Annotated in this window: 69 protein-coding genes and 1 pseudogene (1 of these 70 running past the window's edge); 62 read left to right on the forward strand and 8 right to left on the reverse strand. The window is 40.5% G+C overall.

The genetic code is table 11. The features are described 5' to 3' along the window. Window positions 1–926: 926 nt before the first annotated feature. Complete coding sequence (locus tag GJV22_RS21240) at window positions 927–1,196, forward strand: hypothetical protein (RefSeq protein ID WP_205461993.1); 270 nt, start codon at window positions 927–929, stop codon at window positions 1,194–1,196. 303 nt (window positions 1,197–1,499) lie between these two features. Here the strand turns inward: GJV22_RS21240 and GJV22_RS21245 are convergent, their stop codons facing one another. After that, window positions 1,500–5,540, reverse strand: coding sequence for a two-component regulator propeller domain-containing protein (locus tag GJV22_RS21245; protein ID WP_394367557.1), 4,041 nt, complete (start codon window positions 5,538–5,540; stop codon window positions 1,500–1,502). Window positions 5,541–5,779: 239 nt separating this feature from the next. Between GJV22_RS21245 and GJV22_RS21250 the strand changes: the two genes are divergently transcribed. The 32 genes from GJV22_RS21250 to GJV22_RS21405 all read left to right on the forward strand — a co-directional run bounded on the left by GJV22_RS21250 (window position 5,780) and on the right by GJV22_RS21405 (window position 62,551). Beyond that, window positions 5,780–8,014, forward strand: a complete 2,235-nt coding sequence (locus tag GJV22_RS21250) for a TonB-dependent receptor (RefSeq protein WP_163718489.1) — start codon at window positions 5,780–5,782, stop codon at window positions 8,012–8,014. A 193-nt stretch (window positions 8,015–8,207) separates the two neighbouring features. Then, complete coding sequence (locus GJV22_RS21255) at window positions 8,208–9,890, forward strand: sulfatase family protein (protein WP_163718491.1); 1,683 nt, start codon at window positions 8,208–8,210, stop codon at window positions 9,888–9,890. Between the two features lie 234 nt (window positions 9,891–10,124). Then, complete coding sequence (locus GJV22_RS21260; protein ID WP_238480373.1) at window positions 10,125–12,575, forward strand: glycoside hydrolase family 3 N-terminal domain-containing protein; 2,451 nt, start codon at window positions 10,125–10,127, stop codon at window positions 12,573–12,575. Between the two features lie 146 nt (window positions 12,576–12,721). Then, window positions 12,722–13,336: an ankyrin repeat domain-containing protein gene (locus GJV22_RS21265; RefSeq protein ID WP_163718493.1), complete on the forward strand. Its 615-nt coding sequence runs from the start codon at window positions 12,722–12,724 to the stop codon at window positions 13,334–13,336. Between the two features lie 819 nt (window positions 13,337–14,155). Continuing rightward, window positions 14,156–14,692: an RNA polymerase sigma-70 factor gene (locus GJV22_RS21270; RefSeq protein ID WP_163718494.1), complete on the forward strand. Its 537-nt coding sequence runs from the start codon at window positions 14,156–14,158 to the stop codon at window positions 14,690–14,692. A gap of 89 nt (window positions 14,693–14,781) precedes the next feature. Beyond that, window positions 14,782–15,750, forward strand: a complete 969-nt coding sequence (locus GJV22_RS21275; protein ID WP_163718497.1) for a FecR family protein — start codon at window positions 14,782–14,784, stop codon at window positions 15,748–15,750. Window positions 15,751–15,853: 103 nt separating this feature from the next. After that, window positions 15,854–19,273, forward strand: a complete 3,420-nt coding sequence (locus tag GJV22_RS21280) for a TonB-dependent receptor (RefSeq protein WP_205461994.1) — start codon at window positions 15,854–15,856, stop codon at window positions 19,271–19,273. 18 nt (window positions 19,274–19,291) lie between these two features. Then, entirely contained in the window at window positions 19,292–20,896 is a 1,605-nt protein-coding gene (locus GJV22_RS21285) for a RagB/SusD family nutrient uptake outer membrane protein (RefSeq protein WP_163718501.1), read from the forward strand. A gap of 71 nt (window positions 20,897–20,967) precedes the next feature. Then, complete coding sequence (locus GJV22_RS21290) at window positions 20,968–22,239, forward strand: BACON domain-containing protein (protein ID WP_163718503.1); 1,272 nt, start codon at window positions 20,968–20,970, stop codon at window positions 22,237–22,239. A 185-nt stretch (window positions 22,240–22,424) separates the two neighbouring features. Then, window positions 22,425–24,779 (forward strand): beta-glucosidase, encoded by a 2,355-nt coding sequence (locus GJV22_RS21295; RefSeq protein ID WP_163718505.1) that lies wholly within the window; start codon window positions 22,425–22,427, stop codon window positions 24,777–24,779. After that, a complete protein-coding gene (locus tag GJV22_RS21300) occupies window positions 24,776–26,344 on the forward strand; it encodes a GH39 family glycosyl hydrolase (RefSeq protein ID WP_163718507.1) in 1,569 nt (522 codons plus the stop codon). Before GJV22_RS21295 ends, GJV22_RS21300 begins: the two co-directional genes overlap by 4 nt. A gap of 181 nt (window positions 26,345–26,525) precedes the next feature. Further along, window positions 26,526–27,116 (forward strand): RNA polymerase sigma factor, encoded by a 591-nt coding sequence (locus GJV22_RS21305; RefSeq protein ID WP_163718508.1) that lies wholly within the window; start codon window positions 26,526–26,528, stop codon window positions 27,114–27,116. Between the two features lie 129 nt (window positions 27,117–27,245). Beyond that, window positions 27,246–28,325, forward strand: coding sequence for a FecR family protein (locus GJV22_RS21310; RefSeq protein WP_163718510.1), 1,080 nt, complete (start codon window positions 27,246–27,248; stop codon window positions 28,323–28,325). 124 nt (window positions 28,326–28,449) lie between these two features. Further along, entirely contained in the window at window positions 28,450–31,803 is a 3,354-nt protein-coding gene (locus tag GJV22_RS21315) for a TonB-dependent receptor (RefSeq protein WP_205461995.1), read from the forward strand. A 23-nt stretch (window positions 31,804–31,826) separates the two neighbouring features. Continuing rightward, on the forward strand, window positions 31,827–33,380 hold the full coding sequence (locus GJV22_RS21320; RefSeq protein ID WP_238480374.1) for a RagB/SusD family nutrient uptake outer membrane protein: 1,554 nt from the start codon (window positions 31,827–31,829) through the stop codon (window positions 33,378–33,380). A 185-nt stretch (window positions 33,381–33,565) separates the two neighbouring features. After that, window positions 33,566–35,734: a hypothetical protein gene (locus GJV22_RS21325; RefSeq protein WP_163718512.1), complete on the forward strand. Its 2,169-nt coding sequence runs from the start codon at window positions 33,566–33,568 to the stop codon at window positions 35,732–35,734. Window positions 35,735–36,014: 280 nt separating this feature from the next. After that, window positions 36,015–39,791 (forward strand): beta-galactosidase small subunit-related protein, encoded by a 3,777-nt coding sequence (locus tag GJV22_RS21330; RefSeq protein WP_163718513.1) that lies wholly within the window; start codon window positions 36,015–36,017, stop codon window positions 39,789–39,791. Window positions 39,792–39,878: 87 nt separating this feature from the next. Continuing rightward, on the forward strand, window positions 39,879–41,270 hold the full coding sequence (locus tag GJV22_RS21335; RefSeq protein ID WP_163718515.1) for a family 43 glycosylhydrolase: 1,392 nt from the start codon (window positions 39,879–39,881) through the stop codon (window positions 41,268–41,270). A gap of 158 nt (window positions 41,271–41,428) precedes the next feature. Further along, window positions 41,429–43,405, forward strand: coding sequence for a hypothetical protein (locus GJV22_RS21340; RefSeq protein WP_163718517.1), 1,977 nt, complete (start codon window positions 41,429–41,431; stop codon window positions 43,403–43,405). Window positions 43,406–43,423: 18 nt separating this feature from the next. Continuing rightward, complete coding sequence (locus GJV22_RS21345; protein WP_163718519.1) at window positions 43,424–45,205, forward strand: alpha-L-rhamnosidase-related protein; 1,782 nt, start codon at window positions 43,424–43,426, stop codon at window positions 45,203–45,205. Between the two features lie 22 nt (window positions 45,206–45,227). Then, complete coding sequence (locus GJV22_RS21350; protein ID WP_163718522.1) at window positions 45,228–46,094, forward strand: alpha/beta hydrolase; 867 nt, start codon at window positions 45,228–45,230, stop codon at window positions 46,092–46,094. Window positions 46,095–46,129: 35 nt separating this feature from the next. Further along, complete coding sequence (locus GJV22_RS21355; RefSeq protein WP_163718523.1) at window positions 46,130–46,840, forward strand: LamG domain-containing protein; 711 nt, start codon at window positions 46,130–46,132, stop codon at window positions 46,838–46,840. Between the two features lie 42 nt (window positions 46,841–46,882). After that, window positions 46,883–48,583 carry a carboxylesterase/lipase family protein gene (locus GJV22_RS21360; RefSeq protein WP_163718525.1) on the forward strand — a complete coding sequence of 567 codons (1,701 nt, stop codon included), beginning with the start codon at window positions 46,883–46,885 and terminating at the stop codon, window positions 48,581–48,583. Between the two features lie 9 nt (window positions 48,584–48,592). After that, window positions 48,593–50,188: a carboxylesterase/lipase family protein gene (locus GJV22_RS21365; RefSeq protein WP_163718527.1), complete on the forward strand. Its 1,596-nt coding sequence runs from the start codon at window positions 48,593–48,595 to the stop codon at window positions 50,186–50,188. 68 nt (window positions 50,189–50,256) lie between these two features. After that, window positions 50,257–51,159 carry an alpha/beta hydrolase gene (locus tag GJV22_RS21370; protein WP_163718529.1) on the forward strand — a complete coding sequence of 301 codons (903 nt, stop codon included), beginning with the start codon at window positions 50,257–50,259 and terminating at the stop codon, window positions 51,157–51,159. 76 nt (window positions 51,160–51,235) lie between these two features. Then, window positions 51,236–53,431, forward strand: a complete 2,196-nt coding sequence (locus GJV22_RS21375; protein WP_205461996.1) for a glycoside hydrolase family 3 N-terminal domain-containing protein — start codon at window positions 51,236–51,238, stop codon at window positions 53,429–53,431. Between the two features lie 193 nt (window positions 53,432–53,624). Beyond that, window positions 53,625–54,440, forward strand: a complete 816-nt coding sequence (locus GJV22_RS21380) for an SDR family NAD(P)-dependent oxidoreductase (protein WP_163718531.1) — start codon at window positions 53,625–53,627, stop codon at window positions 54,438–54,440. A 130-nt stretch (window positions 54,441–54,570) separates the two neighbouring features. Continuing rightward, entirely contained in the window at window positions 54,571–55,335 is a 765-nt protein-coding gene (locus GJV22_RS21385; protein WP_163718532.1) for an SDR family NAD(P)-dependent oxidoreductase, read from the forward strand. A 428-nt stretch (window positions 55,336–55,763) separates the two neighbouring features. Beyond that, window positions 55,764–57,146 (forward strand): TolC family protein, encoded by a 1,383-nt coding sequence (locus GJV22_RS21390; protein ID WP_163718535.1) that lies wholly within the window; start codon window positions 55,764–55,766, stop codon window positions 57,144–57,146. 62 nt (window positions 57,147–57,208) lie between these two features. Further along, window positions 57,209–58,276 (forward strand): efflux RND transporter periplasmic adaptor subunit, encoded by a 1,068-nt coding sequence (locus tag GJV22_RS21395; protein WP_163718537.1) that lies wholly within the window; start codon window positions 57,209–57,211, stop codon window positions 58,274–58,276. Between the two features lie 39 nt (window positions 58,277–58,315). Beyond that, entirely contained in the window at window positions 58,316–61,438 is a 3,123-nt protein-coding gene (locus GJV22_RS21400; RefSeq protein ID WP_163718539.1) for an efflux RND transporter permease subunit, read from the forward strand. A gap of 90 nt (window positions 61,439–61,528) precedes the next feature. Next, window positions 61,529–62,551 carry a hypothetical protein gene (locus tag GJV22_RS21405; protein WP_163718541.1) on the forward strand — a complete coding sequence of 341 codons (1,023 nt, stop codon included), beginning with the start codon at window positions 61,529–61,531 and terminating at the stop codon, window positions 62,549–62,551. 46 nt (window positions 62,552–62,597) lie between these two features. Here GJV22_RS21405 and GJV22_RS21410 read toward each other — a convergent pair whose 3' ends face one another. After that, window positions 62,598–62,924: a winged helix-turn-helix transcriptional regulator gene (locus tag GJV22_RS21410; RefSeq protein ID WP_163718543.1), complete on the reverse strand. Its 327-nt coding sequence runs from the start codon at window positions 62,922–62,924 to the stop codon at window positions 62,598–62,600. A 137-nt stretch (window positions 62,925–63,061) separates the two neighbouring features. Between GJV22_RS21410 and GJV22_RS21415 the strand changes: the two genes are divergently transcribed. The 24 genes from GJV22_RS21415 (at window position 63,062) to GJV22_RS21530 (ending at window position 103,567) form a co-directional block, all read left to right on the forward strand. After that, window positions 63,062–64,063: a YhdH/YhfP family quinone oxidoreductase gene (locus tag GJV22_RS21415; protein ID WP_163718545.1), complete on the forward strand. Its 1,002-nt coding sequence runs from the start codon at window positions 63,062–63,064 to the stop codon at window positions 64,061–64,063. A gap of 155 nt (window positions 64,064–64,218) precedes the next feature. Further along, complete coding sequence (locus GJV22_RS21420; protein WP_163718547.1) at window positions 64,219–65,355, forward strand: helix-turn-helix domain-containing protein; 1,137 nt, start codon at window positions 64,219–64,221, stop codon at window positions 65,353–65,355. A gap of 549 nt (window positions 65,356–65,904) precedes the next feature. Next, window positions 65,905–68,223 (forward strand): porin family protein, encoded by a 2,319-nt coding sequence (locus GJV22_RS21425; protein WP_163718549.1) that lies wholly within the window; start codon window positions 65,905–65,907, stop codon window positions 68,221–68,223. 39 nt (window positions 68,224–68,262) lie between these two features. Further along, window positions 68,263–68,634, forward strand: coding sequence for a hypothetical protein (locus GJV22_RS21430; RefSeq protein WP_163718551.1), 372 nt, complete (start codon window positions 68,263–68,265; stop codon window positions 68,632–68,634). 218 nt (window positions 68,635–68,852) lie between these two features. After that, window positions 68,853–70,721, forward strand: a complete 1,869-nt coding sequence (gene uidA, locus GJV22_RS21435) for a beta-glucuronidase (RefSeq protein ID WP_163718553.1) — start codon at window positions 68,853–68,855, stop codon at window positions 70,719–70,721. A 179-nt stretch (window positions 70,722–70,900) separates the two neighbouring features. Continuing rightward, entirely contained in the window at window positions 70,901–73,168 is a 2,268-nt protein-coding gene (gene bglX, locus GJV22_RS21440; RefSeq protein WP_163718555.1) for a beta-glucosidase BglX, read from the forward strand. A gap of 95 nt (window positions 73,169–73,263) precedes the next feature. Next, window positions 73,264–77,067, forward strand: coding sequence for a beta-galactosidase small subunit-related protein (locus tag GJV22_RS21445; RefSeq protein WP_163718557.1), 3,804 nt, complete (start codon window positions 73,264–73,266; stop codon window positions 77,065–77,067). A gap of 46 nt (window positions 77,068–77,113) precedes the next feature. Further along, a complete protein-coding gene (locus GJV22_RS21450; protein ID WP_163718558.1) occupies window positions 77,114–80,407 on the forward strand; it encodes a glycoside hydrolase family 2 TIM barrel-domain containing protein in 3,294 nt (1,097 codons plus the stop codon). 72 nt (window positions 80,408–80,479) lie between these two features. Next, window positions 80,480–84,136, forward strand: a complete 3,657-nt coding sequence (locus GJV22_RS21455) for a glycosyl hydrolase (RefSeq protein WP_163718560.1) — start codon at window positions 80,480–80,482, stop codon at window positions 84,134–84,136. Between the two features lie 62 nt (window positions 84,137–84,198). After that, window positions 84,199–85,968 carry an alpha-L-rhamnosidase-related protein gene (locus GJV22_RS21460; RefSeq protein WP_163718562.1) on the forward strand — a complete coding sequence of 590 codons (1,770 nt, stop codon included), beginning with the start codon at window positions 84,199–84,201 and terminating at the stop codon, window positions 85,966–85,968. 8 nt (window positions 85,969–85,976) lie between these two features. Continuing rightward, window positions 85,977–87,299 (forward strand): family 43 glycosylhydrolase, encoded by a 1,323-nt coding sequence (locus GJV22_RS21465; protein ID WP_163718565.1) that lies wholly within the window; start codon window positions 85,977–85,979, stop codon window positions 87,297–87,299. Between the two features lie 132 nt (window positions 87,300–87,431). Further along, entirely contained in the window at window positions 87,432–87,908 is a 477-nt protein-coding gene (locus tag GJV22_RS21470; protein WP_163718567.1) for a methylglyoxal synthase, read from the forward strand. A gap of 221 nt (window positions 87,909–88,129) precedes the next feature. Next, the gene (locus GJV22_RS21475) at window positions 88,130–88,558 is read left to right on the forward strand and encodes a DUF2141 domain-containing protein (protein WP_163718569.1); all 429 of its coding nucleotides are present in this window, start codon (window positions 88,130–88,132) and stop codon (window positions 88,556–88,558) included. A 303-nt stretch (window positions 88,559–88,861) separates the two neighbouring features. Then, window positions 88,862–89,416: a Crp/Fnr family transcriptional regulator gene (locus tag GJV22_RS21480; RefSeq protein WP_163718571.1), complete on the forward strand. Its 555-nt coding sequence runs from the start codon at window positions 88,862–88,864 to the stop codon at window positions 89,414–89,416. A 78-nt stretch (window positions 89,417–89,494) separates the two neighbouring features. Beyond that, window positions 89,495–90,751, forward strand: coding sequence for an NAD(P)-dependent oxidoreductase (locus GJV22_RS21485; RefSeq protein ID WP_163718572.1), 1,257 nt, complete (start codon window positions 89,495–89,497; stop codon window positions 90,749–90,751). Window positions 90,752–91,049: 298 nt separating this feature from the next. Next, window positions 91,050–91,637 (forward strand): RNA polymerase sigma factor, encoded by a 588-nt coding sequence (locus GJV22_RS21490; protein ID WP_163718574.1) that lies wholly within the window; start codon window positions 91,050–91,052, stop codon window positions 91,635–91,637. Window positions 91,638–91,809: 172 nt separating this feature from the next. Then, on the forward strand, window positions 91,810–92,841 hold the full coding sequence (locus GJV22_RS21495) for a FecR family protein (RefSeq protein WP_163718576.1): 1,032 nt from the start codon (window positions 91,810–91,812) through the stop codon (window positions 92,839–92,841). Window positions 92,842–93,034: 193 nt separating this feature from the next. After that, entirely contained in the window at window positions 93,035–96,520 is a 3,486-nt protein-coding gene (locus GJV22_RS21500; RefSeq protein ID WP_205461998.1) for a SusC/RagA family TonB-linked outer membrane protein, read from the forward strand. Between the two features lie 11 nt (window positions 96,521–96,531). Further along, window positions 96,532–98,487 carry a RagB/SusD family nutrient uptake outer membrane protein gene (locus GJV22_RS21505; RefSeq protein WP_163718578.1) on the forward strand — a complete coding sequence of 652 codons (1,956 nt, stop codon included), beginning with the start codon at window positions 96,532–96,534 and terminating at the stop codon, window positions 98,485–98,487. Between the two features lie 433 nt (window positions 98,488–98,920). Then, window positions 98,921–100,051 carry a glycoside hydrolase family 88/105 protein gene (locus tag GJV22_RS21510; protein WP_163718580.1) on the forward strand — a complete coding sequence of 377 codons (1,131 nt, stop codon included), beginning with the start codon at window positions 98,921–98,923 and terminating at the stop codon, window positions 100,049–100,051. 38 nt (window positions 100,052–100,089) lie between these two features. Beyond that, window positions 100,090–100,302, forward strand: a complete 213-nt coding sequence (locus tag GJV22_RS21515; protein WP_163718582.1) for a hypothetical protein — start codon at window positions 100,090–100,092, stop codon at window positions 100,300–100,302. Between the two features lie 4 nt (window positions 100,303–100,306). Continuing rightward, window positions 100,307–100,456, forward strand: coding sequence for a beta-galactosidase small subunit-related protein (locus GJV22_RS21520; protein ID WP_163718584.1), 150 nt, complete (start codon window positions 100,307–100,309; stop codon window positions 100,454–100,456). A 65-nt stretch (window positions 100,457–100,521) separates the two neighbouring features. Beyond that, window positions 100,522–102,519, forward strand: a complete 1,998-nt coding sequence (locus GJV22_RS21525; protein WP_163718586.1) for a family 43 glycosylhydrolase — start codon at window positions 100,522–100,524, stop codon at window positions 102,517–102,519. Window positions 102,520–102,994: 475 nt separating this feature from the next. Further along, window positions 102,995–103,567 (forward strand): NAD(P)H-dependent oxidoreductase, encoded by a 573-nt coding sequence (locus GJV22_RS21530; protein ID WP_163718588.1) that lies wholly within the window; start codon window positions 102,995–102,997, stop codon window positions 103,565–103,567. 65 nt (window positions 103,568–103,632) lie between these two features. Here the strand turns inward: GJV22_RS21530 and GJV22_RS21535 are convergent, their stop codons facing one another. Next, on the reverse strand, window positions 103,633–104,526 hold the full coding sequence (locus GJV22_RS21535) for a helix-turn-helix domain-containing protein (RefSeq protein WP_163718590.1): 894 nt from the start codon (window positions 104,524–104,526) through the stop codon (window positions 103,633–103,635). A 132-nt stretch (window positions 104,527–104,658) separates the two neighbouring features. Here GJV22_RS21535 and GJV22_RS21540 point away from each other — a divergent pair, with 132 nt between their 5' ends. The 5 genes from GJV22_RS21540 to GJV22_RS21560 all read left to right on the forward strand — a co-directional run bounded on the left by GJV22_RS21540 (window position 104,659) and on the right by GJV22_RS21560 (window position 112,234). Beyond that, a complete protein-coding gene (locus tag GJV22_RS21540; RefSeq protein WP_163718592.1) occupies window positions 104,659–105,702 on the forward strand; it encodes an efflux RND transporter periplasmic adaptor subunit in 1,044 nt (347 codons plus the stop codon). Between the two features lie 17 nt (window positions 105,703–105,719). Then, window positions 105,720–108,845, forward strand: coding sequence for an efflux RND transporter permease subunit (locus GJV22_RS21545; RefSeq protein WP_163718594.1), 3,126 nt, complete (start codon window positions 105,720–105,722; stop codon window positions 108,843–108,845). Window positions 108,846–108,859: 14 nt separating this feature from the next. Continuing rightward, entirely contained in the window at window positions 108,860–110,206 is a 1,347-nt protein-coding gene (locus tag GJV22_RS21550) for a TolC family protein (RefSeq protein WP_163718596.1), read from the forward strand. A gap of 364 nt (window positions 110,207–110,570) precedes the next feature. Then, complete coding sequence (locus GJV22_RS21555) at window positions 110,571–111,230, forward strand: GTP pyrophosphokinase (protein WP_163718598.1); 660 nt, start codon at window positions 110,571–110,573, stop codon at window positions 111,228–111,230. Between the two features lie 104 nt (window positions 111,231–111,334). Next, a complete protein-coding gene (locus tag GJV22_RS21560) occupies window positions 111,335–112,234 on the forward strand; it encodes a phospholipase A (RefSeq protein ID WP_163718635.1) in 900 nt (299 codons plus the stop codon). Window positions 112,235–112,392: 158 nt separating this feature from the next. Here the strand turns inward: GJV22_RS21560 and GJV22_RS22460 are convergent, their stop codons facing one another. The 5 genes and pseudogenes from GJV22_RS22460 to GJV22_RS21585 form a co-directional block, all read right to left on the reverse strand. Further along, a complete protein-coding gene (locus tag GJV22_RS22460) occupies window positions 112,393–112,530 on the reverse strand; it encodes a hypothetical protein (RefSeq protein WP_394367558.1) in 138 nt (45 codons plus the stop codon). After that, window positions 112,530–112,955, reverse strand: coding sequence for a glycoside hydrolase family protein (locus GJV22_RS21570; protein WP_163718600.1), 426 nt, complete (start codon window positions 112,953–112,955; stop codon window positions 112,530–112,532). Before GJV22_RS21570 ends, GJV22_RS22460 begins: the two co-directional genes overlap by 1 nt. A gap of 135 nt (window positions 112,956–113,090) precedes the next feature. Next, window positions 113,091–113,654, reverse strand: coding sequence for a glycoside hydrolase family protein (locus GJV22_RS21575; RefSeq protein WP_163718602.1), 564 nt, complete (start codon window positions 113,652–113,654; stop codon window positions 113,091–113,093). 332 nt (window positions 113,655–113,986) lie between these two features. After that, window positions 113,987–114,862: a carbohydrate kinase family protein gene (locus GJV22_RS21580; protein WP_163718604.1), complete on the reverse strand. Its 876-nt coding sequence runs from the start codon at window positions 114,860–114,862 to the stop codon at window positions 113,987–113,989. Between the two features lie 7 nt (window positions 114,863–114,869). Then, window positions 114,870–115,343 (reverse strand): annotated as a pseudogene (locus tag GJV22_RS21585) (sugar porter family MFS transporter) (its annotated part continues 888 nt past the right edge of the window); the annotation flags it as partial.

Genomic DNA, 115,343 nt, shown 5'->3' on the forward strand with positions numbered 1-115,343 from the left:
GCATACAATGAGTGATTTTGATTCGTATTCTGAAAATGAGATTTTTATTCTGTCTGACGTAGATGGCGAAATCTTCATCCGTGAATTGGCAAATCCATCTTTGCCCAATGATGCTCTCTTGAGTGCAAAGGCAAACTACGACGAGTATGTTAGGTCTCTTTTGTAAGAAAAGAATGAGGCTGAGGTTCCTACTATCCCACAGTAGTTTTTGTGCTACGACGCTTAATTTCTCTGATTGTTTGTTCGGCTGATAGAGCCCTTTTTTGATCGCTCATAACAATTTATTTCTTTAAAGTTAATGAATTAAGCACTCATTAATTTCTTAGATAAATTGTCCCAATTCAGTTGAAGATATACATAAAATAGCCTTTAAAGGTATGCGTTCCCATGGCGGTCATAATTTCGATGAAAGAAACCCAAATTAATACGCAAAAGACAAGCAACTTCATGTTTACAAGTTAATACTTGAAGATGCTGTATTCAAGTATTTTGCATTGGTAGTCTGTTGTTTATTAGGGAATTAATTAAAGTTCGAGTTTCTTGACCTTTTAGTGAGACTCTTCTTTTTTGCAATATTTATTGGCGTCCTCATCTTGAACTGTTCAGGGTGGGGTGGCCTTATTGTGGCTGTTTGCTGGGAGCAATTCACCATTTCGTGTTCTCTTCTTGCGATTTGACAGCGATTCGTTGCCGATAGATGTAACGTTGATTCTTAACCGCATTTTTCTGATTTCAGCTGATTGAACGTTCGCAAAAACCATACGCAAGGTGCAACCTCAAAATTTGCACTGTTACACGATTGTAAGGATTTTCCCGGCATATACTCATCCCTCTCAATGCACTCCGTTACTCCAGTTGCTCCTTGCAATTGCATTTTGTGGTTGCTATACCAGCATATCATTTTTTTAACTTAAAATTCAATCATTATGAAAACGTTTAAGAAAAATTACATCGGTAAAGGAACTCAAGTTGAAAACTTCGACATCGTACGAATTTCGGTGAAGAAATCGGAGTTGGAAAAGTGCTCACACGAGTACGAAGGTGAAACTTACGTGACCTTCGAGGTTGCCCGGATGCAACAACCAGACAAATACGGTAAGACCCACACCTGTTACTACCAGTCCAGAGAAGAGGAACCGGATACTCCTAAAGAAACCTCCTCAAAAGGAAAACCCAAAAAGGAAAAAGCTTCCTGATAGAAAAGCCCGAAAGGGCTTTTTTTATTGAAAGTTGATAGAGGAGTAATAATAGGAATTCTACGTCGTTTACTAAATTGACAAGGATCAAATGGTAATCAGCCTGTTGTGAGACGTAATCGTCCATGGCAGGCTGCTTTGCTAATATGTAGAATAGCGGAAATGATTAACTAACTCAATTAAATTTCGCCCCTCCAATAATATTCCGATGTATAAGTCGTTCATGCTTTTGTTAAAAAACCGGTTGTCGATAAGCGAGTTTGTGCGGTTTTTTATTTCAAAAGCTGCATTCTACTTCATTATTTATCCTTTGTAATCGCTCGGTTTACAGTCGAATTGTTTTTTGAAACAAGTGGCGAAATAGGCTGGAGATGAGAAACCGATCATATCTGCTATTTCAGAGATTGTATAATCTCCGGTTAATAATAATTCGGCAGATCGGTTTAATTTATATTGATTAAAAAATGTGTTGGGTTTTTCTCCGGTTAGCGCTTTCATTTTGTGATAGAACTTCGTTCTACTCATATTCATTTTTTCCGCGATAACTGTGATATTGATTTCCTGGTTAGAGAGCTCATTTTCCAGTAGCTCATAAAGTTGACTCATAAATGCTTTGTCCCTTGGCGAAAGTATGTTTTCTTCTACCATGTTGGTGTCTGTTCTGCTGGTCAAAATTTGAGAAAGCAGCTTTTGGTTTTTTAACTGTGACTTCACCATCGCCTGGATGTATTCCGGTTCAAATGGTTTGGTAACATAGGCATTGGCCCCGGTTTCCAATCCTTCTATTTGTTCTTCCAGTAAGGTTTTCGCGGTAAGCAGAATAACCGGAATATGACAATAATTGATGTTAGCCTTGATTTCCCGGCAAAGCTCGTAGCCGGTCATACCCGGCATCAGTACATCGCTGATGATTAAGCTGGGTGAAATTTTATCGATGTTTTTCAGTGCACTTTCCCCATCATATTTGGTGAATACGTTATAATCTCTTCGTAGTAAGTTTTTAAGGAAGTAGGCAATCTCAACGTCATCATCAACGACGAGGATCGTGTCTTTGTCTTGACTGAACTGCTCATTATCAGGATTAAAGGTAGTGACTGCTTTTATATTCTCATTTTCATTGTCCTTTTGTGTATCAGTTGCTTCTGCTACCTCCGAGGCTGCGTAGGCATTTTTTGCGGTGGGAATAACAAAGCTAAATGTACTTCCTCCCTCTGTATTGTTAGATGCCTTGATTTCTCCATGGTGCAGGTTTAGCAGGCGTTTGGTGAAATACAAACCAATGCCTGTTCCCCAATTAATCGTTGCATTTTTTTGATCGTCAATTTGGTAATAACGCTGAAAAACTGACTCCAACTTATCTTCGGGGATTCCAATTCCGGTATCTTTGACCTCAACCAGTGCATAATAGTTTTCATAATTGGGATCCAGGTTTGGAAAATGTGATATTGCAGACTCCGCGGAAATTATATTCACGGAGACGGAAATTTCCCCATTTTCGTGGGTGAATTTCAGTGCGTTGGATAAGAGATTGGCAAGAACCTTTTCTAATTTATCGATATCAATAAACATGAAAAAGGATTCCTCCAAACCGGAATAATTCAGCTTAATCTGCTTTTCTTTTGCCGGAAGCTCAAAAATCTCCAGCGTATTTTTAACCTGGTAGGTTAGGTCGGCCCGCGTAACTTTTAATTTCAATGCATCGGCTTCGAGCTTGCTTAAATCCATTAACTGATTGACCAGACGAAGCATCCGCTTAATACTTCTTTGCACTAATTCTACCATGGATTTTTCTTCCGGGCGGAGACTGGAGCTCTTCGATAAGAGATTTACCGGCGCTTTTATAACTGATAACGGTGTCCTGAATTCATGCGAAATATTGGAGAAGAAACTCATATTCATTTGATTAATGAATGCCTCGTGTTCTTTTTCCTTTTTGGCAATGAGTGCGTTTGTTCTGTTAATGCGATTTTTTTCTTTTAGCTTGTAGATGTAGTAAACTATAAGAAGAACGATGAAACCATAAATGAACAAAGCCCCGATACTAAACCATGGTGGTCTGGAAATGATTAATCGTAAAGAAGTTTCAGATTCTGAAGAGGTATAATCGTTACTGGTTATCTTTAATTTAAAGTTATAGGTTCCTGGCTTTAGGTTTGAAAAATGGGCAACCCGGTTATTTTTGGCATCAATCCAGTCGGCATTGTATCCCTCGAGTTTATAGTAAAAACGGAGTCTCGAGTATTCACTTATATCCAATGCTGTATAGTGAATACTAATATTGTTTTCATTATGCTTTAGGCTTATTGACTTAGAAGCTTTGTTGTTGCTTGCGGTTTTGTAATAGTATTCGTTATTAATTTTTAAATCTTCAATAAGAAGCGAAATCTTTCGGTTGATGGAAATAGAAGATGGCTGGAAAATAGTAAAGCCATGTGTCCCCCCAAATATCAAAGATTTATCGGGTAGCATGGCCGAGCATTTTATATTGAACTGGTTCCCTCCTAATCCGTCGTAGCTGTAATAAGTGAATTGTTTGTTCGTGGCAGGGATGTAATGACTAAGACCATATGATGTTCCTACCCATAATTCATGTTTGTCATCCTCAATGATACTTGTGGCATTTCTGATCGGTGTTTTTTCTATCGTGTTGCTTCGTGGTACATACTTTAGCAAAGGACCATTCATTTGGCCGATCCAAATGTTTTGCTGGGAATCTTCGTAGAGCGTTGTTGGTTCAAATCTTGTCGTTTCGATCAAATTGTCCAGTGAGTAAATTTTGTTATTATTTTTTGGATCGATGATTTTAATCGGCTGGTTTGTTGCCGCTACCATAATTGTCCCGTCGCTTAATGCCAGGATTGAACTATTACTTTCGATATTGCGATCAAAAACCGGGAGCACAATAAGATCCACGGAAGTATTTTCAAACATGTATACACTCTCGCTTTCCGAACACACCCATACATTATGGCTATCATCGATGGTTAATTGGCAAAGCATTTTAGTAATTCCTCCAAAGTGAGTTTTTGTTCGAATTAATTGATCATTCCTGTTAATGCAATGAAGAAATTTACCGGGAGTTATCATCCATACGTTTTGATTGTCGATAACCAGGTCCCTGATCTTATCCTGAAAAAAAGGATCTTCTTTGAAAAATGTAGAGAGATCAACTCTTGAATCTATCTTCTTTGTAATTAGATTATAATTGAACAGCTCATCGCCATAGGTGCTAAACCAAATACTTTTGGAGCCATCAAGGGCTAATGTTTTTACAGAATTTCCTTTTACAATGGATTGTAAGTGCCGGTCATAATTAAACTGGTTTTTGTATTTATAGATGATATAATGGCCCTTTTCATGTGATCCAATCCACAGGTTATCGTTTGTATCCAAAAATAAAGTCGTAATGTTACAATCAGGTACCTCAAACGGGAATTCATAATCATTTTGAAAAAGTATTCGGTTGTTTTCTTTGTCGAAAAGAAACAGACCATTTTTGTGCGTGATAAACAATAGTTGTGTTTCCGAATATTCAAATACTTCCGTCACAAGGGCTTTGGACAATACCGGGTGCTTTAAAATTGTCTCAGGAACGGCCAGCTCTTCCATTGACCTTGTATCGAATCGTTTTAGTCCACCAGTTCCGTGCATGGTCCAGAGATCGCCGCCCTTTAAAAGACTGCTGTAGATTAAATAGGGAATTTTTTCAGGTTTAAATGTTTTTAAAAGTTTATATTCGGGTTCATTGTAGCATTTAATGTTGAACCGGGATACTAGCCAAATTCGATTATACCCATCCGCAAAACACCTGTTTTGAGTTGAATATTCATCGAAATCAATCAGATGGTAAAATGTGTTTTGAACACTGTCATATTTGTAAATAGCATTTCCTAAGTTGGCATAAACAGTTCCCCGTGGGGACTCCAGAATTTGAAATACCGTTTTAAAGTTATTATCGATAATTGTGTTATTGAATTGCTCTTTTTCGCGATCGTAAATGCAGATCCCTTCTTTTGTCCCAACCCAAAGCTTGTTTTCGTGATCGATCAATAGACTCTGGATGCTGTTATTGCATATGGAGTGTTGGTTCCCCTCGTTATAGAAGTATTGATAATACTCGTAACTGTTATACCTGTTTAATCCCCTGTCGGTACCAAGCCAGATATACCCGTTAGCATCCTGTGCCATACAATTGATCTGTTGATTTGAGATTTCATTGGATATTTGAAACAAATCACTCCTAATAGGTAGCTTATGTTTACTACTGCCGTTCGTACAAGATATTGAAACGACGAAAAAAGCCAGGTAGGTCAATACGATTTTAGTGATATTGCAGGTCCGCATAGTCAGGTTTGTTGCTTCGTCAAATTTAAATGATTTTAACTCGAATTTTAAGTCTACGTAACCAAAACGTTGAATTAGAACAATTTTAAAGAAAAATGAACAAATCTGAAGGTTATGTGATCAAAAATGAAGGTGTTCCACCTGCATTCGAAAGTCTCCCGGATGTCAGCAGTGTAGATTTGTAATCAGAACTTTTGTTCTACCGCTAGATCAAGATTTAAAACTTAAACTGAATTGAAATGAAAAGACAAAAAATCTACACAAGTATTTTATTATGCTTTTGTCTGTTTTCAGTGTTTAATGTCTCAGCCCAGAAAGCTGATACTGAAAAAGCGAAAGCAGATTCTATTGCCACTACTGACTCTAAAAAGGAGGAAAAAGGTCGAAATGTTATGCTGAATGCAGCTTCTAACAGTGGCCCAAGAGAAATTAATATTGGATTACCAGGTTTAGCAACTGGAATGGCAATACGCGAAAACGGGGTCCCGGTGTCATGGACCTGGCCCGAAATGCCTATATATTGTTGGAGGTCCGGAGTTGGAAATGGTAAAGTACGTTTACTTAGTATTGCAGAAAGGGCGTTGACAATCGGACAATTTGGCTATGCTGTAAGCGCAGATTCCAGGATCGGTGGAGATCAATTAGATATTAGAGGTTCTGTGTCCGGTGGTAGTTTCGGTTGGTTACAAACTGATTTGGCTGTTTCGGCTCCGATTGCCAAAAATTGGTCTTTTGTTGCAGGGGTGTTTTCTGATACTGATCCGGGATCGACAAAATTGGCATTTGCGAAAGCAAGCAATTCAGCGGAGGTATACAGATTGGGATTGACAAAGAGATTTAATAACAACAAAGGTAAAATTAGTTTCTTGTATAAAAGATCAAAGGCCCATTGGTTATCTGAAATGGCTGTTTCAAGATTTAAAGGTAACGGAGAAGTTGAAGAAATTGATGGCTTAAGAATGGGGCGGGACTCTTATACTCTGAATACCGGAAGAATCAGATTGCTAGATGCAAAATCAGGTGAGTATTATTTTACAAATTTTGGAAGTCATGATGATGAAAATACATCCAGTGCATTCTATGTATTTGGAGACCTTAATTTGAAGAATAATTGGAAATTGGATTATACGTTGAATTATCGTCGTTCAGTGACTGCCACTTCTTTTGTGGCGTATACAGGAGTTAAAAATACTACCTCTGCCGTAACTTACATGGATGGTTCTGCTTATGAAGGAGAAAAATATCAGATTGTGTTGGCACAAAATGATAATAATACACCGCAAACGAGTTTTCAGGGAAGGTTTGAGCTAAGTAAACAAGGAACAAACCATGCCCCCAGAATTGGATTAATGAGTAATTATTACAAAAGAGATAAATATGTGGCTAACAGGTCGTTTTTTGCACAGGAAATTGCAGCTCAACCTCGCCAGTTATTAATCAACGGGCAATCTGATGAATACGGATTTTGGGGGTACAATGCTATTGCCGAGTATAATGATGGGTATGAACATCAAACAACGCTATATTTTATCGATGATTTTAAAGTTACACCCAATTTGAATGTAAGTTACGGTGCAAATGTGAGGTACCAGAAAATTAATGGAAATCATGCAACAAACAGGGGGCTAAACTGGACATTAGCCAATGCCGATATTGCGGATTTTGATTACGACTTTTTTAATTATACTGCAAATATTGATGCATCATACAACATAACCAAGTATGCCGGTTTGACTGGTCAGTTTTTGTATAATACAGAAAATGGACAATTAAAGGATTTTTCGCTTGCACAACTACCAAGAATAGACACCAAAGTCAAAACGCCATTCTTTAAAATAGGGGTATTTGTTAATCATCCAAAAATCAGCTTAGTATCAGCATATACTCGTGTCGTTAAGAATAACTTCAATAAGAATTTGAACCTGACAAATCCATTGGATCGGAATCAAACTGAATCACAAAAGGTTTTTTATGATATCAAAACAAGTGCCTGGGTTAATGATATTATTGCAAAACCATTTAAAGGATTTAATGTGCACTATAATTTAACAATCCAAAACCCTATTTACGATAACTTTGAGTTTACTGCATTTGGTAAGGATTATGACTATAGTGGAAATAATGTAACGCAAATTTCAAAAGTGTTAATGGAAATTGACCCTAGTTATACATTCGCAAAAAATAAGGTGACTGTTTGGGCAAGTGCCAGATATTTTAGTAAACAATATGCCAGCATTACAAACGCACTGTTCTTTAAAGGATGGTGGGAAACATTTGGTGGAGTAAACTACAGAATGAATAAGAATGTGGCATTGGATGTTAAGGTTGTTAACCTGCTTAACCAACGTGGTGTTAAAAACGAAATTTCTGGATCTGAATTAGATACCGATGAGTCTTACTATGTTGGAAACTATATCGTTAGTAGTTTTATCCGACCATTTACAGTTGAAGCAAGTTTGAAATTCAATTTTTAACTGTATTAATCTGAGTTTCTCTAAATCTCACAATGGGTTTCGGAAGCTTTCAATCGATAACCTGAATTAGAGGTTCACCGTCAGACATAATTTTAAAAAATATCGAGACAAAAATGATGAGTGCCATATATGGGTATTTAATTGAAGTAATATGTGTAATTGCCAATAAGTTATAAATCTAAATCTGTTAAAAATGAAAAATTTGAAATTTAAAATCTCAAGGGTTGCGTTAATACCTATACTATCAAGTTTCTTGTTACTGTTTTCCTGTCAAAGTAAAGGGGGCGAACATAAATCAGAGGAGCCGTCAAAACGGCCTAATATCCTTTTCATAATATCTGATGACCATGCTTACCAGGCAATCAGTGCCTACGGTGGCCGGTTGGCCGAAGTTGCACCGACACCAAACATTGATAGAATTGCCAACGATGGGGTACGTTTTAATCATTGCCTGGTAACCAATTCAATTTGTGGCCCATCGAGAGCGGCTATTTTTACAGGAAAGTACAGCCATAAAAATGGATTTATCGACAATACTTTCGGTTCTAAATTTGATTTTAATCAGCAAACTTTTGGGGAATTGCTTCAACAAGCCGGTTATAATACGGGAGTACTAGGTAAACTACATTTAGGACAAACTCCTACAAAAGGTTTTGACTATGTTGATATACTTCCGGGACAAGGTTCTTACTATAATCCTATGTTCATTAATAAAAAAGGTCAGTATACCCTGGAAGGTTATGCAACAGAAATCATTACGGATAAAGCGATCAGCTTTATGGATTCGGTTAAAAATGATGACAAACCTTTTATGTTATTTCTGGGGCATAAGTCACCTCACCGTCCTTGGCAACCAGGGCCTAATGAATTAGGAATGTATGAAAATGTAACTATCCCAGAACCAGCAACTTTATTTGATGATTATTCTGGAAACAGAGAAGTTGCCGGAATGAATTACATGAGTATCTCAGACGCCATGAAGATGGAACAGGACTGTAAAATTACAGATAAACCACAAGCTGGTTTTAACAAAGAGCAACAAACTGCTTGGGATGAAGTATATGGTCCTATTAATGAGGAGTTTAAGAAAGATAATCCACAGGGCGATGATTTAACCAGATTCAAATATCAAAGATATATGAGAGACTATTTGGCATGTATTGCAGGAGTTGATAAAGGAGTTGGTAAAGTGTTAGATTATTTAAAAGAGTCAGGATTAGATAAAAATACAATTGTAATTTATACTTCTGATCAGGGATTTTATTTAGGAGAACATGGTTGGTTTGATAAAAGATGGATGTATAAAGAGTCTTTACGAACACCTTTATTAGTTAAGTGGGATGGTGTTGTTAAGCCAGGAACTGTCGATGATAAAGATTTGGTTTCAAACCTGGATTTTGCGGAAACGTTCTTAGATCTGGCCGGAGCACCAGTGCCTTCAGATATGCAAGGAGCAAGTCTTGTACCTATTTTGGAAGGTCATACACCTGAAGATTGGAGAACAGCGCACTACTATCATTATTACGAGCATCCCTCAGAGCACGATGTTAGACGTCACTATGGTATCACCACCGCTAAATATAAGTTGATCCATTTCTACTACGACCTGGATAAATGGGAACTGTACGATCTGGAAAAAGATCCAAATGAAATGAAAAACATTTATGGAGATCCGGCTTACGCCGACGTTCAAGCTGACCTTTATAAACAGTTGGAAGCGTTAAGAGTAAAGTATGAAGACAATGATTCATTGAATGAGAAATTTATTGAAGAATACAAAGAGAAAGTTAAAACGAATCCACTTGTTGAGTACTGGAAACTTCCTCAAGATGAGATGATGAGATTGTACAAGGAGTATTTGAAGACTCAGAAGTAATGAATTTCAAATTGAGAAGTAAGATTTATAAGAGTTAATGAAATCGACGATAAAATGACCAATGATTTTGTTCTCCGATTTTGTTAAGGGCAAGTAAATCAAAAAGAAGCAAATAGTTTTTTTCATAAGAATTGGTGATTGAACTTGTGCTGGTGGGAAGTAATAAGGTGAAGCTTCCCCCGGCATAAGCTACCAATTTTATGAAAAAAGAAGTAATCAATAGAAAACCATAGCATGAAACAAACATTTAAACAATTAAGCAACAATATATCTATACCAATTTTATTGATGTTGGTACTTAGCTTATTTTCTTGTTCTACTACCAAACAAGGTCAGGAAGATAAAAAAGTCGAGAAGATCATATCAAAGATGACTTTAAAACAAAAGGCGGAATTATTAATCGGGACCGGCTTTGATATGAAACTTCCCGATTCGATAGCCGCGCAGTATGGATTTCTTTCAGCAGAATACGGAGATTCGGACTACGATAAAATGGTAGAACATGTAAGAACTTATTTACCGGGTGCAGCTGGTTTTACGGCTGAATTCCCTTCTCTTGGAATTACTTCACAGGTTTTGTCTGATGGTCCGGCCGGATTACGGATTAAGCCTAAACGTGAAAACGATTCAAACACCTATTATTGCACGGCTTTCCCGATTGCAACGGTATTAGCGTCCAGCTGGGATACCGACCTGGTTTATAAAGTCGGAAAAGCAATGGGAAATGAAGTGCTGGAATACGGCTCAGATGTGCTGCTTGCTCCAGGCATGAATATTCAACGTGATCCGCTTTGTGGACGTAATTTTGAGTACTATTCAGAAGATCCCTTAGTGACAGGGAAAATTGCTGCTGCTATGGTCAATGGGATACAGTCAAACGGTGTCGGAACATCAGTAAAACATTTCGTAGCTAATAACCAGGAAACAAATCGTTTGTCAGTAAATACGATTGTAAGTGAAAGAGCCTTGCGGGAAATCTATCTTAAAGGTTTTGAAATTGCAGTCAAGGAAGCGCAACCCTGGACCGTGATGTCATCCTATAACATGTTAAATGGAGTTTATACCTCAGAGTGTGAAGATCTTTTAACAAAGATTTTGCGTAACGATTGGGGCTTTGAAGGCTACGTCATGACCGACTGGGGTGGCGGAAGTGACGTGGTGGCTCAAATGAAAGCCGGAAATGATTTGATTATGCCTGGAATCGGAGATCAGATTAAAAAACTGATCAATTCGGTGAAAGAAGGTACGTTGGACGAAGCCGTTTTAGACCGGAACTTGTCGCGAATCCTGACAATCATGATGAAAACACCGGGTTACAAAGGCATTAAGGCGACCAATAATCCTGACCTAAAAGCCCATGCACAAGTGACACGCCAAGCTGCAAGCGATGGAATGGTTCTGCTGGAAAATAAAGCACAGGCATTGCCAATTGCTATGTATGTGAAGAAAATTGCGGCCTTTGGAAATACATCGTATGAATTTATAGCCGGAGGAACGGGTAGTGGTGACGTGAATGAAGCGTATACTGTGTCGTTAACCGAAGGATTGGACAATGGTGGTTTTGAAACAGATGCTCAACTGGAGACCGTTTATAAAAAGTATATCAAAGAAGAACGGGCTAAAGCCAAGAAGTCTGACAACTGGATTACTTCAATACTGGGCGCTAAACTGCCTGTTGACGAGATGAAAGTTTCGCAAACCTTAGCCCGGAAGATGGCAATAGAGAATGATTGTGCTTTAATTACCATTGGAAGAAATTCTGGTGAAGGCGGAGATCGGAAAGCCATTCCCGGAGATTTCTATTTGACGGATATTGAGAAAGACTTAATTGAGGAAGTTTCTAAAGCTTTCCATGCAGAAGGTAAAAAGGCCATAGTGATTTTGAATATTGGAGGTGTGATTGAAACAGCAAGTTGGAAAGATATTCCGGATGCGGTATTACTAGCCTGGCAACCTGGTCAGGAGGGTGGAAATTCCGTTGTTGATGTTTTATCCGGTAAGGTAAATCCATCTGGAAAATTGGCCGTTTCATTTCCAATTTCATATGATGATGCCCCAACAGCAAAAACCTTTCCGGGCGTAGCGGTTGAATCAGATGAGGTAGATGATGCTGCAGACCTTTCCGGATTCTCGTTTTCGAAACGTGTTCCATGGGAAGTTGTGTACCAAGAGGATATTTATGTCGGTTACCGTTACTACAATACCTTCAGAGTACCTGTATCCTACGAATTTGGTTATGGTCTGTCTTACACGGATTTTGAATACAGTAACCTGAAACTAGTTTCGAATCAGTTTGATGGAAAACTGACAGCTTCTGTTGAAATTACCAACAAAGGAGCTATGGCCGGTCGGGAAGTCGTTCAGGTTTACGCCAGTGCTCCTTCCGGAAAGATTGATAAGCCGGAGGAAGAGTTAGTGGCTTTTGGAAAAACAAAGCTCCTCCTACCAGGTGAAAAAGAAGTGTTGACTTTTGAAATCACCACAAAAGATTTGGCTTCATTTGCTGAGGATAGATCTTCTTGGGTTGCTGAAGCCGGGACATACACATTGAAAATAGGGGCGTCGTCCAAACGCATAAAGAAAGAAGCCACATTTGAACTGTCGAACGAGTTTATTGCCAGTACTGTTTCAAAGGCATTAACTCCTGATCGAAATATTGAAAAATTTAAGCCTAAATCAAATTAATACCGATGTTTTAAGGGCGATAGGGAACTTCCTACGATTCCTAATCGTTTAGGTAGTTCCCTGACCCCATTTTCCCTTGAATGATAAGATTGAATTTCTGAAATTTACACTGTCTTTTTCTATTAAATATTAAAATGTAAAAAGTAATGGACAAGTTAAAAAAGATAGTTGGGCTATGCTTGGTCGTTATCATCATCGCGTCATGCAATACAAAGTCAAAAAGTAAATTGGAGCAGCCTGGTGTTGTGTCCGAGTCCATGCAGAAAGAAAACATACAATTTGACAAAGCAAAGATCTTTCAAGCTGCACTTGATGGAAATATTCAAGTTGTGCAGGACGCTTTGGAGAATGGGTTTGATCCCAATACAGTGGATGAAAATACAAGAACAGCTTTAATGCTGGCTGCATACAATGGACATACTGCGATTGTGCAACTGTTGATTGATCGGGAAGCAGACGTAAATTTTGCGGACGAGATTCAAAGAACAGCGTTGATGTATGCTTCAAGCGGCCCTTTTGTAAATACCGTTTTAGCTTTGTTACATGCCGGAGCAAAACCCAATCTGACAGAGAAAGAACAAAATTGGACTGCGGCTATGATGGCTGCTGCTGAAGGTCAGCTGGAAGTTTTGAAAACACTTGTTGCTTTTGGAGCCGATCTTAGTCTGGTTGATGTTGACGGAGAATCATCATTGGATTTTGCCGACTCTAAAGGGTATTCAGATGTTTCTGAGTATATTAAAAATCAAATAGGAAGATAGGAAGCTTGCAAATAGGTAAAGTTCAATTAGACTCTCTTTGCCTAAGAGTCCTAAATTGTGCCCGATAGGCGATCTGTACCAATGAAGATAGTTTGCTTCGCAGTCCATAGTAAGCTGCTTTACTTTAAGATGAATTGAGGTAGATTTTGGTTTATGTGAGTAGCCTCAATCTACTAATAACAAAATGGCTGAGTGGCTTTTTGAAACTGAAGCATATTTGGGGTACTGGCTATAAAATTCTTAAGCGATCGTTCGGTTGTAGTCGTTTGGTCAATGTCAATGAATAAGGTGAAGGCATTCAAAATATGCCTTCACCTTACTTGTTTTTAGTCTGCCTTTTTCCGTTCAAAAAGCTAGACTCGATCACAATGGCTCCATCTCTAAGACTCGCAAATATGCCGCTTGTAGCCGCGATAGTGGGTTTTCCTCAGTTGATTGGATGGAAACTTTTCCATTTGAAAACAGTCATACATCAGTCGATGAAAATAAGAGGACGTTGGCAAGGACACTTGGTGATTTCTACTTCATATCGGAGTGATCTTTGAAGTTTGTTTAAGCTATGCTGATTATCTAATTAGTCCCCATGAATGTTAGATGATTTGCGTCTTTCTGGTTAGAAAGGTAATAGATCTAAATTCCAGATTTATCAGGTTCATTTTTGTCGAACTTATTCCTGACTTGAAATGAATATAAAACCTCCTTCTACATGAATATTATCAATTTTTTAATACTGGAGTAGGGGAAGTTTATTTCTCAGCCGTCTAAATAATTGAATTGTTGAGATAGAACTCAATGAATTGACAAGAAAAAGCGTCGACAATGTATAATGAAAGTAATCTACTGGAATCTTTGGCTAAAGGCGATAGACAGGCCTACAACTTGCTTTATTTAATGTATGCACCGAAAGTAGAAGTTTTTGTCGAGAAGTTAGTGAAGAACAAAGAAACAGCTGAGGATATTACCCATAATGTTTTTCTTCAGGTGTGGGAGAAAAAGGACATTATATCAAAGGTTAATTCATTTAATCAGTATGTTTTTAAGATGGCTAGGAATTCAGTATTTGACTTATTCGATCATAATTTAATAAAAAGGAGGTATAAGAAGGCAATTGAGAGTAAAGGAAGTTTGGCAGTTCTAAGAACGGAGTCTGAAGAGGAGATCCATACAAAAGATCTGTCGATGTTAATTGATTTGACTATTAACCGAATGCCTCCGAAAAGGAAGATTGTGTTTTTGATGAGCCGCAAAGAAGGTTTATCGCACAAAGAAATAGCCGAAAAACTAAACATAAGTACAAAAACAGTCGAAAATCATTTAGCCCAAGCACGAGAAGAGATTCGTAGAGTTATATCCTGAATCGTTTGATTCCGAAGATTGAAGTTTGTTGTCTAGTATCAATTTTAGGGCGGTTTACGAAATTTGGATAAGAAGAAAATATATCAGAAATGGCAGAAGAGAAAATAATAGAGAATATTGTGAATGAGTTTCTGGATCACGAATACCCAAAGGAGATTCAACTTGAATTTCAGGAGTGGATTTTGAATTCTCAAAACAGAAAGGAGAAGGATGAAGCTCTGATGAAATATGCGGCAGGTTTAAGACCGGAGTTTGACCATCAGATATTTAGCCAAAAGTTGGAAAAGGTAAACGCGACTATTGACAAGAAAAAAAATCGAGATAACAAACGCTTATTTATTTGGTTTTCAAACATTGCCGCTGCGTGCATGTTGTTGGTTGTCACCACTTACTTCCTAACTGTTAAATATGCTACAGTAGCAAACAATCAAGTTTTTATAACCTCTTCTCATTCCAAAGGTGAGTTTCAGTTGCCGGATGGATCAAAAGTAATATTGAATGCATCCAGTCGTTTGGAGGTGCCAGCTGATTTTAGTGATAAGAATAGACACGTACAGCTTGATGGTGAAGGATATTTCAATATCAAAAAAGATCCTGATCATGCGTTTATGATTGCTTCAGAGCGTGTTGATATTAGAGTGTTAGGGACAATTTTTAACGTGAAATCCTATTCGTCGCGTGAATATGCTGAGGTGGTTTTAGAGCGTGGACTGGTTGAAATTACAGGGAAAAGTATATCCAAGCCAATCAGAATGGTACCTGGAGAAAGGTTAGTCGTCGATAAATCAGTTGAGCTAGACGAAGTTTTTGTTGACAATTATACCAGCTGGACTGGTAAACAATTGCTCATTGATAATCTGCCTCTAAAAGATATTCTTATAAACCTTGAGCACTGGTATAACGTGGAATTCGAAGCAACAGGCAAATTTGATCCGAGTCCCCGCCTAACATTTATGGTACATAATGAAAGCCTGGATAAAGTATTAGAGCAGATTGCCATGCTAACTCCATTTAAGTACAAGGTTTCTGACAATGTTGTTTACTATTATTCAGAATAGAAAATCTAAATGTAGAAAAATCCAAATTATACGCCTATGAGCACAGTCTTTATAAGTCATTAACCTAACCATTCCATTTGAATAATTTAATAGTATTTAAACTATGAAGCTAAAACCTAATTTAATCTTTATGAAAAAAAACGTTTCATTCGAGGCTTTTAAGGCTAAGAAACCGGGGAGGATTTTATTTCTATTATTCATCTGTACCATACTCTCTTTAAACGTTATGGCACAGGAAATAAAGAGTGTAACAATAGATAATGATAATATATCTATAAAAGATCTACTTCGGGAAGTAGAGAGGCAAAGTGGTTGTGCGTTTTTTTATAACAACAGTGACATCGATGTCAACAAGAAAGTGTCTGTTAAGGCGAGTAACCAGTCTGTCGAAGACCTGCTAAGAGAAATTTTACCTGATGATTTAACCTTTAAAGTAAATGGTAAAATATTTACGATTTTAAAGAGGGGAGATGGCGCAAAACAGGAGAACCTTTCAAAGAATATCTCGGTTATAGGAACGATCACTGATGTTGGTGGAGAGCCGCTACCAGGTGCGACGATTATATTAGAAGGAACGACAATAGGGACAATCTCTGACGCCAATGGAAAGTTTAATTTAAGCAATATTCCAGGTGCAGGACGATTATTGGTAAAGTTCATCGGGTATAATGATCAGTTGTTTTTGGTAGAAGGTCGAACAGAAATAAATATAGTTCTAGATGAAGAAATTAACGAGCTAGATGAAGTTGTTGCTATTGGATATGGTACACAAAAGAAAAGTAATGTTACCGGAGCTATTGCATCGGTAAAAGCCGAAGCATTAGAAAACCGCTCTACAGGTGATGTTGGACGCGCGATACAAGGTAAAGTTGCTGGAGTTCAGATTATGGCATTAAGTGGAGCGCCCGGATCAAGTACGAGCTTTCGAATCAGGGGATATTCAAGTAATGGTTTATCGAATCCTTTGTTTATTGTCGATGGATTAAAAGTAGATAATATTGATTTCCTTGATCCTGAGAATATCGGATCTATTGAGATATTAAAAGATGCTGCCTCGGGTGCTATATACGGTACAGAGGCAGGTAACGGAGTTGTACTTATAACAACTAAAACGGGTAAACGAGGAACGAGTCGCGTTTTTTACAATACGCAGTTTGGCATTCAATCGATGACAAACAAGGTTGACATGATGGATGCGGATGAATTTAAACAGTTTTGGTCAGATGCAGGTGTTTCTCAGGGGGCTTTTCAAAACGCTAATACCGATTGGCAGGAAGAAGTTTTTGAAAATGGAGAAACACAAAGCCATATAATTGGATTTGAAGGAGGTAACGATAAGGGTTTGTTCTTTGCATCTGTTAAATACAGCAAAAACGACGGAATGGTCGTTGGTGATAAAGATGTAAACAAACGTTACATCGGACAGATTAACGCTTCATACAAAATAAATGATTGGATAAAGGTTGGAACAACAAATTCCATTGATCACAGCACTACTACATCCATATCTCAAAACGCCTATAATTCTGTTAATAGTGTAATCGGAAGTGCTTACTTCTTCGATCCGACTGTCCCCAAATTCTATGAAAATGATGCCGACGCTCCTACCGAAAACGGCTACAACTTATTGGAAGCAGAAGCTGCGGGTTATAATGTTCTTCGGAATGAACAGAATCAACTTTACGGTACTTCCCGGTTTATTATAGAACCACAGAATCCGTTGGGAATGATACATAATTCCGATAATTTGAGGCGTAATTCGTCGTTAGGCGGTACACTTTATGCCGAACTAACTCCTTTCGAAAATTTCTCTTTTACTTCAAGGTTGGGGTATGGATTGGGATCTACTCATACAAAAACATACAGGGAGCCTTACTGGTGGAGTGCAACCAAATATCTTATAAATCCGGCACTCAACGAGGCTATGTATCAGTCCACTTATTATCAATGGGAAAATTTTGCGAATTACAGTTTCTCAAGAGGCAATAGCGAATTCACTGCCATGGCTGGTATGCAGTATACTCAGAATCTTATGGAATACATGTCTGCAAGTACGGATGAATTAATTAGTGCTTTGCCTAATTTTCATAACTTAAATAGTTCATTTGCAGATGCAAATGATGCTATTGGCGGAAGTTCCGATAAGACCAGCAATATTTCTTATTTCGGGCGACTTGGATGGAGTTATGCCGATCGATATATTCTTCAGGCAAACTTCCGTGCGGATGCTTATGATGCTTCAAGACTTTCGAAATCTAATCGGTGGGGGTATTTCCCCTCTGTGTCTGCCGGTTGGGTGGTGTCGAATGAAAGTTTTATGCAGGAAAAGAACCAAGATATACTTTCATATTTTAAAATTCGCGGTTCATGGGGGATAAACGGTAATGTTAATTCATTAAGTAATTACAGGTACACAACCTATGTGACGTTAGCAAGTGATTACTATAATTTCAATAATGGGCTTATTGCCGGATCAGCTCCATCGGATGTACTTCCGAATGAGGATTTAACTTGGGAAGAGTCTGAACAGTATGACGTTGGTGCAGATGTTCGATTCTTTAGCGATCGTTTGTCCTTTTCCTTCGATTATTACAATAAAATAACGACTAATTTACTTACTGAGATGACGGCTCCGGCAGTTTCGGGAACTTCAAGCCAGTGGGTAAACCTTGGTAAAATAAAAAACTCGGGTTTGGAATTTGAACTCGAATGGAAAGATCGGGTTGGTCAATTTAGCTATGGAATACAAGGAAATATTTCCACACTTCATAATGAGGTTTTGGAAAGTCCATATGAAGAAGGTCGTTATCCTGGAGGTGGTGGATTCTTCACTGAGGCGACCTACTTTGAGGTGGGTTATCCGATATGGTACCTCCGAACAAACATTATTGACCATATAGACTATTTGACAGGTCAGCCCGTGTATAAAACAGCCGAGCAACTTGGAACTGATGATGGAAAAGATTATGTAGGTTCTAGTATTCCAGACTATACATACGGAGTTACGTTAACAGCTGATTATAAGAACTTCGATTTGAAAGTATTTGGTTCTGGTGTTCAGGGATCAGAACTGTTTTGGGCCATTGCACGTTTGGATCAACCCAAAGGTAATTTACCAACCGCTATTACTGAGGATCACTGGTCGATGGATAACATTGACGGAGTACATCCCGCGCCAAGCTTATGGAACAATACTACGAGCTTATTTTATTACGGCTCATCTAATGATTTTGTATTTAATTCATCATATTTTAAAATTAAGCAGATACAACTGGGGTATACGTTCCCTAGGAAGTTGATCTCCAAACTAAAGATGTCTTCATTAAGAGCTTATGTCTCACTGGATAACTTCTTCACGTTTACGAAATACCCAGGTAACGATCCTGAAGTTATGTCAGGGCTCTCAAAAGGAGACGAACCAAGAAGTTCGAACGGTATGTCTCAAGGTGGAGGAATGGGAGTTGACAGGGTACGCTATCCTGCAATGAAACAAGTATTATTTGGTGTTAATGTATCATTCTAATTTTAAGGTATTACTACAATGAGAAAATTCAAAATAATAATAGCACTACTTGTTACAGGGTTTTTATTTACCATGTGTAACGAGGATCTTTTAGATATTGAACAGCGGAGCGTCGCCAACTTAGACAGTTATTATGCAAATGCAACAGACGCCGATGCAGAATCTCTTATCGCATATGTTTATGCAGAAGTGTACAATGTAACAGGATATTTTTGGGTGAACTTACTAAACTCTTTGTCTGATGATTCACCAGCAACAGGGGGTCTTTATTCCAATATTAACGTTACCTCTTCTAATCACACAGGGAGTCAGTATTTCACGAATTTCTACAACATCAATTATCTCTGTAATCTGATAATTGAAAAGCTGGAACCTAATTCAGAAGTTAAGGAGCAGATTATTGGCGAAGCATACTTTTGGAGGGCCTATGCTTATACAAATCTAATCAGGTTATGGGGGAATCCTCCACTCGTAGATCACGTTCTGGCAACAGAGGAATTAACACCAACAAACGGAACCACAGAAGAACTTTGGGATTATGTAGAGACAAGCTTGCAAGAGGCAATTGCCAGACTTCCTGAAAAATCTGGATTAGGTGGTCAACAGGAAATTGGTGGTCGCGTCACCCTGCATTCCGCGTATGCCCTTCTTGGTAAAGCACAATTACTAAGGGGAGATTATGCAAGCGCAATAACAAGCCTGGAAAAAGTGATAAATTCAGGCAAGTATGACCTGATTGATGATTTTACAGAACTATATCACATGCCAGCCGATTTTTGTGATGAGTATATGTGGGAATGGAATGTGAACGACAATTCAACCGCAAGCACCTATATGAATGAAGGAGACTTCAGGTTTATGAGATTTATCTGGAATACTGCTAATGTTACTGTTCCGGGAGGTATAACAGAGCAGGGGGTAAGCGGAGCAGATCTGAATAAGGACTTTTATGACTTTATGGTTGACCGGGGAGAGAAAGGAAAACCCCGTTACTATGGAACCATTTGGGATTACGAGGATATACTACAACGATTTGTAGATCTTGGTTTAGCTACTGATACAGAAGAGGCAGTATCTGAATTTTGGAAAACGGATGCATCTATGATTAACTGTCAAGGGTATTTTAGAAGCAAAGTTCTTGCCTGGGCCGACGAAGTGGTGCCTGATTCAAGAGAAGCCGGACTACCTTATACCTATACAAACTGGCCGGGAATGAGATATGCAGAAGTACTTTTACTTTATTCCGAGGCATGTATACAATCAGGAACAAAAGTTTCGGAGGGACTGGTAGCATTAAATAAAGTTCGTGTTCGTGCCGGCCTTAGTGGCTTAGGGTCTTTCGATCTTCAGGATGTTAAGGATGAAAAAAGAGCGGAACTAGCCTTTGAAGGAGAACGCTATCTTGATCTTATTCGTTGGGGGGATGCACCAACAGCTCTCGCAACCCGAGGTTTAACTACTTATACTTTTTACGGATATCTTTCGGGAACAACCGATTACGATGTTACTGAGGAAGCTTTTGCGGGAGCATCGGGTTTTCAATCGGGACGTGACGAACTTTTTCCTTACCCGTATTCAGAGACCCTTCTTAATCCTAACCTGATACAAAATAGTGGTTGGTAGATTAGGACCGTTGTTAAACAATTATAAGATGCTTTTATGATATATAGTTTTAACAAATCAAAATGAATATAATGAAAGAACTTAAAATAATATTAACTGTTTTAGTAATCTTCTCATCAATCTGTGTTTTCACATCATGTAGTGACGATGATGAAGTAATTATTAAGGCTACCCTTGAATTAGAGAAATCAGAAACGACAGTTCCGTATACAGCCGGAAGCTTTACTGTTGGTGTTTCAGCAAATAACGAATATAGTGTTACAGTTGATGAGACAGGCACAGATTGGTTAACTTATGAAATAGTTGACAGCGGAGACTCCCTAAATGTTTCCTACATCCAAAATGATAGCACCCTTGTGAGAACAAGTCGTCTGATTGTAATAAATGATGATGTTATGAGATTTTTATACGTTGACCAGGAAGGTTTCCCATCATCGAGTATTACCACAGTTGATCTAAATTATACCGTAACGACAGGTGGAGGATATACTATCCTCAGTGTACCGGACGAAGATTGTGACCAAATTCCTATTGGCTCAACAGTAGTTTTTGAATGCGGAGAATCAGGATCAATTTCATTCCTTGATGCAAGCTATACCGAATTTGCAGGAGGAATTCCAGTAAATGGAACATTTAGTTTCGTTTGGACGCAGGAAATTGCAAATATTACAGCAGGATCCGGAATAACGACAGGCATCCTTCGTGACGGATTCGAGGTTACCGGAGCGTATGCAATGTTTTCAAAAACCAGCCTTGAATATTCTATAAATGAGGGGGGGGGATATACTATCTTCTCTGTTAGCGCTGAAGAATGTGAGAAAATACCGATTGGTGCAACGCTTGATTTTTCATGTCCGAGTGACAATGGAACAATTTCGCTTCTCGATGCCACATACGCTGAATATGCTGGTGGAAGCCCGGTTAATGGTAAATTCAGTTTTAGTTGGACAAATGGGATTGCTGCGACTACGGCAGAAAGTGGAATAACTACAGGAGTTCTTCGTGATGGATTTGATATTTCATCACTATTCTTTATCGATATGAATACTGATCTTGAATATTCAATAGTTGAAAGTGGTGGCTATACCATTTTTTCTGTATCGCTTGAAGAATGTGCTAAAATTCCTATTGGAGCAACGGTAGTTCTCGAATGTCCAAGTGATGCCGGTACTATTTCATTACTAGACGCAACGTATACCGAATATGCAGGAGGAAGCCCAGTAAACGGAGAGTTTAGCTTTGTTTGGACAAAAGAAATAGCTGCTATAACTGCTACTTCTGGAATCACTACAGGAATACTTCGTGATGGTTTTGATGTAAGCAGCATGCGTTGCCACAATTAATTGTGATAAATAAGAGGTGGTTGAATGGCCACCTCTATTCAGAATTACTGTTAAGTTCTAAGAATTATAAAAGTCAAAATTTGACAATTCAATAACGAATTTTGTCAACGGCCCAGATCCAATCGATTTTGCTCCATTATCCTCAGCCTAGGGCTTGTCGTGGGCTGTTTAATCTTACTACAGAAATGAAACAATTTAAATTCATATTAGTCATTCTTTGTCTACTTTCAGGTAACCTGATACCGTTTGAAAACGTGTACGGACAAGCTATATCCAATCTTCCTCAGTTGGGAAAATCACCAATTGAGGAAGTAATTGCTGCCATGACGCTCGAGGAGAAAGCAGCGCTCGTGGTAGGCACCGGGTTAAAAATGGGTGAGAAAGAAAATAGTATGGGATTTCAGATTCCGAATCAACCAATACCCGGAAGTTTGGCCGATCAAACTAAAGTATATGTTTCGGGGGCAGTTGGCAGAACATTAGAAATTCCCCGTCTGGGAGTGACAACAATTGAAATGGTTGATGGTCCTGCCGGTCCTAGTTTTGGATCGCGAACAACAGCTTATCCTATCGCTACTAATCTGTCCTCGACATGGGATGTTGATCTTGTTTATGAGATAGGAAAATGTATGGGGAATGAAGTCTTGGAATACGGACTTGATTTATTGCTGACCCCAGGTATGAATATCCATCGGAATCCGCTGGGGGGGCGAAATTTTGAGTATTATTCTGAAGATCCGTTACTCTCCGGGAAAATGGGAGCAGCTATGGTAAACGGAATCCAATCGCAAGGTGTTGGGACTTCGGTGAAGCACTTTGTGGCAAACAATCAGGAAACTAACCGGATAGCTGTAGATGCCAGAATTAGTGAACGGGCTCTCCGCGAAATTTACTTGAAAGGCTTCAAGATTGCTCTAAAAGAATCCGATCCCTGGACTTTGATGGCTTCCTATAACTCCGTAAACGGAGCAACAGCAACAGAAAATTATGACTTGCTGACTACTATTGCTAGAAACGATTGGGGATATGAGGGAATAATCATGTCGGATTGGGACACTGGCAAAGATCCTGTGGTACAAATGAAGGCCGGTTTGAACCTGATAATGCCTGGACCATATCAGGATACGTTGATCATTCAAGCAGTTAAAAGTGGAAAACTGAAAGAAGAAGTGTTGGATCAAAACATCGCATGGATTTTGAAAAACACAATGAGATCACCAAAATTCAAACATTACCAATATTCCAATAAACCTGATCTGGAGAATAATGCTCAAATGGCACGTAAAGCGGGAGCCAATGGAATGGTTTTATTAAAAAATGAAGTCAACGCCCTTCCTTTAAAAGATAAGAATCAAAAGATAGCCTTGTTTGGAAACGGATCGTATGTAACCAATGTCGGAGGTTCAGGCAGTGGTTTTGTAATGCGTGCAGGTCCAACGGTAAATATTATCGATGGCCTGAAAAGTAGCGGTTATTCTATAGAGGATGTGTCCAAACAGGTTTATAGCAACTATATAAAAGAGAACACGCCCAAGCAAAACATGATGGATGCTATACGAGGTAGGATCAAGAGGGCTACTGAGATGCCTGTCAATCCGGAATTTGCAGATGAGGTTTCAGATAACGCAGACGTCGCAATAATAACCATTCGTCGTAATTCTGGGGAAACGGAAGATAGAAATATTGATGGAGATTTTAATCTGACTGAAACTGAAATAGGTAATATTGAAACCATAACAAAAGCTTTCCACTCAAAAGGTAAAAAAGTGGTCGTCGTATTGAATGTCGGCGGAGTGATTGAAACAGCAAGTTGGAAAGACATGCCGGATGCAATTTTAATAGCCTGGCAACCCGGACAGGAAGCAGGAAATGCCGTAGCAGATATATTAAGTGGAAAAATTAATCCATCGGGAAGACTTCCCGCTACATTCCCTGTAAAATATGAAGATGTTCCTTCAGTAAGAAATTTTCCGGGAACGCCAGCCGATAAGCCTGAAGACGTTGTTTACGAAGAAGGTATTTATGTCGGCTATCGATACCACAACACGTTTGATGTTGAAACATCTTATCCCTTTGGTTATGGCCTAAGTTATACCGAGTTTGGCTACAGCGATTTAAAACTGAGCTCCCCAAAATTTAAAAATCAAATTGAAGCCAGTATTAAAGTAACCAACAACGGGAAGGTAGCTGGTCAAGAGGTTGTTCAGCTGTATATTAGTGCCCCCGAAAATAAACTCGATAAGCCGGCTGAAGAGTTAAAAGGTTTCACAAAAACCAAATTGTTACAACCTGGCGAATCTCAAACTATATCCTTCAAAATCGATGGATATGAACTTGCGTCTTTTTATTCTGAGAGGTCTGCATGGATAGCAGATGCAGGTGAGTATACTGTGAAAATCGCTGCTTCATGCGAGGATATAAGACTTTCACAAAAATTCAATCTGGAAAATGATATTCTGATTGAGGTCGTGAGCAAGGCACTCTTGCCGAAATTTGAAATTAACGAAATGAAGAACGAACTGAATAAATCTGAAAAATGAAAAATCTAAAAATATTTATATTTCTTCTGTCCATATTGGCCTTTTCAAACTGTACAAATGCTCAACAAAATAAGCAAGACAGAAAACAAATACAGCCTGCTATATCCGAAGATGTTAAACAGTATTTGAAAGAGCAGGGAATCGATATAAATGCACCCATTGAACCGATGCTTGCAGCCAGTGAGACAAAGGCGATTGTGCATGTAAATTGTGCCATATCCAAAGGCGAGTTTTTGCATGCTGAAAGATATAATAACTTTGAGAGTAGCGGTGAGTTTGTGGAGCAGAGGGACTCAGATGTCGACTTTTACAATCAAAGTGGATTACATGGAAAAATTTATCGTGTTTGGTTTATTGGGAACAAATATTTCGATGATGCGACCGGCAAAGTTGATATTAGTGAAATGTCGGACTATTTATCAGATGCCTGCAGAATCTCGGATAACGTGATGGTCAATTGCAGTCACCTTGGAGTCGTGCGTGGATGGAATGTTAGTGATGATGAAAAGATTGAACGTCTGGCTCAAATTCTGAAGGAATTAAAAACGAACTTCCCTAAGATAAAATATATTGAAGCTACTAATGAACCCGATTATGCCAACGAGGGAGTGACCCCCGAAAACTATTACCAGTATTATAAAATCTATTATAAGGCCGTAAATAAAGTTAATGCAGACTTGAATCCTGAAAGCCCATTGCTGGTTGGAGGACCCGCAATTTCACAATTTTCGCTTACATGGTTGCAACCGTTCCTGGATGCCTATGTTGAAGATTCATCGCCCGATAAGCGGATCGATTTTATATCTTTTCATGGGTATTACACAAAACCGGATTCTGCGTATATCCTGTTTAAAGACAATCCGTCACTTGTAAAGGATCAACGCGTAATCTTGAATCAAGAACTTGCAAGCAGAAATATGAAAGTTGATGTTCCCGTGTTTATTACGGAAATGGGGATGTACCCGGGGCCAGCTTTTGATGATTTTACTTCTATGAAAAATGACCACCTCCGTCAGGCTGCGGGAATGGCATCAATTTTATATTGGTATATGGAAAGTAAAAATACATACCCTTTCAATTGGGTAATGCGCCACCGCAGTGAAGGCAGAAAGGACCAGTTGGTAACAAGGACTGATTTGGGGCTGCCGTTTGTCCAAACTGAAAAATTCACACCTTATGGCAATATGATGCTGATGCTTTCTAAGATGAAAGAAACAAGGGTAACGGCGGAGCCCTCCACTAAGCCTATAGAAGGGAAAGGACTGTATTCGCTTGCAGCTGCTGATTCCTCAGGTGTATCCGTGATGGTCTGGAACTATCAAGGTAAACAGACGGAAGGATTTAAAGCAGAATTGAATATTGCGAATTTGCCCGATTCATTAAGAGGTAAAAAATTAACAGCTAGGATCTATCGCATCGACCGAAATACGAGCAATTACCATGCAGATCCGGATGACTGCAATCTTCAATTGGTTGAAGAGAAATATCTCGATGGAAGTGAAGATCTTAGCACTCCTTTAGATTTGGACCCCAATACATTACAGCTTATCGTGCTCGAGGAGTAGCATTGTTTGCCTACTTTGAATATGAGTCGCCACTTAATTCATTCGGGTTAACCGAGTGAGTTAGTGGCGACTTGCTTATCGGTGCAGAACTGAGGTCTTGAATGATGATTATTGTTTGGTATACAAACATTCTTTTGTACTTTAGTCATTGCTAGTGAGTCGCATTTATGGTATTTAAAACATGAAAGATAATAAAACAGGCATTGACGAATCTGTGGTAAAAAGGTTTACCCTCGGAGATATGCAGGCATTTGATGAAATCTATTCATTGTTTAATTACAAGTTGCAGAAATTTATTTTTTCTCTTGTCAAGAACACAACTGATACAGAAGATCTTGTCCATGAGGTTTTTGTGAAGGTATGGGAAAACAGAGAGAAGCTAAAAGCGCATTCTGCATTCAACTCCTATTTATTTACGATCGGCTACAATACAACAATCAGCTTCCTAAGAAGAAGGGTGCACGACACACGTTACGTTGAATATGTAAAGTCTGTTCAGGTAGAGACAGATGATGTTGATCTGGTGGAGCAATTAGATACCGAGGAGATGAAGGAAATGCTGAATAATCTAATTGAGAAAATGCCGAAAAGACAAAGAGAGGTGTTTAAAATGAAACATTTTAAAAATTCCTCTTATAAGGAGATTGCCGAAGCCCTTAACATCTCAGTCAACACTGTGGAAAACCATATTGTCAAGGCCCATCGATTTTTGAAGGAACATCTCGGAAAGTCATATTTAGCGATGCTCTTTTTTATTGATCTTTTTTTGTAAAAAAATCATAGGGAGAATAGTGGTTTTTATTTTTTGAACGTCTAACCATTAGTTGACCGCAGAAAATATCAATCAAATTTCTGTTTAGTCAGCTGATTTTAATAGTTTTATTAAGATCTATTGAAATAAATGGCTATGACAAAATATCTTCTAAATAAATTTCATTCAAATAAATGCACCGCGGCCGAAGTTGATGACTTCTATGCTGGGATATCACACGGGAAAATTGACATCAATTTGTTCCAAAGTTACTGGGATGAAATAGGTGTTGAAGAGAATCCCGATCGCGAGCTGGCTCAGGCTCGGTTGGATAAAGTTCATCATACCATAAATCTAAATCAATCGAAGAGGATTGGAGAAAAACAGCATAATCTTTCTGGTAAGACAGTCCGAATCGTAAGATTATTATCAAGAGTAGCAGCAGTTTTAATGCTCCCGGTTTTAACATTATACATTTATATACAATTTTTTCAATCTGACCGCTTCGATTATTTAAGTGACTCCTCTAAGTATGAAGTAGTAGCTCCTCCAAATTCGAGAACACAGTTTGAGCTAGCTGACGGGACAGTGGTTTGGCTGAATCAAGGGAGTAAACTGATCTATCCTCATCATTTTTACGGTAGTACGAGATCTGTTCAGTTAGATGGAGAGGCTTATTTCGAAGTTGCGACAAATAAAGAGATTCCTTTCGTCGTTTATTCAGGAAATTTAGCGGTTAAGGCCGTTGGAACTGCCTTTAACGTGAAGTCATTTAGTGAAGACGTCAAATTTGAAACTTCGCTGGAGTCGGGGAGAGTGATTATTCTGAATGGCCCCAGGGATAATGCCGGAGAGGTGTGTGAAATGAAACCCGGTGAGCGTTTTGTGTTTGATGAGAATACAAATAAGTATACGCTGAAGCAGGAAGATTTAACAGCTTATGTCTCATGGAAAGAAGGGAAATTAGTGTTCCGGGAGAATCCAATGAATGAAGTGGTTGAACGTTTATCTCGATGGTATAATGTCGAAATAGAATTAGAAGATCCAGGATTAGAGTACCTTACTTTTACGGCAACTTTTGTTGACGAACCTCTGGAACAGGTTTTAGAAATGATGGAAAGCATCGCTCCAATTACATACACAATAACTGCCCGAAATAAAAAGCGGGACGGAACATTCACCGAAAAGAAAATTTTAATTCGTAAAAAAGGAGGTAATGAAATAAACTAAATAATGCATGGAACGTAATCGCTGTTGAACTTAAAAAGCAGAGTAATGCGCCACATCACTCTGCCTGAGTTTTAAAAAACAACTCTCTGTAGGAGTTATTTCAAACTAAAAACTAAACAAAAGTATGAAAAAAACGATTTATCTCGCCAATGAGGTGGGAAATGCGTGTAATGCGCGAAAAATTTTATTGGTAATGAAACTAACAGCCTTCTTCTTATTGGTTGCGATTATTCAAGTTATGGGGCTTGAATCGTACTCCCAAGAAACAAAGTTGACTCTAAACTATCAGAGCACTTCTTTGAAACAAGTTTTGTCAAAAATTGAGAACGAAACAAATTTCTATTTTCTGTATAGTTCCGAAGTCATAGATGTAGAGCGAAAGGTTGATGTAGACGTCGATAATGAGAATATTACAGAAGTTCTCGATATGATTCTGAAAAGCAATGGAATTCATTATGAGATAAAAGGTCGGCAGATTCTTCTATCAGAAGAAGGCAGTAAGAACAATTTTTGGGAAAGTTCCCAACAGACTGTTACGGTCAAGGGAAATGTAACCGATTCTTCGGGAGCTCCTTTACCCGGAGTTACTGTTTTGGTAAAAGGGACAACCCAAGGTGTTATTACGGATTTTGATGGAAATTATACTCTTAACAATGTGGCTTCCAATGCAACTTTGGTGTTTTCTTTCGTCGGTATGGAATCCAAAGAAGTTCAGGTAAATGGATTAAATTCAATCAATGTAACTTTGGATCAAAGTACGATTGGATTGGAGGAAGTTGTTGCTGTTGGGTACGGTATTCAGAAGAAGAGTGATGTGATCAGTTCCGTTACTTCGGTAAAAGCTGACGAACTAGTGAAAACCACGTCTTCTGACCTTGGTGAGATGCTAAGGGGTAAAGCAGCTGGCGTTCTCATTTCTACTGCCGATGCAAGTCCTGGTAGCTCTTCTACTATTCAGATCAGGGGAAAAAGATCCATCAATGGCGGTAATGAGCCCTTGGTAATTGTAGATGGTGTTCAAGTTTCCAGTTTAAATGACGTCAATCCCAATGATATCGCTTCCATGGAGGTACTAAAGGATGCAGCAGCACAGGCAATCTATGGAGCACGTGCTTCAAATGGGGTTATTTTGATCACTACTCAAAGAGGGAAAGAGGGGAAAATTCAAATTAATTTCTCTGGTTACTCTGGAGTGCAGACTCTTCAAAAACATTTTGATACATATAGTGGAGATGAATTCATAGAATATAAGCGTGAAGCTTTTAGAGCCTCTAATGGGGGAGTGTTTTTACCGGATGATCAAGTATTTTCTGCTTCAGAACTGGAGACTATTGCCTCGCGTGACTATATCAATTGGGAAGATAAGATTATTAACAGTAATGCGAATATTACGAATGGAGATATTAGTGTTTCTGCGGGTACAGAAAAAACTAAGATTTACAGCAGTTTTAATTTCTTTAGACAAGAGGGGCTCATAAAGGGGTCGGACTATAATCGAGGTCAAATTCGTTTGAATTTAGACCAAACCATTAGTGATTGGTTAAAAGTAGGAATAAACACGTCTTACCAGATTTCAAATAAAGACAACCCAGGTGTTGCGTATACAGATGACGCAGGATCAATGTTGTTGAGATCTATTACGACCTCACCTTTAGGTCAAGTTTATAATGAAGATGGTAGCTTAAAAATACATCCAAGTGACGTTCAGGATAGTTTTAACCCATTGCTGGATTTAAATGAAATTATCAATACGACTGAAGATAAAAGAGATATTATCAATGTGTTTTTTGATCTGAAGCCGTTCAAAGGATTTAATTACAGGTTCAATGCCAGTAGAACTACTATAAATAGAAAAAGCATCATCTACAACTCATCAAAATCATTGTTAGGTATTCAAGCAGGTGGCCAAGGTTTGGGTTCAATCACCTATGATGAGAATAAATCTTGGCAGTTGGAGAACATCTTTAATTATGATTTTGATTTTAGTAATGAAGATCACAGTTTAAATCTAACGTTTGTTCAAAGTGTGTTAAATACACAAACATACTATTTAACAAATGAAGCAAAGAATTTTCCCAATGATAATTTAGGAATTTATGCCATATCAGCTGCAGGAACAAATCAAACAACGATAGGAGGTTTGGAAAGAAATTTGGTTTCTTTTGTAGGCCGAGCTCAATATAATTTTGCAGGTAAATACTATTTGTCGGCATCAATGCGTGCTGATGGCTCCAGTGTTTTTGGCGCGAATAACAAATGGGGGTATTTCCCTGCCGTAGGAGCTGGATGGAACGTTCATCACGAAGATTTCATGACTAATAGTGGTATCGATATCCTAAAATTAAGGGCTAGTTATGGTAGTGTCGGTAACGAGGGGATAGAGCCTTATCAAAGCTTAAGTACTTTGGTGCCCAGAGATTACATTATCAATGGCGCTAAAACAGGTGGCCTTTTGCCAGGTGCCAGCCTTCCTAATCCTGATCTTAAATGGGAAACTTCAACAACGCTAAACTTAGCGCTTGATTATGGTATTCTTGATAACAGATTACATGGAACCGTTGAATTTTACAATACAAGAACCAAGGACTTGCTTGTAGATCGTGCACTTGAAGCCGTCACAGGATACGCTGTAAGCAAAACCAATGTGGGAGAGATCGAAAATCAGGGTATTGAAGCCTCATTCAATGCAGATATTATCAAAAAGAAAGATTTTACGTTAAGTGCAGGGTTTGTTATTAATAGCAATCGAAACAAGATAATCAGCTTATATGGCGAGGATAAAGATGGTGATGGAAAAGAAGATGATGACGTTGCCAATCGCTGGTTTATTGGGAAGCCAATTGATGCATATTACGACTATAAGATGATTGGTATTTTTAGTTCTCAAGAACAAATAGATAATTCCAACACACCTAATGCCGAATTGGGGGATATCCAGGTTTGGGACCGAGATCCTAGTGACGGTGACCTAAATGCTGACGACCGTGTAATTACAAGTCAAACTCCTGATTGGTATGGTACTTTTACGTTGAATATGGAATACAAGAATATTGATTTCTCGATGAGTCTATATACAGTTCAAGGTGTCACCAAGTTTAATCCGTTTTTAGTCGATTATCAGACGGGTGGTAACCCAAGAGGGATTTTGTCGGGAGTTAAGGTAAATTATTGGACACCAGAGAATCCAACCGGTGATCGCCCCAGACCATTGGAAGCAAGAGGTAGACGATTTATGGATTTGGGTAACGTGACAGCAGGTTTGGAGGACGCTTCGTTTTTTAGACTGCAAAACGTAACTCTAGGTTATACGTTGCCAAAGAAAATTATTGATAAATGGAGCTTGAGTAAATTTAGAGTTTACGTCACAGGACAGAATTTGATAACGGTGACAGACTTTCAATCGTTTAGTCCCGAAAACAATGCCTATTCCTATCCTGAGTCTATTTCAGTAACTGCAGGTATTCAAGTTGGATTTTAGTAGAATTTAAAAATTGAAGAAAGATGAAATTAATTAATAAATTAAATAAATTCAAGAATATCTATATTCTGTTATTGTCGTTCTTGTTAATAACCTCATGTGATAATCTATTAGATGAAACACCTATTGATGTTATTGATGCAAATTTTTTATACACCACTGAGACAGGTTTAGAGTCTGGAGTAACTGGACTTTATAATTTAATGAGAGAGTTGTATTACCCTGCTGGAACAGATGCACCAATACAGGCAAGTGCGTTTTTCAGAATTGCCACTGACTTAGGCGTTGCGCGAATTGCGTCTAGTTGGGCTTATGATCCTAATCAATATAACCCTGCAGCCATCGGACCAACAGGAAAGTGGGACCAATTATATTTGATAATTGAACGGTGTAATGCTCTCATTGAAAATGCTCCAAATATTGATATGGACCAAACTAAAAAAGATGTACTTGTAGCGCAGGTAAGAGCAATGCGTGGCGAAGTATACATGGAACTATACACTATTTATCACAACATCGTACTTAAGACGGAACCAAATGAGGACGTGGAATATGCGGCGGCAGAACCTGCCGACATTTGGGCTTTGGTAAACAGTGACCTTGATTTTGCAATATCAAAACTTGATTGGGTCGTCGAACAAGGACGTTATGGGCAAGGTGTTGCAAGACACCTAAGAGGTAACGCTGCTATGTGGCAAGAAGATTGGCAGGAAGCCGCAGATCAGTATGATGCTATCGTTGAAAATGGACCATATCATCTAGTAGGGTTGGATGAGGTATTTTCTGGCGACAGAAATAATGCAGAATCATTATATACTTATCAATTCAGCCAGGAATTGGCAAGTGGAAATGCATCTGCAGGAGGTGGCGCAACTGCTTACGCAAGCTTTTTCAACAATCGCTATTACGAAGCAGGAAGTGGCGAAATGGTTCAAGCAGTTGAATACGGAGGAAACGCTTTTGGATGGGCATTTCCTAATGATTATTTGCAGTCCTTGTATGATCAGACAAACGATCAGCGATATGTTACTTATTACTATGATCAAAGTGCATATGTTGTGAATAATCCTGATCACGCCAATTTTGGGCAACCATTCGTTTCAACTGAAGATAACTACAGACGATACCATTGGAGTCTTAAAAAGTTTCATGATGAAAACAAGCCGGCTACATCTACTGATAGTTATCAAAACTATATTCATTATCGGTTTGCCGAGACACTACTTTTCGGTGCAGAAGCACATTGGCGACTAGGTGGTGACACAGACGCCACAGCTCTGGAATACATTAATATGGTCAGAAGAAGAGCTTTCGGAGACAATGATCATGACTACACTTCCATAACTTTAAACACTTATCTTGACGAACATGCGCGTGAGATGGCTTTTGAGCATTCTCGTTGGTTTGTGCTAAAGAGACTTGGGCTGCTGGCTGAAAGAGTGACTATGCACTTTAAGGTTGGTTCAAATTCCACTAATGTAGCAGGTAGAGATATGCAGCCTTACATGGTTAATTACCCTATTCCTCAATCAGAAATCGAATTAATGGGTACATTCCCGCAGAACGATGGTTATTAATAAATAGTAGTTCCTATTGATCTTAGGAAGGCATTTTCGTAAGAAAATACCTTCCTAAGATATCTTTCATCGTATTTCGTCTGGTTCATTTTTGAGCTGGAATATCTAGTTTATGTCCAGTCGTATAGAGATGGCATTCTAAGTCATCATTTTTGATTCTTTTAATACCCGCAATACTAATCAAGATGCACCCTGAAAAATATTCATCAATCTTTACCTTTTTTCTACTTGTATTTCTATATACATCAGTTGGCGCTTACGCTACAACTCCGAAAGCAATAGATCGTCATGCATTGGTGACCAGGCATAACATCAGGTGGCCTTGGGAAGAGCGCGGCCAGATTCCTATGGGGAATGGCGAGTTTTGCATCGGTGTGGATGGAACAGGTCTTCAGACCTTTGGTGGTAACACGATGTCGCATTGGGGCTGGCACTCATTTCCTCTTCCGGAGGGTGTAACTCCTGATAAGGTTCCAGAAACTGGATCTTTCATTAATGTGAAAAATGGAGAGCGCTATATCGGAGCAGATACTGTTCCGTCAGGTAAAGAAGCTATCAGAAATTGGATGTACGATAATCCCCATATCTTTAACTTAGGACGTTTGCGTTTCGTTAGATATGATGGTGCTGAGTTAACTGTGGAAGATATTACTAGTAATGGGAGTAGAAATCTTGATTTGTGGACGGGAACCCATAGTTCAAGGTTTGCAGTTAGTGGAGATTGGATAAATAAAGGTGCCTGGGTAAACCCTGATGTGATGGGGGGCAGCGGGCAGCAGGTGATGGTTACCACATATGTTCACCCATATAATGATCAGGTATCTGTAAAAGTTGAGTCTGACCTGATAGCCAGGGGGGTGATTAAAGTGGCATTGGATTTTCCATATCCAACATTAAACAATAAAACTGATTGGGTAGGTGATTTCAAAAGAACTGAAAATAACTTAACAACCCAAGCCCAAACCAGTAAGGTCAGAGCTGACTTTAAAAGAGAGGTAGATGATTTTACGTATTACGTAGCGCTGAACTATACTGAAGGTGCTAAGGTAACTCCTTCAACTTATGATGGTGGTAAAGTTTGGTATCTTGAAGGAAACGGATTATCTACTGTGGAATTTAGCACCACTTATTCTCCAACTCCCATTGGTAATGAAGTCCCTGACTTTGAAGCCACGAAACAGGCTAGTACAACACACTGGGAAAACTTTTGGATGAGCGGTGGAGCAATCGATCTTTCAGAAAGCTCCGATCGAAGGTGGTATGAACTGGAACGTCGTATTGTTCTTTCGCAATGGTTAACTGCTGTGCAAACAGCCGGAAGCTGGCCTTCTTCAGAGAGCGGACTGATGAATATAGACCCCTGGCGCGGACAGTTTCACTATGAAATTATATGGTTTCACCAGGCACATTATGGATTTTGGGGCCGTTGGGAGCTAACTGATGAAGCAGTACAATCCTATCAGAGGTTTATACCGACAGCACGCAAACGGGCACAACAATTCGGTCTTAAGGGATTAGAATGGCCTAAATCGGGAAGCCCGTCTGGACGTAGCGCTCCGTGGGAGGGAAATCAGTCGTTATTGTGGAAACAGCCTCAACCCCTTCATTTTGCCGAACTGGATTATAAAATACACCCTAAGAAAGAAACACTAGATAAGTGGGCTGAAGTCGTATCCGGGACCGTAGAATATATGGTAGACTTTTTAACACTTGATGAAGAAACAGGAATATATCATATTCAGCTAAATATGGGCCCAGGGGAGTGGGGAGAGTCTACCGACAATCCGCAGGTGCTCGCCTTTTGGCATTGGGGAATTGAACAGGGGCAAACTTGGCGTGAACGCATGGGGCTTGGGCGTGAACCGCACTGGGACGAAGTACTGCAACACCTTGCGAAGTTTCCAATGAAAGACGGCATTTATGTCGATAGTCAAGGACAGCCATTACGTCTTACTGGTATTCTTGGTTTAATGCCTCCATCAGAGGCGATCACACTCGAAACAGCCACTCGTACTTATGCAAAAATGAAAGAAATGTCAAATCAAATGACTGGTTCTGTATTTGGTAGCAGGAGTATGGGGTGGGGAGTTGCCATGGGGGCGCTTGCACAAGCCAAAATGGGGGATGCCGAAGGCGCTGTTGAATCCTTGCTTGGAGGTTTGGGGACAGCTTTCGATGTTGCAGGGATCAACCGGGGATTGGGAGGTGCTTATTTGCCTACCAATGGCGCATTACTTTACGCCGTAGCAGTGATGGCTGCAGGCTGGGATGGTGCACCGAACAGAAATGCTCCTGGATTCCCGGATGATGGTTCGTGGGTTGTTCGGTGGGAGGGGCTTCAACCAGCCCCTTAATAAAAGAAGTAAATAAGAAGCAAGCTGTATCTCGACGAAATTAACCGTAATCATTGAAATTTATTCAATTGAAAACGGATAATAATCCAATTCTGAATAGTGGATGATGTACACTAAACCGTCTAGAGTATGTAATTGGGCAAAATCGTCAGTTTTTGACAGAACTGATTCATCTCTCTTCATATTCAGGTAATTCAGCCAATTTCGACGGATAAAGCAGAGAAGATAGGATCTTTAGTGAAAGGAAACATCGAGCAAAGTAAACTACTAACCAATAAAAATGAGAAAACTATTTATACTAATCGCGTGCACGTTTTATTTTAACAGTGGGTGGACACAAGACGGTGGCTTTTTAAATAACCTGTCAAAATATATTGAAAATACGGAGGTATTTGAGCTTGGGCAGGAAGAAGGAAGAGCATTTCACATACCGGAACAAAACATATTACTTAACGGTAGCTGGAAGTTCTATTATAGTGATGTAACTGAAGGCATCCCTTCCGATTTTTTCGAAATGGATTTTGATGATTCTGAATGGGATTTAATTGAGGTGCCTTCTAATTGGGAAATGAAGGGGTATGGAGATAGAATGTTCCGAAATATTAGTTTAGGATACCAATATGCGAAATCGGAAGAAGCAAAAAAAGAAGCCGGCGAGTTTGCTGTTGTTCCCCCGGAGGTTCCTGATGAATACAATCCTACGGGAGCATACCGAAAGTCATTTGATTTGCCGACAGCTTGGCAAGGCCAGGAAGTCTTTTTGCATTTTGAAAAGATCGCGTCGGCATCTTTTGTGTGGGTAAACGGTCAGCAGGTTGGGTATAATGAAGGTGCACATGAACCGTCGGAATATAATATCACACCTTACTTGCATGCGGGGAAGAATACCATTGCTGTTTTTGTAATGAAATTTTCTGACGGATACTATTTGGAAGGGCAGGATTATTGGCGTTTGGCTGGTATTTTTGATGATGTATGGGTTTACTCATCACCCAAAGTTCGTCTTTTCGACTGGCAGGTAATCACCGATTTTGACGAAAGCTATACTGATTCGAAGCTATCGCTTAATATCGATATCAAGAACTACGGAGCGGGTCTAAAAGATTATAAACTGAATGCGACTCTCGAGAGAAATGGACGGAAGATTGCCAGCTTTGGAAGTTCAAAGTTCAGTGTTAAAAAAGGTAAGCAAACTATAAGTCTTTCAGAAATAATCAAACAACCTGAAAAATGGACTTCTGAAACTCCAAACCTCTATGGTTTGAGGATGGAGTTACTTAATAATGAAGGCAAAGTCGTCGACCAAATTCAAACTAAAATTGGCTTTCAAAAGACGAAAATCATTGGGAATGTTTTTTATCTCAATGGCGTACCGGTGAAACTGAATGGTACGAATACACACATGCAGCATCCGGAAATGGGGCATGTTGTAGATGAAGCTACCATCCGTAAAGACATGGAGCTTTTGAAGCAGTTCAATTTCAACCTCGTACGTATATCCCACTACCCACCCGTTAATAGGTATTTGGAATTGGCTGACGAATACGGATTGTTTATAGTTGATGAGGTGGGGAATGAGTGTCACGCCACACAGTATGTGTCGGATATGCCTGAGTACACCGAAATGTATAGAGACCGGACTCGGAAGGCAGTGCTTCGGGATCGAAACCATCCAAGTATTTTGTTTTGGAGCGCTGGTAATGAGGCAGGTGAGGGTGAAAATATCACAGAGGTCGTTAAGGAAGGTAAGCGGCTCGATCCTACGCGTTACTGGATGTATGGCGGCAATGATATGGTTCATCCTGCCGAAGACATAATCGGTCCCCGTTATCCGTCTCCGTTACAGGAAGAAGTTAATCTGGGACTTGACACAACTGATAGCCGGCCATCGTTCATGGACGAGTATCTATCCGTGACCGGTAATGGAGGAGGAGCGCTTGATGAGTACTGGCGGGTTATTTATAGGCACCCAAGAATTGTGGGTGGTGCTATATGGGATTTTGTGAGCAACGGTTTAACCGACTCGGTTCGTATTTTGTCGGATAAATCTCCTTTTGAAACACCAACCTACGCTATGGGCAATTCAAAATTGGTAAACGGAGTTAACGGAAAGTGTCTTGATCTCAACGGACATGATGAGTGGGTTGAAGTTTATCGAAGTAATAACCTTGAAATATCGGGAGATCAGTTGTCAATCATGATGGATGTATTTCCCCGCTACCTGAATAGTAGCGCTGGCTCCTTTTTGACCAAAGGAAGTAACCAGTTCGGGCTGATACAAAACGGGAAAGATTCACTGGATTTCTACATTTTCACCAAGGAAAAACAAACTTTAAGTGTACCTCTGCCTGAAATGTGGGAGAACCATTGGCATAACATTTTAGCGACTTATGATGGTGCTCAGATGAAACTTTTTATCGATGGTGTTGAAGTTGGATCGGCGAAAGTGAGTGGGAAAATCAAAAATTTGCCCTTTCCTGTGAATATTGGTCGAAACGCTGAAATTCACACGCAGGATACGAAAGACTATGTCTGCGATTCGAAGATTGACAATGTCAGGTTGTTTGCAAAAGCCATATCACCTTCCAGCAACCTCAATCCTTCGGATGCCGTTTTATGGTTGGATTTTGAAAAAGAAACTAATGGAGGTGCTTTTTATAGTAATGGAATGGGGGCCAGAACTTACGGTAGTATTTGGCCAGACCGTAAACCTCAGCCAGAGTTATGGCAAATGAAAAAGTCAGCACAGCCACTCTCTTTTAGGCTATTGAGTACTGAAAAAGGTGTACTGGAAGTTTGGAACCGGAGCGATTTTACAAATGCTTCCCACTGGGAATCGACCTGGACACTGACAGAAGATGATAAGGTGCTTCAGCAAGGTGTTTTGGAATTGAATGTCGAGCCGGGAAATCGTTCTAAAGTGATGGTCAACTATAAAAAGCCTGAGATTATTCGTGGTAAAGAGTATCGGCTCAATATCAGTTCCTCGTTAAAGCAGGATGAAATATGGGCAAAAAAAGGCCATGAAATTTCATGGGACCAGTTTGAGCTAACTGGCTGGAACGATCCCTTACCCCCCAGGGGTCCCACCAATCTGGCGGCAACATTATCAACCAAAGAAGGGAATCATATCATTACAGGAGAAGGATTTTCATACACTTTCGACGAAAATTCTGGCGAACTTAAATCCATGTTGGTCGATGGAGATGAAATGATTAAGGCACCTATCAAACTCAGCATATGGCGTGCTCCAGTGAATAATCAGAATGATCGGTGGGCTGGATACAGCTTCAGGCAGCCTAACTGGAAACCGGAGTATGGACGAACCATGGCCACAGATTTATATTCAACCGGCGTAGATGAACTTCATTTTATTCCACTTGAAGTCAGAGCGGATGAGGCTGAAGGAATGGTGTCCATTTATGTGCGTGAAGTTGCTCTTACTAGGCAAGATCAGAATACCGTATCCCTTGACTACCTTATTGAAGGAGGAGCTGCCGGTGCAATCGGTGGATTTGAAAGTATCTATGAATACAAGGTCTATGGAGATGGTTTCATCGAAATTAATCACCGAGTGATGCCACAAGGCCAGATGCCCCAGTTGCTACCTCGAATCGGCCTTAGTTTGATGCTTGATAATGAGTATGATCAGGTCGAATGGTATGGCCGGGGACCTCAGGAAAATTATCCTGATCGCAAAAGTGGCTACAGACTTGGAATCTATAATTCAACAGTAGATAAAATGTACGAGCCCTATTTAGTTCCTCAGGATTACGGTCTGAGAATGGACAACCGATATTTGAAAATGACGAATAGCGAGGGTAGAGGCCTTGTGTTTTCCATGGACCAGCATTTCAATTTCAACGCTCATGCGTACACGACGGAAAACATAACCAAGGCGCTTTATACATTTCAACTGGAGAAGGCCGATGGAATCACGCTTAATTTGGATTATAAAACTACCGGTGTTGGCGATACCTCCCAGCCGGTGTTGAATTCATACCGGGTGTATCCGCAAGAGTATTCGAGAAAAATTACGATAAAACCAATTAAATAGTCACTTCGACATTTTCAGTTGTGACAGAATAATAAACCCAGATAAGGTCAATTTCAAATGAGATTAAGCACGAAAAAAGATGTAGTTATGGATACTGGAAGTACAATAGCAAAAGAAGGGGCGTATTCCAGGTTCCACTCGGCTATGACTTACTATCCATTACTACTTCTTTTTTTAACTATTTCGAATTCAACATTCTGCCAAAATCCGATTGTTCCGGCTGGTGTATATCTGGCCGATCCTTCAGCTCATGTTTGGCACGATGGTAAATTATACGTTTACGGGTCATTGGATGAAAGTACGGAGTATTACTGTTCTTATAAATATCATGTACTCTCTACTTCAGACTTGGTACACTGGGATATAACAGAGAATGTTTTTGCATCAAGAGGTGATAATGACAAGGTCCCTTATTCAGATAAGGAACTTTATGCTCCCGACTGCCAGTTTAAGAATGGAATGTATTATCTGTACTATTGCCAGCCTGACCGGAAAGCAGCAGAAGGGGTTGCTACAAGTAAATTTCCAATAGGACCGTTTACCTCAGGGGCATCAATTGCACTCGGAGGAATAGAAGAGATCGATCCGGCAGTGTTCATTGACGATGATGGACAGGCCTATTATATCTGGGGCCAATTCGATGCGAAAATTGCCAGATTGAAGCCTAATATGACGGAGATCGATTCCTTATCCATTGTTCCCGAATTAGCTACTGAGAAGGAACACTTTTTTCACGAAGGCGCTTTTATGTTTAAAAGAAACGGAATCTATTATCTTGTTTATTCCGATATAAGCCGGGGAAACCAACCAACCTGTATTGGTTATTCTACAAGTGATTCTCCTTGGGGGCCTTTTAAATATGGTGGAGTTATAGTTGATAATGACAATTGTGATCCGTCAACATGGAATAACCATGGTTCTGTCGTAAAATTTAAAGGTCAATGGTATGTCTTCTATCATCGATCCACTCACAACAGTAGAATGATGCGAAAAGCATGTGTTGAGCCCATCACTTTTAATATGGATGGTAGCATAAATGAAGTGGAGATGACTTCTCAGGGGGCTGGACCTCCATTCAATGCGCTGGAGAAAATTGAATCAGAATGCGCCTGTTTGCTTTTGGGGAATTCGAGGATTGAATTATTTGAAACGATGAACGAAAAACTCGGAGGCATTCAAAATGGAGACAAGGTGGCCTACAAGTATATTGACTTTAAAGATGGAGCAGATCAAATTCAGTTTCGGGTAAAAGCTCTTCAAAATGGGGGAAAGATAAGTGTGAGACTTGATCAACCTTGGGGAGCTGAAGTTGGAGTCTTGAATATTCGCGGAGACGAGGCCGGCGATTGGAACACAGTGACTTCAAAAATAAAAAAGGTTGGGGGTGTTCATGCTGTCTGGTTGGCCTTTTCCGGTGATAAGAACGAATTGTTTGAATTAGATTGGTTTGAATTCGCCAATAATTCTGAAATTGAATAGTAAATAAAAATGATATGAACCGAAAAAATAGTTCTATAATAACGATCGTAATTCTCTGCGTAGTTGCAGTTTTTTGTACTCAGTGTAATGCTGACAAGCCCGCAAGGTCAATTGATCGACATGCATTGGTAACCAGGCATAATATTGAGTGGAATGATATGGAAGGACAGATTCCACTTGGTAATGGTGAGTTTTGCTTTAATGTTGACGGAACCGGGTTACAGACATTTGGAGGAAATACTATGGCACACTGGGCTTGGCATTCGTTTCCTCTTCCGGAAGGTGTAACTCAGGATCAGATTCCGGCTACTGGTACTTTTCAGAAAGGACGCAATACGGGACCTGATATTTTCCCCGAAGGAACTTCTGCTATTCGTCAGTACATGTTTGACAATCCCCATAGCTTTAATCTTGGGCGAATCCGTTTGGTCAAATCTGGTGGCCAATCAGTAGCTCCGGAACAAATTCAGAATTTATCCCGGACGATGGATTTATGGACAGGGATTCAAACTTCTTCTTTTTCGGTGGAAGGCAAACCGGTGCAGGTAGAAACGTGCGTAGATCCCTCTACGGATATGGTTTCAGTACGGATTGAATCACCACTTTTCGAAAATGGAGAGTTGGGTATTGCAATCGATTTTCCTTATCCAGCGATTCAACGGAATAAACCTTGGGTGGGCAATTTTAAACGAACCGAGGGCAACTCCACAATTCGTATGAATGATCAGGTAGATGATCAACGTGCTGATTTCCTTAGGGAGATAGATGATGTGGTTTATTATACGTCCTTAAACTGGAGTGACGGTGGAATGCTTAAATCACCTGAGGAAATGGCCCCAAATACCTGGCGTTTGGAGGTTAAAGGCATATCCTCATTTCAGTTTACCTGCGCTTTTTCTTCTAATCCCTTGAAATCGAGTCTACCTGACGTTCATGAATCAGAACAAGCAAATAAAGAACATTGGCCTCTCTTTTGGAAAAAAGGGGGAGCAATAGACTTGTCCGAAAGTAAAGATGAACGCTGGATGGAATTGGAGCGTCGCATTGTACTTTCACAATATTTGACGGCGGTACAGTCTGCCGGAAGTCATCCGCCTGCCGAAGTTGGATTGATGGGAATCGATTCTTGGCGGGGACAATTTCACATGGAAATGATTTGGTGGCATTTGGCGCATTATGCCTTATGGGATCGTTGGGAAATGGCCGATAGTGCTTTGACAATCTATAAGCGTTTCATCCCTACGGCACGTGCACTGGCACAGCAGCTCGGATACAAGGGTTTGCAGTGGCAAAAATCAGCGAGTCCGGAAGGAAGAACAGCTCCGTGGGAGGGGAATCAGGTTCTAATTTGGAAACAGCCTCACCCGATCTTTTTTGCAGAGTTAGAATACCGACTTCATCCCACGCGCGAAACACTTGAAAAGTGGGCTGAGATTATTGAGGGAACTGCGGAATACATGGCAGACTATCCTGTACGTGACGATCAAACTGGAACCTATCATTTGGATCCTGTTATGCCGCCGAGTGAACAGGGAATAACAAAAGATGACATTTTTGATTTGGCCTATTGGAAATGGGGCTTGCAACAAGCTCAACTTTGGCGGGAACGTATGGGATCTGAGAGAAACTCTCATTGGGATGAAGTCATACAAAATCTTGCAGAACTACCGGTGAAGGACGGGCTTTATCTGCATTCACCGGAGTGGGAAGATACCTATACCGAACGTAACTGGGAACACCCCAACACGGTTGGTGTTTGGGGGATGTTACCTCCTCAAAAAGATATGGATTTTGATACAGCACATCGCAGCCTCCTAAAAGTCTGGGAGACTTGGCAGTGGAAACGTTGCTGGGGCTGGGATTTTCCATGGACAGCGATGGCTGCTGCACGCCTTGGCGAACCCCAAATGGCTGTTGACGCTCTGCTGTTAGATGCTGGTACAAAAAACCACTATGATGAACGGGGTGTGTGCACTGGTGGCCCTTGTCCGTATTTGCCTGGTAATGGTGGGCTGTTGTACGCCGTTGCATTGATGACTGCAGGCTGGGATGGCGCTCCAGATAAGAATGCTCCCGGATTTCCGGACGACGGATCGTGGGTGGTAAAATGGGAAGGGCTCAAACCTGCACCATAAAATTTAAAACCTACAATTATGAAAAACTTAAAGATAAAAGACATTCGAATAATCGTATTGGCGATCCTTTGTTTATGCGTATCGGTTGTAAAGGCTCAACTTTCACCGGTTTTTGATAACAAGGATCTTCAACGAGTGCGTACATCGGATTTAAGCCAGGCTTTTATTGTTCCACAACGAATTGTCTGGACTTCGGATAGTACCGGAAAATTCGTACAAAACACCGAAATGCTATTGAGCCCTTCTACCGGGCAATCGGATTTAAGCAGGGGGGATGTATTTACCATCAAGAATGACGGAGTAATGCAACATGGAGTTGTTCTTGATTTTGGAAGAGAAATTCAGGGTGGAATTGAAATTGTTACTTCACGTGGAAATCCAGGTCCTCCGGTTAAAGTGCGCATACGATTGGGAGAGTCGGTGGGCGAGACCATGACCGATGTAGGAGTAAATGGCGCCACAAACGATCATGCGATGCGCGATTTTGAAGTTGCCCTGACGAATATGGGGCGCCTGGAAATCGGTGAATCCGGTTTTCGCTTTGTCAGAATTGATTTGGTGGGAGCTGATGCACAAATACGGATCAAGGAAATTAGCGCTATTTTCAGGTATCGGGATATTCCATACTTGGGATCATTTACCAGTAATGACGAGCGGTTAAACAACATATGGCTTACTGGCGCTTATACGACTCATCTGAATATGCAGGAATACCTATGGGACGGAATAAAACGTGACCGCCTGGTGTGGGTGGGAGATATGCACCCCGAGGTAATGACCATCAATTCAGTTTTTGGATATAATGATGTGGTGCCCAAAACGCTGAATTTTGCAAAAGATCAATATCCACTTCCCAACTGGATGAACGGCATAAGTTCATACTCCATGTGGTGGATAATGATACAACGGGATTGGTATAATTACCAAGGTGATCTGAGCTACCTCAAGGAACAGAAAGAATACTTGGTTGGTTTGCTCCACCAGCTTGCAAAATATATTAATAAAGACGGGAAGGAAATATTGGACGGAGAACGATTTTTGGACTGGCCTACTAGTGAGAATAAAGAAGCAACTGATGCTGGTTACCAAGCCATGATGGTGATGGCCTTTAGCGCTGGAGCCGAGTTGTGTAAGATTCTGGATGAAACCGCAACCGTCTCACTTTGTGAGCAATCAATAGAGAAATTGAAGAAATACGTACCGGAAATGGCAGGCACCAAGCAAGATGCTGCATTGCTTGCTATATCTGGTTTGATTTCCCCTCAAGTGGCAAATGAAAAAGCTCTGAGCCTGGATGGGGTCCATAAAATGTCAACTTTCTATGGTTATTATATGCTCACTGCTCGTGCAATGGCTGGAGACTACCAGGGAGCAATTGACAATATCCGGGAGTACTGGGGAGCTATGCTTGATTTGGGAGCCACTACTTTTTGGGAAGATTTTGACATAGACTGGATGACAAACGCAGCCCGGATTGATGAATTGATCCCAGAAGGGAAAATTGATGTGCATGCTAATTATGGCGATTACTGTTATGTCGGATATCGTCACAGTCTATGTCATGGCTGGGCATCCGGGCCTACTGCTTGGTTGACACAATATGTGCTGGGTGTCAATGTTGTTGAGCCTGGTTGTAAGGTAATAAAACTAGCTCCTCATTTGGGCGATCTAAAGTGGGTCAAAGGTACTTTTCCCACACCCTATGGAATCTTGATCATCGAACATCAGAAAGAGTCTGATGGATCAGTCCGGACAACTTATGAGAAACCTGAGGAAATCAAGGTCATCGTTGAAAATTAAATTCATTAAAAAATACCCCCTGATGAACAAAACAATACAAATCTTTTCGTTGCTCTTCATTAACCTAATCGCAGTGGTTTGTCAAGCACAAACTGTTATTCCACTCTATAATGGTGAGATCCCACCAGGATCTGAAATATTGACAAGGGGAGAAACTGCCCGCCGTGATGAGAATGGAGATATCATTACAATACGGAATGTTTCCATGCCCACTTTAACAGTCGTCCGACCTGAAGAAGATAAAAAGAATGGGACTGCCCTTATAATTTGCCCCGGTGGCGGCTTTCAGGGACTGGCATTTCAACACGAAGGTGCCGAGACGGCTAAATGGTGTATTGAAAAAGGGATTACTGCATTTATTTTAAAATATCGATTAATGCCCTTTCCATATCCGGAATTAGACAGAGCAGAGCAATCACAACGAGATTCAATCTTTATCCCATTTGTTCGTCTTGCAGCGGCAGATGGACTTGAGGCGATTAAGTACGTTAGAAGCCACGCATCGGAATTCGGGATCGATCCAGCAAAAATAGGAATTGTTGGCTATTCGGCTGGAGGGACTGTTACGGGTTCTGTTGCACGGACTTATACGCCGGAATCCCGCCCCGATTTTGTTGTGCCTGTGTATGCTTATTGCGGTGCCATTCTGGGAGATCGTGTTCCTGAAGATGCTCCTCCGATGTTTCTTGCCTGGGCAACAGACGATCCGATTGCAAAAGGAAATCCTGGTCTCTATGAGCAATGGAGAGATACGGGAAAATCTGTTGAAATGCATTGCTTTTATTCGGGAGGACACGGTTTTTCAGTCGTCAAACAAAACAAACCCTCAGATCAATGGCCTACCCTTTTCGAGGAATGGATGATTAATCAAGGGTTTCTGAACAAATAATAGACAACCGGCAGAAAACTAAAAAAGAAGGATAGATGAAAGAACTCAATGTTTTAAACAATAGAAATGTTTTTGCACTCAGTACCGCTCGATTTATGCCGTTTTTGTTCTGTTCCTTGTTTTTGTTTGTTTCTTCCTCCGTGTTCTCTCAAGCGGTGATGTCAAAGAAGACATGGATTATCACTGATTTGCTGAAAGAACGAGAAGATGTCACCGTTTTGGGCAATCCTGAAATAATTGATTCTCCTTATGGCTATGCTGTACAATTTGATGGTGTGGATGATGGCTTCCTTTTGGAGGAGATGCCTTTGAAAGATCTCTCAGAGTTTACCATAGAAATGCTAATCCGGTTTGATCGTGGTGGCACTGAAGAGCAACGCTATTTTCATACAGGAACGGTTAGGCAAGATCGTGTATTAATGGAAATGCGGTCTGACGATGATTCATGGTATCTGGATGGGATGTTTGAATCCAAGACAAAATGGGTTGTCTTGATGGATCAGGAACTGGAGCATCCATTGGATAAGTGGTATCATATCGCATTTACGGTGAAGGATGGTGAGCAGACTACTTTTGTTAATAGGAAGAAAGAACTTGAAGGCATTGTTGAGTTTTCACCAATCGTAGAAGGGAGTACGTCGATTGGTGTTCGTCAGAACAAAATATCATGGTTTAAAGGAGCAATTTATTGCATTCGAATTACCGACAGCGTTATAGACCCATGCGAGTTTATGGGCTTTAAGTAGCTATCTCCAGATGAATAATAAATAACCTCTAAAACTAAAGCTATGACAAACAACAGACGAAATTTCTTAAAGACCTTAGGTGTTGGATCTGCGACACTGGGATTAAGTGGCGTTGGAATAACATCCTGCATTCCATCCGATAAAAAGCCATCTCTGCCGGAGCAGGTAGTGGAGATATCAGAAAACGGAGCTATTGTTGAAACCAAGTTCGGAAAAATAAGGGGCTATCGGCGAAACGGGATTTATACCTATAAAGGCATACCTTACGGTGCTTCAACTGGGGGTAAAAACAGGTTTATGGCACCGCAGGAACCTGAAGCATGGACTGGAGTACGCAATGCTTTAAGTTTTGGGAACGCAGCTCCTCAAGGTGGAGGATTGGGCGACCCGATGCGCCCTGATTTCAGCCATTTTAGTGATTGGTTTACTTATGATTGGGCCGAGAAAAGATATGATGAGGATTGCTTGTCTGTTAATGTATGGACTCCGGAAATTAATAATAATACGAAGCGACCCGTACTCGTTTGGTTTCATGGAGGAGGTTTTGCCGGAGGTTCGTCAATCCAAATAGAAGCTTACATTGGGGAAAATCTTAGCAGAATTGGCGACGCGGTCGTTGTTAGCGTAAACCATCGTCTAAATCTATTCGGATTTTTAAATCTTGGAGCTATTGGAGGAGAAAAATATAAGGATTCTGCGACAGCAGGCATGCAGGATTGTGTTGCGTCCTTGAGATGGGTAAATGAAAATATTGCCAATTTCGGAGGAGATCCCGGTAATGTTACCATCTTCGGTCAATCCGGTGGTGGTGCCAAGGTAAGTCTTTTGATGGCTATGCCTGCAGCTAAAGGGCTGTTCCATAAAGCAATGACCATCAGTGGTGCAATGTTGAAGGTAGCTTCGTATGATTCCCAGGCAGAAAAAGCCCATGCTTTTCTCAAGGCAGCTGGAATCAGTCCCAAAAACATCGATAAAATTCAGGATATACCCTGGCAGGATTTGTATCGGATCACCAGAACAGATCGTGCCTTGGGCTCAATGGTTTACGCTCCTTGTTTGGATAATCTACATATTCCCAGGCATCCTTTTGATCCGTCAGCGCCCTCAATATCAGCAGGAATTCCTATGATTATTGGTAGTTGTACCGGCGAACAATCTCACAGTGGTGACGATCCATCGCTGGAGGATATCACCTTTGAGGAACTTGTGGATCGGATTCAGAATGGTCGGGGAGGTCGTGGACTATTTGTTGGGAATCTTGCTTTTGGAAATCGGACTAAAGATGTGATTGATGCTTATGCTAAAGTATTTCCAGAGAAAAAACCTGTTGCAATTTGGTCATTACTTGGCGGCCGAAATAGTCAGCTTAAACAAGCAGACCTTCAAACGGCTAATGGCGGAGCAGTCTATAACTACTGGTTCGACTGGGCTACCCCGCTTTATGACGGACGTCCAAGGGCTTACCATAATAGCGATTTGCCATTCTGGTTCAGCACAACTGATGTGATGGATACAATGACCGGAGGAGGAGACCGACCGCGTAGACTAGCTGAGAAAATGAGCCTGGCACTGGCTAATTTTGCCAGAACCGGAGATCCTAATCACGAGGGGATTCCATATTGGCCGAAGTATGATCAAGAGCGCGGAGCTGTAATGATTTGGAACGATGTCTGTGAAGTCAGGAACGATCCCGATCGCGAAGCAAGGAATTTAGCCGACGATATTAGAAACTCAAATTCATAAAGATCAACAATGAAACCAATAAACAGAAGATCCTTTCTCGTCACAACCCTCTCGGCAATTCCAGCAGTTGTATTGGCCGGTAATGGACTGATGAGTTTTACATCCTCCGTGATAGAAACCGAAACAATTTATGGCAAAGTAAAAGGATATGATTTTAACGGGGTTAAAATCTTTCGAGGTATTCCTTATGGAGATACAACTGAAGGAGAGGCCAGATTTTTACCACCGAGAAAACCGCAAAGCTGGACAGGTGTAAAAGATTGTACACTCAATGGGCCTCGTTGCATTCAAGGGGGCCGTAGTATTTTTGAAACCGATCGACTTGGACCTTACTTCTCGGGCGGACGTGCAGATCGGTTTGAACTGTCCAAACAGCCCAGTGGCGAAGATTGCTTAAACCTGAATGTCCTGACCCCTGGGATAACAGGTAAACGTCCGGTGATGGTTTATATTCATGGAGGGGGCTTTCAGGATGGTGGTGGGTTGTTAGCGGTTTTTTCAGACCGTCATGTACGGGAACAAGATGTCGTCCTGGTAGGTATCAATCACCGTTTGAATGTCTTTGGATATACTTATTTCGGGGGCATTGATAAAAAATATGAGGTTGGGAATCCCGGTCAGTTGGACTTAGTCGCTGCGCTGGAATGGGTTCGTGATAACATTGAAAGCTTTGGTGGTGATCCGGAAAACGTTACGATTTTCGGTGAGTCAGGTGGGGGAGCAAAAATTTCTACCCTGCTAGCCATGCCTGCTGCAAAAGGCTTGTTCCACAAGGCTGCCATTCAAAGCGGTAGTTTTGTTGGAAAGGCCATGGATGTCGACACCGCTACAAATTCAGCCAGAGAGTTAATGTCAAAATTAGGTGTGACTACTGTCGATGATTTACAGAAAGTTCCGGCAAACGAGTTATTCCGGTCAACAATGGGGGGTGGAATGAGACAGGGGCCGGTCGTTGACGGTCATTCGTTGCCAGGGGATCCCTGGTATCCCGATTCCCCTGAGATATCGGCTAACATACCATTACTGATTGGAAATGATAAAGATGAGGCTACACTTTTTGCCTTGAATAACGAATCTCTTTTCAGTCTAGATAGGGCCGGTTTGCGCAGTGAATTATTGAAGGCAAAAATTCCTGAAGACAAGGTCGATGATCTACTTGCGTTGTATCAAAAAGCACACCCTTCGGATAGTCCAAGTGATTTGTATTTTAGGATTTCGACAGATCGCGGTGCCCGTTACAACGCGGTAAAGCAGGCTGAAATGCAACTAGAACGAGGTCAAGCAGATGTATTTATGTACTACTTCCAGTACAATACGCCAGTGGATGAAGGGAGACTTAGGGCATTTCATACCAGTGACTTACCTCTAATAATGCGTTTGACACTCTATCCTGAGTCGGAGCAGCTTTCCCGTCAATTGAGTGCTGCCTGGGCTGCATTTGCGAGAAATGGCAATCCAGGGACAAAGAATCTAGCTTGGCCAGCATATGCGACAAACGACAGGGCAACAATGATTTTTGATATCAATAAGAGTGAAGTTGTAGCTGATCCAGACAAGGATATACGGGAAATGCTACTGAATATGCCATCTGGATCCCTTCTATAATGCATTATTCAAGGATAGTTTGTCGGCTTGATAATATTTTATTGGAACACTAAACTAAAAAATCAGAAATGAAAAAATCGGTTATTATCGTCATACTTATCTCTTTACTGGTCGGAAATGCTTTTTCCCAGGATATTGTGCACTTGTATGAAGGAAAGGCACCCGGCTCTGAGGATTGGGATTATGCCGAAGTTGAATTTGTAAATCCGGGTACGACTACAAAAATGCTGCGCAATGTTGTTGATCCGACCTTGGAGGTGTTTATGCCGGAAAAATCCATTTCAACAGGAACAGCTGTAATTATTTGTCCAGGAGGAGGCAATGTCTGGCTTTCTTACGAGAGCGAAGGTACAGAGGTAGCGGGATGGCTCGCAAAAAAAGGAATAACTGCGTTTGTCCTTAAATACCGACTAAATAAGACGCCCGAAGATCCAAAGGAGTTTAAAGAATTTTGGAACGGATTTGGGGCAAAAATTAAAGCTATGCGGAAAGCTGAAGAAAAAGCCGATAAGAAAGTTGTTGACCAGTCCGAAACAGATCAACACTATTTCGGGGGAGATGATGGAATCCGGGCTATTCAGTATGTAAAGGAGCATGCAAGTGAATACAATATTAGCCCCAATAAAGTAGGAATGATCGGATTCTCGGCAGGAGCTGGAGTTACAATGCATACGATTTTAAACATTAGTTCTGATAGTCTGCCGGACTTTGCTGCTCTGATATACGGGGGGTGGCTTAGAGGAAAAGATGTACCGGATCATGCCCCGCCTCTTTTTATTTTATGTGCAGCCGATGATCCGATTGCATCCGGGAGTCCAGATTTGTATGCCGCCTGGCGAGCAAAGGGCTTATCTGCCGAACTTCATATTTTCTCTAAAGGAGGACATGGATTTGGAATGGATCAGCACGGACTTCCCGTAAATAAATGGATTGAGAGATTTTATGACTGGCTAAAAATTTCAAAGTTTTAGCCATAACACGAAAGAAATGACAAGTATGCAGTTGAATCGTAAATTGTTGAACAGATCTGGTTTTTATAAAGGATTTTTGATCCTAGTTATTTTCATATTATTGATCGTTGTTAGTTGCACTTCTTCTGAAAATAGGGATGATGAGTCTCCTGTTTACAAAGATAAAAACGCGCCCATTGAAAGTCGGGTTCGTGATTTGATTGGAAGGATGACAATTGAGGAAAAGATCTATCAATTAACGCAAGTGGCATTCGGGAAAAATATGAACATAAATAATATTGGTGGAGAGATGGATAAGATTCCACCAGAGATGGGGTCCATAATTTATGTGAATCAAGATCCAGCAGTTCGAAATGCCCTGCAGAAGAAGGCTATCGAGGATTCTCGTTTGGGTATTCCAATCCTTTTTGCAAACGATATTATACACGGGTTTAAAACAATCTACCCGATTTCTCTGGGGCAGGCATGTTCCTGGAATCCTGAAATTGTAAAGCAGGCATGTGCAGTAGCGGCCAAGGAATCCAGAAGTTCCGGGATTGACTGGACTTTCTCACCCATGGTTGACGTTGCCCGTGATCCACGATGGGGAAGAGTCGCAGAAGGATATGGAGAAGATCCTTATGCAAACGCTGTTTTTTCGATTGCTTCAGTGCAGGGATACCAGGGAGATGATCTCGGCGATGAAAATACCATAGCCGCCTGTTTAAAGCACTATGTCGGTTATGGCGCTTCTGAAGGGGGCAGGGATTACGTTTACACTGAAATTTCGAAGCAAACACTTTGGGACACTTATTTACCTCCTTTTGAGGCTGGCGTAAATGCTGGCGCAGCGACGATCATGAGTGGTTTTCATGATATTAGCGGTGTTCCTGCAAGTGCCAACTATTACACTTTGACAGAGGTATTGAAGGAGAAATGGGGATTTAACGGCTTTGTGGTTTCCGATTGGAACTCTGTTAAACAGCTGAGATCTCAAGGTGTTGCAGGATCAGATAGAGAGGCAACTCTTAAAGCCATTACAGCAGGTGTGGACATGGACATGGCCGACGGGCTTTACCTTGAGAATGTAGCGGAATTAATTAAAGACGGCAGTCTTCCCGTAGCCCGATTAGATGATGCCGTGAGCCGAGTTTTGAGACTCAAATTTCAACTGGCTCTTTTTGATCGTCCATATGTGCTTGAGGTGCCGGAGGAGGAACGCTATTTGCTTCCTGAGTATCTTTTGGTAGCAGAAAAATTAGCAGAGGAGTCCACCGTATTGCTAAAAAATGAACATAAGACGCTTCCGATAAGTAAGAAAGCTTCTTTGGCGATCATTGGTCCAATGGCAAAGGAGCAGGAAAACCTTTTGGGCTCTTGGTCGGCACACGGGGAAGCTAAGGATGTAATCAGCATCTATGAGGCGATGCAACAAGAATTCCCGGATTCAAAGATAATTTATGCCAAAGGATGTGATTTTGAAGGCATCGATAAAACAGGTTTCTCGGAAGCATTAAACGTTGCCCGAAAAGCAGAAATAGTCGTGTTGTGCCTGGGAGAAAAGAATTCATGGAGCGGGGAAAATGCCTCTCGATCAACCATTTCCCTTCCTGAAATTCAGGAAGATCTACTTACGGAACTTAGCCGATTGAACAAACCCATTGTATTATTGCTGACAAATGGGCGTCCGCTGGAATTAGGTCGTATTGAGCCTCATTGTCAGTCTATTGTCGAGATGTGGCAGCCTGGAGTTGTTGGAGGTAATCCAGTTGCAGGTATTATTTCAGGCAGAATTAATCCATCAGGGAAACTCGCGATGACCTTTCCTTTTGCAACCGGACAAATCCCAATCTACTATAATATGAGGCAACAGGGCCGTCCAAGGTCAGGCAAGTACCAGGATATTACGACTGAACCGCTTTTCGAGTTTACTCATGGTTTGAGTTACACATCATTCAAGTATGGAGAATTAAAAGCGGACAAAGATACCATTACGAAAACGGAGAAGTTGGTCATTGACATTTCCGTTTCTAATATTGGAGATAGGGATGGGGCGGAAGTTGTACATTGGTTTGTTACAGATCCTGTAAGTACTGTTTCCAGACCGGTGAAAGAGTTGAGATATTTCGAGAAGCAAATGATTAGAGCGGGACAAGCAAACGTATTTCGTTTTGAAATAGACCCCATGCGGGATCTAAGTTATGTCGATGAATTAGGGAACCGTATGCTTGAATCCGGAGAGTATTATATCTCAGTCAATAATAAAAAGGTGAAAATTAGTTTGATAGATTAAATGATTTAGTTGGTGGATGTTTGTTGTAAGGGATAGATAATCAGTTTCCTAAGAAATGTGTACGTGTGTCTTTATTGTATTTGTACGTCAATCTGATTGGGGACAGGTAGAACGTCTTTAATTCGAAGTTGATTGGCTAATTTGTTGAGGTAATTGGGATTCCCAATAAAAAGCAAATTTAAACTTAGGAATTATGAAAGTTCAGAATAAGAATATTGTTGTTACAGGTGGTGGAGGCGGAATGGGGCGCCAGCTAGTGTTGGCATTACTAAACAAAGGAGCTAAAGTAGCTGCCATCGACATTAATAAAGAGGCGTTGGAGGAAACGGTCTCACTTGCGGGGCCCAATGGTTCAAACCTGAGTTATTTTGTACTTGACATTACGAATAATTTTGCGGTTGTAGAAACGGTTGAACTCATAGTGGCAAAATTTAAAACAATCGATGGACTGATCAATAATGCAGGGATTATTCAAGCATTTGTCGGTGTTAATGAGCTCGACTACGATAAAATTGAACGTGTCTTTAATGTCAATTTCTGGGGAACACTTTATCTCACAAAGACATTATTGCCTCACCTATTGTCCAGGCCTGAAGCCCATATTGTCAACGTGTCGAGCATGGGTGGTTTCATGTCTTTCCCCACACAAACAATCTATGGTGCCTCTAAGGCGGCGGTAAAAATTCTGACAGAAGGGCTTTATGCCGAGTTAAAGGATACAAAAGTCAGGGTGACTGTCATTCATCCTGGAGCTATAGCAACTAATATCACGGTAAACTCTGGTTTGGATGGACCGAAGGTCGATGCTGATAGCTCTGCAAAAGATGGAATGGCTTTATCACCTGTGATAGCTGCAGATCTCATAATCAGAGCGATGGAGAAAAATAAATTCAGAGCTACTGTGGGAAAAGATGCATGGGTATTAGATAAGCTTTATCGTTTATCGCCCAAAATTGCTACTAATTTTATAGGTAAAATGATGAAGAAGAGTCTAGGCCAACAAAAATAATTTGTTGTTGGTGTGCTTTCTGTATTTGAAACATGTCAGATGATGGGATTGAGATTTTTTCAGTATCGTATTCTTTTTACCGAACTCATTGAAAAGCTAATTAAATCAGTAACTAAAAATCAAATTAACGATGGAAGGAATTAAAGACAAAGTAATTGTATTTGCCGGCGCTGGCGGAATTGCCGACGGGACAGCAAAATTTCTAGGAGCTGGAGGTGCCAAAATAGTTGTTGGAGATATTGTGAAGGAAAACGCCGAACGTTGCGTAAAGATAGCGAAAGACGCTGGTGGAGATGGCGTCGCGGCAGTGCTTGATATTTCCAATGCAGATCAAGTGAAAAGTTTGATTGATTTGGCCATTGATAAATATGGTAAGATTAACGGCTTATTCAACGTGGCTGCCAATATTCAGCCGGAAGAGGTTGCTAAGGATACCAATCCGGTCGACATCGATTTGGCAGTTTGGCAGCGTAATATCGATATTAATCTTACTGGTTATATGCTTACTTCCAAATACGCTATTCCGCACATTTTGGAAGCTGGTGGAGGTTCAATTGTTAATACGATTTCCGATGCTGTCTATGCCGGAATGCCAGACAAACTTACCTATTCGGTTACGAAAGCCGGAATTGGAGCGTTGACGCGAAATATAGCCGCAAGGTATGGAAAACAAGGTATTCGGTGCAACGCTGTTTCTCCAGGTTTAGTTTTGACAGAGGCTGGACTTCAAAACTCAGGTCATTTGGTTGAAATGGTACTGCAAATGATGCCTGCGCCGAGGGTTGGAAAGCCCGAGGACATGGGGTCAATGGTATCCTTCCTGCTTTCAGATCTTACAGAATGGATTACTGGCCAAACAATCTGTGTTGATGGTGGAGCGGTGATGAGAACTTAGGAGTGATCCACGATTAAAGTTAATGGCCTTTAGTTTGGTTGATATCAAACAAAGTGAATTGGGTGATACGTCTTTTAATGAATCCGAATTTGAGTTCTAGATTAAGCTCAAATCCGGATTCATTGTTTAATAGGCTATACAGAGCTATTTCAATTCGATTCTACTACTAATTTGATAGAGGATTTCTAGGACTGGTTGAAAGAAAGCCTCTATTTGGGGTGCTTCGAGTGTAATTTTTGCTTTGATGAAATATTCAGGATGAAAAGTGAGAAGTTTAATAATGATCCTCGTAATGCGTTGTTACACTGAGTCCTAAATAATGCGTACACACTTTTTTGCTAATTCTGTACGTCAATCTAACTTGGGGATTCTAGGTAGTCTTTATAGCGGCCTTCATAGACTATGTTTGCTTGTAAAAATATCTAAGCATGACGGCTAAAAGATTAAACCTAACAATCTCACTGTTGATGTTCATTTGTTTTCAAAGTCTTTCGCAGGAAAAACATAAAATGAATATCAACCAACTCTTAAAATTTGCGACCGAAAACAACTACGAACTTCGCGAAGCAAAGTTTAACCAAATCCAGAGTGAATTGACCATCAAAGAGACCAGAGCAAACGGTCTGCCAAAGATTGATGGTGAAATGGATTACAAAAACTATTTAAGTCTTCCAACCATGATTCTCCCGGGAGAATTGACCGGTGTTGCCGGAGCTCCCGACATTGAAGCACAGTTTGGAACAAAACACAATCTTGATGCATCCATTCAGTATTCACAATTGCTTTTCTCTCTGAAATACATCAACGCTTTAAAAACCACCAAGAAAGTTAACGAAATCAGACAGTTGGAAGTTGATAAGTCTGAAGAAGAGCTAATTCAGCTACTGTATTCGGAATATTATAACCTGCTTGCCATCTACAAAAATCTCGACATTATCGAAAGTAATATGGAGTCGCTCCAATTAAACCGTGACAATGTTGCCGCACTTGTAGATGGAGGATTGGCTCTACAAACTGATTTGGATAAGATCGACGTTAATTACGCGAATCTTGAGGCCAGCCGGGAAAATGTTCTTTCCGGAATTGATATACAAACCAATAACTTAAAATACGTCATCGGCATGGCGCCGGACACCAAACTTGAAGTGGATACAGCTGGTTTTAGTCAGCAATTCGCCAACGCGCGGTTTATTGACAAATACAACGGTGATTCATTGGATATAAACAATTTGATTGAAGTCTCTATCTTGAATAAAAACCTGGAATTGAACGAGTCGCAAATTAAGTTGGCAAAATCAGAACCAACACCGACTGTTGCATTCTATGGCAGCTATATGTACCAAGCTCAGCGAGACGAGTTCAACTTGTTCAACCCGGATGAAAGCTGGTTTAAAGTAAATCTGATTGGGGTCAAAGCGACGATCCCGATTTTTGCAGGACTCGGAAACCGAGCCAAAATCAGCAATGCTAAAATTGACCGGGAAATTACCTTGGATAGGCTTGCTAAAGCCAAACAAGGCTTGAGCCTTCAGTATCAAAATGCCATGATGACCTACCGCACCAGCATGAAGAACTGCCGTATACAAAGCGATAACGTTGAACTTTCTGCAAGAGTCAAAAAACAAGAAGAAATAAAGTATAAAGAAGGAATAGGAACACTTACAGACTACCTGATCTCTGAAAGCGATTACCGCAATGCTCAAATCAATTTTGTACAAAACTTCCTGAACATGAAGAAAGCGGAAATTGATCTTCTCAAAGCAAAAGGACTTCTAAAATCATTCGCGGGCTTAAATCAATTACCTGAATAAAAACACACAAGGGATAAGAGCCATATTCATCAAGTATTACATCAGAATTAAAACAACATAAAATGAAAAATATAATTAAAAAAACGCTTTACACACTTGCTACCGTTTTGGTATGCGTTTTAATATTTTTTCAACTTCAGTCCAACAAAGCTGAAACAGCTAAAATAACCGAGTTTGCTACACAAACAGGAAATTTCTACCCTGTAAAAGCAATGATAGTTAAGGCAGGAACTTTAGAAACCGACATGGAAACGACTGGATTTATACAGTCGGAAACGGACCTGGATGTTCTCGCTGAAACACAGGGAACAATTAAAGAAGTCTATAAAGAAAAGGGCGATTACGTTATAAAAGGAGACATTATTGCCAAAGTTGACGATGAATTGTTGGCAGCACAGCTGTCTGCTAGTAAAGCTACCTATGAGCAGTTGAAAAAAGAGGTTGACCGCTTTACAAAACTTCATAAGCAGAATGCGGTGACAAGTCAGAATCTGGAAGAAGTTAAGCTAAACTTTGAATCTGCAGAAGCCAACTATATTTCGGCTAAAAGACAATTTGATGACACCCGGATAAAAGCCCCAGTAAGCGGATTCATCGAAAATGACTTCATTGAAGAAGGGCAATACATTTCACGGAACGGTAAGGTTTGCAACATTATCGATTCGAAAAAACTAAAGCTGAAAGTTTCGGTAGCTGAACGCGATTACCAGCATATCAAAATCGGACAGAAAGTTAGAATCAGTACACCTGTTTATTCGGATACTGAGTTCGACGGTAGCATTGCTTATATCGGAAAAAAAGCTGGTTTTGGAAATACTTTTGACGCTGACATTAAGGTGATTGGCGACCAGCAGAATCTGCTAAAAGCAGGCATGTTTGTTACGGCTAACATTGCGCTGGAAAATGACAGCCAGGGTATTTATGTTCCCAGAAAAGCGATCAACGGATCACTAAAAGATGCATCTGTTTATATCATCGAAAATGGAGTTGCGGTTTCCAGGAACGTAAAGATCGGAGGTGGAGTTGATAACCTGGTGGAAGTTACTGATGGATTGGTCCCTGGAGAAACACTTGTGACGGAAGGAAACTACAGCATTTTTAACGGTGCTAAAGTTAAAATTTTGGACTAATCCCCGATACACTTCGGATCAAATCAAAATAAAGAACAGATGAAACTCGTAAGCTTATCCATAAAAAGAAGCACAGTCCCAATTGTGTTATTCACAATTTTGATTCTTTTGGGCTTGTTCTCAGCCACAAAAATAAAATATGCCTTGATGCCTGAAATCACGACTGCAACGGTTGTTGTTTCTACGGTTTACCCGGGTGCAGGGCCAAATGAAGTTCAGCAATCAGTCACCATCCCAATAGAAGATGCTGTGGCATCACTGAGTGGAATTGAAGAAATTGAATCAAGCTCAATTGAAAACCTTTCGATCGTAACGCTATCCTTGGCATTGGATGCCAATGTAGATGTAGCTGTTCAGGAAGCAACACAAAAAATCAATAGTATAGTTGCTGACCTGCCCAAAGAAATTCGGACACCATCGATTGAGAAATTTGATTTAAGTGCCCTGCCCATCTTTGTTGCAGGGGTACAATCGGATCTTTCAGAGACGGAATTTTTCGATTTCGTAGATAACCGGATAAAACCAGAACTAGCCAGTATCCCCGGCGTTTCTAGGGTAGAACTGTCAGGAGGTTTGGAACGGGAAATTAAAATCATGCTAGATCCTAAGAAATTAGAGGCAAACAAACTCAATTTGCTTGAGGTTTCGATGATGATTGAATATGCTAACATGGAACTTCCGACCGGAAAGTTGAAGACCAACACTAACGAGATGACAATTCGTTTGTCCGGGAAAATAAGAACAATCAAAGAATTAAAAGACATCATTGTCGGTGGATCAAAAAATGGAGCTGTAGTTAAATTAGCAGACATTGCCGATATCTACGATGGAATCGCTGATCCCGAGAAAATTACACGGATTGACGGAGCTGAGACAATCGGTATTGAAATCAGTAAGCAGAAAGATGCCAACTCGGTTGAAGTTGCCAAACTTGTTCGGGCAAAGTTTGCAGAGCTTGAAGCGACCTATCAAAAAGACAATCTGAAGTTTTCAACAGCCGACGATCAATCTCGCTTTACAATTGCTGCAGCAGATGCTGTAATGCACGACTTGGTACTGGCCATTATCCTGGTGTCGCTCATCATGCTGGTCTTTCTACATAGCATGCGTAACTCAATCTTTGTATTGGTCGCCATTCCAACTTCTTTGGTTTCCACTTTTACAGCCATGTACTTGTTTGGGTTCTCCTTCGACTTAATTAGTTTAACATCACTCTCACTTGTCGTCGGCTCGCTGGTTGATGACGCCATTGTTGTCATTGAAAACATCTACCGACATATGGAGATGGGGAAAAACCGGATTCAGGCTTCTTATTTTGCGGTCAAAGAACTCGGCATGACTGTTACCGCTATTACGCTGGTATTGGTTGCCGTATTCCTGCCGATCGCCTTTGTTACCGGAATTGTTGGAGATATCCTTCGTGAATATGCTGTTACAATCGTAGTATCCATGCTATTGAGTTTGCTGGTTTCTTTCACACTGGTTCCTTGGATGACTTCAAAATGGGCCAAATTAGCGACTCCAAAAGAAAACTTTTTGGGGAAGCTACTGGGAATTTTTGAACGTGGAATAGATAAGTTTAATGCTGTTATTCACGGAGCCATGCTTTGGGCTCTGAAACACAAACTGATTACAATTATTGGTTCAACTATTTTGTTTTTCGGGTCATTCATGCTGTTTCCTGCTGGTTATATCGGCGCTGAATTTGCCTCATCCGGCGACAGGGGCTCATTTATATTGAGACTTGAGTTCCCACATGATATAAGCCTTGCTGAGAACAATAGTACCACACGAAAAGTAGAAGAGTTTTTAATGAATCAACCCGAAGTTGATATGGTTTATACGACGGTTGGTAAAAAATCAGGAATCATTTCGACTTCTGCCACTCCCTATTACAGTGAAATAAGTGTGAATATGGTACCCTTGGATCAACGAAATATCTCGACCAATATTTTTTCCAGAAAAATTCGTTCACAATTGGAAGAAAGGATTATTGGCGCAAAGATAAAAGCTGTTGCTGTTAACCTGATGGGGAGCGAAGATGTTCCATTAAAATACTATATCGTTGGGCATGATATTGATAGTGTAATGTCCTATTCGCATAATGTTCTCAAAACATTAAAGTCCATTAACGGGACGGTAGAAACGGAACTAAGTGTTGACTTGGCCAACCCCGAATATAACATTGTGGTAGACCGCGATAAGATGACTAAGCTTGGTCTGAACCTGGCAACTGTCGGTGGAATTCTGAGAACATCATTCGCGGGAAATACCGACAACAAATTCCGCGATGGCGAACAGGAATATGATATTAACATCCAGCTTAACGAAGCGGACCGTAGAAACAAAAGCGATCTGGAAAACATCGCTTTTGTTTCCATGAGCACGGGAGAATTAATAAAACTATCTCAGTTTGCGGATATTGCAGAAAGTACCGGACCTTCAAAATTAGAACGATATAATCGTTCTCCGTCTGTCCAATTAACCAGTCAGATTTTTGGGGTATCTCAAGGTACGGTTCAGTCTGAATTTACAGATAAACTAAGCCAGATACGCGCACCGGAATCAACAAAGGTGACGACATCAAAACAAACAAAATTGATGGCTGAATCATTTGCCGACCTGGGCCTGGCCTTTTTAGCAGCTATTATATCGGTATACCTGATTATGGTTGTCCTCTACAACAGCTGGGCTGATCCATTTGTCGTCATGTTTTCCATTCCATTGTCAATTACCGGTGCCATTTGGGCCCTGGCATTGGCAAACCTGACCTTAAACATATTCTCGATTTTGGGGATGGTTATGCTCGTTGGCCTGGTGGCAAAGAATGCGATTCTAATTGTCGACTTTGCTAATGAGCTAATGAGTCAGGGGAAGGAACTGGTCTCTGCCATTTCTGAGGCAGTGGAGCTACGGTTCAGACCAATCCTAATGACCAACGTTTCGATGATTATTGGGTTGATTCCACTGGCTTTTTCTCAGAGTGAGGGTGCAGAATGGAAAAACGGCATCGGCTGGACATTGATTGGTGGACTGACCGTTTCAATGGTACTGTCAATGATTATTGTTCCTGTAGTTTTCTATATCGTAAAAAGACTTCAGCTAAAGATGGGAGTTTTAGATAAACAGGAAATTCAATTTGAAGATTACAATCTAAGTTAGATTATTGAAAATGGCCTTTTGTTTACACAGCTATACTTTCTGGACGCAGAATTTATAGCTGTTATTCACTTCATAAAATATCGAATACTCGTGAGTAAACTGTTTTTGAATATATTTTTTTGGGGCTCAATGTTCGTTTTATCAATGTTACATATAGATGTGACCGCACAATCAACTTCACCAAGTAAAAATGATCGTGAAGCAATGGAACGAGCTTATTGGGAAAACATGACATTGAAAAACCCGTCTTTGCGATCTGTCCTGGTGAGTTCAGAGTTCATCCCGCATCACCGAATCAATTCTAAGTTAAATGGATCACCTTATTTCACGGGAGATGCTGATCTGTTAAGAAACTCAGTTCAAATGAGGTTCCCGGTGTTTAAATGGAATAACAAATCGATTGATTTAACCGGAAGTGCATTGAATCAAAGAACAGTTTTGACGGAAGTTGAGAGTTTCTATCCCGGGAATATTGATTTTGAACACAAGGTGAGCCAAACTAGTTTAGGGATTGTCGCTGGCTTTACAATGAGATCTAAGCTATTTAAAAAGCGGATAATTTATCGGATAAATTTTAGTAGTCTTTTTGATTCCGATTTTTCACAATCACAACACTCTCTTATCGGAGTTGGGCTTATAAGCCTCAAGAGCAATGCCTATACAAGTCTATCTGTTGGTTTAGCGATAATTGCTAGTCCAACCGTCAAAATACCGGTATTTGGGTTGGTGAGTTACGAGCATACTTTCGCTACTCTAGGACTTGACCTTTCTGCTAATCTTCCCTATCGATTGAGTTTGCGGAAAGAATTGACAGCCAGAAGTGCTCTGTCGTTTGTCAATGAACTGGGAGGGCCGATGTTTTTCTATCAAACTACGGGGGGGTATACCGTAAATCAAGCTCGTTTAAATATGACAGAATTGCGAATAGGATTACTTTGGGAAAGAAGACTTGGCAGAATATTGGTCTGTGGAGCTTCCTTTGGTTGTGTTAACACATTTAAATCAGAAATTCACAATGTCGTTGCTTTTAGAGATTTGGGAACAGTATTGAAAAATGAGGCTGCATTTGACTATTATTTCGGTTTGAATTTTTCAGTGTTGTCTTTTCGCTGATTTTTATTTCGGATTGAATGTGATGTGTTTAGGTGCGATTGTGGGTTTATTCCTCAAAACCATCAATCGATTTTTCAAAAAGGATACCTCCTTTAAACATTCCCTTTAAGACGGGATGAATTTCTCGACCAAGTCTTGTCAAACTATATTCAACTCGTGGTGGAACTTCAGGAAAAACAGTTCTATTAATTATTCCGTCTGTTTCTAATTCTTTCAATTGTTTAGTCAGCATGCGTTCGCTAATGTCAGGCAATAATTTAACTAACTCACTATATCTCTTATCTCCTTGATAAAGGTGCAAAATGATCGTTCCTTTTCGTTTTCCTTTGACGACATTTATAAATGTATCAATCGGGCAATAACTTTTTTTCATTTTTTTTCTTCCCTTAAAGCCTTGTAAATATTAAAAACGGAACTAAATGTTCGTATCGTAATATTTTGTAAGTTGTTGATATATAATGAATTTATTCTGATGTTTGTACAAAAGTAATTAAAAATAGGAGACAGAAGATGAAACAGAACAATTCTACTTTCAGAGCATTTCGCGTTGAAGAAAAAAATGGAAGCTACATTGGGGCAGTCAAAGAAATTCAATTTAGCCCATTACAGCAGGATGAAATACTGGTTAAAGTACACTACAGTTCATTAAATTATAAAGATGCTTTATCAGCTTCGGGCAATAAAGGAGTAACCCGAAACTATCCCCATACCCCAGGGATTGATGCAGTAGGAGTAATTGAAAGATCGAACAGTGAAACACTGAAAGTTGGAGAAAAAGTAATTGTTACCAGTTATGATTTAGGAATGAATACTGACGGTGGATTTGCAGAATATATTCAAGTTCCATCTGAATGGGCTGTGAGGTTACCAGAAAAATTGACGATGAAAGAAGCAATGATATACGGGACAGCTGGCTTAACCGCGGGAATGTCTGTACTGAGACTAACTGAATTAATAAAACCGGAAGATGGAAAAATAGTGGTTTCCGGAGCTACAGGAGGAGTTGGTGCCCTTAGCGTATTAATATTAGGTAAATTGGGATATTCTGTGACTGCAATAACGGGCAAGGAAACTGAACGGGATTATTTGATTAACCTAGGTGCAAAAGAGATAATATTGCGAAGTGAGATCGAAAATTTTGTTAAGAAACCACTGTTGAAACCGTTGTTTGCAGGTGCAATAGATACAGTGGGAGGAGTAATTCTTGAAAACATTATTAAGTCAACCGGTTCGATGGGAGTCGTGACTTGTTGTGGCAATGTTGCATCTCCTAAACTTGATTTAACCGTTTTCCCGTTTATTCTGAGAGGTGTTACACTTATCGGTATTGATTCACAAAACTATCCCATGAAATACCGGACTAAAGTGTGGGAAAAGCTTGCTGACAAGTGGAAACCAGAGCAATTGGAAGAAACGTGCTGCGAAATTGGACTTGAAGAAATACAACACAAGATTGAATCAATTCTTCAGGGCAAGCTAAAAGGACGGACTGTTTTGAATTTGATGAGATGAACAAACAGTATGGAGTTATTCAATGTGAAATGAAGATTGTTGTTGATTTGGGTGGATTGATCGGGAGAAGGATATTCTTGCAATTTGAATCTACAGTTTGAGTTCATTTTGTTGATCTTAATTATTTTGCTACGAAAATATTTTAGATTTGTAAAATGGAAAGCACGGTTTATTATTTGGGGGTATCTCAATCATTATTTTCGGCAATCTTTATCCTGTTTGGTAAGAAATTGAAACTAGCTGATATAATGCTTGCATCTTGGTTCTTTTATCTTGCCGCACTTTTTGTCATGAACATCGTTAAACAAGAAGTTGGATATCATGGAGACCTGTGGCCCGTTTCTCTAATTTTGGTTATTGGTTTTCCGATCAGCCTTTTCATGTATTCAAAATACATAACTAACGACTATAAATTGTTTCGGCGAAAAGACTATCTGTATCACTTGCCCCAAATAATTGTTTTTATTGCAGTTGTATTTGCTTACGATTCAGATATAACAGATATCGTGTCTTTTGGTGACTACTATAATAGTCTAGTTGGGTTAAAGTATACAATTGGAATTTTCTTCCACATATGTTTGGTTTTTTACACTATTGGAGCTTTTTACAACATCTTAAAATTTAGAAGGCAGATGGGGAATTCGTACTCTTTTGCTTCTCAAACCATAAATTTGAGTTGGTTGATGTTTGTTATTATTGCTTTTTTCCTTGTCTTTACTTTTATTATTGGTGTTAGTGCTTATCATACAGCAAATTCGCTTAGCAATAATGTTGAATTATTTAGGAGTGGGGCCCTACTTGCGTTTGTTTATTTGCTGAGTTTTTTTGGACTTAAGCAGCAACAATTGATTTCTGCCGAAGATTCTACTGTGAGTTTAAACATAGACGCAGAATTTGTAGAATCATCATCTCATAGATATAAAAAGTCAGGTTTGAAAGAGTTAAAGGCGGAGGAATATTTAACTAGCTTGGTCAATTATATGAATCAAAGTCAGGCGTGGAAAGATCCTGAATTGACTGTGGCCAAATTGTCAGAAGCAACTAATGTCCCCAAATACTATATTAGTCAGGTACTAAATGAAAATCTTCAAAAGAATTTCTACACTTTTGTGAATGAATACAGGATTGAATGTGCAAAGAAGATGATCGTGGCTCCCAAATACAAGGATTGGTCGATTGTCGCGATTTCGTTTGAGTGTGGTTTTAACTCTAAAGCTGCTTTCAATAATTTTTTCAAGAAGTATACTCAAATGACTCCCAGCGAGTATAAGAAATCAATACTCGATGCCTGAAAAAAACTTCTGTTAGATTATCAACCAGCATTTCCGATTCATCTGCAGAATGGAATATCAACCTATTTGTTTTAACGACGATGTTGTGACCTTTTCCTTTTTCAGATAGAGCTTAATGCGGAAATGTGGTTCTCAGATTTTAAATTACTGTAAGGTACCTCTCGTCGGTAGGAGAGTGCGTGCTGCCAAAGTCCATACAAACTAAAATAATTTCTCAGTTCCTTGTCCGAAGTAGAATGTGTCCGCTTTATTAAAGGTAAGCTTCAAGGAGAAAACTAGATGGCAAATGGCCTTTTAGTGGTAGATAAGCATACTTCTGGTTGAATCATTCTCAAAGCTTTTGTTGTTGTAAGTATTTGATTTGCAGCTTCCCAATAAATATGTACTGCCGAGAATAGGATTAGGTGAACGTCTATATTCTTGGGTCGACACAAATAGACGTTTGATTAATAAGCATTGTATAGGTTTGAACAAAAATGAACAACCAACTGGATCAAATCGGGAACATTGGGCTCGAGATAGATCTTAGTTTAAACCTAAAACTATTAAATGAAAAGGAATTTTTTTTATCTATGCTTCTTATCATTATTTCTCACTTCTGGGTTTCAAACTTTTGCTCAGGAGTCGAAGATTGATACGGTTATCGTAGTGGAGAGCTCAATTGCTCACCGTAAGGAAGAGAAGAATCGTAATGTAATGCTTAATGCCGATGCGGCGACAGGACCTAGAGAGGTGAATATTGGTTTACCGTTTAGGGGCGATATTGTTATTCTTGAAAATGGCGTGCCGGTTGTATTTTCTTTTTGGCCGACCATGCCGACGTTTGCCTGGAATGTTGACAACAGTTTAGGACGGATGGGACTGCTCTCTTTTGAAGAAGGTGCCTTGCTATATGGTAAGGTTGGATTTGCAGTTCAAAGTTATGATCGTGATCCGGGGCGGAAATTTCAAGGGTATGCATCCGCTTTTATGAGTAGTGTCGGGTCTTCTCGATTTGATATGACAGTTACCGGACCTATCGGTAAAAAAGGATGGGGTTACATGGCTAGTGCCTATCAGTCATTCGACAGAGGTTATGGGACCAACCTCATGTATACACCTTGGGATAACAAGACGTCAAATGCCAAATTTGCTATCAGTAAAAGGTACAAAAAAGGTAGTGTAAAATTGCTTTATAAATATGTTGAGACTCAGATCGGAGCTACGGCATATTTCCCGGTTACCTACAAAGGAGATGGTGAAGTTGAAGAATACCCGGGTTTTAGATTAGGTAAAGATTCATATTTCCCAAGAAACGGTATGATTCCCTATCGGGACGTTATGGGTGATGCTCAGTGGGCAAACTTGACTAAGGACAAATTCTCTAAGTCTAAATCACACAATATTTATTTGATGGGAGACCATCGATTTGATAATGGATGGAAACTTGATTACTCTGCCCTCTATCAAAACATGAAGTCACCTTTGATCATCGAATTCCCATTAAGTTTGATGATTTGGGACACGCAAGAGGCTCCCTATTCCTATATGAATTTCTATAAAGCAGGAAGTTCTGATGTGTATGAAGGGCGGCACGTGCAGATGATGTATAACCAGTTGATGCCTCAATCGGATTGTAAATACTTCGTTACAAGGTTTGAGATGAATAAAAAAATCAAAAATCACAGTGTGCGAATTGGCGCAACCTACCAGAATAACAATAGACAGTATACAACCTTTGGTGGGGCTTATTTAATGTCTGTAGAACCAAATCCTGTATTATTGAGCATGTCTCCCAATGATGATACCGTTGTCTTTGGTGGAGCCTGGGGGAGTATTAGCCATGACAAATATAGTAGAACCGCTCTGTACGCATCAGATGATTTCAATGTAGGATCTAGATTAGGACTAAGTTTGGGGGCACGACTCGAACATCAGAATTATACCGATTATCACAACCCTTATGTGAATAATGAAGGGTTGGAGGATAAAGAACTTATTAAAAAAGATTTTAACAATAAGTTCAACAAAGTCGGTTATGCCAAACTTGTATACAAACTGACAAATGGATTCGGTTTCGTTGGAGATATTAGTTATAACAGCGAAAATAAGGCATACTGGGATTACACTTATAGAGACGCAGAAGGAAAAGCTGTTGACGAAAATGGTCTTACTGCTTCTGAGGGTGGACACCCGAGAACAACCGAGCCGGGAAGTTACGAAACCGCAGTAACAAAAATGGGCGGTGGGGTTTATTTGAATATTGGCAAAAAGCTAAGCGTAGTTTCGATGATAACTTCAATTAAAAAGAATGAAGTTCCGGGAGCCGCTACATTGGATGATCCATCAGGAAGTGGGCTTCGAGCTGATTTTGGACCAGAGTTTTATAATATTGAAACAATGGGATGGTCAACCGATATTACAGCAGAACCTTTTAGAAATTTCAATATCCACTATTTACTGACCTTACAAAATCCACAATACAAAGACTATGAAGTGAACGGTTTCGGGCAAACATTGTCCTACAGTGATAAAACAATTCCCGCTTTGTCTAAAGTGTTGATGGAAATTGATCCAAGTTACATGTTTGCTAAAGGTAAATTAAAAGCATGGGTTAGTTTACGCTACTTCGGTAAGCAATATTCAAATGAAACAAATGCTTTCTCTTGGAATCCTTGGTGGGAAAACTTTGGCGGATTAGATTACATGGTGAACAGAAAACTAACGCTCAAATTACAAGTTGTCAACTTCCTTGATCAATCGGGAGTTAAAGGAGCAATTCAAGGTGGATCTCAGATTAATTCTGATGCAGATTATATCGGTAAGCCAATTGTTGCGAATGCCATTCGTCCAAGAACGGTCGAATTAAAGGTCGATTTCAAATTCTAAGTACAAATAATAATTCTAATAATTAAAAAATTTAAAGTTATGAATAAGATTTTTTCAATCCTTGCTGGAACGTTTATGATGCTAACTGTCTTTGCTGTCAACGCACAAGCTGAAGGTGAATACTTCCTTGGCAAATGGGACATTATGGTGATGGGAACACCCAACGGAGATTCTCCGATGAAGGCACAAGTCGTAGAAAAAGATGGTAAAATGGTGGTGTTAATGCAAAGTGAAGAAGGTGGTGAGTTAAAACCAGTTGACCGCTTTGAAATCTCCGATACTGAACTGACAGCTTACTGGGTTGCAGGTGGTTACAATGTTTATCTGTTTTTGGAAAAAGTAGACGATGATAACGTTGAAGGTTCATTGATGGATATGTTCGATGCTACAGGTGTACGCGCTAAAGAATAGTTTATAATCATCAGGGAGGATAGAGTAGTCTATCCTCCCTTTTTTCCAAGAAAATAATCAAGTCTTCTGAGTCTAATTATTCACAGTTGGAACAGCTGTGGTATTTTTTCAAATGATTTAGCTCAGATTTTTTCACCTTTCTCAAAGAAGCCTGAATCCCAATTTAGGCGTGGTCAATATGACTAAATCCTTACTAAAACTAACTTAAACTTATGCCTATGAATTTGAAATCTACATTTTTAGTGTTGTCTCTTTTAATCGGAATGAAGATGTTTGCCTCAGATTTTAAAATTGCAGATCCTAAGGATATTGCTCTTCGACCAATTCAAAATAGCTTCAGAAACTTGCTGGACTTATCAGGTGTCTGGAAGTTTAAAAAAGATTCTGCCAATATCGGAGAGCAAGAACATTGGTTCGAGGGATTATCTGACTATCGCTCAATCGCAGTGCCTGGGAGTTGGAACGAGCAATTCTCAGATATGCGTGATTACATGGACTGGGTGTGGTATGAAACTGAAACTTACGTCCCTTCCAGCTGGAAAGGACAAAATATATTTATCCGCGTAAATGATGCAACTTATGCCGCAAAGATTTGGATCAATGGTAAACCGGTTGGGTATCATGAAGGATGTCACCTCCCTTTCGCATTCGATATCAGTCCCTTCATAAACTGGAATGAGTCCAACCGAATTGTTATTCAGGTTGAAAATCAACTCTCGCCGGATCGTGTCCCTACCGGAAATGTTTCAGGTGGTTCGTTTAGAAGTTTTCCCGCTACGAATTATGATTTCTTCCCATATTCGGGATTAAACCGATCAGTTGTTCTATACTCTGTTCCTAAAAATCATACAAAGGATATTACAATTAAACCTAGTTTCAAAGGAAATGTTGGAGAATTAGATATTCATATAGAGTCAGAAGGACAAGAAAGGGACGGGAAAGTTTTAGTCACGGGTAACGGTAAAAAAATAGAAATCCCCATCTCATTAACAAAAAATAAAGCAGTAGCTAAAGTTTTGATTCCTGATGTACGTTTATGGAGCTTAGATGATCCGTTTTTATATACGGTAACTGTTAGCTTACTGGATGGTGAAGAAACTAAAGATGTTTATTCTTTAAAAACAGGAATACGAACGGTGGGTGTTGATGAGAATCATATTTTATTGAACGGAAAACCTGTGTTTTTAAGAGGCTTTGGAAGACATGAAGATTTTCCGGTATTAGGGCGATCAAGTTGTAATTCGTTAATAATAAAGGATTTTGAGTTAATGAAATGGACTGGTGCAAATTCATTTAGAACTACACACTATCCATATGACGAAGAAAATTATGATCTGGCGGATCGTGAAGGATTCTTAATTATCGGGGAAACCCCAGGGGTAGGGTTATATTTTACGGGAGATAGTATAGCTCTTGAAAAGAGACAAGATGCTATGAAACGATATTTAGAGGAGATGTACTTGAGGGATAAAAATCATCCTTCAATTATTATGTGGTGTGTAGCTAATGAACCTAATGATAATCCTGCAGTCGGGCAAGGAACCTCTCCGGGAAGGGAGGATAAAGAGAAAATTTATAGGAAATTCGAAGAACTGTTTACTCAAATTAGAGAATTGGATAGTACTCGGTTGGTTATGTATGTTGGGGTGATGATGGGGCCTATTAACTGGTTTAATTTAACTGATGTGATCGCAATTAACAGATACTGGGGGTGGTATACAACAGGCGGAGATATTGCAACAGGAGCTAGAACATTAAGCCATGAACTGGATCGATTACATCGCAAATTTAATAAGCCATGTATGCTAACAGAGTTTGGCGCAGATGCAATGTCGGGATTTCATGCCGTTAATTCAGAAATGTACACGGAAGAATATCAAAAAGAATTTATCAAAGCTTATTTGGATGTTGCCGATACAAAAGATTTTGTAACTGGTATGCATGTATGGAACTTGGCTGATTTTAAGACTCCCCAATGGATGCTAAGATTTGGAGGTTATAATATGAAAGGGGTGTTCACTCGGGATAGAAAGCCTAAAATGGCCGCCCACTACCTAAGAGAAAGATGGGCACAGCAAGAGAAATAAATTGATCCTGAGAGGCTGATTCAGATGCGTATTGATACGGTAATTAAGGCTTGTATCAATGCGCATCATAACGCCAATAATAGAGATCGTGATTTAGCTAATTTTAGTAACGAATAGTATCGTAGAACAACGCAAACAGATCAGAAACTGGTATCAATGAAATATTAAGACCTCAATCTATGAAGACAAATTTAAGAACAATATTATTGGCTGTTTTCTCTCTTTTCTGCTTTATTTCTTGTACTACCGAAAAAACTCACCAAAATGAAAAGGATGAGTTCATCACGAAGTTGATGAATAATATGTTTGTTGAAGAAAAAATTGCTCAACTCAATTTGGTGACACCTTCTGCTGGAACTGGCCCTTTTAAGACCAAAAGAGTCGTGGAAAAACTGCAGGAGGGATCTGCTGGAAATATTTTATCAGTGATGGGGTCCGTCGAAAGGATTCATAAAACAGCATCTCTCGCTGATAGTACTAGATTGAAAATTCCCTTCTTCATGGCTCTTGATATAATTCATGGCTATAAAACAATCTTCCCGATTCCCCTCGGATTGTCTTGCTCCTGGGATACCGTTCTTATTGAGAAAACTGCTAGAATTGCCGCTATCGAGGGGACGGCAATGGGCTATAATCAAACCTATTCTCCCATGGTGGATATTACCAGGGATCCTCGTTGGGGGCGTGTAATGGAAGGTGCAGGGGAAGATCCTTATTTGGGAAGTGTGGTAGCACGGGCTGTAGTAAAGGGATATCAAGGGGACGATTTGAATGATGAGACGTCCATGATGGCTTGTGTGAAACATTTTGGCTTGTACGGTGCTTCAGAAGCCGGAAGAGATTACAACACCACAGACATGAGCAGGCTAACAATGTTTCAGTATTACCTGCCACCATACAAAGCAGCTATTGATGCCGGGGCAGGTAGTATAATGTCTTCGTTTAATGATGTTGATGGCGTCCCGGCAACGGCTAATAAATGGCTGCTTACTGACTTATTACGTGATGAATGGGGCTTTGATGGGGTTGTCGTTAGTGATTACAACTGTGTTCAGGAACTTATTGCTCATGGCGTTGCCGCAGATTATAAGGAGGCGGTTAAAAAAGCAATGGACGCCGGCCTGGATATGGACATGGCCAGCGAAGGTTACTCTACGTTCCTAAAAAATTTAGTGAACGAAGGTGCCATTAAAATTGAACAAATCGATCAAGCCTGTCGGAGGGTTTTGGAGGGGAAATATGATCTGGGATTATTTGAGGATCCATACAAAAACTACAATCCCGAAAAACCGGCAAAAGTTATCCTAACTGAAGAAAATAAGGAAGTTGCGAAACTAGCTGTTTGTAAGTCAATTGTCCTACTTAAAAATGACAATAACACGTTGCCGTTAAATAAGAATAGTAAAATCGCATTAATTGGTCCCTCTGTAGATGATCAGTTTGAAATGTTTAGCATGTGGTCACAAACAGGAGATAGACAGAGCGTTATTACTATATTGGATGGGATCCGGAAACTAAATGAAAATGTAGTCTGTGCGGACGGAACATTTTTTACCGATGATCCGGATTATTTAAAAAACGATGGCAGGTTTGACGAGGCAGAACAGTTTAAAAAAGAAAAAGAAGCGGTTGAAATTGCAACAAAATCTGATGTGATTGTTGCTGTATTGGGAGAGTCTATCGCTGTATCAGGTGAGGCTAGATCAATGACCGATATATCGCTTCCAGGGTGTCAGGTAGAGTTGCTGAAAAAATTGAAAGCTACCGGAAAGCCCGTTGTCCTGGTGCTTTTGAGCGGGCGACCGCTTACGTTGGAAGATAATCTGCAGTATGCGGATGCTGTGCTGGAAGCCTGGCGACCAGGAACTATGGCAGGAGCGGGTTTAGCAGATGTTTTATTTGGCGATTACAACCCATCTGGTAAGCTTACGATGACTTTCCCAAGATCATTAGGGCAGATTCCAATTTATTACAATCATAAACATACAGGAAGGCCTTATATAGAAGGTGAGAAAAGTGCTTTTAAATCTCGTTATCTGGACGAAAAGAATGATCCTCTCTTTCCTTTTGGGTTTGGAATGAGCTATACATCTTTTGGCTATAGCCCCATATCACTAAGCGATACGTTAATGTCGGGGAATACAATCCAATTAGATGTTAGTGTTGATGTTTCAAATACTGGTGATTATGCTGGAGAAGAAACAGTTCAGTTGTATTTGAATGATCCGGTTGCGTCAGTTGCTCGTCCCGTAAAGGAATTGAAAAAGTTTCGGAAGGTTTTTTTACAACCAGGAGAGTCACAAAGAGTACATTTTAAACTCTCGGTTGAAGATCTAAAGTTTTACAACTACGAACTTAAATGGGATTGGGAACCTGGAAAATTCATTGTTTACGTTGGAACAAACTCAGAAGAGATTCAAAAAGCATCCTTTGTTTGGAATAGATAGTTTGATCATTGGTTTTTATATCGTTTAATAAAGAGGTGGGTAGCGAAATATGCCCATCTCTTTTCACTCTTTTTGAAAACATTCTTAGACTGAAAATGAGAAGATTTTTACCCTTGCTTATTGGTGTGATTTCCAGCCTGTATGGTTTTTGTCAGAATACAGGATATCTGCATACTTTGTCAAGCTACATTGAGAATATTGACGTTTTAGAGGAAGGTCAGGAAAAAGCTCACGCCTATTCTATCCCCAGTTCATATATACTTCTTAATGGCAAATGGAAGTTTGCTTATTTTGAAACACCGTTTGGTATTCCGGACGATTTCTACAAAGTATCGTTTAACGATGCTAATTGGGATACTCTCGAAGTGCCGTCTAACTGGGAGATGAAAGGGTATGGCGACAAATTTTTTCGAAATGTGGGAACTGGTTTTCCCTTGGGACGAATGGGCCGTCGAACTCCAGCCGATAGTTACAAATCGACAACATTAGATGACAAGTATGTTCCGGTAAAACCAGGAGAAGTTCCCTATGAGTGGAATCCAACAGGTGCCTATCGAACCTCTTTTGAATTGCCCTCCGATTGGGATGGCAAAGAGGTATTTTTGCGCTTCGAAAAAATAGCTTCAGCGTCATTTGTTTGGGTTAACGGGAAACAAGTTGGGTATAATGAAGGGTCTCATGAGCCCTCTGAGTATAACATTACCCCTTATCTACAAAAAGGGAAAAACACAGTTGCTGTTCTTGTAACCAAGTTTTCCGACGCGTATTATTTAGAGGGAGTTGATGCCTGGAGACTAGCAGGGATATTTGACGATGTTACGGTTTTTGCAACTCCAAAGCAGCGGATTTTTGACTGGCAGGTTGTTACCGACCTGGATGATTCGTTTACAAATGCGGACTTGTTGCTAGCTGTCGATGTTAAAAGTTATGATGCTACAAATGAGAAATTTGAAATAAAAGCAACATTAACAAGAAACAATCAGACAATCTTTTCTTCAGCCAGTCATGTATTTGCAGTTTCGAAGGATAGTATCCAAACAGTATCGATTAAAGAGTTTATTGCCAATCCACGGAAATGGACTTCAGAAACGCCCGATTTGTATAACTTGACAATTGAACTGTTCGATCAGTATGGTTCTCTGGCTGATGCGTTGGATACCAAGATTGGCTTCAAAGAAACCCAAATTGTTGGAAATACATTTTATCTAAACGGAGTCCCACTGAAAGTAAATGCAATCAACTCGCATATGCAGCACCCGGAAATGGGGCATTACGTCGATGAAGAGACAATTCGCAAGGATTTTGAGCAGTTAAAGCAATTCAATTTTAATGCAGTTCGTACATCACATTACCCTCCTACAAATAAATACATAGAGTTAGCCGATGAGTACGGCCTCTTTATTATTGACGAAGTCAGTGATGAAGCTCATCAATCTCCATATTTATCCGGGAAAAGTGATTTTGTTGAAATGTACAGGGACAGGACCCGCAAGTTAGTTCTTCGTGATCGAAATCACCCTTGTGTATTATTTTGGAGTGCCGGAAATGAAAGTGGTGAAGGAAAAAATATAAACGAGGTCGTTAAACTCGGCAAAGAGCTTGATCCTACCAGATATTGGATGTATGGTGGTAATGCGCCAGTTCATCCGGCAGAGGACATTATTGGTCCGCGCTATCCAACCCCAATTGAGTTGGAAATGCACGTCGGTTTAAATGAGGAGGATAACAGACCTTCATTTATGGACGAATACCTCGCTGTAACTGGTAATGCGGGTGGCGGACTTGACGAATATTGGAGAACTATCTATAGCCATCCAAAACTGATGGGGGGAGCCATTTGGGATTTCGTGAGTACCGGAGTTACAGAGCCTATTAGACGCCTAATTGACTCTTCGAAATACGATACCCCGGTACACATTATGGGAAATGCCCAATTGGTAGATGGAAAGGATGGCAAGGCGATTGATTTAAATGGCCATGACCAGTGGGTCGAAGTTTACCAGTCCGAAAATACGGAGATATCAGGCGAGAAATTGTCGCTCTCTCTGGATGTTTTTCCGAGAAATCTTGCCCGATTAGGCGGCTATTATATTACCAAAGGAAATAACCAGTTTGGAATTAATCAGAAAGGGAAAAATGAACTGGAGTTTTACTTATTTAATGGTGAACGGCAAGTCGTTACAGCACCATTGCCAGGTGACTGGGAATATCATTGGCATACTATAACAGCGGTATATAACGGCAACGAAATGAAACTATATATCGATGGTGAGGTGAAAGCTTCCAAACTTGTTACCGGTGCTATTGTTAATCTACCTTTTCCGCTAAATATTGGCAGAAATGCAGAAAAACACGGCGATGGTACTTCAGAATACATTTGTGATGCGTTGATTGATAATGTGGGTGTTTTTACCAAGGAAATAAATCCTTCTTCTGCGATAGACAAGAGTGATGCTGATTTATGGATGGATTTTGAAAGCGAGTCTCGTGAAGGTAATTTTTATAGTTACGGAATCGGAGCCAGGACCTATGGTGCTATGTGGCCCAATAGAAAGCCTCAGCCGGAGATGTGGCAGATGAAGAAAACTTGTCAGCCTTTAGCATTTAATCTGATAGATAGAGAAAACTGCGTCGTACAGGTGTGGAACCGCAGTCATTTCTTGAATGCTTCGCATTGGAGAACGACATGGAAACTCACCGAAGACGGGAAAGAAATACAATCAGGAGAGTTGGATTTGGATGTAAAGCCATTGGAGCGTGGAAATATTAATATTCCCTGTAAAAAGCCGGATATTAAAGCCGGGAAGGAATACCGTTTAAATATCAGTTCTTGTTTAAAAGAGAGTGAATTGTGGGCGCCTGTTGGCTTTGAAATTTCCTGGGAGCAGTTTGAATTAAAGGAGTGGTATCAAAACAACACTGTTGTTTCAAATGAGGGTCAGAACATTGCACTGACTTCAGATTCTACATGTTTTATTGTTCGAGGTAAGGACTTTACGTACAATTTTGATAGGGAATCAGGAGAACTGGTTTCATTGAATGTAAATGGTGAAGAACTATTGAAATCCCCTCTTCGATTAAATGTATGGCGAGCACCTATTGCCAACGAATTGGATTCATGGAATGGCTCTTCTTTTAAAAATTCAGGATGGAAAAGCGAGTATGGTGATGTCATTGCTACGGAATATTACTCGAACGGGCTTCACAACCTGAAGCATTATCCACTGGAAGTTAGAGCATCTAAGACGAATGGAAATGTGTATGTCTATGCACGTGAATTTGTCCTTCTAAACGGAGGAACAATGGAATTTGCCCAGCTGGATAAATACATCATGGGGGCAAAATACAACGGTTTCGAGAATATTTATGAGTACAGAATAAATAGTGATGGCGAAATAAATATCGAACATACCTTTTTGCCGCAGGGAACGATGCCTCAGTTTTTACCCCGTGTAGGACTTTCATTGCAATTAAACAATCAATTAAACCATGTGGAATGGTATGGCCGCGGTCCTCAGGAAAACTATCCGGACCGGAAAAGTGGCTATAAAGTAGGTATCTATAGCTCAACGGTCGAGGATATGTACGAACCTTACTTAATTCCACAGGAGAACGGATTGAGAACAGATAACCGTTGGCTGAAGATGGTGGACCAAACAGGAAACGGGTTGATGTTTGCAACGGATCAATATTTCAACTTTAGTACCTCAATTTATTCAACCGAGAATCTCACCAAGGCAGTATATACTTATCAACTCGAAAAAGATAAAGCAGTTACTGTGAATTTAGATTATGCTACAACCGGTGTTGGCGGAACAGCGCGGGGCATTTTAAATTCTTACAGGGTTTATCCGACAGGCTACCACAGGAAGATTACAATAAGAACGTTGAAGAAATAGTACACAAACAAAAATAGAATAGTTAAATGTTGGCGGAGGAAAAATTATGAAAATAGCAAGCAAAAGTGTGTGGCTCATTGTCGTTTATTTGTTGATCGGCATTATTGGCCATGCACAACAGCATGATTGGGAGAATGAGCAAGTTATTGGTATTAATAAGGAAGAGGGGCATGCATTTTATGTGCCTTTTGCAGATATTGACGGCGCGGTGAGTGCGTATGCTGAGGCGTCTCCATATTACCTGAATTTAAATGGTACTTGGAAATTCAATTGGGTAAAAAGTCCGGAGTTGGCTCCCTCTGACTTCTTTTTACCCTCTACTAACGTGAGCTTCTGGGACAACATTGACGTTCCTTCCAATTGGCAAATAAAAGGTTACGGTATTCCAAATTATACCAATAGTACCTATCCCTTTGCGCATGATTTCAAGGTTAATCCTCCGTATGTGATGGGAGCAGATCTACCAGCTGAATTTACCAAGAATGCATTACCGAATCCAGTGGGATCTTACCGAAGAGATTTTGAATTGCCTGAAAATTGGTCAGGACGGGAAGTTTTTATTCATTTTGATGGTGTGCAAAGTGCTATGTACGTTTGGGTAAACGGGCAAAAAGTTGGTTACAGCGAGGATAGTATGACTCCAGCGGAATTTAATATCACCAAATACCTCAAACCAGGGAAAAATACCTTGGCAGTTAAAGTCTATCGATGGAGCGACGGTAGCTACCTGGAAGGTCAGGATTTTTGGCTTTTATCGGGCATATACCGGGATGTGTTTTTATACGCTGTTTCTAAAGTGCATTTGTGGGACTTTTTCGTGAATACGGATTTTGATCCTGAATTTACGTCAGCAACAATAAGTTCAAAGCTTCAGTTTCGCAATTTTGGTGGAAAGGGAGATTATCAGTTGGATGCGTTGCTGCTGGAGAAGGGGCAACCAAAGGAAAAGGTAAAAAAACTGTATTCCACGCCAGTAAAAAACGTTTCGTCAAAAAAGGGCCTGTCAATTGAACTGACAACAGAAGTCAAAGATTTTAAGCTTTGGTCTGCTGAAGTTCCTAACCTGTATGACTTACTCTTTGTTCTAAAAAATCCTCAAGGCGATACAACAGAAGTACTACGCACAAATTTGGGCTTCAGAAAGATTGAAATTAAGGATCAGCAACTGTTTGTAAATGGCAAAAGTGTGCTGTTGAAAGGGGTCAATCGCGTCGAGACCAACCCTTGGGGCGGACGCACAATGAGTAAAGAATTGATGTTGACAGATATTAAGCTCATGAAGCAGTTTAATATGAATGTAGTCCGGACTTCACACTATTCTAATGATCCGGAATGGTATAATCTGTGTGATGAATATGGAATGTATGTTGTCGCTGAAGCGAATGTGGAATCTCACGGTATGGCTCGTAATGAGGAGGACCGACTAGGAGATGTGGCCAGCTGGAAAAAGGCTCATGTAGACCGCAATGTTCGTTCAGTTCAACGCGATAAAAACCACCCGTCGATTATCATGTGGTCAATGGGTAATGAAGCTGGTCATGGTCAAAACTTTGCAGCATCTTATCAAGCAATCAAAGCGATCGATCAATCCCGGCCGGTCCACTATCAAGGTGATAACGAGCATGCAGATATCGAGTCGGAAATGTACCTTACCCTGGGAACTCTGAAGCGCAAGGCAAGGAATAAGGAGACTAACAAACCGTTCTTTCTCTGCGAATATGCGCACGCCATGGGCAATGGCCCCGGTTCGGTAAAGGATTACGTAGAGCTTTTTGAAGAATATCCTCGGCTCATCGGTGGTTGTATCTGGGACTGGGTAGATCAAGGATTAGCAAGACCAGTTCCCGGAAATCCGTCAGAAGAATATTTTGCCTATGGCGGTGACTACGGCGACCGTCCGACTCGCTGGAATTTTTTGATGAACGGTTTGACCACTCCGGATCGTCAGGTGACACCTAAAATGTACAATGTCAAGAAATGCTATCAATATATTGGTATAAAACCGGTCGACTTGACAAAAGGCACGATTGAGATTACAAACAAATACCAGTTCTTAAATTTAGACCAGTTTAAGGGCTATTGGGAGTTAACTGCTGATGGAGCCGTTATTCAAAGTGGGGATTTGCCGACTATTGATCTGGAGGGTGGTAACCAGACAAATGTGTCAATTCCACTTGTAAAGCCAGCCTTGAAACCAGCAGTAGAATATTTTCTGAATGTCTATTTCGCATTAAAAACCGATGAATCCTGGGCTTCTAGGGGACATGTTGTTGCATGGGAACAAATGGAGATGCCCTATGAAAAAGCAAGTCAGGAAACGCTTAGCCAGAAGGGGTTTGGAAGCATTCATGTCGCAGAAAAAGGGGACGACGTCGTTGTAAACGGTAAATTGTTTTCAGTGACATTCAATAAAACAGTTGGCACAATCACACAATATCGATATGGATCTACAAATCTGATTGAAACGAAGGCCGAGGCAATATATGGAGTCCAACCCGAGGCTGAAGTAATTTATACGGACACAACGACGGATGAACTTGTGTCCGGGCCTCAATTAAATTTGTATCGAGCTCCGACCGATAATGATTTGTCAAATGGCAGGGGAATAGCGAATTCCTGGAACAAAAATAAGCTTGAAACTCTGAAGCCTAAAGTTGAAATGTTTACTTACACACAGGTGGATGATCAACAGGTAGAAATACAAGCCACTGTAAACTATGAGACAAATGCGGGTTATAATGCGCTGACAAAAACGACTTTCACCGTATGGGCCAATGGATCAATTAGTGTGAAATCGCACGTTGAGCCTGATAACAGCGGAAAACTGAATTTACTACCGCGAATTGGACATGTCCTGCAAATGCCGAAAGGATTCGAAAGCGTTGGTTTCTTGGGAGCTGGCCCATTTGAAACTTATAACGATAGAATGGAAGGATCGACTGTGGGGCGCTATCAAATATCTGTAACGGACATGGAAGAATTCTATGCTCGTCCTCAAGAGATGGGGAATCGATCAGATGTAAGGTGGGCGACATTCACGAATAGAGATGGTGTTGGTTTAATGCTTGTTGCAGACAGTGCTAATTTCAATTTCAGCGCTTTGCACTATCGTGCAACAGATTTGAACAAAGCAAACTACCCTTATCAATTGCATAAACGACCGGAGACAATAATTACAATTGATGTCGCACATCTTGGATTGGGAAGTGCGGCTTGTGGTCCTTCTACTTTGAGCCAATTCCAGTTAAAACCCTCACCACATGATATCGTCTATGAATTGAGACCATATGATGTTCGAATGGGAGATGCTGATGATTACGGCAGATTGAAGATTAAGTGATTGATTAATTCGTTTGAACGACAGTTGATTGACGCAACATGGAACTAAGTTGTTCCTAAAATAGACCAGGTGATGAAAAGAAGAGATTTTATAAAGTTGACAGGTAGCGCAGGTGCTGTTTTTTGCCTGTTGACACCCCAATCAATAAAGGCCCTTACCGATGGTGACTATGCGGGACTTGAAAATAGTTTTATCAATCCACAGAGGTCAGTCGGACCCTGGGTGGTTTGGCATTGGACATCGGCCAATCAGACCAAAGAAGGTGTTATAAGCGACTTGCAAGGAATGGCAGAGGCAGGTATTGCTGGTGCGACATTATTTAGCTTTCCTACTGGCGGAATGGGATCAGGTGGTGGCACAGTAATCGATAATCCGGCAGAGCCGTTAACTCCTGAATGGTTTGATTTGATTGACTTAGCCGTTAATGAAGCGGATCGTCTGGGATTAAAATTAGCCATTCAGATTAGTGCAGGATGGGCAACCGCTGGAGGTGATTGGATTCCTCCTGAGCTTTCTCAACAGCAAGTTGTATGGAGCGAAACCCTGATTCAGGGAGGTCAAACGTATTTAGGATCACTGGAACGTCCTACCCGAGGCGAACCAATTGGTGGACACGGGATAGCCCAACCAGAGATACCAGATAGTTGGAACAATTACTACCGGGATTTGCATGTTTTGGCTTTTCCGGTACCACAGGACTGGTCGAAAACAAGCTTTACCGAAAATGCGAAAATAACATCGAACCTGCCGGTAACTGATTTTGAAAAATTAGGATCGCCAGACAATCGGTCTGTCGTCCTGAAATCGGAAAAAGAGGGATACATTCAATTTGAATTTGAAAATCCTTTCACCTTGAGGGCAATTAAGGTTGAATCAGGCAGTTATAACTTGCCAGCTCACACGATGGAGATCCAGCAAAGTAACGATGGCGTTACGTTTGCAACAATTGGTAAGTTGGATGCTATGTTGAGTGGCTTTCAGACCCAATTGACAGAATTAACTCATGTTGTTCCTCAGTCGACTGCAAAATTCTTTAGACTGGTTTATACCCTGAAGCCTCCAATTAATTATGACGAACACATGGTCGGCGCATCATTCACCTCCGGTGGTTTTGGAGCCAGACCGTATGGTGAACCATCCGGATTTGTTGATCTTTCAAAAATGGTCGATGACTTGAGTATTGCCTCTGTTTGCTTATTGAGTCAAGCAACAGTTCATCATTGGGAGGCAAAAGCAGCGATGACCTGGGGCAAAAGTCGACGCGTCGCCAATGCCGAAATGCCTGCTAGTGCTTGCATCCCACTTGATGCGATTATTGATTTGACAAATGAGATGCAGGAAGACGGAACGCTTAATTGGAAGGTACCTGATGGTGAGTGGAAGATTATGCGTTTCGGTTACACAACAATGGCACGAACCAATGGACATGGTGTCGGGCAGGGGCTGGAATCAGATAAATTTAGTCGGGAGGGAGCACGAATTGCCTTCGAAGGGTGGTATGGACGAATACTTGATCATGTTGGGCCACGAATGGCCGATAGTGTCGTTAAAATGCTCAACATCGACAGTTGGGAGTGTGGTTCACAGAACTGGTCTCCAGTATTTAAAGAAGAATTTGAAAAACGTCGCGGGTATAAAGTGACAAAATACTTACCGCTGATGACCGGTATCCCGGTGGAGAGCGCCGAAGTTTCAGAAGCTTTTTTGTATGATATTCGTCGCACGATTGCCGATTTAATAAGTGACAATTTTTTCGATGAAATGAGGAATCTGGCACATGCTAAAGGTTCCCTGGTGAATACCGAAGTTACGAACCCTACAATGACATCAGATGGAATCCTGGCATACAAAAACGTTGATGAAACTTCCAGTGAGTTCTGGTGTGAAAAATGGAACTGCTGGAAGCCGTGTGATATCCGGGATGCGGCATCAGGAGCTCGTGTTTACGGTAAGCAGATCGTTATTGCAGAAGCCTTTACCGGAGGAGGAGATTGGCGAGAGCATCCCTATGACCTGAAGGCGTTGGGCGATATGCACTATGTCGATGGCGTTAACCGAATGATGATTCACCTTTGGGCAGCGCAACCTTATCCGGAGCGAAAGCCCGGAGCGACAGGAGCAACGGGATTGTATTTCAATCAAAATACAACATGGATTAAGCCGGGGAAGGTCTGGCTCGACTATATGAGAAGAGTACAAGCTTTGCTTCAATCCGGAGTTACCACCTGCGATGCACTTTACTTTATTGGTGAGGAAATACCAGCCCGAGCATTAATTCCCCCGAAATACGGATCTTTTTTTGTCACAGAACCGGCCTTGCCAGACGGATATGATTATGACTCGATAAATCAAGATGCGTTATTATCGCGTGCCAGGGTCGAAGAAAATAATATTGTTTTACCCAACGAAGTTCGCTATCGGGTTTTGGTATTACATCCTGATACGAAGTTGACTCCTCAATTGGCGAGAAAAATCAAAGCCTTGATTGCAGAAGGTGCACAAGTTGTTGGACCTAAACCCACTGGTTCCATTACGCTGGAGGGGGGAGTGCAGTCACACGAAGAGGTGCTGTCTATTGCAGATGAAGTCTGGGGCGATCTGGACGGTGTCTTACGTCAGGAACGAACCTATGGCTTAGGGCGTATCTTCTGGGGAATGCCAATGGTAGATGTACTAGACCGGATGAACCTTTCTCCCGATGTGTTATTCCTAAATCAAACAGAGACGTTGTCGGGGAACCCGTTTCGGGCGACAGCGAATCAACCGGTTGGATACAATCCAACTGCATATGGGGAAGATCGTAAAGGTTGGGGCCTCATGTGGAACCACAGAATTAATGAAGGGAGGGACTTCTATTTTCTATCCAACCAGGAACAGATGTTGATTTCGACAGAAATCAGCATTCGTCAGTCGGGGAGAGTTCCCGAGTTTTGGCATCCGGATTCCGGTCAGATAGAAGATGTCCCGGTTTGGCGTGAAGAAAATGGAAGGACGATTATCTCACACATATTTCAACCGGTTGAATCTGTTTTTGTTATGTTTAGGCATTCGTCAGCTAAGACTAATCAATTGGTTGATATTATTAGCCCGAATCAAGGAGCTAAAACTAATCTCCAGATAGACGTTCAAGGTTCAAATATCAATGTTTGGGCGAAAGAAAGTGGAAGCTGGATTTTGGAAAAGAAAAACGGAAATCAACATGAAGTTAAAGTTAATAAGATAGATACGCCTGTTGCTGTTGAAGGAGAATGGGAAGTTCGGTTCCCACTGTTAACAGGAGAGGAACGTGTTACAGAACTAAACTTGGGGTCGTGGACAAATTCGGAAGATGACGAGATTAAACATTTCTCAGGAACTGCGACCTATCATAAAAAGGTCGATTTAGATGAAACATTGTTAGGAAAAAATAAACGCATTTTCCTGGATCTTGGAGAGGTTCGTAATTTGGCTCGCGTGAAAGTGAATGGTCAAGACTTGGGGGTAATCTGGAAACCACCCTATTGCATTGAGATGACAACAACAGCTAAGCCTGGTCCAAATATTATAGAAATCGAAGTTACGAATACTTGGCATAATCGGCTGGCGTATGATGCGGGCCTACCTAAAAAGGAAAGACAAACCTGGGTGGCCTGTGGAATCCGAAATGGTGGGATTAAAAAGAAAGCCAAATTAGTACCGGCGGGAATTCTAGGACCTGTTAAAATTAATACTTGGATTAAGGCAAAGTAGCCTGAGCGTGTAGTCATAAAATAAGTTTGCAAAGAGCAATAAGAACAAAACCAATCAGTAATATGAATAAACTAATCCTGTTAATATCCCTAATCATTCTTAGTGTGACCAGCGCTACGGCTCAGATTCCTCCGGTTTTTAACCAACAGGACTCATTAAGAATTCGAAAATCAAAATTGTCTCAACTATACATTAGCCCGAAGAGAATTGTTTGGACTTCAGATCCGTCAGGCAGAAAAGTTAAGAACGCTAATTCATTGATCAATCCCGGCGTTGGACAAGCCGATCTGAACAGAGGAGACTTTTTAATGCTTGCCAATCGGGGAGTAGAAACAGAACAGGGATTGATTATCGATTTTGGGAGAGAGATACAAGGTGGAATTGAAATTGTGACGACGATAAGCAATTCAAGTCCTGCTGGGAGAATTCGAATTAGCCTGGGCGAATCTGTTTCCGAAACAATGTCCGAAGTCGGGGTTGATGGGGCGACGAATGATCACGCAATTCGTGATTTTGTTATTACAATTCCCCGACTGGGTCGGACGGTGGTTGGGGAGTCAGGCTTCCGCTTTGTGCATATTAATTTGGTTGATCCAAATACAAGGATACAGATCAAAGAAGTGAACGCGGTGATGAGTTATCGGGATATTCCATATAAAGGTTCATTTACTTGCAGTGATGACAGATTGAACGAAATATGGATGACTGGTGCCTACACGGTGCACCTGAACATGCAAAACTACCTATGGGATGGTATCAAACGCGATCGCTTGGTATGGGTTGGAGACATGCACCCAGAAGTGATGACCATTAATTCAGTTTTTGGATATAATGAGGTAGTCCCTAAAAGCCTGGACTTTGTGCGAAATGGAACTCCTCTGCCTAAGTGGATGAATAACATTAGTTCGTATTCTCTGTGGTGGATATTAATTCAGCGCGATTGGTACTACTACCAAGGAAATCTTGAGTACCTAAAAGAACAGGAAGATTACTTGGTTGGCCTGCTAAAGCAGCTGACTCATAACGTTGATGAGAACGGGGTTGAACAGATGGAAGCAGAACGATTTTTGGATTGGCCTTCCAGTGAAAATAAACAAGCAATTCATGCGGGTTTACAATCTCTTATGTTGATGAGTTTTAAGGCGGGGCAGCAGCTGTGCAAGGCTTTGGGAAATACTGAAATTGAGAAGTTATGCGCGGAATACGCCGCTAAATTGAAGCAGCATGTTCCGGAAATGGCGGACTCCAAGCAAGCAGCAGCTCTGTTGGCTATTTCGGGATTGGTATCTCCGTCGAAAGCAAATCGAGAGATTTTATCTCAGGATGGCGTTCATAAAATGTCAACCTTTTATGGATACTATATGCTCATCGCTCGTGCAATGGCTGGCGATTATCAAGGGGCGATTGACAATATCAGAGAATATTGGGGAGGGATGCTTGACCTCGGAGCAACGACGTTTTGGGAAGATTTTGATATTGATTGGATGAAAAATGCAGCGCGAATAGACGAACTTGTTCCTGAGGGTAAAATAGATGTTCACAAAACATACGGTGGTTATTGTTACAAACAATTTCGTCACAGCTTCTGCCACGGATGGGCATCTGGCCCCACCGCCTGGCTGACAACTTACGTACTCGGAGTAAACGTAGTAGAACCAGGTTGCAAAACAATTAGGATTAGTCCACACTTGGGCGACCTCCAATGGGTAAAAGGAAGCTTTCCGACTCCATATGGCGATTTGTATATCAAACATCACAAAACAGCAAATGGAGAAGTGAAAACTACCTATAAAAAGCCCAAAGGAATAAAAGTGATTATTGATAAGCAATAAAACCTAACATGAGATATATTATTTCCCTTTGTTTCCTGCTTTTTATAGGAATAGAAGCTAACGCGCAAAATCCGATTGTACCACCTGGTGTTTATATTGCAGATCCCTCTGCTCGGGTTTGGAACGACGGTAAATTGTATGTCTATGGCTCTTTGGATGAAAGTACAACATATTATTGTTCCTATATGTATCACGTGTTGTCAACTTCAGATATGAAGAATTGGGAGCTGACTCCTGACGTTTTTAATTCCCGAGGCGATAACGACCAGATTTCTTATTCAGACAAGGAGTTATATGCCCCTGATTGTACCCACCGAAACGGACTTTACTATCTCTATTATTGCCAACCCGATAGAAAGGCAGCTGAGGGGGTAGCTGTGAGTGATTCTCCGACAGGCCCTTTTGTGGATGGAAAGAAGATAAATTTGAATGGAATTGAGCAGATTGATCCGGCAGTTTTTATTGATGATGATGGACAAGCCTATTACATCTGGGGGCAATTTGAGGCCAAAATCGCCAAACTGAAAGATAATATGATGGAGATCGATACCTCGACCATTGTTGAGAATGTATTGACCGAAAAGGAACATCATTTTCACGAAGGCAGTTTCATGTTCAAACGAAATGGTATCTATTATATGGTTTATGCAGATATGAGCCGTGGAAATCGTCCAACCTGCATTGGGTATTCGATGAGCAACTCTCCAATGGGGCCATTTAAATATGGTGGTGTAATAGTTGACAACGATCATTGCGACCCGGCAACATGGAACAATCACGGTTCTGTGGTCCAATTTAGAGGGAGATGGTATGTCTTTTATCACCGATCTACCCACAATAGCCGTATGATGAGAAAGGCCTGTGTTGAGCCCATCGAATTCAACGCGGACGGGAGTATTAACGAGGTTGAAATGACTTCGCAGGGAGCAGGGGCTCCTCTTAGTGCATTTGAACAGATTGATTCAGAAAGAGCTTGTCTTTTGTATGGAAATGTACGCATTCAGTTGTTTGAGCCGGGTAACGAAAAATTAACTGAAATACACAACACTGACAATGTAGCGTACAAATATGTTGATTTTCAAGATGGAGCTAACGAGATAACAGTTAAGGTTAAGCCGCTAAAAAATGGGGGAACAGTCATTGTCCGTGCTGATGAACCTTGGGGGCCGATCATCGGGATGGTTAGAGTGCCTGGAGAAAAGGATGGAGAATGGCAAATGATTACATCAAAAATGAAAGGTACTAGCGGCGTACATGCTATTTGGTTAGGGTTTTATGGGGCAGATACTCAATTGATGGAACTCGATTGGTTTGAATTCAGTAAGCGTTGATTACTCGCGCTTGATCAAAGAAGCCACAGTTCTTCAGCTTTCATGATCCTCTTTCATTGCAATAATCTTAATTACTAAATAATTGCGAGGGGCGTCGCACTTGACTGCGATGTCGCGCACTAAATGATTTATATGAACAAGAACAAAAAAAAGAAAACAATTGCTTTGGTTGCACATGACAACCGTAAGGCGGATTTGGTAGATTGGGTCGATTACAATTGGAAAGAATTGATATTCCATGACCTTGTCTGTACTGGTACTACCGGAGCGATGGTCGAGAAGGTACTGCAGGAGAATTGTATGCTTGCCAATACAGTGCCTCCTCAAGTCACTCGGTTAAAATCGGGACCACTTGGAGGAGACCAACAGCTTGGGGCGTTAATTTGTGAACAAAAGGTAGACATCTTAATTTTTTTATGGGATCCGATGCAACCACAGCCACATGATGTGGATGTAAAAGCACTACTTCGGATTTGTGCTCTGTATAATATTGTAACGGCAACAAATCGATCTACTGCAGATTTCGTTATCTCGAGTCAACTGTTCCACCAGGAATACAAACCATTGGTTAAAGATTACTCCGCTTATATAAAACGTGTCATTAGTTAGCACTGATGATGCAGCAGCTTCTTGTTTTTATTCAGGGAGGTGCAGCGAGATACGGTATAGGACTGCTTTTTTGCAACAGATATCATTAAGAATGTGATTCTGGATAGACCTGTCGCACCAGAGCTCAATCTTATATGGTCGGCTGTCATTTGAATTGCAGTCAAAGGGTTATCTGCGTATCTCAACAACGCGAATGTGAATATCAATATAAACTTATTTCGATGAAAGTAATATTCCACCTTTTCATTTTTTGTTTTGTTGTACTAACTCAAAGTAGTTATGCTCAAACGCCCATGCTGAAACTTGTTGTTCCCAATTTCGAATCAATACAAGGTGATTTGCAGGTTAGTGTTTTTAACAGCGAAAAATCATTCTTAAAAGAACATGAAGAATATCGAATTTACAGGTTTAAAATAGAGAAAGATAGCATCGAGTTTACGATTGATGACCTCCCTAAAGGGAAATATGCCATGATAATATTCCATGACAAAAACAGCAATAAGGATCTGGATCGTTCGTTCCTGGGAATACCCAAAGAGGGATACGGGTTTTCAAACAACATCAGACCTCATCTTTCAGCTCCCGATTTTCAAGATTGCAGTATTGCATTGGACAATGACACGAAAGTAGAAATAGAACTTTTGTATTAAGAGCAATTGAATTTTGCTAAGGCGTTTGGGAGAGAAGGAACGTACCCACTTTCTAGTAATTTATAGATGTCAGTAAATGTATAGAATGACATGTTTCGTGATTTATTTGACTTTATTTGTCATCAGTTTGCTCTAACTTTTGGGGTATTATGAGAGGATTTCTGTTGAGTTATCCAGAAAAAAGTTCACTTGTTGTGTTGAGGGCGTTCTGGTAATTTGGGAGATATTGATTGAGCTTTTATCTAAAAATGAACTAGATATGTTTTATTTTTGATTTTTTACAATTGAAGAAAAATCCAGATAATGTTCGTCAAGCTGCTTAAAACGATAAAAGAAGATCAACGGATTCATGAACGGTTTCAAGGTATTCTTATTGAAAAAAGGATACCATCGAGGACTGTTTTGCTGCATGAAGGAGATGTCTCCAACGAGATTTATATAGTGAAAGAAGGTTGTTTGCGTGAGTGGTTTAATAAAGATGGAAAAGATATTACCTTCCAATTCTTTTTTGAAGGGCAACCCGTGGCATCCATTGATAGTTTTATTAATCAAAAACCAAGTCTGTTTACGATCGAAAGCATTGAACCATCTACCCTTATAACAATAGAAAGGAAAGAATTTAATCAACTGTTGGTTACTTCCCCTGATTTTAAAGACAGTTTTCAAGACTTTATTTTTCAGCGTTTCAGTAACTACGGACAGCTTTTCCTTTCGAGGATAAAAGATTCGCCAGTGGAAAGGTATGAGGATCTGATTACAACCCATCCTGAAATAATCAAGCGGATTCCCCAACACTATATTGCTTCTTATTTAGGAATTACTTCTGTATCACTTAGCCGCATAAGAAACAGACGATAGTTACTTATTAACAATTGTTATCGTGAAGCCCTATAAAAGTTCAGACTTTTGTGCTGTAATATTCTAAACAGTAGAGTTATGAAACTTTTTTTATTATTGTTGGGTTTGTCGTTAAAAATGAAATTTGCGAATAAGAATAATGACCTTTTTCGTCGGCGATTAAGAACCAGAACCGGATCGATATTAATTAGAACGGCTGATCGTAGCGTCGGACGGCTATTTACATTTAGTAAAGGGCACATATTCACTAAAGCAGAAAGGTCTGGAGATGCAGATGTGCAAATGGTATGGGAAGATGCCAACATTGCTTTTAAAACCATGACCAGTACCGATCCGCAAGCATTATTTCGGGCGATGGATAATGGAGATGTAAGTCTGGTTGGCGATATGTCAGTAGCACAGTGGTTTAGTTTGCTGATTAAGGCTCTAAAGGGCAGTGGTAAGAATTCAGGGGAAGGTAAATCGGGAAAAGTAGCTATGATAGGGCTTGGTAAAATGGGAAAGGGGATTGCTCGTAATATTCAAGCAGCCGGATTTGAATTGGTAGTTTACAACCGCACAAGTGCTAAAACTACACCGTTTGTTGACAATGGAGCTATTTTGGCTAAAACTCCTTCCGAGGCTGCCAGTCTAGCAAATATTGTAGTCACATCACTTATGGACGATGCTTCAGTACTAGATATGGTTACTGCTAAAGACGGTATATTATCAGGCTTAGCTAAAGGAGGAATTCACCTTTGCGCAACGACCATATCGCCGGAATTGTCCAAAAAACTTGTCGAAATCCATCGTCTGCATGGCAGTCATTTTATTATGGGTGCAGTCGTTGGGAGACCAGATGCAGCAGAATCAGGGGAACTTCTTACTTTGATGGCAGGAAATGAAGAATGCATCGACCAATGCAGAGCAGTTTCTTCAGCTTATTCGGCTGCAACTCTCATAATTGGTCATGAACCCTGGCTGGCGAATTATGCGAAATTATCAGTCAATTATTTTGCCGTATCTAATATGGAGTTGATGGGCCAATTATATGCTATGGGGGATGCAACCGGTATCGGTCGAACTTTTTACAAGCAAATATTTGAATCCAGTTATTCAAACCCAATCCTGAAGTTTTATGCGCAAAAAATTATGGATAAAGAATATCAAGAAAATGTCGGTTTCGAGCTTTCTGGTGGCCTTAAAGACGTTAAGCTTATGCTTAAAGCATCAAATGCAACGTCTTGTTCTTTGGACTATGCACCTATTATCATTTCAAAAATGGAAAAAGCTATTAGTTTAGGAAATGAACATAGCGATTGGAGCGTCTTTACGAATCTCTCGACAAGTAAGTGAGAATGATTTTAGTTTTCCGAGTGTAATTCAACTGGCATAGCGGTGAAGACGTTACATTTGAATCAACACCCAGTTTAATATTATCTCATTGAATGGAAAATCATTCGGATGAGCAATAAGTTTGGCATAGAATATAACCATCCTTTCAAATGAAGTTGTTACACTGCATTTAGCATTTGGTTACCCGTGGTCTTAAACAAACAAATCACGAATCTGACCTTATTAATTCTAGCATTGGAAGCGTAATATGCTTTCATTTTGATAGATTTGTTACAAATTTAGAGTGAATAGTACCTCGATGAGAACAGACGAATCCAAACTACTTTCAAATTTGAAGCTTGGGGATCATACTGCATTTGAAATGCTTTTTGACCAATATGCTGATCGATTATATCAGTTTTCACTGAAATATCTAAAATCAAAGGAAATAGCAGAAGATGTAGTTCAGGAGGTGTTTATGAAGGTGTGGCGAAACCGGGAGATTATGAGGATTCATAGTTCTTTGCAAGCCTATCTGTTTCAAATTACCCTAAATGCTATTCGGAAGTATTTCAATGAGCAGGCGAAGACCAACGACTGTAAGCACGAACTATTGGTCGAATTGTCGGAAAACGCCACGACCGTGGAAGAGTTTGCCGACTACCAAAATCTACTGGACAAACTTAAGTTTTTTATAGACAATATGCCGGAAAAAAGAAAAGCTGCATTTGTGAAAAAGAAGATTGAAGGCAAATCGTTGAAAGAGATTTCGGAGGAAATGAAAATTACAACCAAAGCTGTTGAGTACCACATCACCGAAGCAATGAAATACTTAAAATCGCAATTTGAGGAGCTCAAAATTCAAGGATTGATTTTCTTTCATCTTTTTCTTCCGTATTCATTATAGTTGGATTTTTTGATAATGATGTACTTTCAGCAAAGTTAATAAATTGGGAGACTGGTGTGTGAGATAGTGGAGTTTAGTTGAATTTCATTTTTTTTTAATTTTTTCAAATTCGACCTAGGGATTTGAGTCATGTTGGGATCACAGGTATTAACAGTTCCGAACCGAAGACTCAATGAAAAGCAAAATAGATTATAGGAATTCACTACTTAAGTTTTCTGAAGGGAAATACACTTACAGGGACTATGTCAATGTGAAAGGTTGGTTTGCCGATTCAAAGGAAGATCAGCAAGCAGAGGAAGCTTTGTTTGACCAATGGAAGGATACTTCGAATCCTTCCGACGAAAATAAGCACAAAGAACTTTTTCGTAAAATTCATTACAATATTCTGTTGGAGGATCGAACGTCACCGACTCCCCAGAGTTGGTTGTTTTATTACCGCCAGATAGCGGCTATTCTAGTTCCTATTCTTGTACTTACCGGTCTGTTATATTTTATTTTGGATTTGAACCCAGCCGGGTCTCAGTCATGGGTTGAGATTAATGCGCCGGCTGGTGCTAAGACAGAGTTTCAGTTGCCAGACGGAACAACAGGCTGGTTGAATAATGGTGCCAAACTTTGGTATCCTACTGTGAATTCAAAGAATCGGGAAGTGAAGTTGACGGGAGAAGCCTATTTTCGTGTAAAGCATTTGATGCAGGGGGACTTTACAGTTCATGTACCCGATATGGATATAAAAGTGTTGGGTACCAAATTCAATGTTTCTGCTTACGAAAACGAAGCCAAGACGGTCGTGGTTCTGGAAGAGGGGAAGGTTGAAGTGGCTGGGACTAAGACCAAGTTCAATCATACCCTAAAACCGGGAGAGATTTTGAGTTTCGACCACGGGTACAATAAACTTGCCAGTGGAAGGATTGATCCTACTATTTATACAGCGTGGACCCAAGGTTTTTTGGTAATTGATGATGAACCGTTGGACGAAGCTTTTAGAAAAATTGGTCGTTGGTACAATGCAGATATTGAGATACACGGGAAGATTGAGCGGAATTTGCGACTTAAAGCAACGTTTAAAGAAGAAGCATTAGATGAAGTAATAAATTTTGTTTCAATTTCGACTCCCATTGATTATGAGATTATTGAGGGGAAATATGATGCAAGTGGGCACAAGCAAAAAAACAAGGTCATCATTCAACTTAAATTAGAATAGCATGATTATAGAATAGAAAGTTCAAAAGCAAAAACAGGAAAGTGTTTGCGGCACTTTCCTGACATTTTGCAGAGCGAAATAATCCCAATTAAAACACTCTTACAGACGTAAATTTATGAAAAAAAATGAAAAACGTGAGGGAATAGGAAACCTTTCCTTAAGGATGAGTATTGCCCCCAAAAATTTATTCAGAATGTTAAGACTAACCATGCTCTTTTTCCTTCTGGGACTGATGCAGATCTTCGCGACAGAATCTTATTCTCAGAACAACAAGCTCTCGTTAAAGTTGAATAATATTAAGTTGGAGAGCGCATTAAAGTCAATTGAAGATCAATCAGACTATTTCTTTTTATACAATAGAGGATTGATTGATATTGAACAAACAATCAGTCTCGATGTGGCAAATCAGGAGATAGGAGCAGTTCTCGAAAAGTTGTTATCAGGTACTGATATTTCCTATAAAATTGTAAACCGTCAGATCATTCTTTCCGGTAATGAATCTGGTCTAATTGATGCTCAACAAACAATATCTGTTTCAGGTCAGGTTCTCGATAGCGATGCATTACCTATGCCTGGGGTTACCGTGGTGATAAAGGGAAGCACGAGAGGTACGATAACTGATGCTGATGGAAATTACAGAATGGCAGATGTTCCCGGTGATGCTATTTTGTTGTTTTCCTTTGTAGGTATGGAGAGCAAAGAAGTCCCTGTTGCCGGCAAGATGGTTATTGACGTTGTGCTGAAACAGAGTACTATTGGAATTGAAGAAGTAGTTGCCATCGGTTATGGTACAATGAAAAAATCGGATCTGACTGGATCGATTTCACAAGTTAAGCCAGATAAATTGGCCAACGAAAATCCGAATTCCGTTGCTGATATCTTACGTGGAAAACCAGGCTTAAGTGTTGGCTTTTCTTCGGATGCCAAAGGTGGCGGTTCAATGCAAATTCGGGGACAACGTTCTGTTTATACCGATGGAGGTCACAACGACCCTCTCATTGTTTTGGACGGAATGATTTTTTATGGCGAACTATCTGAGATTAATCCGGATGATATTGATCAGATCGATATTTTGAAGGATGCATCAGCGGCTTCTGTTTATGGTGCTAAATCAGCTAACGGTGTAATTATTATTACCACTAAAAAAGGTAAAAAAGGAAGGCCAAAAATCAATTTTACAGCCTCTACCGGTATTGTAACCATGGGGGCTAACCGAGAAGTATATGGTCCTGATGGCTTCATTCAATTTTACGAAGACTGGTATACTGCTCCTACATACGGTGTAAATTCGGAAACGGGTAACTACGAAGCTTACCAGACTACCTTTTCAGATAAGCCAGGCTATTATTCAAGTGTGGATAATCTTTCAAATTACGGGGTTTCGGCTGAGCAGTGGAGAACTTACACCACTAATGGAGATGGATCCAGCGATAAAGAAATATTTGCCAGACGCCTTGGCTTGAAGGATTATACGCTTGATAACTATTTGAGTGGTAAAACTTTTGATTGGTACGATCATTCCTTTCGCACTGGAGTAAACCAAGATTACAATGTTAGTATCTCTGGTGCCAGCGACAATATGAATTATTACATGTCGTTAGGTTATCTCGATAATGAGGGACTCGCTGTAGGTAATAATTACTCTACAGTTCGGTCTAACTTAAAAGTCGAAGGTAAAGTGAACAAGCGTCTCACAATTGGCGCTAATGTAAACTTCCAGCAACGTACTGAAGGAGATCTGGCTGTTGACTGGCAAAAACAGTTCATCGAAAATAGTCCGTTTGCAACTTATCGCAACGAAGCCGGTGATTTAGAAGTTCACCCGATGGGAGATCGGAGTTATGCTACAGGTTACAACTACGATTTCGATCGACAATATAAAGATTTGGATAAAGGGTTTACAGTGTTGAATACTATTTTGACAGCCAAACTAACCTTGCCATTTAATATTACCTATTCATTTAATGTATCTCCTCGTTATCAGTTTTTCCACGATCGTTATTGGGAATCAGCAAGCCATCCGGACTGGGCTGGAACCAATGGATTAGTGAATCGTGAACAATCAAAACGTTTTGATTGGTCATTAAATAACACGATCAACTGGGATAAAATTTTTGCTGATAAACACCATTTTAATGTTACTCTTGTTCAGGAAGCCGAGGAAAGACAATATTGGATGGACCGAATCGAAGCTCGTGATATTACACCAACAGATGCATTGGGGTACCACGAAACAGAGAATGCTGATAAAGACAAAAGTTCGTTTGATTCCTACGATTCGCACGAAACGGCTGATGGTATGCTGGCCCGGCTATTCTACTCTTATGATGACCGCTACATGGTTACAGGCTCGGTGCGTCGGGATGGTTATTCCGCATTCGGTACTTCTAACCCAAGAGCGACTTTTTACTCAACGGCCCTGGCATGGACATTTACTAATGAGAAATTCTTTAATTGGGAGCCAATGAGTTCCGGAAAATTGAGATTTTCGTGGGGGCAAAACGGAAACCGTTCTTTATCAGATCCGTATGTTGCGTTGGCAAACCTTGTCTCAGCATTGGGTACACAAGGATACTATGACTCAAACGGCATTTATGAGCAGTTTCAGGTGTTAAAAGCTGACCGTTTGGCTAACACTCACTTGCAATGGGAGAAAACTTCGGCTATAAACCTTGGTCTGGATTTGGGCTTCCTGGATAATCGCTTCACCGGATCAATTGAGCTATACAAAATGTCGACGACCGACATGATTATGAACCAGGCTTTGCCTGACTTTACGGGTTTTTCGTCAATAACAAGCAACCTGGGAGAAGTTCAGAACCGAGGAATTGAAATCACGATTTCAACACACAACATCAATAACCCAAACTTCAAATGGGATACTTCTTTCGGATTCTCAACGTATAAGAATGAGATTAAACACTTGTATTATACCTACACGACTGAATTAGATGCAGAGGGTAATGTTATCAGTGTAACAGAAGACGATGATACTTCGAACGGATGGTTTATCGGTAAACCGATTAGTGCAATTTGGAACTATAATGTGACCGGTATTTGGCAAAAAGGCGAAGTTGACGAAGCGGCAGTTTATGGACAACGTCCTGGTGACCCGAAAGTTGAAAATGTTTATACTGCTGACGATGGCGTAAACGGAGATGGCACAGCCAAACCTGTTTATAACAATAATGATAAGAAGTTCTTAGGTCAGACAGCTCCTCCGACCCACTGGTCTATTCGTAACGACTTTACTTTCTTTAAGAGTCTTAACTTCTCGTTCAATATTTATTCTTACATGGGGCATAAGAGCTTGTCTACAGATTATTTGAACCGTTTGAATAACAAATCGGAGATTGACAATAACTTCAATTCATATGTTCGAGAATATTGGACGGTTGATAATGCGACCAACAAATACGGAAGGTTGAATGCCAGCGGTCCTACTGGCTTAACAGAACCAGGAAGATTGTTTAACCGGAACTTTATTCGATTGGAAAATATTGCTTTGAGCTACGATATTCCAAGTAGAATTAGTCAAAAGTTGGGAATGGAGAAACTGAAGGTGTACGGAAACATTCGTAACGTAGCCGTTTGGGCAAAAGACTGGGATTATTGGGATCCGGAAACAGGAGGTCTTGCTCCTAGAACTTATACTATTGGATTTAACGTCGTTTTATAAAGCTATTTGATATGAAAAATACACTCAAAAAAATATATCGCAATTCAAGAAAGGTACTGATTTCATCTTCTCTCTTGTTTTCTATGGGAAGTTGTTCTGAAGAATTTCTACAACCAGATCCGCTGTCATTCTTTGAACCTGCTGCAACATATTCAACAGAAGCCGGTTTGGAATCTACTTTAGCGATGTGTGATCGTCACCTTCGTACTTATTGGACCTATTACTCTAGCCGGGATCGTGGTCTTCCCATCAGTACCGAATACATGTTTTCAGAACAAGCTGTCAATGCGATGACAGATAATGGATGGGCGTTTGCAGATATTGCCAATACATTAACTCCAACTAACGGGATCGGTGATGGCGATGATAACGGCATTGGCTATTTCTGGAGAGAACATTATTTAGGCATTAGACACGCCAATACGGTTATCAGTTTTATTGATGGTGTTGAAGGTTTGTCTGAGGATACGAAGAATATGTATCTTGGCCGTGCATATTTTCATCGGGCATTTCGCTATTTAGCATTGGTTTTTCAGTTTAACGATGTGCCATTAGTATCTAAAGTGCTTGAAAATCCAAAATTTAGCTATAAGAGTACAAAGCGCGAGGCTATCCTTGATATGATCACTCAGGACATGGAAAAAGCAGTGGAATGGGTTCCGGAGCAATCGGAAATGGAATATGTCGGAATGGTTAGTAAAGGTGCTTGTCGTCAGTTATTGATTAAATGTTACCTGGCGACAGGACAATGGCAGAAAGCGATTGATCAGGCTGATATCTTAATCAATCAGTCCGGTTATTCATTGATGACATCTAATTTCGGAACATTTATTTCTCCGAAGGAATCAACACATTCAGTTACCCGTAATGTAGTTTGGGATTTGCACCGTCCGGAAAATAAATGTATTGCTTCTAACACAGAAACAATCCTGGGATTACCAAATCAGGCCGAAACAGATGCTGCAATTAAAATGAGATCGATGCGTAACTGGTTGCCCCTGTTAGATAATAGGTGGGAAGTTAAATCCCCGGCAGGTAAGAACGCTATCTTTTATTACGCTCCAAATAATAGTAACTATAATCCGAATTTGGATTACGTTACGGCTTATGGCCGTGGTATTGCGCATATTCGGCCAACCTGGTATTACACCCATGATGTGTGGCGTGTTAACGGTGTTGAAGATGAAGGTGATTTGCGTCATAGCAGTGCATCTGGAAACTGGATGCGGATGGATTCATTGAAGTACAATGATGCTAGTGATACAGAATGGTATGGTAAAAATCTTCGTTTGTATGATGATGGAGGAAATCTGCTGTGTGCCGATACAATCCGCTGCTGGTTCGATTGGCCTCACTATAAGACTTATGTGCCGGATCCAGAGGAGCTTACTGCATCTAATTCGAACCATAGAGGTGGAGCGGGTGACTGGTATTGCTACCGTTTGGCGGAAACTTATTTGCTGCGTGCTGAAGCTAAATTCTATCTAGGTAATCTTGGTGGCGCAGCTAGCGATGTGAATGAGGTGCGCGAACGTGCCGGATGTGACGAAATGTACTCTACCGTAACAATAGGTGATATTATGGATGAGCGCGCCCGTGAATTGTACTTGGAAGAATGGCGTCATACGGAGCTTAGTCGCGTTTCATACTGTCTCGCTTTAAGTGGTAAAGCTGACGAATGGGGCAATACCTATACTACTAATAACCTGGCCGAAAACAGTTACTGGTGGCAACGTGTTAGCAAGCTTAATGGATTCTACAATACAGGTGCTTTTATTTGGCAACTCGGTAATCGCCCTTATACGATGGCTGCCAATAATATATACTGGCCAATTCCGAACTGGGCAATTGAAGCTAACCGTAATGGCACCCTAAGTCAAAACCCTGGTTATGACGGTTATGATGCAAGTGCTGATGTTTGGGATAATTGGGAAGATGCAGTTGCCGACGAAAACAGCGCAAACTAATAATTGCGAAAATCTCCCGATAGAGGCGAATTAATTGCTCTCTATATCAGATGATTATTGAATCGTAGATGAACGAAAGGCTGTTCGAAGGATTTCGGGCAGCCTTTTTTCTCAAATATTTGAAAGTAAAGCAAGACTTTAATCGAAGTAGGTAACACGCAGTCGTCTCGAAACAGGAGAGCTAATTTTAATAAAAGTGAGTCTTAGATTGAGGGGATAGCTAGTTTTCTATGTCTTAAATGAAGAGGGCTAGTGTCTAAAACTGTAGGATTTAGAAGCTCTATGCTTTTAAATTCTTGCCGTTATCCGCCAGCGAATTGATACGAGGAATGTCTTAAAAATAATCAAAAGCCAAGTATTGAAGAAATTAAACAGTTGTCTTCGGTGCCTTAATCCGACAGAAACAATGTAGTAATAAACAAAACTATTGACCATGAAAACATCTAATCTCATAAACCTGATAATGTTGGTGTGTGTGGCTTGTGCATGCCAGCCATCAGCTCGAGAGTTATTAAGAGGCCAGGTAAGACAAAGCTTGATTAAGGTAAATGAGACTTGGCAGGCCAAACATATGGATCCGGAGAGGGCCTTTTGGCATCAAGCGGCCTACCAAACTGGTAATATGGCGGCTTACCGAGCAACTGAAGACCAACAGTATCTGGACTATGCGCTAAAGTGGGCCAACCAAAACCAGTGGAAAGGCGCTCAGTCTGACGATACACTGAACTGGAAATATAGCTATGGAGAGACTCCTGATTATGTGCTTTTTGGCGACTGGCAAATCTGTTTTCAAGTGTATGCAGAATTGTATGACATCGATCCTGCCCCTGAGAAAATAGCGAGAGCTCGCTCGGTTATGGAATACCAAATGTCGACCGATAATAATGACTACTGGTGGTGGGTCGACGGTTTATATATGGTCATGCCTGTGATGACTAAACTTTACGCAATAACTGGCAATGAGCTGTATCTGGAGAAATTATATGGATATTATTCCTTTGCTCGGGATTTAATGTATGATAATAAGACGGGGTATTTCTATCGCGATGCAAAGTACATTTATCCAAAACATCAGTCGAACGCAGGTTTAAAAGATTTTTGGGCGCGTGGAAACGGATGGATTTTTGCCGGTTTTCCGCGTGTTCTGGAAGATTTGCCTGTGTCGGATCCACATAGAGAAGAATACATTCAAACTTACCAAAAACTGGCTGCCGCCTTGAAGGAAAGCCAACAGCCCGGGGGCTATTGGACCCGCAGTATCCTTGATCCGGAGCACGCTCCTGGACCGGAAACCAGTGGTACATGCTTCTTCACCTTCGGCTTTTTATGGGGCATTAACAACGGTCTGCTTGATTCGGATACCTATCTGCCGGTAGTGGAGAAGAGCTGGAACTTTCTGACAACGGAAGCCTTACAAAAGGACGGTACTTTGGGGTATGTACAACCCATAGGAGAGCGTGCTATACCGGGGCAAGTGATAGATAAAAATTCGACGGCTGATTTTGGAGTTGGGGCTTTCCTACTTGCAGCGTCGGAATACCTGAAATATCTGGATGAAAAATAGGGATGAGTCAACCCAAATTCGGAAGATAAAAATAGCGGATGGGAAAAGAAACGAGCTGCGTTATCAATTCTTCGGCTAGTTTTATCCCGAATGCCTCAATTATCTACGTCAGCCTGATGCTTTGGAGAAAGTCAGGTGAGAAATGGTCCGATGACGATTTGTTCCCAATAAAATCAATCGAGTTCAACGAGAAAACAGACCAGGCAATTGTCAACTTTAAGAAGATAGCGCAAGTTGTGACTGCCTATTAAATATGTGCATCCGCGTTACGATGTATTCCTGCACATCGACCTGGAGCAGTGTGGTGTTGGTGGTGACAATAGCTGGGGAACCTGGACACATAAACAATATCGGTTGGAAGAGAAAGCCTATCGCTGTAGCTTTATTCTGAAACCCGCGAAATAGAATTTGTTAGTTGCAAACTAGGTTGTCTGTTTTGGGACAACGATAGTGTAAAAAAAATAAAGAATATGAATAAAGAACGTTGCTATTACCTTTTAACCTTTCTTTTGTTATTTGGTTTAATATTTACAGCATGCCAGAGTAAATCAGGGGCTGAAGAGACGAGTGCCTACCTATTGGTTTACTTTAAAGACTCCACACACAGTATTCACTTTGCTATAAGCTATGACGGAAACACCTTCACAGATGTTAATGATGGAAACCCGGTAATTGCCGGCGATACGTTGGCTTCACAGAAAGGTATTAGGGACCCGCACATTACCCAGGGACCGGACGGAGCTTTTTATATGGCAATGACCGACCTCCATGTGTTTGGCAAACAATGGGGCTTACGTGATACTTATTGGGAAAGAGATGGTGATATATATGGTTGGGGGAACAATACGGGGTTTGTATTGATGAAATCCTACGACCTGATAAACTGGACCTATAAAAATGTTCATTTAGATGAATTATTCCCTGAATATAAGGAAATAGGTTGTGCGTGGGCTCCCGAAACGATTTACGATCCGCAGGAAAATAAAATGCTGCTTTATTTTACCATGCGCATGAAAAAAGAACGCACCCAAATGTATTATGCATATACCGACGATGATTTTACAACATTGACGACAAAGCCTGAGTTGCTGTTCGAATATCCGGACACTACAGTTCAGGTATTGGATGCTGATATTACGCCGCTCCCGGATGGGCGTTACTGCATGATGTATGTTGCCCAGGAAAAAGAGCACAATGGAGTAAAAATGGCTTTCTCTGATAAGATAAACAAAGGCTACAAATATGTTCCCGAATGGATAGACAAGGAACCTGGAGCTTGCGAAGCTCCAAATGTTTGGAAACGCATCGGTGAAGAGAAATGGGTGCTAATGTATGATATCTTTAGTATTCAACCACACAACTTTGGATTTTGCGAAACCAGCGATTTCAAGACATTTAAAAATCTCGGTCATTTCAATGAAGGGATAATGAAAACAACCAACTTTACCTCGCCAAAGCATGGAGCCGTAATCCAAATAACGAAACAAGAAGCCCAGCGATTAAAGGACTATTGGTATGCCAAAGGTCAAACCCGGGTTAAGACTGACATTCCATTGGATTCAATTCAATTAAGCGATCCATGTATTTTGGCCGACAAAGCAACTGAAACCTATTATTTAACCGGAACCGGTGGCCTTTTGTGGAAGAGTAAAGATTTGAGAAAGTGGACCGGTCCTTATAATGTCGCAAAGACCGATTATCAATCGTGGATGGGAAAAGACCCGATGATCTGGGCAGCTGAGTTGCATCAGTACAAAGGCAAATACTATTATTTTGCTACGTTTACAAATAAGGCGACTAAAATAGACACTGTAAAAGGGAGTATTATTCCGCGTAGAGCAAGTCATATATTGGTGAGCGATAAAGCAGAAGGTCCTTATGTACCGATGAGTGATCCCACCTATCTGCCAGCAGAAAAGCCGACTCTGGATGGTACTCTTTGGGTCGATAAAGATGGAAAGCCTTATATGGTGTATTGCTACGAGTGGTTACAAGCCATTAATAATGATGGAGTCCTGGATGGAACCGTTGAAAAAATCGAGCTTAAACCGGATTTGTCAGGTTCTGTAGGTGAAGGGAAATTGATGTTCAGAGCCAGCGCATCGCCATGGAGCCAGGAATATGACGAGAATGGTAAACTTAGAACGAGTAAAGTGACCGATGGTCCCTGGTTATTTAAGACGCAAACCGGTAAATTGGGTATGCTGTGGACCAGCTGGGTACACGATAAATACACCCAAGGTGTAGCTTACTCCGAGAATGGCACGCTGGATGGTCCCTGGATTCAGGATAAAGAGCCAATTACACCGCCCAACTTCGGGCATGGTATGTTATTCCGAACATTTGATGGTCAATTGTTGATGAGCGTGCATAGCCATCGAAATGAAAATGGACATTTTATTCGCTATCCGAAGCTTTTCAAGGTTGATGATTCGGGGGATAGGATCGTGTTAGGCGAGGCGTATTGAGGTTGGGAATGATTTGACTCGCTTTGTGCGCATGTTTTATTGATGCATGAAATGTTCAAAATGAAAGCTTTCTTCTGTGGAATGCAGCTTTTCACGGCAAGCGGTGATGTGCACGAAGGATTTTTTTAAGAAATGACCGTAATAGTTTTTCCAAAAAGTTCTGTTCTATGGTGTTCATTATGGTAGAATTGTAAGAATTGCCCAGTCCTAAATAATCTGTAACGCTTATTTAGGACTGGGCATAACCTGATTTTTACAACTAATCCATTGATCGTAGTTTGGGGAATATTGTTGGATATTTTGGGTGTTGGTTATCCTGTTTGCTGTTTTTTTAGCGGAATGGCTTTGAACTTGCTTTGCATAGCGTCAGTTCTCCAATAGTTAGGAGCAGGAGAATAGATTTATTAACTTTTGTTATCGCCTGCCAGTTTGCTGTTTCTGACCTTCGTATTGAAAATAGTAAACAGAAGAATTTATGAAAATAATCATCGTTTTTAATCATCCTTATGAAGGGAGTTTTTGCAATGCAATCTTAAACTCGGTAACCCTAGGACTCAAGCAAGCAAACCATGACGTTGATCTTATCCATCTGGATAAAGATGGATTTAATCCGGTAATGACTTCCCGTGACCTTAAGGCATTTAGGGATAAACGCCCCGTAGATCCCAAGGTTTTGGAATATGAGAAGCGACTTGAAAAGGCGGATCATGTTATTTTTATTTTCCCGGTTTGGTGGGAGCTTATGCCTGCTTTAATGAAAGGCTTTATCGACAAGGTTATTTTCCCAGGAGTGGCTTATGATTATGAAAATGGGAGTAACACAAAAATGAAACCGCTTCTAACGAATATTAAAAGTGTAACCGTAATTACAACGATGAACACGCCAAAGCTCTTGTATCGCATCATTTTTGGAAACGCGGTTCAGAAAGCCATTATGCGAGGCACTTTTTGGAAACTAGGTTACAAAAACAGAACGTGGATGAGTTTTAATATGGTAAAACAAGTGTCTGAAGAAAAACGAAAATCATGGCTTACGAAAATTGAATAAAAATTTTCTAAAATGTAATTGCCTGCATGAAAAGTTCTTTATCTAATTAAAATGTAACAATAACACTATAACTCTCGGTATTGTAGTGGTGACATATTCACCCTTTTCTTAAAGTAAGCACAAAAAAAGGAGGCGCTACTAAAATTTAATTCGAAAGCAATTTGGGTCGCTGTCAGATCAGAGCTCTTTAAAAGTGCTTTCGCCGTCATTATGACTGCTTCGTCTATCCAGGCTGAAGGATTTTTACCACTAATTTCAAAGATCACCTTTGAAAAATACTTTCTTGTCAGATGCAATTTGTCTGCATAAAACACAACGCTGCGTTCAATTTTAGAATGCTCAAACAGTAATGTCATAAACTTCATATAAATATCCTGCTTTCTGTTAACGGTACCCTTAGTATTTCCGACGGTGCTGACAACATATAGCTGCAAAATTTGGTATACCAGAGCATACAACAAATTTCGAACAATTTCTTCCCTGTAAGCTATATGGTTACCATATTGATCGGCTATGAGTTGTTGCACAGTAATGAGTCGTTCGAAATCTTGACTATGAGGGTAAAGACATGGATGTTCTTCTACGGCTTGTGCTATGTGTCCTATTTGAGTAGTTAGTCTTATACTGGAGAAAAAATCGAATGTAAAAAAAAGGAACTTAACTTTGAAATCGTTGCTATGCTCCAGAACCTGCATAATGTTATTGGGTACAAGAACAAGCACCGATTTTTCATACATGTCATGTTCACCAAGATTTATCTTAACTCTTGCTTTGCCCATTGTGCAGAATACAAATGCTATCCCTTCAACGATACGTGGAAAATTGTAACTGGATAATTGTTTCCCAATATTCATCTCTGTTTTGGAAGAGATGAAGCCATTCGTTTCTGCAATTATATTATCGCGTTCTTGTTGAATTATATATTCAATTGAGATTTTACTGTGATCCTCTTTTTTCACCTTTTATTGTTCACTTTTTGTATGTAAAGATATAAAAAGCGCCTATTTGAACATCATTGGGGACTTATTTAGTCCAAGCACAAGCTTTTCTTATTTCAAATTTGCTGCATGAAATTAAAAGTGAGATAAGTTATGGAAAAGTCATCATTAGCAAGGCTGCGGCAAATAAGTATATTATCGGTCATTTTAACCGTGTTCTCCTGCACATCTTCCCAAGAGCCAAAAGAAGCAAGAGTGGTTCCTGTTAAGGTACAGAAAATTGTTTATGATCATAATAGGTATTCTCAGGAATATATTGGTACGGTAGAAAGTGAAAAATCAGTCGATGTGAGTTTTCTTGTCAGCGGCACAGTTGAACACCTTGGTGTTAACGAAGGAGAAAAAGTGGATAAAGAACAACTGTTAGGAAATTTGAATACTACGACATTAGAAAATGCGCACGAATTGGCATCGGCAAGGTTAAGACAAGCTGAAGATGCTTTCAAGCGTATGGCAGCTATGTACAAAAACAAAAGCTTGCCGGAAATTCAGTACATAGACGCAAAGACTAAGTTGGAACAAGCACAAGCAGCTGAAGTTATTGCAAGAAAAAATCTTCAGGATTGCAATATATACGCACCGCAATCCGGGGTAATAGGCAAACGCTATCTTGAAACGGGAGCCAACGTAATGGCCGGTATGCCGATTTTCAATGTCATGGACATCAGTAGCGTGAAAATTAAAACAGCTATTCCTGAAAGTGAAATTTCGGACATTAGTACAGGAGACATATCCAAGGTAAGAATTTCCGCGCTCAATAATGAAGTTTTTGAAGGAGTGATAATCGAAAAAGGAGTTGTTGCCAACCCGATTTCCCATACTTATGACATTAAAGTAAAAGTCAATAATCCCACTGGAAAAATTATGCCAGGTATGGTATGTCGCGTTTATGTTCTCAACGACGGGAATCAGAATGGCAGCATCATTATACCATTAAAATCGGTTCAGGTAGACTTCTCGGGCAAACGGTTCGTGTGGCTAAAGGATAATCAAAATAAGGCAATCTGCAGGGAGGTAACACTTAGCAATCTTGCCGGAAACGGTGTACAGGTCGCAAGTGGACTAAAAGAAGGCGATGAGTTGATTGTTACCGGCTACCAAAATGTCAGTGCAGGAGCAGCAGTGTCAGTTAATTAATAAAACAAGTTTTTGCAATGAAAGAAAAAAATGGATTCATAGCGACGGCTATGAAATATAATAAGATTGTGCTTTTACTTGTTGGTTCACTGATCATCTGTGGAATGTTTGCGCTGTACAAAATGCCCAAACAGGAATTCCCGGTATTTACTATTCGCGAAGGATTGGTCGTGGCTGTGTACCCGGGAGCCACCTCCGAGGAAGTGGAAGAACAAGTAGCAAAACCATTGGAAAACTTCCTGTTTACTTACAAACAAGTAAAGAAAAAAGCTACCTATTCGCAATCGCGGGATGGCATTGTGTTCGTATATGTAAAACTGAATGACGATGTAAACAACAAGGATGAGGTTTGGTCTAAAATCAAACACGGATTGACCAACTTTAAACCGCAACTTCCTCCGGGCGTAGTTCAGTTGGTTGCAAACGACGATTTTGGTGATACCTCCGCGTTGCTGATTGCATTGGAGTCGGATACGAAAACATACCGTCAGCTGAAAGACCATCTGGAAGCGTTGGAAGATAAGCTCAGAACCGTGGAATCGGTATCCAATTTGCGCCGCTACGGTTTACAGACGGAGCAGATGAGTGTTTACATTGATAAGGAGAAAGTTGCCAGTTATGGTATTAGCCTGTTTAGTCTGTACCAAACTTTGTCAGCAAAGGGGATGGTCGGGCCATCGGGTAAGATCGACAATGATGAAATGTTGGTGCCTATCCACGTTACCCGTCCGTTTGATTCTGAAAGAGATCTGGAAGAACTAATTGTATATTCAGATCCGCAAGGTAACCAAATCCGTCTGAAAGACGTGGCACGCGTGGTACGCGAATATCCGGATCCAAAGAGTTATACCCTGAGTAACGGCAAGAAGTGTTTAGTTCTTTCTACTGAAATGCGAGAGGGGTATAACATTGTGCAATATGGGAAAGATGTTGAAGCGATTATGCGGGATTTTGAAAAATCCCTGCCTGACGATGTAAAGGTTTTCCGTATTGCCGACCAGCCACGCGTGGTGGACGCCTCGATAAACTCCTTTTTGAGAGAACTGGGTATCGCTATTGCTGCAGTGGTTTTGGTTGTGGTGGCTTTATTGCCACTTCGTGTTGCGGGTGTTGCCGCATCCACAATTCCCATAACGATTTTTATATCGCTGGCTTTGATGTTTGCTTTTGGTATAGAATTGAACACTGTTACCTTAGCTGCATTGATCGTGGTATTGGGAATGATCGTGGATAATTCCATCGTGATTGTGGATAGTTACCTCGAAAAACTGGATGAAGGAATACCGCGCCGGGAGGCGGCCATCGAAAGTGCCGGGGAATATTTTAAAGCGATTCTTTCGGCAACTTTGGCTATCAGCATAACCTTTTTCCCTTTTCTGCTCACATTTACAGGGCAATTTTTCGACTTTCTAAAGGCGTTCCCCTGGACCATATTGATCACATTGGGCATTTCCCTTGCAATAGCGGTCATGTTTGTGCCTTTCCTGCAATACCTCTTTATCAGAAAAGGGTTGCATTCGGGGAAAGATAAAAATGCTCCGCGCAAAAAATCGTTACTGGATTATATACAATCCTTCTATAATAAAGTGTTGGGAAAAGCATTTCGATACTCCAAAATCACGTTTCTTATTGGTATTATTTCAGTTGTAGTTGGTATTGCGCTATTTAGTAAAATTCCGGTGAAATTGATGCCAGTTGCCGAACGCAACCAGTTTGCAGTAGAAATATCCCTTCCGCAGGGATCTTCATTGGATCAAACAGCGGCTGTTGCGAATGATTTGAGTGACATCCTTAGAAAGGACGAGCGAGTGAAGTCTGTTACCATTTTCATGGGGAGCGGTTCGCCTCGTTTCCAAACTACTTATGCACCCAAGATCGGTGGTCCTAATTTTGCCCAGTTTATTGTAAACACAGTATCGAACGAAGCTACGGTGGAAGTATTGGACGAATATGCGACCAAGTACGCCTACCATTATCCAAGCGCCTATGTGAAGTTCCGTCAAATGGATTACCAGAGTAGCGACGTTCTGGCCGACATCGAAGTTCGGTTAAGCGGAGACAACATTACTGATTTGAAAGAAGAAGCGGCTAAAGTCCAGGCAGCAGCGCGCGAATTGGATGAGCCATTGCGGATATATACCAATTACGAAGAGATATTGCCCGATGTACAGATTACTTTAGACCCGGTGGAGGCCAACCGGTTGGGTATCACCGAAGGAATGTTGGGTGTTGGATTGGCTGCACGCTTTGGTGGCTTGCCTGTTACAACTGTTTGGGAAAATGATTATCAGGTTCCCGTGTTTCTCAAATCAAAATGGGAACAAAAAGATCCGGTTGCAAGTGAAGTGGAAGATGAATATGTATCCGGCATGATTCCGCCTGCTGTTACCGTGCCGTTGCGACAAATTGCTACCGTTACTACGAACTGGCATGAAGGACAGATAGTACGTCGGAACGGTGTGCGTACCATATCGATTTTTATGGATTTGAAACGTTGCAAAAGGGTTGGAGCGACGCAGGCAAAAGTGGAAAAATTGGTTCGCAACTTTTCAGATGAATTCAAAAGCAAAAACATAAAAGTAACATATGGGGGGGTAAAAGAAAATAACGACGATACTTCACCGCAGATTATTAGTGGGTTACTTATTGCAGTGGCAATAATCTTCTTTATTCTGGTTTTTCATTTCAAAAGCGTTGGCCTGGCTTCATTGGTGTTCGCATCGACAACATTCTGTTTCCTTGGAGCGGCTATAGGATTAATGATAATGAACATGGAGTTTAGTATGACATCGGTACTTGGTTTGGTAAGCTTGATTGGTATCATCGTAAGGAACGGTATTATCATGTACGATTATATCGAGGAACTACGGCATAGCGGCAATATCCCGGTAATTGAAGCTTGTATAAAAGCCGGAGAAAGGCGAATGCGACCTATTTTGCTTACTTCACTGGCTGCATCGATGGGGGTAATCCCAATGATTATCAGCAAAAGCCCGCTTTGGGGACCGATGGGGACCGTTATCTGTTTCGGAACGTTAATTTCCATGGCGTTCATTTTAATCATGCTTCCACTCCTCTATTCGGTGGCATATCGAAATGCAGATGCAAAAAAAAGCTACGAATCCAAAGAAACGACAATCTAAAAATTCAAAAGACAATGCAAAGAATTATCATAGTAATGTTAATGTTGGTTATTTCTCTTTACGGGCATGCCCAAACGAACCTTACATTGGAAAAAAGCAAACTATTGGCTTTGCAGAATAATAGTAATGTGAAGAATAGCGACCTGGATCTGCAGGCAGCCCACGAAATCAAAAAAAATGCGTTAACCAACTATTTTCCCAATGTGAGTGCTTCCGCTTTGGCGATGAAGGCAATTGACCCTCTTCTGGAGGCGCATGTGGATGGCGGAAATCTTCCTGTATACGACGGGAATCCTGCCAATCTGGGCAGCGCTACGCAATTTGCCTATATGCCAAGTGCAGATATAAGCATGCTAAATCAGATTGCCGTTGGTAACCTGACGATCGAACAACCACTGTATGCAGGTGGAAAAATCAGGACTGGTAATGACTTTAGTAAACTGAATATTACTGTAAAGGAAAACCAATTAAAGTTGTCGGAGAACGAAGTTTTGCTGACTACGGAAAGGGAGTTCTGGCAGGTGATCACCATCCAGGAAAAGCAGAAAACCCTTGATAATTATATTGAGTTTCTGGATACACTCTATGTTCAGGTTAATAATGCATACCAAAACGGTCTTGTTATCAAAAATGACCTTCTGAAAATAAGCATCAAACAAAGCGAATTACAGGTAAACAAAACCCAATTGAAAAATGGCTGGAAAATCGCCCTGATGCAGTTGTGCCAGACTATTGGAATAGAATATAGTCCTGAAATAGTGTTGGAAGGCAATCTCGACGACTATTCGGTTCCGGAAACATATTTCGTACACAATGATGAAGTTATGTCTAATCGGGCTGAGTACCGGCTTTTGGAAAATTCGGTAACAGCTTCGAAACTGCAAACTAAGATGAAAAAGGGGGACTATATGCCCTCTGTAGGCGTCGGCGTGGCGGGTGTTTATACAGACCAGTTCGAAGATAACGTCGATGGCAGTTTTAACGGGATGGCTTATGCTTCCGTGTCTATACCTATTTCGGATTGGTGGGGAGGTAAGCACAAACTGAGGGAAATGAAATTCAGGGAGGAGATGTCGCAAAACTCAATGGAGGATAAAAAAGGGATGCTGAATGTGCAAATGGTGAAAGGATGGACTGATTTGAAGGAAGCTAACGACAAATTGCATTTGATTGAAGAAACTCTGGAACAAACCACCGAAAACCTGAAAGTCAATCAAGATAGTTACAACAATGGCTTAATCCAATTATCAGACTTATTGGAAGCAAGAGCGTTGAAAGCGGAAACAGAGGATAAACTGATTGAAGTTAAAAGTCAATATAAAGTAGCGGTAACGAACTATTTACAAGTCACCGGGAGGTAACAATTCGGGTTTCGATTTCGAATGGCCTGGTAAAATTAGACTTGGTTTGGATACCAAATACGCCAGAAAAATAATTGATATAAAGGCCGCTGCAATTAAATGAATTTGAAAAGAAAAGGGGTTGGGTTGTAATTGATTCATTTAAAAGGGTTTGGTGGTGTGTTTGTAGTCCAGTTGGAGATTTTACTTACAAACATTAAGGGAAGGACGTGAAATCTCCTAATAAACTTTGTCGCCTTAAAGCTCCGCAATATGAAAACAGAAAACAGGAGTAATTGAGTTAGAGTTTCCCCGTTCGTGTTCTTTTCGAATGGGGACCTCTTTTCTAATTATTTGAATCTTAAAAAGAAAAAAAAATCTGATTATGAAAAGTTCTTATATAATTGAAGAGCTAAAGCTCAGAAGCGTTCCTGAAGATATTGTCGAGACGATCAACGCATTCCTCAAAACAGAAAATCTGTACTTGGGAGCAACGCGGGTAGTGACAACTTTGTTGGATAATTTGAATGAAGATTTCAAATACAATAAAGAGTATAACCCAATTCAGCAGATAAGAAGCCGCGTAAAAACACCAACAAGTATTATCGAAAAATTGAGTAAGAGAGGGTATAATGTGAATATTCAGTCTGCCAGGGAAAATCTGACAGATATAGCTGGTGTCAGGGTGATATGCTCTTATATCGATGATATCTATCTTGTTGCCGAATTTATCGCATCTCATACTGATATTAAAATTGAGCGTATTTCAGACTATGTAAAGGAACCAAAATCGAATGGTTATCGCAGCTATCATCTCATTGTGAAGGTACCAGTCTTTTTATCGACTAGAACAGAATATGTGAATGTTGAGATTCAATTACGAACGATAGCTATGGATTTTTGGGCATCATTGGAACATCATCTCTTCTATAAATATCGTAATGAAAAAGAAGGGGAAATAGCAACTGAATTAAAAGACTGTGCAGAGGCAATAGCTAATATTGATGCACGAATGCAAGGCCTTTATAACCTGGTCATTAAATAAAGAGAAGAGCGTTTTTAGATTTAGTTTGTCGCATAGGGAATTTCGAATAAGTAAACTGAAGTAGTATGTCAAGTAGATGCTGTTTTAATGTAAGATCCGGTGGAATGATACAGATAATCTATAAATTGCTGGTCCTTGCAGTCTTTTGTTTTTCTGTGCATAATATCGTGTCGGCACAAGTAAAAGAGGTCGAAGTACTATGGGAAACCCAGTTAGATACAAGTAAAGTTGACATTACAAAATCAATGTACCTTGACGTTGATCAAAATAAAATCCCGGGTATAGTTGACGAACAGCCCAATTTTGGACTGTATAAAGACAATTATTTTATTTCCGGAATTTCAACAAACAAAAAGGTAAATCAATATACCGCCGATGCGAAATTCCAGATTAGCATCCGTCAAAAATTGGCCAAAGGTGTTCTTCCATTGAATTCAATTTTGATGCTTACCTATACACAAAAGTCATTCTGGGATATTTATCAAAAGTCTTCTCCTTTTGCCGATAATAATTACAATCCGGGACTTGCTGTGGTCACACCGATAATATCCAATAATAAACTTGGAGGGGTAGGAATCATGGCGTTTGAACATGAATCTAACGGTAGAGGCGATAGCTTGGAGTCTCGTAGTTGGAATTACTTTGTATTTACAGGTACCTATTTTTACAACCCTTGTTTTACTTTGTACGCGAAGTTCTGGGCCGGTTGGATTGGCAGTGATAACCCAGACTTGTTAAATTATCGCGGGTATGGAATGATTGCAATAAATTACAGGAGTATAAATGACCGTATATGGCTTACTTCGATTATTAACCCCAGGAAAAAATTTGAAGGTGTCAATCTGCAATTAGAGCTTAGTTTTAAGGTGAATCAAAAAGCAAATCAATACTTATTTGTACAGTGGTATAATGGGGCCGGGGAGAGCCTCCTCGAGTATAATCAATATACCTCAATGGTCAGGATGGGGATTTGTATTAAACCTCCAATGCGGAATTTGTTTTAGCAAATACCCAAAGTTAATTCCGGATATGTAGTTACAGAACTGAAATGGTATTATCTGATCATGATTTGGTGCAGCTTCCATTGGGTGAAGAGAAAGTCTTTTGAGGAGTCCCCGAAACTCCCGACTAAAAAAAAACAGATAGGGCTGATGTGAAAATGCTATCTGCATTTGTCTGGCAATCCATTTTGATGGTCGCCCGATTCAACAGGCAGCAGCGCCGTTCCATACGAAAACCGTCCACTCTCCGGCACCAAAAGCAAAATCTTATCGTTCGTTCTCAGTCTTCCGGATTGCACTAAATCATCCAGTGCAGCAAAAATGGAGGCGGAAGCAATGTTCCCGATTTCTGTGAGATTAGCTCAAAAATAGCATTGAATACATCCCAGTCACCGGGACTTACAATGCGGTACGAATTGTTTTCGTCTATCAGGCTTACGTTACCCCACTGGCTGTCCTGCACGATTTCTTGTTCTTCCTGAAAAAGATAGTTTTCAACGGTATGTGGAATCGTTATTTTTAGGTCGCCATCAGGCAATTGCACAAGTTTGTGTACATTTAAATTTCCGCCCCACTTTTTATAACCATAGTCTGTATCACCGTCATTAACATTGGTCCAGCCAAATAAATAGCGGTCGAAAGGGTCTGCGGCTGTTTTGGCTCCGTAAGTGCCTTTACCGGTGAACCGAGAATATCCGGTAGGTTCAGACCATGGGCCAAACATAGAGTTGCTTTTTCGGTAGTAAATGTTTTTAGTATCATAATCAGAGAATAACAGATAATAAAAGTCTCCCTGTTTGAATAATTCGGGGCATTCCATCATGAAGAAATTTGAATTATCACCGTCGTATAAAAAGCCTTAATAAGTCCAGTTAAAAAGATCTGATGATGAAAAATAAGGAATGACACCTTTCCAGGTACCATTAACATCTTTACGGGCAGACAAGACCATATAGTATTTTGAATCGTCAGGATTGTGATAGACGAATGGATCCCTCCAATTGCTTTGTTTATCATAACTTAATCCAGTAGGAGGGTAAATAGCTGGAAATGAATTTTCCTTGCTAAATGGTTGATTGATGCTCTTAGTTCCTACCATCATAATTCCTTCTTTTCTGGTAACACATTCCGAAGGATAATTGGGATTATGTCCGGTATAGAAGGCGTAATATGTGCCTCCCTTGTTGACGATACATCCAGTGCCGAGTGCAAAATCCTGCTCGCAACCTTCATTGCTGCAGGTCAGTACAGCTTGTTTAAGTTCTTTGTAAGAGCAAAAGTCAGACGTCTTCGCAGCGTACCAAGGATGACGTTCGTTGATTCCATCGTTCCAAGTATCTTTTAAATAGAACGTGTAAAATTTAGAATTGTCAGGGTTATAGAAAGGCATTACGTCGCCGATCCGATAATCGTCACTGCACATGTAGAAAATTGAATAATCGGTTTCTTCCGGTTTTTGAGTGCAGTTTAGGGCTGATTTTAGCTGAGGATCTGAATTTTGAGGTTGTTTTTCTTCGTTGTATAGTTTTTCTTTGGAACATCCCTAAATTGCAACAATGATTCCAATAGGCAGAAAGATTCTTTCTCTTTTCATAGTTTAGATTTTATGATTAAGTAAAAATTAGGGACAATGAGTTTGGCTGGCAAAGTCTTGTTTGCCGCCTCTTTTTTTCGAGAGAAGCTAAAAAGAGAAGGCTGTCGGAGGAATAAAAAGACAGCCTCTCTTGCTTTAAGGGATCTAAGATCCGTATCTAACTAAAAAACCAATTTTCCATTATATTCGGGCATAGCGCCATGGTGGCTGCACACAAAGGCTGACAGGTTCACGGCCATTTGATGGGTTTTCTTTAACGGTTTTCTGTTGAGCATGCCGACAACGATGGCTGCAGTGAATGAATCGCCAGCGCCAACCGTATCGGCAACTTTAACTTTTGGAGTTTCCAGGAAGCTGGATTCCTCAGAAGTGATCAGGTAGCTGCCGTTAGTACCGCAGGTCAGTGCGACAAGTTTTAGATTGAACTGTTCAAGTATGGTCATGCAATTCTCCTTGTCAGTACCATCCAGTCCAAACATGTCAGCCACTATTTTTATTTCCTCGTCATTTATTTTTAAGACGTTGCAAAGTTTCAGCGACTCTTGAATCAATTCTTCAGAGTAAAATCGCTGACGTAGATTAATGTCGAATACCTTTAGTGCCGAATCGGGCACCTGTCGGATAAAAGCACGAATAGTTGCCCGGGAAACTATACTACGCTGTGCCAATGAACCAAAACAAACAGCAATGGTCTGATTTGTAATTTCTGCATATTCCGGCTTCATCCCAATAAAGTCCCAGGCGACAGGTTGACAAATTTCATAATGGGGAATGCCATCGCCACTCAAGGTAACCTGTACAATCCCGGTGATATGGTCAAGTCTTTGAATATCATATCTTAATCCAATGTTGTCGAGCTTTTTGATGATTTCGTCTCCCAACTCATCATGCCCGATGGAGCTGATAGCTAAACTGTCGAGTCCGAGTTTGGATACATGAAAGGCAAAGTTGCAAGGAGCCCCACCCATTTGTTTGTGATCAGGGAACACATCCCACAACAATTCTCCTATTCCTATAACTAATGATTTTTGTTCCATAATTTGATTAAATAAGTCCCAATTCTTTTTCAATTTGTTCCAGTGACTTTCCTTTAGTTTCCGGGATCCAGAATTTTACAAATATGAATGCGATGACACTGAAAATTCCGAAAATCCCAAACAGGTAGCTTAACCCTAATCCGCCCTGAATAACCGGTGCGAAGTAAACCGTCAGGAAGGTGCACAACCAGCTTACCGCGGTTGAAAATGACATGGCCAATCCTTTAATTCGGGTGGGATAGATCTCTGAAATAATTACCCACATAACGGGGGCAAATGAAGCAGCAAAAAAGGAAATGTAGACCAACAATGCGGTCAATACTCCGGGGCCATACTGTACAGGTTTGGTGAATTCCCAGGTAAGGTAAGCCAGCGAGACCGTCATCCCAACAGCACCCCACAACAGCAATGTTTTACGTCCTTTTTTATCCACCAACCAAAGGGCAACAATGGTCATTAAAAAGTTCACCAATCCCACAAT

The organism is Mangrovibacterium lignilyticum (genome assembly GCF_010882175.1).
GTDB lineage: Bacteria > Bacteroidota > Bacteroidia > Bacteroidales > Prolixibacteraceae > Mangrovibacterium > Mangrovibacterium lignilyticum.

Coding starts and splice junctions, on each gene's coding strand:
- GJV22_RS21240 (WP_205461993.1), top strand. CDS start 927: ATGAAAACGTTTAAGAAAAATTACATCGGTAAAGGAACTCAAGTTGAA.
- GJV22_RS21245 (WP_394367557.1), bottom strand. CDS start 5,540: ATGCGGACCTGCAATATCACTAAAATCGTATTGACCTACCTGGCTTTT.
- GJV22_RS21250 (WP_163718489.1), top strand. CDS start 5,780: ATGAAAAGACAAAAAATCTACACAAGTATTTTATTATGCTTTTGTCTG.
- GJV22_RS21255 (WP_163718491.1), top strand. CDS start 8,208: ATGAAAAATTTGAAATTTAAAATCTCAAGGGTTGCGTTAATACCTATA.
- GJV22_RS21260 (WP_238480373.1), top strand. CDS start 10,125: ATGAAACAAACATTTAAACAATTAAGCAACAATATATCTATACCAATT.
- GJV22_RS21265 (WP_163718493.1), top strand. CDS start 12,722: ATGGACAAGTTAAAAAAGATAGTTGGGCTATGCTTGGTCGTTATCATC.
- GJV22_RS21270 (WP_163718494.1), top strand. CDS start 14,156: ATGTATAATGAAAGTAATCTACTGGAATCTTTGGCTAAAGGCGATAGA.
- GJV22_RS21275 (WP_163718497.1), top strand. CDS start 14,782: ATGGCAGAAGAGAAAATAATAGAGAATATTGTGAATGAGTTTCTGGAT.
- GJV22_RS21280 (WP_205461994.1), top strand. CDS start 15,854: ATGAAGCTAAAACCTAATTTAATCTTTATGAAAAAAAACGTTTCATTC.
- GJV22_RS21285 (WP_163718501.1), top strand. CDS start 19,292: ATGAGAAAATTCAAAATAATAATAGCACTACTTGTTACAGGGTTTTTA.
- GJV22_RS21290 (WP_163718503.1), top strand. CDS start 20,968: ATGAAAGAACTTAAAATAATATTAACTGTTTTAGTAATCTTCTCATCA.
- GJV22_RS21295 (WP_163718505.1), top strand. CDS start 22,425: ATGAAACAATTTAAATTCATATTAGTCATTCTTTGTCTACTTTCAGGT.
- GJV22_RS21300 (WP_163718507.1), top strand. CDS start 24,776: ATGAAAAATCTAAAAATATTTATATTTCTTCTGTCCATATTGGCCTTT.
- GJV22_RS21305 (WP_163718508.1), top strand. CDS start 26,526: ATGAAAGATAATAAAACAGGCATTGACGAATCTGTGGTAAAAAGGTTT.
- GJV22_RS21310 (WP_163718510.1), top strand. CDS start 27,246: ATGGCTATGACAAAATATCTTCTAAATAAATTTCATTCAAATAAATGC.
- GJV22_RS21315 (WP_205461995.1), top strand. CDS start 28,450: ATGAAAAAAACGATTTATCTCGCCAATGAGGTGGGAAATGCGTGTAAT.
- GJV22_RS21320 (WP_238480374.1), top strand. CDS start 31,827: ATGAAATTAATTAATAAATTAAATAAATTCAAGAATATCTATATTCTG.
- GJV22_RS21325 (WP_163718512.1), top strand. CDS start 33,566: ATGCACCCTGAAAAATATTCATCAATCTTTACCTTTTTTCTACTTGTA.
- GJV22_RS21330 (WP_163718513.1), top strand. CDS start 36,015: ATGAGAAAACTATTTATACTAATCGCGTGCACGTTTTATTTTAACAGT.
- GJV22_RS21335 (WP_163718515.1), top strand. CDS start 39,879: ATGGATACTGGAAGTACAATAGCAAAAGAAGGGGCGTATTCCAGGTTC.
- GJV22_RS21340 (WP_163718517.1), top strand. CDS start 41,429: ATGGAAGGACAGATTCCACTTGGTAATGGTGAGTTTTGCTTTAATGTT.
- GJV22_RS21345 (WP_163718519.1), top strand. CDS start 43,424: ATGAAAAACTTAAAGATAAAAGACATTCGAATAATCGTATTGGCGATC.
- GJV22_RS21350 (WP_163718522.1), top strand. CDS start 45,228: ATGAACAAAACAATACAAATCTTTTCGTTGCTCTTCATTAACCTAATC.
- GJV22_RS21355 (WP_163718523.1), top strand. CDS start 46,130: ATGAAAGAACTCAATGTTTTAAACAATAGAAATGTTTTTGCACTCAGT.
- GJV22_RS21360 (WP_163718525.1), top strand. CDS start 46,883: ATGACAAACAACAGACGAAATTTCTTAAAGACCTTAGGTGTTGGATCT.
- GJV22_RS21365 (WP_163718527.1), top strand. CDS start 48,593: ATGAAACCAATAAACAGAAGATCCTTTCTCGTCACAACCCTCTCGGCA.
- GJV22_RS21370 (WP_163718529.1), top strand. CDS start 50,257: ATGAAAAAATCGGTTATTATCGTCATACTTATCTCTTTACTGGTCGGA.
- GJV22_RS21380 (WP_163718531.1), top strand. CDS start 53,625: ATGAAAGTTCAGAATAAGAATATTGTTGTTACAGGTGGTGGAGGCGGA.
- GJV22_RS21385 (WP_163718532.1), top strand. CDS start 54,571: ATGGAAGGAATTAAAGACAAAGTAATTGTATTTGCCGGCGCTGGCGGA.
- GJV22_RS21390 (WP_163718535.1), top strand. CDS start 55,764: ATGACGGCTAAAAGATTAAACCTAACAATCTCACTGTTGATGTTCATT.
- GJV22_RS21395 (WP_163718537.1), top strand. CDS start 57,209: ATGAAAAATATAATTAAAAAAACGCTTTACACACTTGCTACCGTTTTG.
- GJV22_RS21400 (WP_163718539.1), top strand. CDS start 58,316: ATGAAACTCGTAAGCTTATCCATAAAAAGAAGCACAGTCCCAATTGTG.
- GJV22_RS21410 (WP_163718543.1), bottom strand. CDS start 62,924: ATGAAAAAAAGTTATTGCCCGATTGATACATTTATAAATGTCGTCAAA.
- GJV22_RS21415 (WP_163718545.1), top strand. CDS start 63,062: ATGAAACAGAACAATTCTACTTTCAGAGCATTTCGCGTTGAAGAAAAA.
- GJV22_RS21420 (WP_163718547.1), top strand. CDS start 64,219: ATGGAAAGCACGGTTTATTATTTGGGGGTATCTCAATCATTATTTTCG.
- GJV22_RS21425 (WP_163718549.1), top strand. CDS start 65,905: ATGAAAAGGAATTTTTTTTATCTATGCTTCTTATCATTATTTCTCACT.
- GJV22_RS21430 (WP_163718551.1), top strand. CDS start 68,263: ATGAATAAGATTTTTTCAATCCTTGCTGGAACGTTTATGATGCTAACT.
- uidA (WP_163718553.1), top strand. CDS start 68,853: ATGAATTTGAAATCTACATTTTTAGTGTTGTCTCTTTTAATCGGAATG.
- bglX (WP_163718555.1), top strand. CDS start 70,901: ATGAAGACAAATTTAAGAACAATATTATTGGCTGTTTTCTCTCTTTTC.
- GJV22_RS21445 (WP_163718557.1), top strand. CDS start 73,264: ATGAGAAGATTTTTACCCTTGCTTATTGGTGTGATTTCCAGCCTGTAT.
- GJV22_RS21450 (WP_163718558.1), top strand. CDS start 77,114: ATGAAAATAGCAAGCAAAAGTGTGTGGCTCATTGTCGTTTATTTGTTG.
- GJV22_RS21455 (WP_163718560.1), top strand. CDS start 80,480: ATGAAAAGAAGAGATTTTATAAAGTTGACAGGTAGCGCAGGTGCTGTT.
- GJV22_RS21460 (WP_163718562.1), top strand. CDS start 84,199: ATGAATAAACTAATCCTGTTAATATCCCTAATCATTCTTAGTGTGACC.
- GJV22_RS21465 (WP_163718565.1), top strand. CDS start 85,977: ATGAGATATATTATTTCCCTTTGTTTCCTGCTTTTTATAGGAATAGAA.
- GJV22_RS21470 (WP_163718567.1), top strand. CDS start 87,432: ATGAACAAGAACAAAAAAAAGAAAACAATTGCTTTGGTTGCACATGAC.
- GJV22_RS21475 (WP_163718569.1), top strand. CDS start 88,130: ATGAAAGTAATATTCCACCTTTTCATTTTTTGTTTTGTTGTACTAACT.
- GJV22_RS21480 (WP_163718571.1), top strand. CDS start 88,862: ATGTTCGTCAAGCTGCTTAAAACGATAAAAGAAGATCAACGGATTCAT.
- GJV22_RS21485 (WP_163718572.1), top strand. CDS start 89,495: ATGAAACTTTTTTTATTATTGTTGGGTTTGTCGTTAAAAATGAAATTT.
- GJV22_RS21490 (WP_163718574.1), top strand. CDS start 91,050: ATGAGAACAGACGAATCCAAACTACTTTCAAATTTGAAGCTTGGGGAT.
- GJV22_RS21495 (WP_163718576.1), top strand. CDS start 91,810: ATGAAAAGCAAAATAGATTATAGGAATTCACTACTTAAGTTTTCTGAA.
- GJV22_RS21500 (WP_205461998.1), top strand. CDS start 93,035: ATGTTAAGACTAACCATGCTCTTTTTCCTTCTGGGACTGATGCAGATC.
- GJV22_RS21505 (WP_163718578.1), top strand. CDS start 96,532: ATGAAAAATACACTCAAAAAAATATATCGCAATTCAAGAAAGGTACTG.
- GJV22_RS21510 (WP_163718580.1), top strand. CDS start 98,921: ATGAAAACATCTAATCTCATAAACCTGATAATGTTGGTGTGTGTGGCT.
- GJV22_RS21515 (WP_163718582.1), top strand. CDS start 100,090: ATGGGAAAAGAAACGAGCTGCGTTATCAATTCTTCGGCTAGTTTTATC.
- GJV22_RS21525 (WP_163718586.1), top strand. CDS start 100,522: ATGAATAAAGAACGTTGCTATTACCTTTTAACCTTTCTTTTGTTATTT.
- GJV22_RS21530 (WP_163718588.1), top strand. CDS start 102,995: ATGAAAATAATCATCGTTTTTAATCATCCTTATGAAGGGAGTTTTTGC.
- GJV22_RS21540 (WP_163718592.1), top strand. CDS start 104,659: ATGGAAAAGTCATCATTAGCAAGGCTGCGGCAAATAAGTATATTATCG.
- GJV22_RS21545 (WP_163718594.1), top strand. CDS start 105,720: ATGAAAGAAAAAAATGGATTCATAGCGACGGCTATGAAATATAATAAG.
- GJV22_RS21550 (WP_163718596.1), top strand. CDS start 108,860: ATGCAAAGAATTATCATAGTAATGTTAATGTTGGTTATTTCTCTTTAC.
- GJV22_RS21555 (WP_163718598.1), top strand. CDS start 110,571: ATGAAAAGTTCTTATATAATTGAAGAGCTAAAGCTCAGAAGCGTTCCT.
- GJV22_RS21560 (WP_163718635.1), top strand. CDS start 111,335: ATGATACAGATAATCTATAAATTGCTGGTCCTTGCAGTCTTTTGTTTT.
- GJV22_RS21570 (WP_163718600.1), bottom strand. CDS start 112,955: ATGTTTGGCCCATGGTCTGAACCTACCGGATATTCTCGGTTCACCGGT.
- GJV22_RS21575 (WP_163718602.1), bottom strand. CDS start 113,654: ATGTGCAGTGACGATTATCGGATCGGCGACGTAATGCCTTTCTATAAC.
- GJV22_RS21580 (WP_163718604.1), bottom strand. CDS start 114,862: ATGGAACAAAAATCATTAGTTATAGGAATAGGAGAATTGTTGTGGGAT.